The following is a 115343-nucleotide window of genomic DNA, read 5'->3' as shown; positions in this document are numbered from 1 at the left end:
ACGCACTGTTCCGGGATCAGCAGGAGTGGCGCGAAGTCGTCGCGGCCGAATTCCGCCACGCCGTAGCCACCGGCGAGCTCGCTGAGCTCGACGTCGATCTCACCGTTTTCCAGATCGACGCCCTCCTGTGCGCCGCGAACACAGCGCTGCGGATGGGAGACACCGACGCGGTGAGCAAGGTCCACCGCATCGTTGAGGGTTTTCTGGTGTCCTCCCGCTGACGACGGGAGGTCGCTCTTCCCGTCGGGGTGCCGCGACACGATCTACGGACACAGATGCCGATGCGGCGGACCCTCGGTCCGCCGCATCGGCTCAGTCTCTGCGTGTCTTCCCGGCGGCGCCTACCGGGCCGTCACTTGCTCGTCCTTGCCTGCTTGGGCAGCAGGAAGACAAGCACTGCCGCAAGGACCGCGATGAGGAACGTGGTGAGCGACGACATGGCGAAGGCATTCCCCGCGGCCTCGACCCTCCCGTCGGCGGCAGGGTCGAAAGAGTTGAAGAACACCGCTCCGATGACGGCGACACCCAGCGCGCCACCGATCTGCTGCGCGGTCGACAGAGCCCCGGACGCCATGCCCACGGTCTCCGGGGCGACCCTGCTGAGCACCGTGTTCAGCAAGGGGGTGATGAGCAATCCACCGCCGACGCTCTGCACCATCAGCGTGGGAATCACCAGCAGCGGGGTCAGCCTCGGTCCGGAGAGCAGGACGACAGCGGTGGCCAGGTAACCGATCGCGAGCACCACAGAGCCCACCTCCAGGACGCGGCGGCCGTACTTCGGCACGATCCGGCCCGCGATCATGCTGAAGACGAAGAAGGTCACCGCGGCCGGCGTGTACACAAGGCCCGAGCCGAGCGCCGACATGCCCAGCCCTTCCTGCATCGCGATGGACAGGGCGAGGTAGTAGGAGGTCAGCAGCGCGTAGACGGCGAGGACGAGGACGATGCCGAGCGAGAACGACCGCTGGGAGAAGAGGGCCAGTTTCATCAGCGGATCGCCGCCGCGCTTGTCGATCATCCGCTCCAGCGCGATGAACAGACCGAACGCGGCGGCACTCGCGACGAAGCATGCCCAGGTCCACCACGGCCAGCCCTCCTCGCGTCCCTGAATGAGTGGGAACGTGAGGAGCAGCAGCGCAGCACTCAGGACCACCACGCCCGGAACGTCCAACCTGCGGCCGCCCGCCGCACGGGACTCCGGTACGTGCTTCATGGCGAACAGGATCGTGGCGATTCCGATCGGCACGTTGACCCAGAACACCGCACGCCAGTCGGAGCCGAAAAGGTCGGCGCCGATCAGCAGACCGCCGACGAGCTGACCGCTGATGGTGGCCATGCCGATCACCATGCCCAGGACGCCGAACACCCGGTGCCTGCTCTTCTCCGAAACCACGAGCGTGATGACGACGAAGACCTGAGGCACCATCAAGGCCGCGCCCAGACCCTGAACGATGCGCGCGGCGATGAGCGTCCCGGGGTTCTGCGCCAGGGCGCAGACCACAGACGCGAGCGTGAACACGGCGGTACCCATGATGAAGACCCGCTTGCGCCCGTACAGGTCCGCGAGCCGGCCTCCGGTGATCATGAACACCGCGTAACTCAGTTGATAGCCCGCGAGGACCCACTGCAGCTGGCCGACGGAAGCCCCGAGGTCGGCCTGGATCGCAGGGCCCGCCACAACGACGATGAACGAGTCGAGGATCGCCATGAACATGCCGACCATGACAGTCGACACGGCAGGCCACGGCACCGCGGGGGCCTCCTCAGGCACCGCCGCGGTCGCGACAACTTCTTCGCTGGCATTCGTCACGAATGCATCCCTTTCTCATTAACTCCGCGCTGGACGTGACGGCCCCGACAGAACGCAGCCGAGCCCGCTGAACGCACACATCCGGATCTGTCCGGATCAGCAGAATCGTGCGCGCCAGTTGAGTGTACGCACGACCGTATGTTTACTGCAATCGATACCCCGTCTCACTGCGAGTCAGTGGGTTGCGAGACCACGCGAAGCCGCCGCCCGCCTGCGCGACTTGTCAGCGTGAACGCCTTGGGGTCCGGGCGACGGGTGGCCCTCCAGTAGGACGTACCGGTCCCGGGCCAGGACTGACGGTTCTGCCCCGTGTGGTCCAGGAACCAGCTGTCGCAGCCGCCCGCGTTCCATACGGAGCCGGCGAGCCTGCCATGCAGACGGCTGTTGAACTCGCGCTGGACGTCGGCGCGTATCTCGAGCCGGGTGGCCCGCCGCCCCCTCATCATGCGGAGGCACTCGACCACGTAGTGGAGCTGTGCCTCGATGACGAACAGGATCGACTGGGCGCCGCCGCCGGAGTTGGGACCCATCAGCATGAACATGTTCGGGAATCCCGACACGGTCGTGCCCAGGTGCGCGGTCATGCCGTCGCGCCAAGCCTCCTGGATCGTGATTCCGTCACGGCCGACGATGTCTTCCGTGGCACAGCGGTTGTCCGTGGAGAACCCGGTGCCCAGGATCACCACGTCGGCTTCGTGCAGTTTCCCGTCCGCCGACTTCACTCCGGTCTCGGTGAACTCTGCGACACCTGAGGTGATCAAGTCGACATCGGGCCGCTGCAGCGCCGGGTAGTAGTCGTTGGTGAGCAGGATGCGTTTGCACCCGATCTTGTAGTCGGGTGTCAGCTTCGCCCGCAGCTCAGGGTCCGGCACCTGTTTTGCGAGCATGCGCAGCGACGCCAGTTCGAGCACCCTGAGCAACTTCGGGTTCAGGAACGCCAGCACCGGTACCTCGTGCGTCCAGTAGGCCAGCAGCCGGTACAACTGCTGCACGAGAGGCAGCGCTTTGAACAGCTTGCGCTCGAAGTCCTTGAGCGGCCGGTCGGCTTTCGGCAGTACCCAGTGCGCGGTGCGCTGGAAGACATCGAGATGGGCCGCCGTGCCCGCGATCTCCGGGATGAACTGCGCCGCGCTGGAGCCGGTGCCGATAACCGCGACCCGCTTGCCCTTCAGGTCGACGGAGTGGTCCCACTGCGCCGAGTGGAACATCTTCCCCTTGAACCGGCCCATGCCAGGCAGGTCCGGGATGTTGGGCTGGTGCAGCGCTCCGTGGGCCAGGACCACGATGCGTGGCCTGTACTCCTGTCCCGACCGGGTTCGGACGGACCACCGGTCGCTGTCCTCGTCGAACACGTAGGAGGTCGCCTCTGTGTTGAACCTGATGTGTTGCTCAAGGTTGCGGTCTTTGACCACGCGCTTGATGTAGTCGAGAATTTCGGGCTGCGCGGCGTACATCCGGCTCCAACTGCGGTTGGGGGCGAAGGAGTACGAGTACATGACGCTCGCCACGTCGCAAGCACAGCCGGGGTAGGTGTTGTCCCGCCACGTACCTCCCACGTCGTCCGCCTTCTCGAGCAGGACGAAGTCGGAGTGCCCCGCGTCGAGCAACTTCATCGCCATGCCGAGGCCGGCGAATCCGGTTCCCACGATCAGCACGTCCGGCGTTTCAATTGCCTCTGCTTTCGCCGGTGTAGAACTCATCAGGGGCGTCTCCTTAACTACTCGATCGATGGTGCGAGAGCGGAATGTGCAGGACGCGATAAACGCCGATGGTCCTTTCGACGGTCCATCATGCGGAAAGCCCCTGAAACCGCTCTGCCCGTGCGAACAGGGTCAGTTCAGGGGCACGTCAGACCTGGTCTGGGAGTATCTGGGGGCCATCATTCGGGACAGGTGCGATGGGAGATCTGATCCCTCTTGAGTCCGAAGAACCAGAAGAAAACGACGGACGTCCTGCTCGGGACGTCCGAGCGGGCAGGTTCGTCAGCCGAACCGATCCGGCACACCAACATCCTCGTGATCGGCGGCGGGCTCGCCGGGCTCGCCGCCGCGATCCGCTTCCGCCGTGAGGGGTGGAACGACTTCCTGATCCTCGAACGGGGCGACGACGTCGGCGGAACGTGGCGCGACAACACGTATCCCGGGGCGGCGTGCGATGTGCCGTCCCACCTCTACTCGTACTCCTTCGCCCTGAACCCGAACTGGAGCCGGTCGTTCTCCCAGCAGACGGAGATTCAGGACTACATCGCCGGGGTGTCCCGCCGGTACCGCGTGCGCGACAAGCACGTGTTCGGGTGTGAGGTCCTGAGCGCCCGCTGGATCGAGGCCGCCGCCGAGTGGGAGGTCGAGACCTCGAAGGGCCTGTTCACAGCCGACATCCTGGTGGGCGCGTTCGGAGCGCTGTGCGAGCCCTCACGGCCGGACATACCCGGCATCGACACCTTCGCGGGTCACGTCTTCCACTCCGCCCGGTGGGACCACAAGACCGACCTCACCGGCAAGAAGGTCGCCGTCATCGGCACCGGCGCGTCCGGCATCCAGATCGTTCCCGCCCTCGCACCGAAGGTCGCCGAGCTCGAGGTGTACCAGCGCACCGCTCCTTGGGTACTGCCTCGCCTGGACCGCCGCTACTCAAGGATCGAACGGCTCGCGTGCAAGTACGTGCCGTTCTACCAGCGGTTCGTGCGGTCGGCCATCTACTGGGCGCACGAGGCACAGGCCATCGCTCTGACGAAGAACCCTGTCCTGATGAAGCCGGTCGGGCTGTTCTCAAGGGCGAGGCTGAGACACGCGGTGCCCGACCCGGCGCTGCGCCGACGGCTCACTCCGGACTACGGAGTCGGATGCAAGCGGATCCTGCTCTCCAACACCTACTACCCCACCTTCCGGCAGGACCACGTAAGCCTCGTCACGGAGGGCATCTCCGAGATCCGCGAGAAGTCCATCGTCACGACGGACGGCGCGATTCACGACACCGACGCCATCGTGCTGGCCACCGGGTTCCAGGTCACCGACTCGCCCACCTACCGCAGGCTCTTCGGGAAGGACGGCCGAAGCCTCGGCGACGTGTTCGACGTCGTGGGCCGGCAGTGCTACAAGGGCACCTCAATCGCGAACTTCCCCAATATGTTCCTGCTGGTCGGCCCGAACACCGGCCTCGGTCACAACTCGATGATCTTCATGATCGAGTCGCAGGTGAACTACCTCGCCGATGCCGTCGCGACGATGAAGCGACGGAGCATCCGCTCGGTCGAGGTGCGCACGGCGGCGCAGGAGAGCTTCTCGCAGATGCTGCAGAGCAAGCTGTCCCGAACCATCTGGAATGTCGGCGGCTGCTCCAGCTGGTACCTGGACAAGCACGGTGAAAACACCACGATGTGGCCTGGATTCTCGTACGAATTCCGCCGGATCACGCGCAAGTTCGACATCGACGCCTACCACGTTTCGACGCGAGGACCAGAATGACCAAGAAGTCACAGCACGCCAGTCTCGCAGGGAAAGTTGTCGTCATCACCGGTGCGGGATCGGGCATCGGCCGCGCACTCGCCTTACGTCTCGCCGCACTTGGCGCCGATCTCGCACTGTCCGACATCGACGTCGACAGCGTCCGGGCGACCGCCGGACCGTGCGAGGCCGCGGGCGCCAGGGTCAGGGTCGACGGGCTCGATGTGACCCAACGGGAGTCCGTCTTCGCGTACGCGGACGAGGTCCGCGGACACTTCGGCAAGGTCAACCAGATATACAACAATGCGGGCATCGCCTTTTACGGCGAGGTGGCGCACGAGTCGTTCAAGGACATCGAACGCGTTCTGGACGTCAATTTCTGGGGCGTGGTCAACATGACCAAGGCCTTCCTGCCCCATCTGATCGAATCCGGCGACGGCCACATCGTCAACGTCTCCAGTCTCTTCGGGCTGATCACCTATCCGGGGCAGAGCGCCTACAACGCCTCCAAGTTCGCGATCCGCGGATTCACCGAGTGCCTGCGCCAAGAAATGCTGCTCGCCAGGCACCCGGTGCACGTGACCTGCGTGCACCCCGGAGGAATCAAGACCGCGGTCGCTCGCAACGCCACGGCGTCGGAAGGCCTCGACGCGGCCAGCATCGCGCGGGTCTTCGACAAGCGGCTGGCACTGCACAGCCCCGAGATGGCGGCCGACACGATCATCGAGGGTGTCCGCAGACGCCGCGCGCGCGTCCTCGTGGGCGCGGAGGCCAAGGCCCTCGACCTGCTGGGTCGCATCGCACCCGTGGGCTCCCAGCGGTTCGGCACCTGGATGTCCCGGCTCATCAGGCTCGCCCCGCGCCCCGGGACAACCATATGAAGGCCCTACCGATGCTGCCGTTGCCGCTCGCGCGCGCGATACTGCACCCCTACTACCGCTTCACGTTCCAGCACCGAATGCCATGGTCCGTGCAGCGCGCTCTGCTGAACATCGTCGCCCGGATGCAACCGCTGCCCCCGGACACCTCCGTGGGCACCCTCCGCCTCGGCGCTCGCCCGGCCGAGCGGATCAGCGTCGGAGCCACCACTGGGACCGGGGCCGTGCTCTACCTGCACGGCGGCGGATTTACGGTGGGCTCGCCTGTCACCCACCGGTCACTTGCCGCGCACCTCGCCCGCGAGATCCGTCGTCCCGTCTACCTCTTGGACTACCGCCTGGCACCCGAGCACCCTTTCCCGGCGGCGCTGGAGGACACGGTCGCCGCGTTCGGCGCGTTGACGACCACCGAGGGCCACTCCCCCGGCTCCATCGTCCTGGCGGGTGATTCGGCAGGCGGCTGCATCGCGCTGGCCGCGGCGCAGCAGCTCACCACGGTTCGGGAGCAACGGCCCGCGGCTCTCGTCCTCATCTCACCGTGGGCGAACCCCAATCTGGTGGCTGAGCAACGTCGCGACCTCGTGGTCAACCGCGCCTGGGGCCTGGCCTGCACGGCTGCCTATCTTGGCGCCGGCGACCCTTCCGATCCGCGCTACGCCCCGCAGTTGGGTTCGCATACGGGGTTGCCGCCGACCTACCTCCATACCAACACCCGCGAGCTGCTGTACGCGCAGTGTCGCGATCTCGCCGTGTCCCTGCGGGGTGCGGGCGTCCCGCTGCGCTACGCCGAGAGCCCCGTCCTGTGGCACGCGGCCCAGGCCCAGGCGGGCCTGGTCAGGGAGGCGGCCGCGTCGCTGCGGGACATCGGCGGATTCCTGACGGAACACTGGTCGAGCCGGCAGTCGCACCCCGTCGACGACACCTCCCGCGACGGGGCCAGGCCCTCCTGACCACGCCGCACGGACGAGGTCGAGGAGAGCCTCAGGGAGAGAGTCCGCCTCCGAGCTCGAGGCGGCTCTTTCCCGGTTCGACTGCCGACAGACCGAGCTTCGACGCCCACAGCGCGGCGAGCTGCGCGGCCATGCCGGCCGCCGAGTCGGCACGCAGGCGTCGGCTCGTGGCGGGAGTGGCCACGGGACACTCAGGTTCCGCGGCACGGTCCAGCATGATCTCACCCGTCGTGGTGAACCGGCCGAACGCCGCGGTATCCACCCACCGGAGACCGTCGGCGGTGTCGCGGATCTCCAGTTGCAGCCGGCCGAAGAGGCCCACCGGCATCACTCCGCCGTCTGCGTCATCGACGATCCGGGCTCCCGTCGCGATACCGCCTTCCGCGTCAGGCAGCGCCCCCATCAGTTCCGCGACCGCACCCGGCGAACGCAGAGCCGCTGCCGGCGACGCGAAGCGAACCGCGCCGACCGCCGTGGACGGATCCGCGGTGGCCGCGGCGAGCAGGGCAACGTAGTAGTGCGCGAGCAGCCGCACCGTTGCCGCGTCGAGCAGCTCCTCGGCATGCCGGAATACGAGTTCCATCGACGATACGTCGACTGCCATGGCGCACTCGGCCACCGGCGGCCTGCCGTTCACTCGGAACGAGACCCCCTCGAAGGGCGGCCGGCGACTGTCCCTGGCGCGCCCCAGCCGCTCGACCTCGTCGCCGAGCGGCATGCCCCTCCGCGTGAGGCCCTTCGTCAACTGGGCGGCTACGCGTGCGACCAGCTCGTCGAACGGTTCGTCAGGACGATAGTCACCGATCAGCTCGTCGAACGGTTCGTCAGGACGATAGTCACCGATCAGCTCGACCGTGCCGACGCATTCGCCTGCGCGATCACTGGACGTCTCGGCTCCGTCGTCCGGCAACGTGAGGACGGTGAGGTCGCGCAGACCCGACCAGCGGGCGAGCAGCACCTCGAACCCGGCGAGCAGCACGGCGACCCGGGGTACACGGCAGCGCTGCGCCAGGCCTTCGACCTCCGCAAGCACGACCGGGTCCAGCGGGTGGCGCACGGTCGCGGCGGTGAAACGGCTTGTGGATCGCCGCGGTTGACCGGGCGACGATCGCGGTTTACCCGTTATCGGGCGGACGCATTCGACCACCTGACGATCCTTTCCATCGCGTCCCGCCCCACGGAGAGGTGGCGCGGTCGCCCCCCTACTTCGGGAGGTCGGCGGCGCCTCGTCCGGCGCCCGGGCGACGAGCCGCGTCATACTCTTCGGCCTTCTTCGTTATGTTCTCCGCCGTCTTCCTGGCGGTGGTGCTCACGAAAGGCTCCAACGTCTTCTCCAGCGCCCTGCCCGCGATACCACCCGGCAGCCGGAACTCGATGCGGAACTCCACCGAGCTGTGGGATTCGTCGACGACAGCGAAGTCGAAGCTCGTGGACGTATCCATTCCGGAGACCGACTTGTAGGCCACGTGGACGTTCTTCTCCCACTGAACCGTCTTGATGGTCGACTTCAGGGTGGACGGGCCGACCTTGGAGACGGCCTCGAAGACCGACCCGAGACCCTGGTCCAGTTCACCCACCGGCTGGTAACGCGACATTCCATGCCAGTATTCGACAACGTTTCGGTAGTCGTCGAGGTACTCGAATACGACGTCGACCGGAGCGTTGCAGGTCGCGACGAAACGGACTTCGGTCATGGCGGGATCCGTTCTGTGCTCGATCGGCTCGGACTGAGCGGAAGGGGCAGGATTCGAACCTGCGTGGGCGTGAACCCGACCGGGTTTCCCCGGACCTCGTTAGGCCGCTTCGAGTACCCTTCCAGGGTTGTGCATCTACACGATGTTCGTTGCTCGCACCACGCTCCACAAGGAGCGTGGTGATATTCCGCCGTCGAAGGCGAAGTACTCGGGCAACGGCGCCGTCGGATACCACTTCGACTTGTATTCCAGCTGGCTCTGCGCGGGATAGACATGATCGCCGTGGTCGGCGATGAGCCGAACTATTCGCGAGGCGGCACGGCTCGCGGTCGGGAGCTGATGGCTGTCATCCAGGCTGGTGAACGGCGTGAAGCCGAAGTGCAGCCAGGGCGCACCCAGTTGCCGCATATGATCGATGGCGTGGGAATTGATTGCTTCCATGACGCCCGGCGGGCTGTCCGGCAGCCGGCGACTCAGGTCATGCAGCCACCCCGGACGTGATCCGTAGGCGGGGGCGTAGGAGACATACGCGATCGCGGTGCCGTCGATCTTCCCGACGAACAGCTTCCGCAGCGGCTGCCACTGTCCACCGATCTCGCCTATCAGGAACGTCAGTTCCTTGGTGTGCTTTCCTTTTTCACGAAGCCACCGTGCATCGATCGTCTCGATGTCGTCAGCGCACTTGTCGGCATCCACCTCTGAGATTTCGAGACCTGCTCGCATGGCGCGGGAGATCTTGTTCCGCAGGCTCACGAATCGTTTTCCTCGAAGGCTGAAGTTCTCGAGGTCCACGGCGTAGGACGCTCCGACCTGGTTGACGGTGAGGCCCAGCTCCGCACACAACTCCGCGTCTGCACGTTGTAGTTGTACACCCACAATCCTGCGCCCACTCCGGTGCGCGTGTTCGAGGAATTTCGACTGCAGCTCTTCCCTGCTCGCGGTGTCGGTGAACGGACCCCCGAACTGAATCCACCGGCGGCCGTGCGGCCTATAGCAGATGAAACCCTCGATGCCGGGGCAAGTGAAGTACTCATTACCACGGTTGAGGGCAAGGAACGCGCTCGGGTTGTCCGCGTACCGCTCAAGAGCGGAAACCATCGAGGCGTGACCCTCCGGCTGGAGGGCGTCGGGCACCTTCATGCTCTGTCCCCACGTTCGGCGATTCGTTGGAACAGACACTAGCGATCCCGTCTGACGCCCCGCCGACCTCACGGACCGAAGGATGTCAGGGAGGATTCAGAGCCGTTGTCAATACTGCGATCGCGGCTCACTGACGCGGGCGGCTCACCACCGGCGAGCTGTCATCGGAAACTGGATTGCGGGGTCACTTTGCCAGCGAACGTCGAAGCCCATCGAATACCTTCACTGAGCAGCTACGTGCGCGGAAAGGACGTGGAGAGCGGCCAGTGGGTGTACGTACTGTCCACGCGTGCGGTCCTGGACGATTCGTTCGCGAGTCTCAGCCTCAAGCGAAAGCTGGAGGCCGGCCGGCTCTCGCCCGACGAGGCTCCGGCGGGAGTGATCGTCGGCCGGGTCGCGGTCGCCGAGAAGGAGACAACAGAGGACGCGCTGGCCGCCGCTGCCGAGGCGACCGCAATCTGGCGTTCGGTACCGCTCTCGACCCGGTTCGACGGCTGGATGGAGCTGCTGCGCGGCGTCATCGCGGAGCACGGGGACGAACTCGTCCGACTCCTGACCCTGGAGGGTCACCCGCTGGAGCTGGCGAAGTGGGAGATCTCCGGGATGCACGAACTGGCCCGGAAGGAGACCGCGGACTACCTGCGCGGCCAGCTGTGGCAGGAGTTCTCCATCGACGGCCGCCGCAACATCGTTCGGCGGCAGGCCGACGGCGTGGTGTGCATCACCCCGCCCGCGAACGCCCCTCTGGTCAGCGCACTCCTGGGCACCATGTGCATCCCCGGGGGCAACGCCGCCGTCGTGCGGGCGCCCCGTACCGCGCCCTTCGGCGTCACCTACGCGCTGCGCCACCTGATCGCTCCGATCCTGGACGAACTCGGCGCTCCGCCGGGCCTTCTCAACATCGTGTGCGGCCACCCCGGCCCGATGCTGGATGCGTGGATCAACAGCCCGCACGTCGACGACATCATGTTCTTCGGTGACGTCCCGAGCGGCCTCAAGTTCGAGCGCAGGTGTGTCGAGGCCGGTAAGAAGCCGATCCTCGAACTGGCCGGCAACGACGTTGTCCTGGTCTGGAAGGACGCCGACCTCGACCGGGCCGCCGACGCGCTCGTAGAGAGCTTCTACGGTTCCGGACAGCTGTGCATGATCCCGAACCAGGCGCTCGTCCACCCGGCGGTGGCGGACGACCTGATCGCCCGGGTCGTGGAGAAGGCGCAGGCGCTGCGTCCCGGCTACCCGGACGAGGAGGGCGTGCTGCTCTCTCCGGTCCTCCGTCACGACAAGTTCAACGACTTCCTGTCCGATGCCGTCGACCGCGGCGCGACCGTCGTCACCGGCGGCCACGGGATACAGATCGATGGGACCCGGGAGAGCTCCGGATTCTTCCTCGAACCCACCGTCATCAGGGTCGACGGCCTGCGGGACGCGCGCGAGCTGGATGTGGTCAAGCACGAGACCTTCTTCCCGCTGCTGCCGATCGTCGTGCCCGAGCGGACCGACGACGAGACCCTGTTCGACAGCTTCGTCCAGTTCGTCAACTCGAATCTGTACGGGCTGCGGAACTCGCTGTGGGCGCAGGACGAGTCGCTGATCGACAGGTTTGTCTCGGAGACGGTCAAGGGCGGACTGCTGAAGGTCAACGACTCGCACATCGCGTTCACCGCTCCGCTGCCCTCGCACGGCGGTACCGGTCTGACGGGCGGTGCCTTCGGCGAAGCCAACTACCCCGTGCTGCGAACCACGCACCTTCAGGGGGTTTCCATCGTCATGAACGGTTCCTCGCGACCCTCGGAGAAGGAAGAGAGCGATGCGAACTCTTGATGAAGCACGTGAGGTCTGCGAGACCTACCTGCCAGGACTCCTGGCCAAGCTGTCCGACATCCCCCTGACCGAACTCGAACAGCCCGGCAACAACGCCCTGGAGCTGTTCAAGGCAAGCGGCGGCCCAGCCCTGGTCATACCGAAGAGCTACTCGGGCTCCGGCGCCACCCCGCTGGAGGCGATCCAGGTCACCCGCGCCATCGGAGCCACCGCGCCGTCCCTGGCCGTGGCGTCGACGATGCATCACTTCTCGGTGGCGACCGTTTTCACGCTCGCCGAGAGCCTGCGATCCAGCGGCCTCGAATGGGCGCTGCTCGAGGGCATCGCCACGCAGAACCTGCTGGTGTCCTCCGGATTCGCCGAGGGGAACCCCGGGCAGGGAATCCTGTCGCCCACGGTCGGCGGCGTACGCAAGGACGGCGGCATCGTCGTCAACGGATCCAAGCGTCCCTGCAGCATGTCGCGCTCCATGGACCTGCTGTCGGCCAGCCTCTCGGTGCCCAGGGAGGGCGGCGGATCCGAGACCCTGTTGATGCTCCTGCCGGCGCAAACGCCAGGTGTGTCCGTGCATCCGTTCTGGGGCAGCAACGTGCTGGCCGGGGCCGAGAGCGACGAGGTCCGGCTGACCGACGTCTTCGTCGACGACATGCTGTTCGTTCCCACCGACGTCGGTCAGCAGGGCGAACTCGACGAGTTGCAGACCATCGGGTTCATGTGGTTCGAGATGCTGATCACGTCCTGCTACCTGGGCATGGCCAGCGCTCTGGTGGAGCGGGCCTTCGCGAGCAAGAAGCTCGGCGCGGAGCGGGTGGCGGACCTGGGGGTGCGCCTGGAGACGGCGGCGCAGCTTCTTGAGGGAATCGCCCGGCAGCTGACCGCGAAGGAAGGCGACAACGCCGCCCTCACCAAGGCCATGATCGCTCGATACGGCGCGCAGGAGGCGATCGTCGACGCAGCCGGGAAGGCGGTCGAGGCGCTGGGCGGCATGGCCTTCATAAAGTCGCCAGAGGTGGCGTATCTGATCGCGGCCTGCCAGTGCGTCGCATTCCATCCGCCCTCCCGGTCGAGCACCAGCGGAGCGCTGGCCGCGAACTTCGCCGGCGACGTACTTCGGTTCGAGTGAGGACCAGCATGCAGAAGGACCTAATGACAGACAGCGAGCGGGTGGCGGCGGTCTATCGGCGCACCATGAGCTCGGGCCGGGCCCGCCTGGCCGAAGTCCTCGGTGGCCAGATGGAGGTCGAATCGTCGGGGGCGTGGATCACCACGAGCCAGGGCGAGAAGTACCTCAACGTCGGTGGGTACGGGGTCTTCATCACAGGCGCCCGCCATCCCACCGTGGTGCGCGAGGTCGAGCGGCAGTTGCGGTCGCATCCGATCGGCACGCGGATCTTCCTCGAGCCGGTGGCCGCCAGGGCGGCCGAACTCCTGACATCCGTAACTCCCCCGGGCCTTGAGCGCGTGCACTTCTCCGGCTCCGGGACGGAAGCCGTCGAAGCGGCGATCAAGATCGCCCGTCTCAACGGGCGGCGCCGTCTTGTGTCGATGACCGGCGGCTATCACGGCAAGACGCTGGGCGCGCTCTCCGTGACCGCCAGGAGCACCTTCCAGGCACCGTTCCGGCCGCTGCTGCCGGACGTCACCCACGTACCGTTCGGCGACGTCGACGCGCTGGCGGCGACACTCCGCCAGCACCCGGGCGAGGCGTGCGTGATTGTCGAGCCGGTGCAGGGCGAGGGCGGAGTGGTGATCCCGCCACCCGGCTATCTCCGCGCAGTGCGGGCGGTGTGCTCGGAGTACGGCGCGCTGCTCGTCGTCGACGAGGTGCAGACGGGCCTCGGCCGGCTCGGCGCGTGGTGGGGATGCGACGCCGAGGGCGTCAGCCCCGACATCCTGCTCTCCGGCAAGGCGCTCGGCGGTGCCGTGATGCCGGTCGCCGCGACCATCGCCACCTCCGAGGTCTTCACGGTCCTGGACCGCGACCCGATCCTGCACACGTCGACGTTCTCGGCGGCCCCGATCGCCATGGCGGCGGTCTGCGGCGCGATGCTGGCCATCCAGGAGGACGATCTGATCGAGCGCGCCGCCGCCCTCGGTGCCCGGCTGACGCCGGAGTTGGAGCGGATCGTCGCCGCTCATCTGCCCCACCACCCGTACGAGGTGCGTGGAGCCGGGCTGCTCATCGGAATCGAATTCGCCGATCCCGCGATGGCGGCGGATCTGTTCATGGCGCTCGTCACGCACAACGTCGTCGCGAATCTCTCGCTCAACTCGGACCACGTGGTCCGGCTCACTCCGCCCGCCACGATGACCGAATCCGATGTGGCGTTTCTTTTCGACCGGTTCGAGCAGGCGGTCACGTTGGTCGCCGAGCGGAACCCCGAGTACGAGGTGCTTACAGATGCGTAGCCTGGAATTGAAGTTGCGGTCCTTCGACGCCGACGCGGACTTCGCGTACGGACGGATCGCCAAGTTCGAGAACTACCCGGAATTCGTGGACGAGGTCCGCTCGGTAGTGGTGCACGAGAACAACGGCGAACCGCTCGTCAGCGAGTGGGACATCTTCTTCCGCAACGGTCCGTTGCGCTGGTCCGAGGTTGACTACTTCCAGCCCGAACTGCGCAAGATCGTATTCGAGCAGACCAGCGGCGACTTCGATGTGTTCCGCGGTTCATGGCGAGTGGAACCCATTGCCGGCGGCTGCGAGGTGACCTTCGAGGCGACCTTCGACTTCGGGATACCGAGCCTGGCCGGAGTGCTGGAGCCGATCGCGACCAAGGTCCTCAAGGAAGCGATCGCCACCATCGTGTACCGGCTGCTCGGGGAGGCGCACGTCGTCGGCGACCCCGCGACCGCCATGGCGGTGACCGCGCGACTCGGCGCCAAGCGCGAGCCCGACACAGCCCTCTCGGCGTAGGCGGGGGGACGACGATGGATCATCTGAACCGCTTCGAGAGCAGGGTGACGTTCCGGCTGCTGCGGTTGGAATACGGTGTCGCGCTCGTCGTGTGCTCGGCGCTTGCCCTGTGGCACATCTCCGAGGTGCGCTGGTGGCCCGCGGTGGTGCTCTTCGTCTATATCGACCTGATCGGCTACATCCCCGGTGCGATCGCGTTCCGACGTTCCAGGGACGGCCGGATATCCAAGGTCTACTACGTCCTCTACAACACGATGCACAGCTTCGCCACGCACGCAGTCGTCCTGGGCGTCTGGGCTGCGGTCGCCGGCTTCGAATGGGCCTTTCTCGCCGTGCCCATCCATCTGTGCGGTGACCGCGCGCTCTTCGGCAATTTCCTGAAGTCCTTCAGGGTTCGGTTCGAGCCGGTGGCGGTCCCCGCGTTCGTGGAGTTCGAAACACGAGTCGTCGTACAGGACAGCGCAGAACATCCGATGCCCGAGCGCGTCTGAGGTGAGGAATTCATGTCCGAGAGCAGTGAACGCCCGATCATCATCGGCGCGGGTCCCGGCGGCCTCGCGGTGGCTTGGACGCTGAAGGAAGCGGGTCTTAACCCCCTGCTTCTGGACCGGGAGAAGATCGCTTGCTCCAGCTGGCATTCGTACTACCCGTCGCTGCGGATGAACTCGTGGCGCCGGCTGAGTTCGCTGCCTGGTATGCGGCTTTCCTCGGAGTACGGCCCGTGGCCGATGCGGAACGACTTCCTCACCTACATGAAGAAGTACATCGAGGTCCTCGACCCCGACCTGCGCGGCGAGACCGAGGTCCATCGCGTCGACCGGGAGTCCGGCCGTTGGGTGGTGCGGACGTCGTCCGGGGATCTGCGGGCGAAGAACGTCGTCGTCGCAACCGGCCTGCACCGCAAGCCCTTCGTGCCGGACTGGCCCGGACTCGACGAGTTCGAGGGCGAGTTCCTGCACGCCCGGTCGTACAGCGTGCCGGACCCGTTCGTCGGCAAGGACGTCCTGGTGGTCGGCTGCGGACCGACCGGCATTGACATCGCCGTTGCAGTGGCGAACGCCGGCGCGTCCCGCGTCCGCATGTCGATACGCAACATGCCGGTTCTGTTCAAACTCAGTCCGAGCACCTCACTGCTGTGCCAGGCCATCAAGCACGGTCCGCTGCCGCACTGGCTGGTCAACCGGGCCAGTCTGCTGATGCACAAAATGCAGTGGGGCGACCTCTCGCAGTACGGGCTGGCCGCGCCGAAGGAGGGCACGATGGCCGGCACAGCCCGCATCGGGCACTCCTACGGCGCCATCGACCGCGGCCTGATTCCTGCCGTACGTGAAGGATCGATCGAAGTCGTCCCGGGCGTCACAGGGTTCGACAAGAAGGCCGTGCTGCTCGAAGGCGGCACGAACATCAAGCCGGACGTCGTCATCGCCTCCACCGGACAACGGCCCGACATGGAGCGCTTCCTGGGACACCTCAACGTCCTGGCGCAGCCCGGCGGACGCCCGCTCGTCCACGGCGGCAAGACCGCACCGCACGCGCCCGGCCTGTACTTCCAGGGCTACCGGCTGCCGCCCGGCCAGCTGCCCGACATGGCGGTCGACGCTCGGGCGATCGCCCGAGCGATCACCGAGACCCGTCGGTTCGGTCTCGCCGGCGCACTGCGGAGGCGGTGATGAACGGCTACGGGGCTCCCTGGGCAACCAGCGGGTACACGGCCACGCGTCCTCGTCTGCACGGCACCCACCGCTGCGATGTCGTCGTCATCGGTGCCGGCCTGACCGGCCTGTCCACCGCGGTCGAGCTGCTCGAACTCGATCCGGACCTTCGGGTGATCATGGTGGAGGCGGATCACGTGGCAGCCGGCGCGAGCGGCCGGGGCACAGGAATGCTCGGGCCCAGGGTCGGCCCCCCGCTGACCGTCGCCCGCCGACGGTACGGCGACAGCGCGGCACGCGCCTCCTATCTCTGGTCGGTCTCCGCGGTCCAGCATGTCCTCGATCTCGTACGCCGCCATCAGATCTCCTGCGATCTGCTTCCCGGGACCCAGCTCGTTGTCGCCTCCGACGAGGAAGCCGCTGAGGACCAGCGGCGGGAGGCCGACGCCGCCAGGGTCCTCGGACTGCCCGTCTCACTGGTCGAGCAGGACGCGCTGCCCGCCGTCGCGGCCCGATACGCCAGTGGGCTGCGGTACGCCTCTGCCGCGACCCTGGATCCGGCCGCGCTCACCGAGCAGCTGGCCCGGATCGGTGAGCAGCGCGGCCTCACCATCTACGAACGCAGCCAGGTGCGCGGCATCCGGCGGGGACTGCTCACCAGAGTCGTCACCGACGACGGTGAGATCGTCGCGGATCACGTCGTCGTGGCCGTCAACGCGTTCGGCGCCGCCCTGGGAGCGCCGACAGGCGTGGTCGGTCTGCGCGTACAGGCGGGAGTGACACAGAAACTCTCCGACGAGACGGTCGCAGCGCTGGACGGATTGCGCACGGAGCCCCTGATCGGGCACGGCGAGCTGTCGCCATCCTTCCGGCTCATCCCCGACGGGCGGATCGTGGTCGGTGGCGGGGCAGTTGAGCGCGGCCCTTTCGGTTCGATCGCCCCCGCTCCCGGAAGGCTCGAGGCGGCAGTGCGGGCACTTTCCCCCACGCTGGCCGACGTGGAGATCGAATCGTCCTGGGCCGGGCCCATCGCGGTGACACGCGACGGTCTTCCGGTCGTCGGTCACCATCCCGAGGACCCATGGCTGCACCACGCCGGCGGGTGCAACGGCCACGGGCTCGCCGTCTCGATCTACAACGGCGCCCATCTGGCGCGCTGGATCGTCGACGGTGACGAGGACGACCCGTCGGTCGCCCTGCCCTGGGTACGGCCGAAAGCACCGTGGGTGCCGCGCGGACGCCTCATGGACCGGGCGCTCGACCGCTACCTGGCGCATCTGACGGCCGCGGCCGGTCAGCCGTACGCACCCGTCCACGGCCGGGACGCCGAGCCGACCGGGCGGGGCACCCACGTATGACGGACGGAGAAACCACCATGAGCAACGCCGGACGCGACAACGCAGACGCCAACGAGCGGTTGATGACGTCGGCGTCGATCAGCAACGTGTCGATCGCGGAATCAATGGACCGTATGCCGCCCGGACCGTCGGACACGGTGCTGTGGCAGACGATCCGCTTCCGGCGAGGGCGCCAGCACTATCTGCCCGAGATGCACGACCGCTACGGGGACATCGTCACCCTGCGGGTCGTGCCGGGCGGGCCGTTCGTGATCCTGCGCAACCCCGAGCACATCAAGGAGGTCTTCCGGGGCGCGCCGGAGACCTTCCACGCGGGAGAGGGGAACTCCCTCCTGGTGCCGATAGTCGGCCGCCATTCGGTCCTGACCCTCGACGCCCCCGAGCACAAGCCCGCCCGCAAGCGCATGATGCCGCCGTTCCATCACGAGCGCCTGGCCGCACTGACCTCGACGATGAGGGAGATCGCCGAACAGGAGGCGCGCAGCTGGCCGATCGGCACGCCCGTCAGGCTCTTGGACAGGGCCTACGCGCTCACGCTCGACATCATGGTCCGGGTCGTGTTCGGCGTCGACGACCTGCAGCGCGCCGCCCAACTCAGCCGCGCGCTGCGCCAGGTGTCCGACATCGGCCTGTCGGACATCCTGGTGTGGATCCGGCCCGAACTCGGAAAGGTCTGGCCCTGGCGCAACGTCGTGCGCAATCTCGAACACGCCGACGAGCTGATCTACGCCGAGATCGCCAGGCGGCGGAAGGACCCCGAGCGTTCCCGTCGCACGGACGTCCTGTCGATGCTGCTGGAGGACGAGCCCAACGACGAGGTTGTGCGCGACGAGGTGATGACACTTCTCGTGGCGGGGCACGAGACGACAGCGGTGGCGCTCGCCTGGCTCTTCGAGCGGCTGCTGCGCCATCCCGATGTCCTGGCGCGGGTCCGCGAGGGCATCGACCAGCCGAAGGACGCGTACCGGACCGCCGTCTTCAAGGAGGCGCTGCGGGTCCGCCCGGTGATCCACAACGTCGCACGGCGCCTCACCGAACCGATCGAGCTCGGCGGCTACCGGCTGCCGGCCGGAGTCGCGGTGCTGCCGTCCGTGGGAGCCGTGCAGTCCGATCCGCGGCTGTGGGGCGCCGACGCGGGGGAGTTCCGCCCGGAGAGGTGGCTGGAGGGCACCCCTCCGCAGAACGCGTGGATCCCGTTCGGAGGTGGTGTACGCCGTTGCCTGGGCGCCATGTTCGCCCAGGTCGAGGTGGAAACGGTGTTGGCGGGGGTGCTGCGCGCCGTGGAGCTCAAGGCCGTCGACCCCGGTGACGAGGGCAGCGCCATGAACCACATCACCATGATCCCGAAGCGGGGTGCGCGCGTCAGCGTCGTGCGCAGGCTCGGTTCGTAGGCCTTGCCCCGATCGACAACACATCACGAGAGGTAGGAACATGACACAACGTCTGCGTGTCGCCGCGGTGGTCAATCCGGCGGCAGGTAGCGACGGGGATCGCCTGGTGGCCGCCTTGGAGGCGGTCGGCACCGCCGAGGTGCGGACCGTCAGGACCACGACCCCCGGCGATGCCGCCGACATCGCGTACAAGCTTGCCGCCGATGCCGAACCCCCGGATCTCATCGTCGGCGTAGGGGGCGACGGCACGATCTTCGAGGTGGCCACCGGCCTGTACCGCGCCGGCGACTCGGGCGCCCCCTCGGTGCCACCCCTCCTTGTCGCCCCGGGCGGCACCGGGAACTCCGTCTATCGCGGTCTGTGGAACGACGAACCGTGGGAGGCAGTGGCCGAACGTGCGCTGCGCGGCAACGCGACCGCCCGGACGATCGACCTCGCCAGAATTGAGCAGAACAACCACATCGTGGTCCTCGGCTCCGGCAGCGGGCTGTTCGCCGCGACTCTGCTGGCCGCCAGGAACCGGCCCGAGAAGGGGCGAGAGCTACTGATGGCGGCCGCGTTGGCCGCGATGGAGACGCATGAGCCCTACCCGGGGCGCATTTCCATCGACGGGGAGGTGCTCCATGAGGGCGGCATCGTCGAGACGATCGTGGGCGGATTCCGTTACCGGGGAGGGCTCTTGAACCTGGTGCCGGAGTCGATGGTCGACGACCGCCTGCTGGACATCACGGTCGTGACCTCGGCCGTGGACATGAATGCCTTCGCACAGGCCGCCGTCCAGGGCAACGTCTACGAGGTCCCCGGCATCCGATGGGGGCGGGGCGAGCGGATCACCGTCGAGCGTGTCGACGGGCAGCCGGTGTTGTTCGAACATGACGGAGAGGTCATGCCACAGACCACATCGTCGTACGACATCCGTGTCGTCCCGGCTGCGCTGACCGTGCTGACCGCGGCCGACGCGCCGCCGTGGTTCAAGGAGGGGTGATCCCATGGTCGGTGTCAGTCCTCTACGGCCGACGGAGTCGGCGTTGAACGACGCGTCCTGCCGTGCGTATTTCCGCAAGCTGACGGCCGGTGTCGCCATCGTGACCGCGTGCGGTGCCTCAGGGTGGTCGGGCACGACCGTGAGCACCCTGACGAGCGTGTCGATGGCTCCGCCCATCGTCCTGTGCTGCGTCTCCGGCGGCTCGCGGACGGTGGCCGCGATCCGGCACGCCGGGTGCTTCGCCGTCCATCTGCTGGCTGACGATCAGTCGTACCTGGCGAACAGGTTCAGCCGGCCGCCCAGCGACGGCTCACGATTCGAGGATCTGGGACACGAGGTCCGGCTGATCCGCGGAGCCCCGGCAATCGCCGGAACGCTGGCGGTCGGGTGGTGCGACCTCCACTCCCTCGAAGAGGTCGGCGACCATGTCGTCGTCTACGGACGGCTGACCGCCGTACAGGTCGGTGGCGGGCATCCGCTGCTCTGGCACGAGCGCTCCTACCGCGAGCTCCAGGAACAGACCGACCTCCTGGTCCGCACGGCGTAAGCCACCTCAACTCCACTGCTGGACAAGGGAATTCGACCATGACGTCCATGGCACCCGTCGACACTTCGACCGGTCCGCCCGGTGATGCGTTCGCAAGTCTGTCCACCAGGCTCGCCGCATGGGCATGCACGGTGACCTACGAGGACATCCCCGCGCACACATTGGCAGCGGCGCGCAGTCAGCTCATCTCGAACCTCGCGGCCGTCCGCGGCTCGTTGAACCACCCGGTCGGCAGGAAGATCATCGACGCGTTCGGTCCCCCGGTCCAGTCCGACGCCGGGCAGTCCGCGTATGTCCTCGCGGCGTTGGCGACGGCGCTCGACTTCGACGAGGTGGCCTACTCCGGGCATGTGTCCGCCGGGGCGGTGAACGTCGCGATCGCCGAGGCAGCACGCAACGGGCTCGACGGAAAGTCACTGCTGACCACGATCGTCGCCGCCAACGAGTGTGCGGCGCGTATCTCCGCCGCCACCATTCTCAGCCCCTTCTTCCGCGGCCAGACGAACACGCACTGCCACCTTGCGAGCGCGGCGGCGGCTCGCCTGCACGCACGGCGCGCGTCCCTGCCGGAGTGGACGGCAGGGCTGGGCCTGGCGCTCGGAATCCTGGCCGTTCCCCTCCACCACGGCGTCATGACCAGTGATGTCAAGGCGCTCAGCGCCGCGGCGCCGGTCCGCCTGGCACTCGACGCGTGCGATGCGGCGGCGCACGGGCTGGCCGGGCCGGACACGATCCTCGAACACCCCGAGGGGTTGCTGGCGTACCTGTCGGCGGTGCCCCTGCCGGATGCGGTGACCAGCGGACTTGGGCATCGATGGCACACCGACACGCTGACCTACAAGCGTTTCCCGGGCAGTGCCTACCTGCACGCGGCCTTCGACTGCGCCGAGCGCCTCCATCGGCAGCTCGGAGCGGTTGACGCATCGCGTGTCCGGCGCATCGTCGTCCACGGATCGTTGCTGACATGGCAGATGGAGCAGAAGGTTGCCTCAGCCCTCGACGGCCCCCGCACCAGTGTCTCAGCCGCGTCCCTGTCCGTCGGGTACGGCATCGCGACACTGCTCTTGACCGGAGCCTTCGGAGTGGAGGACCTCACCGCCGCGGCCATCGACGACGAGGCTCGCTGGTCCCTGACGGAAAAGATGGAGGTCGAGCACGACATGCGGCTGTCGGAACGAATGGCGCAGGCGACGTCCCCGCTGGGTGCGGCCTTGCGCCAGGCCGGCGACCGTGCGATGAACTGGCCGGAATTGGTGGCTTGGGGCGGTGATGACGTGCAGCGCATCCTGGCCGGACTGGGCACGCCGGAGGAAACGTTCGAGAACGCGACGATGGCCATCGGCGCCCGAGTCCGGCTCGAACTGGTCGATGGCACCACCGTGACCGAGGAGTGTGACGCGTTCATCGGATCGGCCGGCGCGGCAACGCGCCGGGATCACCGCGCCATCGTGGGCCAGAAGTTCCGCGCCGTCGGAGGTGCGGAAGACGTGCTGTCCGAGCTTGAGGGCATCGAACTTCTCGATCCGTCCCGGACAGCTCAGGCACTGCGCCGTGCCCTTCACGTTGACCGGGACTGACCTCGGCCCACGGACTGTCGGCGGGACGGGGATTGCCTGTGGGCCCATCGCGTGTCCGCGGGCACCACAGGCCGGCTAGGTCCTGTCGTCCCTGTCGTCACATTCCCGTCGTCGCCCGCGAGGCAGACGGGAATGTCACGACAGGACCTAGCAGTCCTGTCGTCGATCTACCTGAGCTATGAGTGGTCCGAGCTTGACGCGCGTCGATATGGAGAGCTTCCGGAAGATGTTGCGCAGGTGGAAGTTGACTGTGTGAGGCGAGAGGCCGAGCCTTTTCGCCACCTGCTGATTCGTCATGCCCCGGCTCACGAATCGCGCGATCTCGGTCTCGCGATGGCTCAGTGATGAGATCGGGCTCCCTTCTTGGGGCGTGACGGTAGCGGCTTCCGCCTCGGGCGCTTTCGCGTGATCGTGTCGCGCGACCGGTGGCGGCGCGGGGTGGCCGGGATCGCTCGGCTGCGGGACAGGCGGCTGGGAAGGACTGTCGAGGTGAGACAGCGCATGCGCCTTGGAAGGGCTGCGCGGCGATGTGGCACCGAGTTGCTGATACGCACCGAAGTCCAGGATCGACGACAACTCCGGCCTCCCACCCGCCAGTGCGGTCCGCGCGCTGTCCGCGGCGATTCCCAGCAGAGTGAAACCGGGGTTGTTGTTCGCCAGCCTCTCGATCGCCCGGAAGCAGCGTTCGGCGAGGGCGGTGTCCCCGGCCCGCTGCGCGACGGTGACCAGCCACGCCGGTCGCGACGGATCCTCGATCAAGCATGCCGAGTCGGTACTGAGAAGCTGCCAATTCACCCGGATCAGATCGGCGGCCGCACGCGGCCCCTCCCGGGCGGCAACAAGAGCGATTTCTGCGAAAGCGGCTCGTGCGATGGAATCAGGCAGAGCGTAATGGCTGGTTTTCGCGTGGAACGACTCCAGCAACTCGGCAGCCCGGTCCGCCTCGCCGAGTGCCAGGTGAGCGGTCGCCGCAACCGAGAGAGCGAGCTTGACACCGATGGCCGAGGCGGTTTCCTCGCTGATGCGTACGGCTGTTGCGGCGGACTCCGTCGCTCTCTCGAACTGTCCGGCCTGCAAGTGGAGCACCGCGCGCAGCGCTTCGGGCAGTGACCCGAACACAAGAAGGCCGCTGCCTTCGATGAGGCAGTCCAGGTCACGAATGACTCGGTTCGCCTGGAGAGAGATGTGCATGTCGCTGAGTTTCTTGGCGAGCAGCAGGCCGGCGTAAACGCGCCATATAGGGGGCACGTCGTGGGAGTGCTCGACGGCGGACCGACTCAGCCACAGCCCTCGCATCAGGCTTCCGGAATGCCAGTGTTCATCCGACTCGACGCACAGGGAGACCACCTTGAGCGAATCTGCCGTGTCGGACTCTTCGCCTGTTTCGGCCACCCGCCGCTCGGAGTCCTTGCCGATCATGGACGTCACCAGCAGCCGGAACGCGATCACATCACGGTAGACCGGCTCCGAAGTGTCCAGCTCTTCAAGGGCCTTGTCGACCGAGGACAGCGCGGCTCCGATCTCGCCCCGGACGAAAGACAGCCGTGCTCCGTCGAGCGTCCGAAGGATCTCTGGATGCAGCACCGTTGAATGGTAGGAATTGATGAGGTAGAGAATGTCACTCACGGACGATGGGTTGGAGGCATCGAAACTGAGTGATTCAACTATCTTCGGGCTCTCGCCGCTCCTCGGCTTTTCCATCAGTCTCCCCCGTTCGAGCATTTCAAGGTTGAGCTTGGGCACCGCCAGTCCGCCGATATCCATTCATCACGGGCCTCTCGCGGCCAACAGGTCCCTCGGGGACGTCCATCCCGTCGGGCGCCTCACGGCTCTTCAGGCGAGAGTGGCACCCAAATCCGCAGCTCATTAGGGAATCTCCACCGTGGAATCAGCTGTCAGACCCGCCCCGTACACGATTCAACACCGGCCCCTCTGCCCAGTTCATTGAAACTTCTACCGTCGAGACGGTCGTCAGTGTGACGATCCCTTGCACGCCCGACTGATCGTCCCCGTTACTCACGTTGCCCGTGCAACACTAAATCGCTCAGTCGTACTGCGGCTAGGCCTACCGGCGAGTCACTCGGATCTTCATATCGTTGCCTGATGTGCACTAATGGCCAATTTTCGATCCCTCGGCGGCGAGTGGACACTCCCCGTAGGCGCCTGACTCACCGTCGTCTTCCTCCGCCCGACCGGACCGGACGCCTGCCCGGACTGGAAGGACACCGGTCAGTCAGGCAGGCGGGAGGGGCAGCAGGGAGACGGTGAATCTCTTCGAGGTGTACAGCCTCACGGGGAGTGACCTCGCGCTGCGGCCGAGCTGGCCGAGTGCGACCGCCAAGCAGTCGCAGAGAATGCATCAGCTGCAGCCGGTGAGCGTCCGGTCGACGGGCAGCATGGGACCGGGCCGACCGATGAACATCTCTCCGCAGTCGAGGTGTTGGTGCTCAGTTCGCACGTACGGATACGCGCGGGCGGAGCCCATGGCCGCATCCCTGCAGCGGGCGCCGCGCGGTCGCGGGATCAAGGCCCGGCAAGCTCACGTTTGAGGATCTTCCCCGTGGCAGTCATCGGGAGGCGATCGCGGAACTCGACGAGACGGGGGTATTTGTAACCGGCCATGTTCCGCCTGCACCATGCCACGAGCTCGTCCTCGGTCGTCGTCGCTTCCGGCTTGCGGATGACGTACGCCTTCACTTCCTCGCCGTGACGGTCATCCGGGACGCCCACGACGGCGGCAAGGCTGATGTCGGGGTGGGTGAGCAGTACTTCTTCGACTTCTCGGGGGTAGACGTTGAAGCCGCCCCGGATGATCAGGTCCTTGATGCGGTCGACGACGTAGAGGTAGCCGTCGGCGTCGCGCGTGCCGATGTCGCCCGTGTGGAACCAGCCGTCCTCGTCGATCGCTTCCGCAGTCGCGTCCGGCAGGCCGAGGTAGCCCTTCATCACATTGTGTCCGCGCAGGCAGATCTCGCCGGGCTCGTCCGTGTCGCATTCCGTACCGTCGCCCCGGGCGATCTTCACCTCGACGCCCCACACAGGGAGCCCGATGGAGCCCGGTCGGCGCAGCCGGTCCAACCGGTTGAAGGTGGCGATCGGGCTGGTCTCGGAAAGTCCGTATCCTTCAAGGATCGGCACGTTGAAGCGCTCCTCGAAGCCCTTCAGTACTTCGGCCGGCAGGGCCGAGCCCCCGCACACGCTGATCCGCAGGTTGCGGGCGATCCCCGCCAGGTCGTGACGGTCCGCGGCCTCGTAGGTGAGCAGCGACCAGTACATGGTCGGTACCCCGGCGAAGAACGTGACGCGCTCCCGTTCCATCGCCTCCAGGACGGCTCCCGCGTGGAAGCGCGGGAGCAGGACGATGGTCGCCCCACTCGCGAAGGCCGCGTTGAGTTGTACCGTCTGGCCGAAGGAATGGAACAACGGGAGCGTCAGCAGGTGGACATCGCTGCTGTCCATGCCGAACTGACGGTTCGCCAGCAGCGCGTTCTGCACCATGTTGCTGTGCGTCAGCTCAGCGCCCTTGGGGCGGCCCGTGGTTCCGCTGGTGTAGAGCACGACCGCGGTGTCGGCCTCGCTGGTCGGGACGGTCTCGAAGACGGTCGGCCGACCGTGTGTGAACTCCGCGAGCGTCGTCACTTCTTTGAGCGGTGCGCCGGCTGCGGGGTCCGCCGTGATGACGACGAAATGCTCGCAGCCGGGTACGGACTCGAAGGCCGCCAGGCCCGCCTTTGCTATCGGAAGCTCGTCCGTGCCCTCGAAGCAGAAGTAGGCCTTGGCGGCCGAATCCTCCAGGTGGTAGGCGATTTCGCGGTCGGTGAGCAGGATGTTCAGAGGTACGACGACGGCTCCGGCCTTGAGGATGCCGAAGTAGATGACCGGGAAGCGGGGCAGATTGGGGCAGCTCAGAGCCAGCCGGTCACCGGGCACGATGCCGTGTGCAGAGAGGGCCGCCGCTATCTGGTTGGCCTCGGCGTCGACCTGTGCGTACGACATACGGGTGTCACCCAGGACCAGCGCATCGCGATCCGGGAACTCCCGGGCAGTGTGTTCGAGTACGACGGCCAGGTTGAGCATGGCATTTCTCCCGTGACTCGGCGTCAGCCCCGCAGTGCGGAGGCGAAAATAGCCGGCAGAGCCGACCAGCGCGGCGCGGCGGCGAAGTCGGTGAGCAGGCGTCCCGTGGTCGCGCTGGTCCGGTTGGTGACGAACCACGGGGGCTTCGGGGACAGGGAGAGCTCCCCGTGCAGGAGGGAGCGGGGCGCTGGGCGGAACGGGCCGCGTACGACGGTGCGTTCGGGGCCGTCGAGCAGGATCGCGTTGTGCACGACCCCGATCCCGCTCTGGACGTCGTCGAGGGTGTGCCCGGGAAAGGCGCCCCAGCTGGCGGTCGCGGTCAGATAGCCGACGGCGGTCCACGCGTTCACCGCGACGGTGCCGTAACGCAGTTCGGCGATCGCGTCATCCATCGCGGCACCGAGGCCGGCGATGGTGTGCGGGTGCGCGATGACGTTCACGCCCAGGGTGCCTGCGAAGTCCTCGTTGGCGGTGCGGACCGCGGTGCTGAGGAACGCGCTTGCGTCTCCGGGGAGTTCGAGCACGCCGAGCACCGGTGCGAAGTATTCTGTGGTCAGTACCGGTCCGGGCTCTTGTGCGTCGATGCCCGCGATGAGCACACGCTCGTCGAGGACCTCGGCGCCCGGGTAGGACTCCAGGGCCCGCATCAGCCGGTCGTCGCTTCCCGGGTAGTAGGCGGGGCGCCTCGGGGCCTTGGACAAGGTCTCGCGCAGGTACGCAAGGAAGCGGCCCTTCTGGGCCCAGTCGGCGCTGATGACCACGACCTGGCCCGCCACGCAGTTGTAGCCGCCGTTGTGGAGCCGCTGGGTGACCACGTGCTCGGCCTGGAAGCGCAGGTCGGCATCGGACCAGGCGCCGGGCACCACGATGATCGGCGACACACCTCCCAGTTCACTCGTGACGGGTGTCGCCAGCAGTGGCGTCCCGTCCTTCTTGCGGGCCGCGCCCTCTGCACCGGTGCCGAAGACGATCGCGTCGTGCGTCGTTGCGCTGCCGGTCATGTGCACATGCCTGACCGCGGGATGGTGGACGAGCCGGGTCCCGATGTCGGCGCCGCCCGTCAGGACGCGCACCGCTCCCACGTCGATGAGCGGGGCCAGTACCGCGCAGAACACGTCGAGAAGTCCATCGGTGACCGGGTTGAGCTTGAGGGCGACCACGCGGTTGTTGGCGTACAGCTCGTACAGCACGTCCAGCACCGGGATCGACGTGATGTTCCCGGCACCGAGCACCACGCCGACCCCCGCCGTCCCGGCCGGCCGCCGGAGGGCGAGGCCGGCATGCTCGCGCACCTCCTCGGCGGTGACACCCGGCGGCATCCACACCTCCGCGCTGAAGCCGCTCAGCAGCAAGCGGTCGTAGACGCCGTGCGGCAGCACCCGCACCGCGACGCGTCCCCCCGGCGCCTTCCCCAGGGAGAAGTCGTCCACCGGGCTCCGCCCCTCCTCAAGGGCGCGCGCACTCGCGGCAAGCGCGGCCGTGGCGGTCAGCACGGGGTAGGGACCGGAAATCCACTCCTCACCGAGCAGCGGGCTCCCGTCGGGCAGGTCCTTGTACGCCGCCGCCGCGCGCACCCACGCCTCGGCCTGCCTTGTGGTGGCGGCATGCACCTGTTCCAGCAGCTGCCTGCGCCGGGCCAGGTCGCATGCCGCCCAGGCAGCCTCGCCCCGGGCGAGCTCGGCCACGGCACGGTCGACCGCTGCCACCTGCTCCGCGGGCGGCGCCGGTGTGGTCATCGCGCAGTCTCCTTGATGAGATCGGCGGCCTTCTCCGCGGCCATGACAGTGGGGGCGTTGGTGTTGCCCCGCGGGACCGAGGGAAACACCGACGCGTCGACGACTCGTAGCGCCTCCACCCCCAGTACACGCAGCTCGGGATCGACCACGGAGCCGATGGCACACGTCGAGGTCGGGTGGAACAGCGTCATCCCGGACTTCTGCGCCCAGGCCAGCACGTCCGGCACTGAGTCGGAGTCGGGGACGTCGTACTGCCCGATGATCGCGTCGGCCAGCGGAGCCAGCGCCGCGATGTCCAGGGCGATCCGGACTCCGTTCACGATGCAGTCGCGGTCCTCGTCCGTGGTCAGGTAGTTGTGCACGATCCGCGGCGCGGCATCCGGACGCGACGAGCGCAGCGTCACGTGCCCGCGGCTGGTCGGAGCGAGCACGCAGGGACCGAGCGCGAACCCGTGCTCGGCGACAGGGCCCAGGCCCTCCTGATGGAACAGCACCGGGGCCATGTGGAGCTGACCGTCCGGGGCCTGGATGCCGTCGCGGCTACGGAAGAATCCGCCTGCCTCGCCGATGTTGGAGGTCAGCGGACCGCGTCCCTCGCTCTGGAGCAGGGCAACGTTCTCCGGGCTCGCGGCGGTCAGGAGCGACTCGACGTGGGTACGGAAATTGAGCAGCGCCATGTAGTGGTCCTGCAGCCCCTGGCCGACGGGAAGGTCGGTCACCACCTGGATGCCGAAGGGCGATAGTGCGGCGGCTCGTCCGACACCGGACAGCATCAGCAGCTTCGGGGATTCGTAGACGCCCGCGGAGACGATCACCTCCTGCTCCGCACTCACCACCTCGACAGCACCGCCACGGCTGATTTCGACCCCGGTGGCCCGCCCGTGCTCGATCAGCACCCGGTGGGCCCGGGCCGATGACAGCACCGTGAGGTTCGGCCGTTGCAGCGCGGGGTGGAGGTAGGCGACGGCCGTGCTGCAGCGCATGCCGTCGCGCTGGGTGAGTTGGTAGGGCCCGACCCCGAACTGCGACTCGGCGTTGAAGTCGTCGTTGCGCTTGTGGCCGGCCCGTACGGCGGATTCGACGAAGGCGGCGGCCAAGGGGTGGTTGGACCGGCTGTCGCTCACCCGCAAAGGTCCTCCCGTCCCGTGGAAGGCGTCCTCACCGCGCTCGTTGTCCTCGGCTCGCCGGAAGTACGGCAGCACGTCCGCATAGGACCAGCCCGTGGCTCCGGCCGCGGCCCAGCCGTCGTAGTCGGCCGGGTTGCCGCGCATGTAGATCATCGCGTTCATCGAGCTGGAGCCGCCGAACATCTTGCCGCGGGGCAGGTAGGCACGGCGTCCTCCGAGCCCCGGCTCCGGTTCGGTATCGAGGTCCCAGTCGAGATCACTCTTGAACAGCTGGCTGACGGCGGCGGGGATGTGGATCTCCTGGGCGGTGTCCGGTCCGCCCGCCTCGATCAACGCCACGCGGATGTCCGGGTTCTCGGAGAGCCTTGCCGCCAGCACGCATCCCGCGGATCCAGCCCCGACGATGACGTAGTCGTAGGTGTTCATCCGATCTCCTTTGATCCGCCACAGTTGTGCGACGCCGCGTTCGGAACCGCGGTGAAACACGCTGACCGCGATTTCATCGCTCCATCGCGGATCCGGCCATAGGCAGCAACCCGGGAAATGAGCCGCCCGCTTGTGCCCGTGCACACTCCGCAGCGGTCTAGAATCCGTGCGTGACAACAGAGTTGAGAACCGACGAGCGCATTGCCATGCTGGTCGGCCGACTGCTGGGTGAGGTGGATTCGCTCACCGAAGAGCTGACCACCGAGATCATGAGCGGCGAGCACTCCTACGCCGAGAGCACGCTGCTCGGCCACGACCGGCTGCGCACCGCGGTGCGCGACAACCTGATGACGCTGCTCACGGCATTGCAGGGCCGACCGACCACGCTCGACGCCCCGCGCGCGGCGGGGCGGCTGAAGGCCGAACAGGGCATCCCACTCGCCGCACTGTTACGTGCCTACCGGATGGCGGGGCGCTTCGTCTGGGACCGACTTCATGCACTGAGCGCGGACGGGGAGAATGCCGCCCAGCTCCTGCTCATGGCATCCGACATCTGGGTGGCGATCGACGAGTACTCCAGCGCAGCCGCCGAGGCCTACAGGACCACCGTCGAGGTGCGGGCCCGTCGCGACACCACGGCACGGAGCGTCATGCTCGCGACCTTGCTCGACGGCAGGGCCGGTACGAGCGTCGACGCATGGGAGATCGCCAGAGTCTTGAAGCTGGACCGTCAGGGGCTGTTCCTGGTGGTGAGTGCCGAGACGCAGGACGGCATGGAACCACTGCCAAGCGTGGAGGCCCGGCTTCGGGTGATCGGCATCGAATCCGAGTGGGTCCCCCAGATCGGCGTACTGGTGGGTCTGCTGGCACTCCCCAACGAACAGACGATCACGACAGCTGTAGACCAACTGACAGACGTCGCACTGTCCCGTGTAGGCGTCAGTCGCCCCTTCGCCTCCCCCGTCAACGCCTCCGCGGCGTGGCGAGAGGCTCAGCTGGCGGTGCAATGCCTTCCGCTCGGCACGAACGGCACACATATCTACGGCAGTTCACCCATCGCACTCCTCACGGTAGCCTCTCCGGACACCGCTGCGGAAGTGGCCCAGGCCGTGCTCGGGCCCCTGCGCGCACTGCCGGAGGCGGAGCGGATCAGGCTGCTGGAGACCCTGCACACCTGGTTCGTCAGCGGCGGTTCCACGACGCGGGCGGCGGAGCGTCTGCACTGCCACCGCAACACTGTCCTGTACCGCCTCAACCGGATCGCCGAACTGACCGGCCGGCGCACCACGGAGGCCGAGGCGTCCGCGGAGCTCTACATCGCCCTGCAGGCCGTACGACTGGGCTCCGGAGCCACGACCACCTGACAGCGACGTCGGTCGTGGGGACAGTCGCCACCGGCGATGAAGACTTGTCAGCCCGTCCAGAACGGCATCGACACGTTCCTCGGGCACACGGCTCAGACGTGCCGCGCGGCGGTGTTGCGACACTGGACGAACGGCTCCGGGACAAGGCGTTGCCTCCAGGCATCCACCCGCCGACGGACGGCGGTAAAGCGGTAAAGGGACGGCCGCGGAACCCGGTCTCGGCCACGACCCGGTCGCCCACGCTCACCACGCCGACCTGGGCGATACCCGGGGACGTCAGTCGCCGAATCTCCTCATCGAGAGTGCCGCCCCTGCTGACCTCCAGCGGCCGGCGCTGGAAGTGGGCCATGCCGTACCGGCAGTTGTGCCCATCCGCGGTCCGGTGGGACGAGGAGGAGTGGGCGACCGGTCTCGCGGACGCCCGAGCGAAGCCGGGCCCGGTGGGCGCCTGAGGAAACCTTGATCGTCTCTAGACCATCCCTAGAGCGAGGTGTTCCACCAGGTCAGGTACCGTCACCTCGGACTTTCCCCCCACGTCGAGTTCCCTCAGCAAGACCCCACCACACACAGGAGCCGTCGTGGTATCCAGCACGTCTCGCATACGCCGACCGAGATCCGCCACCCTGGCGCTCACCGCTGCGGTGACCGCCGTCACCGCTCTGGTCCCCGCGATCCCCGCGGCCGCCGCCGGATACACGACGGCGGCCGGTCCCTGGAGCGCCGCCACCGCGCTGACCGGCGCCGACGGGCAGCAGACCCTGATCGACGTCGAGACCGACGTCGACGGCACCACGTTCGCCCTGTGGCGTGACCTGACGGCCGACGGCGTCAACTGGAACTTCGACGTCGCCGTCAAGGCTGCCGGAAGCAACACGTGGGGCACCGCCCACACTCTGGCCACCGGCCGCGAGAGCACCTCCCCGGCGGTCCTGACCGTGACGCCCACCGGGCAGGCCGTCGTGACCTGGGTGGACGGCAGGGGCGTGGACGGCGACCTGGCCGCCGTCGCCGCCACCTGGACCCCGGCGGAGGGCGGTTGGTCGGATCCGGTACCGATCGCCTCGTACCCGGGCGGCACCTACCTCGGCCTGCCCCGGCTCGCCTCGGCGGCCGACGGCACCCTCACCGCCGTATGGCAGCAGGGCGAGTTCAACGACTACAAGGTCATGACGGCCACCCGCGCCCCGGGCGCCACCACCTGGTCGGCGGCCCAGCCGCTCGCCTCGGTCACCACCGGTTCCGTCTACGACCTCGCGCTCGCCGTCACCCCCGACGGCTCCGCCACCGCGGTGTGGGACGTCTACGACCAGACCGCCGTCGGCATCCGGCACACCGTCCTCACCGCCACCCGTGCCACGGCCGACGGGAGTTGGAGCGAGGCGGCCGTGCTGCCCGGTGTGACCTACACGGACGGTGTCGTCCAGGTGACGTCGGACGCCAAGGGCGCCACCACGGTGCTGTGGCACGGCGCGAACGCCTCCGGGTCCGGCTACGACCTGAACTCCGTGACCCGGACGTCCCCCTCCGCGAGCTGGGGCGATGTACAGACCGCGGTCGCGTCGACCTTCTCCTACGCCGACGGCAGCGACCCGCTGACCGCGCCCAACGGCGACCTCACCTACGTGTGGGTGGGCTGGAGCAGCGCCGACGGTGAGTCGGCCGTACGGTCGGTCACCCGCTCCGCGAGCACCGGCACCTGGTCCACGCCGAAGACGCTGTCGACCGGTTACGTCACCTGGGACGTGGACGCCTCCATCGGCGCCGACGGCACCGTCCAGGTCGTCTGGCCGCAGATACCGAGCGCCGACAACGGCAACGACCACTACCTCGAGTGGGCGGTCCGCGCCGACGGCACCTGGAGTAAGGCGACCGCCCTCAACAGCGCGCCCGTCCCCGACGTCTCCAGCACGGAGGCGCTGTACGGCGAGGTCGCCGCCGGGCCCGACGGCCGGGCCACCGTCCTGTCGCGCAGAGCCGTGGGCAGCGGCGACTACACGACCCAGGTCTCGGCCCAGTGGCAGACCCTGCTGACCAAGCCGGCGATCACCTCGAAGGCCAAGCTGAGCGGAACCGTCCGTACGGGCTCCAAGGTGACCTGCGACGCCGCCTGGACGGGTACCGACGCCAAGGCCGCCTGGTCCTGGCTGCGTGACGGCACGGTCATCTCCGGTGCCACCGGCAAGACCCGCACCCTGACCGCCTCCGACTACAAGCACAAGCTGTCCTGCCGGGCCACCGTCACCAACAGCGCCGGGTCGACGCCCTCCACCTCCGCCGCCGTCACGGTCGCGGTCGGCTCCGCCCTGAAGGCCACCAAGGCGCCCGCGCTCACCGGCACGGCCAGGACCGGCCACAGGCTCACCGCCACCCACGGCACCTGGTCGCCGACGGCCACCTCGTACACGTACGTCTGGAAGCGCGACGGCAAGACCGTCAGCGGAGCCACCAAGTCGACGTATGTGCTGGTGAAGGCCGACAAGGGCCACAAGATCACCGCGAAGGTGACGGCCAGGCTGTCCGGCTGGACGAACGGTTCGGCGACGACGGCCGCGGTCACCGTGCGCTGAGGACCGCAGGACGGGGAGGCAGCCGGGCGATGCACCGCGCGCCTCCCCGTTCCGCTGTCGACGGACGGCCCGAGTACGTCCAGTACGAGGGTCCACGCCCGGCACACCGAGAGCACGCACCTGACGCCGCGAGGCCGCCCTCCGGGCGGCGACGGGAGGGTGACGACAGGACCTAGGGACTCGCGCCGCGGTCCCCCGCTTTGACGAGCCCCGTCTCGTACGCGAGGACCACCGCCTGGGAGCGGTCGCGGAGGGTCAGTTTGGCGAAGATCCGGGCCACGTGGGACTTCACCGTGGCCTCGCTCAGGGTCAGTTCGCCGGCCAGTTCCGTGTTGGACAGGCCTCGGCCCAGCAGGGTGAGAACCTCCAGCTCGCGGGGTGTCAGGGACGCGAGGTCGGCGTGCGGTGCGAGTGGGCGGCCGGTGTCCGAGGCGAAGCGCTCCACCAGGCGTCGGGTGATCGACGGGGCCAGCAGGGCGTCGCCGGTGTCGACGAGGCGTACGGCCGCCGCGAGGTGTTCGGGGGTGACGTCCTTCAGGAGGAAACCGCTGGCTCCGAGCGACAGCGCCGCGTACACATAGCGGTCCAGGTCGAAGGTCGTCAGCATGAGGACCCGGCAGTCCGGAGCCTGCGCCAGGATGCGGCGAGTGGCCTCCAGGCCGTCCATGTTCGGCATGCGGATGTCCATCAGCACGACGTCGGGACGGAGTTCGCGGGCCGCCGCCACCGCCTCCGCGCCGTCGGCCGCCTCGCCGACGACCTCGATGCCGCGGGCGGTGAGGATCAGCCGGAAGCCGGTCCTGATGAGCGTCTGGTCGTCGACGACGAGCACACGGGGAGCACGCTCGCCCACGCCCGCGTTCACGGCCGGTCCAGCGGGATGCGCGCCCGGACCCGGAATCCGCCGCCGAGACGGCGCCGGGCGTCCAGGTCCCCGCCGTACACCGCGACCCTCTCGCGCAGGCCCAGCAGTCCGCGGCCCGCGCCCTCCCGGTGTCGTGGGACCGGCAGCGATGGCACCGGCGCACCGCCGGTCAGGATGCTCGGGCCGGTGTTCAGCACCTCCACGCGCAGCGCATGGTCCGCGTACCGCACGGTCACCTCGGCCCTGCCGCCGTCGCCGTGCCTGAGCGCGTTGGTCAGGGCCTCCTGGACGATCCGGTACGCGGTCACGTCGATCCCGGTCGGCAGCGGGCGCGGCTCGCCGGAGATCCGCACCTCGACGGGCAGCCCGGCGAACGATATCCGGTCGACGAGTTGGCCAAGGCGGCCGAGGCCCGGCTGGGGCGCCAGTCCCGCCGTACCGCCGTAGTACCTTCTCTCACCGCCCGCGCCCAAGTCCACGTCCTGGTCCCCCTCCTCGCCGCTCTGTGACGGGGCCAGCAAGCCCAGCAGATGTCGCAGGTCGGTCATCGCGCCGCGTCCCGCGTCCTCGACGGCCCGCAGTGCCTTCGCGGCTTCGTCGGGCATCGTGCCAAGCACCTCGCGGGCGGCCCCGGCCTGGACGACCATGAGGCTGACATTGTGGCTGACGATGTCGTGCAACTCCCGGGCGATGCGGTCGCGTTCGGCCGCGACCGCATCCTGGGCGGCGCTCTGCCGCTCCCGCTCAAGGAGCCAGCCGCGTTCCCCCACGGCCGACTGCCACCGGCGCCTGGTACGCGCCCACGCGACCCCCAGCCATCCGGCGGCCGTACATGCCACCCCGAGCGCCGCCACCAGCGCGTCCAGCTCCCACTTCCCCACGGGGCTCACCTTCGCAGATGACCGCGCGGTCCGCATCGGCCGGTGGACGCAAGGCCCTGCATCTCCAGGATGAGGAGCGGGTCGGTTTGCCACCCGGGGAGGGATGTCCTGGGCGCGGCGCCCGAATTAGCGTCCTGTGCATGGTCACCGAGGGCAGCAACAACAGCAGAGAAGAACCCGTCGTACAACTCGACGGCGTACGCAAGGAGTTCGGCGAGACGACGGCGCTGGACGGCGTGTCACTGGAGATCCGCGCCGGGGAGGCCGTCGCCGTGATGGGCCCCTCGGGCTGCGGCAAGTCCACCCTGCTCAACTTGATCGCCGGCCTTGACCGTCCGACGGGCGGCACGGTCGTGGTGCACGGCGAGAACGTGGGCGGACTGAGTGAGAAGGGACTCGCCCTGTACCGGCGGCGTCGCATCGGCATGATCTTCCAGTTCTTCAACCTGATCGACGACCTGTCGGCGCTGGACAACGTCGCCCTGGCCGCGCAGCTGACCGGCAGTCCCGCCCGGCAGGCCCGTCGCCGCGCGCTCGAGCTCTTCGACGAACTCGGCATCGCGGACCGCAGGAACGCCTATCCCGCGGTGCTCAGCGGCGGCGAACGCCAACGCGTCGCCGTGGCCCGGGCGTTGATGAACCGCCCCGCGCTGCTGCTGGCCGACGAGCCGACCGGCGCCCTGGACAGCCGGGCCGGCGAGCAGGTGATGGACCTGCTGCTCGACCTCAACCAGATCGGCCAGACGCTGATCCTGGTCACGCACGACGAGCAGCTCGCCCGGCGGTGCGCCAGTCGGCTTGTCGAGGTCGCCGACGGCCGGGTGACCGGCGAGCTCGCGTTGGAGCCGTCCGCATGAGGGCGGTGTGGCGGGCCGCCCGCGCGGCGGTGCGGCGGCGCAGGCTCCAGACGCTCGTCATCGCGCTGGTCACGCTGGCCTCGACCGGGGCGATGGTGATCGCACTCGGCCTGGTCGACGCGGCCTCCGCGCCGTTCGACAAGGCGTTCGCCGCGCAACGCGGCCCGCATGTCGTCGCCGCGTTCGATCCGGCCAAGGTCTCCGACGCGCGGCTGGCGCAGACTGCCCGGCGGCCCGGGGTCGAGGCCGCCGCGGGACCCTTCGCCCAGGTCACCATCGACCTGCCGATGGATCCCGCCCAGTACCCCGTGAACGGCGCGACCACGGTCGTGGGCCGCTCCGACCCGCAAGGCCCGGTGGACCGGCTGGACCTCTGGGCGGGCCGCTGGGCCACCGGGCCCGGCGAGATCGTCGTGAGCCGGTACCCGGGCTGGAGCCCGGACGACCTGGGCAGGAAGGTCCAGGTGCCCTCGGGCCCGGCCCTCACCATCGTCGGGTTCGCCTCCGACCTGAGCCGCACCGCCGACGCCTGGGTCGCCCCCGAACAGATGGCGGCACTGCACCCGACGACCACTCAGATGCTCTTCCGCTTCACGGACGCCTCGTCGCAGAGCCGGATCGACGCGAACCTGGTCTCCGTCACCGAAGGGCTGCCGCAGGACGCACTGACCTCTCCCCAGTCGTATCTCACCCTCAAGCAGGCGATCGGCAGTTCGGCGCGGGCGTACGCCCCCTACCTGATGGCCTTCGGCATCCTCGGGATCGTGGTGGCGGTGCTCATCGTCGCCAACGTGGTGGGCGGCGCAGTGGTTTCCGGCCTGCGGCACATCGGGATCCTCAAGGCCCTGGGGTTCACGCCGGGACAGGTCGTCGCCGTCTACCTCACGATGACCTCGGTCCCCGCGTTCGCCGGCTGCGTGCTCGGGACCGTTCTCGGCAACGCCCTGGCGCGTCCCTTCTTCGAGTTCGTGTTCACCGGGCCCGAGGCGGGGGTGTTCCACGGCAGTGTCGGCATCCCGATGTGGGTGAACGCTCTCGCCCTGCTCGGCATGCCCGGCGTCTGCGTCCTTGCCGCGCTCGCCCCCGCGGCGCGCGCGCACCGGCTGTCCGCGGCGCGGGCGATCAGCGCGGGCAGTGCCCCGCGTGCCGGGCGGGCGCTGGGCATCCAGCGCCGGCTGGCGGGCAGCAGGCTGCCGCGGTCGGTGAGCCTGGGCCTTGGGCTGCCGTTCGCCCGGCCGGGCCGGAGCGGCCTCACGCTCGCCGCGGTGGTCCTCGGGGTGACCACTGTGACGTTCGCGACCGGTCTGGCCACGACGATGACCAGGTTCGGGGAGGCGGGGCTCGACGCCTACCAGGTCACGGTCTACGCGAGCAGATACCAGCAGGGCACGGAGATCAAGCCGGTGCACAGCGATCTCGAACTCCAGTCGCTGCTGGGCTCGTTGCCCGGCGCGAGCGAGGTCACCGCTCGGGCGGACGCGGACGTGCACATCGCGGGCACCGCACAGAAGGTGACGTTCGAGGGCCGCCGCGGGGACCGGCCGCAGTTGGACAACGTGCTCACCGAGGGCCGGTGGATGCAGCGCACGGGCGAGGTCGTGGCCGGTTCGGCCTTCCTGCGGGTGCAGGGCCTGGAGGTGGGCGACCACCTCGAGCTGGAGAAGGGCGACCGCCAGGAGGAGGTGACCATCGTCGGCGAGTTCATGGAGAGCTCCGGGGACAAGATCGCCACCGGCTGGTCGACCATGACGGCCCTGGCCCCCCAGGAGAAGCCCATCGCCTACCACGTCAAGCTCGACGAGGGTACGGATCCGGTCGCCTACGCACGTGCGGCAGGCGCCGCCGACCCCGGGATCAGCCCGACGCCGAAGGGGCCGAACACCATCGTCCAGACCATCGTCGGCTCTGCCACGGTCCTCACCCTGATACTCGCCGTGGTCTCCTCGCTCGGCGTCTTCAACACGGTCGTCCTCAACACCCGCGACCGCCGCCGGGATCTGGGCATGCTCAAGTCCATCGGTATGACGCCACGGCAGGTCACCGCGATGATGGTGACCTCGATGGCCGTACTCGGCGCGATCGGCTCGCTGCTCGGCATCCCGCTGGGCATCGCGGGCCACCACCTGGTGGTACCGCTCATGGCGGACGCGGTGTCCATCTCCCTGCCCTCGTACATGACGGACGTCTGGCAGGCCCCGGCGCTGGCCGGCATGGCCCTGGCGGGCGTCGCGATCGCGGTCCTGGGGGCGTACGTCCCGGCCCGGGGTGCGGCGCGGCTGACGATCGCGGAGGTGCTGCACAGCGAGTGAGGCCACGGGCGCCGACGGCTTCCCCTCAGAGGGGAAGCCTGATGGTGAACACCGTCGCACCCGGGCGGCTGGTCAGTTCGACCGTGCCGCCGTGGGCCCGCACCAGGGACAGGGCGACCGCCAGGCCCAGTCCGCTGCCGCCCCGGTCGCGGGTGCGGGCCTTGTCGACGCGGTAGAAGCGGTCGAAGACCCGTTCCTGGTCGTCGGCGGGAATGCCCGGGCCCGAGTCGGCGACCCGCACCACCGCCGCGCCGAAGGAGACGGACACGTCCAGGGACACCTTCGTATCGACCGGGGTGTGCACCGCGGAGTTGGTGAGGAGGTTGTCGAGCACCTGCCGGATACGCAGGGGGTCGAGGCGCAGCCGGACCGGCTCGGGCCCGGTTGTCAGGGTCAGCTCGTGCTCGGGGTGGCCGGCGCGGAAGGCGTCGGCCGCCTCGCGTGCCAGCTCCGCCAGGTCGGCGTCCACCAGGCGGAGCGGTGCCTCGACCTCGCCGGCGTCCAGGCGGGCGAGCAGCAGCAGGTCGTCCAGGAGCAGGCCCATCCTGGCGGCCTCGGCGCGCAGGCGGGCCAGGTGCTTGTCGCGTTCCGCGGGCTCGTTGGCGGCCGCGTACTGGAAGAGGTCCGCGTAGCCGCGTACCGACATCAGGGGGGTGCGCAGCTCGTGCGAGGCGTCGGCGACGAAGCGGCGCAGGCGCTGTTCGGCCTCGGTGCGGACGGCGAGGGAGTCGTCGATGTGCTCCAGCATGGTGTTGAACGCGGTGCGCAGTTCCTCGACCTCGGGGCCCCCGTTGCCGCGGTCGGCGCGGACCGGCAGCCGGGCCGATTCGGTGAAGTCGTGCGAGGTGATGCCGCGGGCCGTGTGCGCCATGTCGCTGAGCGGTTTAAGGCCGCGGCGCAGCGCCGCCCGGCCGATCACGACGAGCGCGAGCAGCGCGAGCGCGAACGCGACGACCTGGACCGTCACCAGCCGTTGCATGGTGTTGTCGATGTCCTTCATGGGCGCCGCGGTGACCAGGACCACGCCGGGTTCGACCGCGCACGCGCGCAGCTGGTAGGTGCCCTCCCCCTTGATGTCGGCGATACGGACGAGTTCATCGGAATCCGAGGCGGACAGCGCCTCGGCGGTGGCGGCGAGTGCCGCGTCGTCCGCCGGCGCGTCGGCGGGCAGCCGGATCTCGGCCGTACCGCCCGAGATCTGGTATGAGGCCGTGTACCAGCCCCAGTACGGCTCCCCGTGCATGTGGTCGTTCGCCTTGACCTCCTCGGTCTGGGTGAGCTGGACGAGCCTCATCTGTTCGCTCAGCTGGCGTTCCAGGTAGTCCCGCATGGACATCGAGAGCGCCGTGCCGACGACGGCGAACGCCATGAGCGACAGCACGCCCAGGCCCAGGGCCAGCCGGGTCCCGAGGCGCATCCTGCGGTAGGCCTCCCGGAACCGGCGGATCACTCGGCGACCTGCCGCACCACGTACCCGACGCCCCGCACGGTGTGGAGCAGCGGTTCGCCCGCCTCGTCGAAGCCGTCGAGCTTGCGGCGCAGACGGCTGACGACCAGTTCGACGACATTGGAGCGGCCCCCGAAGCCGTACTCCCATACGTGGTCGAGGATCTGGGCCTTGGTGAGCACGGTGGGCGACTTGCGCATCAGATAGCGGAGCACCTCGTACTCGGTGGGGGTGAGCGTCACGAGCTTCTCGTCGCGCCGTACCTCGCGGGTGTCCTCGTCCATCGTCAGGTCGGCCACCCTGAGCACGGAACGCTGGAACCCGGGCCCGGCCGCGCGGCGCAGCACGGTCCGCAGCCGCGCCATGAGCTCCTCCACGGCGAACGGCTTGACGAGGTAGTCGTCGCCGCCCCGGGTCAGGCCCGCGACCCGGTCGGCGACGCCGTCCCGCGCGGTCAGGAACACCACGGGCACCATCGTGCCGGTCCGGCGCAGCCGGTCCAGGACGCCGAAGCCGTCGAGGCCGGGGAGCATCAGGTCGAGCACCACGATGTCCGGATGGAACTCGGCGGCGCGGCTCAGCGCCTCTTCGCCCGTGTTGGCGGTGACGGCCTCCCACCCCTCGTAGCGGGCGACCGTCGCGACCAGGTCGGCGATGGGAGGATCGTCGTCCACAACGAGAAGTCGTACTTTTTCCACGTGCCCATACTGCTTCACCTGCCTCCGGACGCCATACCCGTGGGCTCGCCGGACGCGTATCGGTAAGAACTTGAAAGTCACCCGACAGGAAAACGACAGCTCCCACCCGGCAGGCTCGGTGTCCCCGGACCCGAACGAGGAGCTCCCGTCCGTGACGACTGTCGAACGTCTCCAACCGCCCCCCACGGCGGTACGCCCGAAGGTGGTGGCCCGCGCGGGCCTGTACGCCCTGCTGGCGGTGAACGTGGGCGTGGTGGCTTTCTTCTTCCTCCAGTCCCCGCGCGACACGAACGCCCTGATCCTGCTGGGGCGGCTGTGCGGGCTGTACGGCGCTCTTCTGATGGCCTTCCAGCTGCTGCTGGTCGCCCGGTTGCCTTGGCTCGACCGGCGGATCGGCATGGACCGGCTGACGTCCTGGCACCGCTGGGTCGGCTTCGGTCTGCTGTGGACGCTGCTCGGGCACGCCGTCTTCATCACCTTCGGCTACGCCGAGTCCTCGTCGATGGGTCCGGTGGACCAGCTGGTGAACCTGGCCGAGACCGTCGAGGGCGTGCTGCGGGCGATCGTGGCGCTGGTGCTGATCATGGTGATAGGCGCGGTGTCGGCGAGATACGCCCGGCGCCGACTGGCGTACGAGACCTGGCACTTCATCCACCTCTACACCTACGTGGCCGTGGTGCTGGCGTTCACACACCAGGTCGGGGTCGGTACGACGTTCACCACCTCGTCGGCGGCCACGGCGTACTGGTGGGGCATGTGGGGCACTGCGCTCGGTTCGGTGTTCCTGGGCCGGGTGGTGCTCCCGCTCTGGCGGAACCTGCGCCACCAGCTACGGGTCTCCGCGGTCGTCCCCGAGTCCGACAACGTCGTGTCGATCTACATGACGGGGCGTGACCTGGACCAACTGCCCGCGCGGGCGGGCCAGTTCTTCCTGTGGCGGTTCCTGACCAGAGACCGGTGGTGGCAGGCCAACCCGTTCTCGCTGTCCGCCGCCCCGGACGGCCGGACGCTGCGCCTGACCGCGAAGACGGCCGGCGCCGGCACCGCCGCCCTGCGGCACGTGAAGGTCGGCACCCGGGTCTTCGCCGAGGGCCCGTACGGCGCCTTCACCACGATGCACCGGACGCGGCCGGACGCCCTGCTGATCGCCGGCGGTGTGGGCATCACCCCGATGCGGGCGCTCCTTGAGGAACTGGAAGGCCACGTGGTGCTCATCTACCGGGTCGCCAGGGATCGGGACGCCGTCCTCTACGACGAGCTGCGCGATCTCGCCCACGCGAAGGGCGCGGTGCTGCACCTGATCACCGGACCGCCGGTGCCGGACCGGCTCGCGCCGCCTGAGCTCGTCAGGCTCGTCCCCGACATCGCCGACCGGGACGTCTATGTGTGCGGCCCGCCCGCCATGACCGGCGTCGTCCTGCGCACGCTGCGCGAGTTGGGCGTGCCCGGACCGCAGATCCATTCCGAGCGCTTCAGCCTGGCTGGATGAGGGGAACACCGTGAAGCGAGTACTGCCTGTCGTCGCCCTGTCCGCCTTGGGCCTGATCACGGTGTGGCGTTACCAACCGGGCGCCGATACGCCGGCCGGCACCACGGTCGCCGCGCCGACGGCCCCTGCGCCCTCGCCCTCCTCGTCCCCTTCATCCCCCTCATCCTCGGGTTCCTCGCCGTCCGCGTCGGCCGCCGCAACTCGGGTCGTCCAGGGCAGCACCGTCGCCACCGAGAAGGGCGACGTGCAGGTCGAGGTGACCTTCGAGGGCGACACGATCACCTCCGTACGGATGCTGGTGCAGCCGAACCACCCGCAGACCACGGCCGCCGTGCCCGTGCTGATCCAGGAGACCCTTCAGGCGCAGAGCGCGGACATCGACACCGTCTCCGGCGCCACGATCACCAGCGACGGCTACAAGGAGTCCCTCCAGGCCGCCATCGACGCGAAAGGCGCCTGAGATGCGGCGAGTCGAGCAGGTGATGGGGTTCCCGGTGTCGCTGCGGATCGACGACGGGGACGCCTCCGACGAGGCCGCGGACGCGGTGTTCGCATGGCTGCGCGAGGTCGACGCGCGGTTCAGCCCGTTCAAGCCCGACAGCGAGGTGTCCCGGCTGGACCGGGGCGAGCTGGAACCCCATGAACTCAGCCCCGATCTGGTCGAGGTCCTCGACCTGTGCGAGGACTACCGGGTCGCGACCCGCGGCGCCTTCCAGGTGCGGCTGCCGGGCCGCGGTCTTGATCCCTGCGCGATGGTGAAGGGCTGGTCCGTGCAGCGGGCCGCGGATCTGCTGGCGGCGCGGGGGGCGGCGAGGTTCTGCCTGAACGCCGGTGGCGACGTGGCCTCGGTGGGCGGCCCGTGGCGGGTGGGCGTACGGCACCCCGAGCAGGCCGACCGGCTGTGCGCGGTGCTGGAGATCGCCGACGGCGCGGTGGCGACGTCCGCGCGGTACGAACGCGGGGACCACATCGTCGACGGGCGCACCGGCCGGCCGGCGACCGGACTGCTCAGCATGACCGTCGTGGCCACCTCACTCACCGAGGCCGACGCCACGGCGACAGCCGCGTTCGCGATGGGCCCGGAGGGCATCGAATGGGCTGCCGCGCGGGAGGGCTGCGAGGTGTTCGCGGTCGACGCCGAGCACCGGGTCTTCCGGACGCCGGGGCTGCCGGTCGCTGCCTGACCTCTGGTACGACAACGAGGGCTCCCCGCGGTGTGCGGGGAGCCCTCGTTGTCGTACGGCCAGCGGGTGTCCGTGCCCCTCACCCGTGCGCGGCGGTGGACGAACCAGCCGCCCGCCCTGAGAAGCATGCCGGTTCCGCCGCGCCCAGGACGGTGACGCCGGTGGCGGCGAGGTTGCCGCCTGCCGTGCTCGTGCCGGGGGTGCTGCCGACTCACGCAGCCGCTCGGCGCGCTCGGCGTCGGAGACCGCGCCGCGGCCCACTGCGAGTCACGGACCTTGTAGTGCTGGCAGTGGCACTTGACGGGGTAGTCGGCGGTGCCGAAGATCGCCCGCAGGTCGCCCCAGGACGCCTGGTTGGCGGGGACGATGGTGAGCTGCTCGGGCACGATGGACTGGGGAGCGGGGGGTTTCACCGCGGCCTCCTGGCTGCTGAAACGGTGGGTACTCCCAGGCGGAGTCGGTGGCCCGGTCGTGGACACCCTGGCCGAGCCTGCGGACAAGCCCGTACATGTTCAAGGCGTCACGGAACGGCGAGAGGGCCTCAGTGGCCTCGGACGGGAACGCGGACGCGGGCGTGCACGTGCATGTCGTGTCGGCCGTCGTCGTGCACGGCCGCGCTGCGCTTGGTTCCTTCCAGGTCGTATCCGCATTTTGCGGCGACCCGGCACGAGGCCTCGTTGCGCGTCGAGTGGTCCAACTCCAGGCGGAAGAAGCCGATCTGGTTCAGCGCCCAGAGACTGAGCGCCCCAAGTGCCTGCGAGGCCACGCCGGCGCCGCGGGCAGCCGGGAGCACCCAGTACGCGACGCCGGCGATGCCGTCGTCGAAGTCCAGGCCGCGTAGGGCGATCCGACCGAGTACCTGACCGCTGTCGCCGGTGACTGCCCAGTGTCCGCCCTTCTCCCGTATCCAGTCCTGGCGATACGCGTCGAACCACTCCCGAACCTGGCCCTCGGTCGAGGGCCGGTTCGTGTGCCACCGGCGGATCTCGTCATCCTCGTAGGCGGACAGGAACACCGGCGCGTCGGCCGATTCCCAGGGCCGCAGGAGCAAGCCCCGCGCGACGGGGAGCATGGGCTGAGGGGAGTCGGCGAGCGAGCCGGAAGCGATAACGGGCGGCGTCGACAGAGCGCGGGTCACGGCCCATGATCACCCCATGTCGACCAGACACGTCAAGGGTTCGGACGCGCACCATGGGCCTCCCCATCCGTGACGGGGAGGTGCACTCCCTGATCCCCCGCCAGATGGATCTGGCGGGGGATGGAAGAGGGATGGCGCCCCATTTCAGCTGGTTCGGTGACAATTCACGTCGCGTTCCGCCGCCTACGATCACCCCGTGGCCCTTTTCCTGCTGGAGCGCGTGTCTCCGTATCCCGTCGACCAGAGCTGGCGACGCCTCACCGACTGGCAGCGGCACGCCGATGTGGTCCCGCTGACCCGCGTCACCGTGGTCACGGCGCCCCCGACCCACGAGGGCACCCTGTTCGTGGCGCGGTCGGGGCTCGGCCCCGTGGCCTTCGACGACCCGATGGAGGTCGTCACGTGGCAGCCCCCGGGGGACGGCGTCCCGGGCATGTGCCGGCTGGTCAAGCGCGGCTCGTTCGTGACGGGATGGGCCGAGATCGAGGTGCATGCGAAGGACGGCGGGGGTTCGCGGGTGATGTGGCGGGAGGAGATCAGGGTGCGCCTGCTGCCGAGGTTCCTCGACCGGGGGCTGGCGTGGGCGGGGCGGTGGATGTTCGGGCGGGCCGCCGAGAGACTGCTGCGGCGGCCCTGACCACGGCGGGCGGCAGGACCTGCACCGTGGCCAATCGGCATACGGGGCTGACAGTTCAGGGTGCGAGAAGAGGCCACATGACGGCCGTCGACCCAGCATGCCGGGAGGAACACTTCGGCGCAGAGCGCGGATTCCGCGGCGTCGACGCGCACGAGACGCGGCTGCTCGCCGAACACGCGCGCTCACGCCCCCGACACCGGGCCCTCGACGTCGGCAGCGGACCGGACGCCTACCTGGCCGCGCTCGCCGGGCCCGGGTACCGCAGGCCGGCTGTCGACCGGACCGACGCCTCGGTCGCCGCGACACGTGACCGGCACATGGATCGGTAGCGGCGGCTGACGGCCGTGCGGTGCCCGGAACCAGGTGCGACTGACGGCGCCGGTGGCCTTGATCCGGTGCCCAGCCGGCCCAGCTTGCGCACCCCGTGACCCCGTGCTCCAGGAGATCGGCGTCCCTGGGGTGGTCGATGTCGGCTTCGGCCTCGGTGGTGTCCCCATGCGACAGCTTGCGGCAGCACAGCAACTGTCCTCGACCAGTGTGCAGCAGTGCGGCGTTGAGCCATTCGATGATCTGCGGGCCGCTGTGGCGTACGAGCAGCACCGGAGTGGTCGAGCGCGGCACCGGGGAGGTCAGCGGGGACGCCCGCCCGGCCTCGGCGTGCCCCGCAGGTTTGAGAGGGGCGGGGCGGTCGGATTCGAACCGACGTCCTCCGAGATGCTGTCGCGGCGCACTACCTCTGTGCTACGACCCCGCCTTACTCATGATCATAGGCACCAACTCCGCTGATGGAAAAGGGGGATCACCATGGCGAAGGTGCCGTCAACGACCGGGGCGCGGCGAGTCCGGCACTCACGGCAGCTCTCCCCGGCTCCGGGCGTTGGCCAGGGCAACGCCCGCCGATAGCCTCTCCGCCGCCGTGGCGGGCCGTAGGAGGCCGTGCGCGTCCCACTCCCTCCCGCCGCCGGGCGGCTTGAGCTGCCAGTACGGGCCGACACGGTCCACGACCCGGCCGACCTCGCACGTCGTCTCGTCCCATACGAGATCACCGATCTCCGGTGTGTACCCGTTCATACGCACCCCCGCTGGATCACGTCGACCAGCCGCAGCACGACATCCACGCACGACCGGCCGAGGGTGATCAGGTTCAGTGGGGGCGACTCCACATCCGCCCCCGGCGACGGCAGCACGATCCCCGCCGCAGTCAGCACTTCCCGCACAGTTTCGACCGCCGCTGTGACATCCGTGGTGTTCGGCTCTTGCTGCGCTGTTGCGATGAATTCAGCCTCGGTGAACTCCCGTTGAGAGGACCAGCTCTTCTGCTCGGACGACTGCGCTTCAACGGCAGCGGCAGCGGCGTGAACAGCTGCCCCGCCCTGCACGAAGACCTCGACACCGGCGAAGGGGCCCGACTTGCGCGGCGCCGCGCCCCGGCGAAAGCGCCGCAGGCGCGGTACCGCCTAGCATCACCCCTCATGGCCACTGTGATCTTGACCGTCGGGCTCGCCTTCATCGGCTATTTCGCGACTTACCTCAATGGACTGCGACTTACCCAGAGACAGGCCCGACTGGAGCGCGTCAACGCCCAGTTGAGCGACTTCTACGGGCCCCTGTTCGCACTGACCGAGGCCAACAGCCGCATCTACGACGCCTTCGCCTCGACATACGCCCGCCCGGACGGCCGCGACCCGTTCGACCACGACACACCTCCCACCGAGCATGAGCTCGCCCAGTGGCGCACGTGGGCGACCACCGTCTTCATCCCCAACATCCGGGCGATGCGCGACGTGGTGGTCACCAGGGCAGACCTTCTCATCGAGGAGGAGATGCCCTCGGCCCTGCTTGATCTCTGCGCACACGTCTACGGGTACGAGATCACGGCCGCGCGCTGGGCCGAGGGTGACTTCGAACAGCACCTGTCGCTTCTGTCGTTTCCGGGCAAGGATTTGACGGAGTACGCCCGCTCCCGCTTCGCCCGCCTGAAGAGCGAACAGGCGAGCCTGCTCGGCTGAACCTCAGCCCCGAATCGCCGGGTTGGCGAACCGAACCAGTTCCAGGGCCTGTTCGGGGAACCAGTCGCCCGCGTCGGGGTCGATCATCCCGCGCTCGGGGTCCTCGGGGCCCGGCGTGCCGCGCAGACACAGGCCGTCCGACTCACCCGGTGTCTTGATCCACAGCCGGGCGTCCTGCAGGGGGTCGCCGGTGCGCAGGGTCGGCCGGGTGCCCAGGCCGCGGTTCGGTGGGTTGCACCAGTCCTGGGGGTCGGGGTACTTGCCGGCGGGCGGGGCCCAGGGGCCCTGTCCGTTGCGGCTGGAGTCCGTGACGAAGTGCTTCATCCGGGACGCGGGCACGTGCACGTGGGAGTCGAGCCAGGCCTGCGCGTCGGCACGCGGCCACCACTGATGGGGGCACTCGGCGGCGTCGCCGCCCCCGTCGACGTACGCGAGGCACGAGGAAATCAGCTTGCCGTACCAGGAGTTGGCGTCGTCGGTGTTGTAGTTCGAAGCGTTGGTGTAGAAACCGGAGGCGTGCGCGACACCGCCCTTGATCAGGCGCGGCACGATGGAGTTGACGGTGTGCCAGCCGGGGTGACCGGTGTCCACGTACACGCGCGTTCCCGGCAGCGGTTCCAGCACGGACACCGCGTAGTTGACCTCCGTGTACCGGGCCGTGGTCTTCGTGCCCTGTGCGTCGTCCTGGCCGCAGTCGACGGGGAGGAGGGCGAGGGCGTCGGGTTCGAGGGTGACGAGAGCGTCGCGGCCCCCGATGCCGCGCGCCACCGCGTCGATCCACTCCTTGTACTCCGCGGTGTCGGAGGCCCCGCCCCCCGAGTAGTTGGAGCAGTCGCGTCCCGGGATGTTGTACAGCGCGAACACCGGGATCGCGCCCTCCCGGTCCGCGTCCCGCGTCACCCCCCGGCTCAGTCGCTCCACCTGGGCCGGCGTCTGATCGCCGTACCAGACGGTCTGCGGGGTGTTCACCATCGCCACGATGCCCGCGGCGTCGAGGAACCGGCCCGCGCGGGCCAGGTCCGACGCCTGCCGGTATGCCGCCGGGTTGGCGTCGGGGACGTAGAGGGAGGGGCCGTGGCCGAGGGAGTCCGCGGCCTGCGCTTCGGATGGTGCGAGGTTGAGGGCCGCCAGTCCGAGCGACACGGCGGCAAGCCACGTTGAGGCACGTCTCATCTGGGTTCACTCCTGATGCGCAACGGTCGCCAAGGACTTGCGGGAGCGCTCCCACAGCAGCGTGGTCGAGGGTCATGCTCGCGTCAATACGCGGCGCAGGAGATTGCGTGGGCAGCGGATGACGTAGGCGGGTACGACTGAGGGACCTGCCGCGTGCCACGACGGGTCCCTCGGTCGTACGCGCTCGCTGTCGGCCGTACGTGCCTACTAGGCCCTGTCGTCATATTCCCGTCCGCCTCGCGACGCCAGGCCGCCCTCCGGGCGACGACGGGAATGTGACGACAGGACCTAGGCGACCGAGCCGATCCGCCCGGCCGGAACCGACGCCCCGTCATGATGAATCGGCGTATGCGCCCCGGTCAGCGCCACCCCACTCCCCCCACGCCGGTTGGCCACGATCTCCGATGCGATGGACAGCGCCGTCTCCTCGGGCGTGCGGGCCCCCAGATCCAGCCCGATCGGCGACCGGAGGCGCGCCAACTCCAGCTCGCTCACGCCGACTTCCCGCAAGCGCTCGTTCCGGTCGAGGTGGGTCCGTCGCGACCCCATCGCCCCCACGTACGCGACCGGCAGCCGCAGCGCGAGCTGGAGCAGCGGGACGTCGAACTTGGCGTCGTGGGTGAGTACGCAGAGCACCGACCGGGAGTCCACTTCCGTACGGGCCAGATACCTGTGCGGCCAGTCGACGACGATCTCGTCGGCGTCGGGGAAGCGGGCGGCTGTCGCGAAGACCGGGCGGGCGTCGCACACCGTCACGCGGTACCCCAGGAACCTGCCGATGCGTACCAGCGCCGACGCGAAGTCGATCGCGCCGAAGACGATCATGCGGGGCGGCGGGACCGACGACTCGACGAGAACCGTGAGCGGTGCTCCACAACGAGAGCCCTGCTCTCCGATCTCCAGGGTGCCGGTGCGGCCCGCGTCCAGGAAGGCGACCGCGTTGCCCACCACAGTCCGGTCCAGCTGGGGATGGGCACCGAAGCCCCCCTCGTACGAACCGTCGGGGCGGACGACAACAGCGCGTCCGAGCAGCTCGGCCGGCCCGCTCACGATCCGCGCGACCGCGGCCGCCTCCCCGCCCGCCGCGGCGGCCAGCGCGGCCGCGAGCACCGGCCGGGCGCGATCGCCGGAGCGGACCGGGGTCACCAGGATGTCGATGATGCCGCCGCACGTCAGCCCCACCGCGAACGCGTCGTCGTCGCTGTAGCCGAAGCGTTCGAGGGCCGACTCCCCGTCCGCCAGCGCCTGTTGGCACAGTTCGTAGACCGCGCCCTCCACACAGCCGCCGGAGACCGAGCCGATCGCCGTGCCGTCGGAGTCGACGGCGAGCGCCGCTCCGGGCTGACGGGGTGCGCTGCCGACGACGGCCACCACGGTGGCCACGGCGAAGTCGCGTCCCTGCTCGACCCACCGGTGCAGCTCTTCGGCGATGTCCAGCATCTCTCGGTCTCCTTAACAGCGGTTGCGTGCAGGGGATCTGGAAGCGCGTGTCAGTGCACGCCCATCCAGCTCTCGATCGGGTTGAGGGCGAAGAAGACGACGAAGATCACCGTCAGGCCCCACATGAACGCCCCGATCTCCCGGGCCTTGCCCTGGGCGATCTTGATGGCGACATAGCTGATGACTCCGGCCGCGACGCCCGCGGTGATGGAGTACGTGAACGGCATGATCACGACGGTGAGGAAGACCGGGATCGCGGTGGCGCGGTCGGCCCAGTCGACGTGCCGGGCGTTCATCATCATCATGGCGCCGATGACGACGAGAGCCGCCGCGGCGACCTCACCGGGGACGATCGCGGTGAGCGGCGTGAAGAACAGGCAGGCCGCGAAGAACAGACCGGTGATCACGGAGGACAGGCCCGTACGGGCGCCCTCCCCGACGCCCGTCGCCGACTCGACGAAGACCGTCTGGCCCGAGGCGCCGGCGACCCCGCCGACCGCTCCGCCCGCGCCGTCGATGAACAGCGCCTTGGAAAGACCCGGCATCCGGCCCTGCGCGTCGGCCAGCTTGGCCTCCGTGCCGACGCCGATGATCGTGGCCATCGCGTCGAAAAACCCGGCGAGCACCAGTGTGAAGACGATCATGCCGACCGTCATCGCGCCGACCTCGCCCCAGCCGCCGAACTCGACGTCGCCGAAGAGCGAGAAGTCCGGCATCGAGACGGCACTGCCGTGCAGTTCGGGGGCGCCGCTCGCCCACTGCTTGGGGTCGATGACGTCGAGGGCGTTCAGGACGACGGCCAGGACCGTGCCCGCGACGATGCCGATGAGGATCGCGCCGGGGACGGCGCGGGCCTGGAGCATGAAGATCAGGAGCAGCGTCGCGGCGAAGAGCAGCACGGGCCAGCCGGCGAGTTCGCCGGCCGGGCCGAGGGAGACCGGGGTCGCCTCGCCCTGGTGGACGAAGCCCGCCTTCACCAGGCCGATGAGCGCGACGAACAGGCCGATACCCATGGTGATCGCGTGTTTCAGCGCCAGCGGGATGGCGTTCATGATCATCTCGCGCAGCCCGGTGACGACCAGGAGCATGATGACGACGCCGTACATCACGCACATGCCCATCGCCTGCGGCCAGGTCATCTGCGGGGCGACCTGCGAGGAGAGCACGCCGGAGACGGAGAGTCCGGCGGCGAGGGCTAGCGGCACCTTGCCGAAGAAGCCCATGAGGAGCGTGCTGAAGGCGGCCGCGAACGCGGTCGCGGTGATCAGCGCCTGCTGGCCGAGGGTGTTCCCTGCGACGTCCTTGCCGGACAGGATCAGCGGGTTGAGCAGCAGGATGTACGCCATCGCCATGAAGGTGGTGGTGCCGCCGCGCACCTCACGCGCGACGGAGCTTCCCCGCTGGGATATGTGGAAGTACCGGTCGAGCCAGGACCGTCCGGCGGGGACGCGGCTACCCGCGCCCGCGTCGTCCGCGACGGTCTTCGGCTCCAGTGACTGCTGGGTCATGTGGGCCTGCTCCCAAGGTTCAAAGGGACACCCGCGCTAGCCGCCCTGACGGCCGCTCAACCACTTCAGTGGCTGCGGGATTTGGGAAAGTACTTCGGCCGCACGACCCGGGGGACGGCCCGAGACGAACGTTTCTCTGACATCTGATGGTGCGTCAAGTTCCGCGAGCGGTGCGGTACTTGAGTACTCCGGGCGGCGCGGCGAAGTGTGACGTTCCGTGCGCCGCCCGGAGAGTGCTAGGCGGTGCCGGTGAGGTGTTCGGGCCGTACCGGCGTCCGGTTGAGCTCCAGACCCGTCGCGTTCCGGATCGCCGCGAGGACGGCCGGGGTGGACGACAGGGTCGGTGCCTCGCCGATGCCACGGAGCCCGTACGGGGCGTGCTCGTCGGCGAGTTCGAGCACGTCGACCGGGATGGTCGGGGTGTCGAGGATGGTGGGGATCAGGTAGTCCGTGAAAGACGGGTTGCGCACCTTCGCGGTGACCGGGTCGACGATGATCTCCTCCATGACGGCCACGCCCAGGCCCTGGACGGTGCCGCCCTGGATCTGGCCGATGACGGACAGCGGGTTGAGCGCCTTGCCGACGTCCTGGGCGCAGGCCAGCTCGATGACCTTGACCAGGCCGAGTTCGGTGTCCACCTCGACGACGGCGCGGTGCGCGGCGAAGGTGTACTGGACATGGCCGAAGCCCTGCCCGGTGCGCAGGTCGAAGGCCTCCGTCGGACGGTGTCGCCACTCGGCCTCGATCTCGACGGCCGCGTCCTCAAGTACGTCCGCCAGGTCGGCGAGGACCTCGCCGCCGTCGGTGACGACCTTGCCGCCCTCCAGCAGCAGTTCGGCGGTGGCCCAGGCCGGGTGGTACGTACCGAACTTGCGGCGGCCGAGCTCCAGGACCTTCTCGCGGACGAGCTCGCAGGAGTTCTTGACGGCGCCACCGGTGACGTACGTCTGGCGGGAGGCCGAGGTCGAACCGGCCGAGCCCACCTGTGTGTCCGCCGGGTGGATCGTCACCTGGGTGACGCCCAGTTCGGTGCGGGCGATCTGCGCGTGGACGGTGACGCCCCCCTGGCCGACCTCCGCCATGGCCGTGTGCACGGTGGCGACCGGCTCCCCGCCGACGACCTCCATCCGCACGCGAGCGGTCGAGTAGTCGTCGAAGCCCTCGGAGAAGCCGACGTTCTTGATGCCGACCGCGTAACCGACGCCGCGTACGACGCCTTCGCCGTGCGTGGTGTTGGAGAGGCCACCCGGCAACTGGCGTACGTCGGCGGCCTCGCCGGCCGCGAGCCACTGCTGCTCCGGCGGCATCGGCATCGCCTTGACGCGGCGCAGGAGTTCGGCGACCGGCGCCGGGGAGTCGACCGGCTGCCCGGTCGGCATGATCGTCCCCTGTTCCATCGCGTTGAGCTGACGGAACGCGACCCGGTCCATGCCCACCTTGTCGGCGAGCCTGTCCATCTGGGCCTCGTAGGCGAAGCAGGCCTGCACGGCGCCGAAGCCGCGCATGGCGCCGCAGGGCGGGTTGTTGGTGTAGAGCGCGAGGGCCTCGATGTCGACGTTCTCGATGACGTACGGTCCCGCGCCCAGCGAGGCGGCGTTGCCGACGACCGCCGGGGAGGCGGAGGCGTACGCACCGCCGTCCAGGACGATCCGGGCCTTCAGGTGCGTGAGTTTGCCGTCCTTGGTCGCCCCGTGCTCGTAGTGGAGCTTGGCGGGGTGGCGGTGGACGTGCCCGAAGAAGGACTCGAAGCGGTTGTAGACGATCTTGACCGGTTTGCCGGTGCGCAGGGCGAGCAGGCAGGCGTGGATCTGCATCGACAGGTCCTCGCGGCCGCCGAACGCGCCGCCGACGCCGGACAGCGTCATCCGGACCTTGTCCTCGGGCAGGCCCAGAACCGGGGCGATCTGCTTGAGGTCGGAGTGCAGCCACTGGGTGGCGATGTAGAGGTCCACGCCGCCGTCCTCGGCGGGCACGGCGAGGCCGGACTCGGGGCCGAGGAAGGCCTGGTCCTGCATGCCGAAGGTGTACTCGCCCTCGACGATGAAGTCGGCGCGCTCCCGGGCGGCTTCGACATCTCCGCGGACGATCGGCTGACGGTGCACGACGTTCGGGTGCGGCACGTGGCCGATGTGGTGGTCGTCGCGGCCTTCGTGCACGAGGATCGCGTCCGGCGCGGTCGCCGACGCCTCGTCCGTGATGACCGGCAGTTCGCGGTACTCGACCTTGATCTTGGCGGCGGCGCGGCGCGCGGTCTCCGGGTGGTCGGCGGCGACGATCGCGACCGGCTCGCCGTGGTGGCGGACCTTGCCGTGGGCGAGGACCGGGGTGTCCTGGATCTCCAGGCCGTAGCTCTTCACGGCGGTCGGCAGGTCGTCGTACGTCAGGACGGCGTAGACGCCGGCCTGCGCGAGCGCCTCCGAGGTGTCGATCGACACGATCTCGGCGTGCGCGACCGTGGAGCGCAGGATCTGGCCCCAGAGCATGTCCTCGTGCCACATGTCGGACGAGTACGCGAACTCGCCGGTGACCTTGAGCGTGCCGTCCGGGCGCAGCGTCGACTCGCCGATGCCGCCCTTGGTCTTGGAGCCCTGGGTGATGTTGGTGGGTGTACCGGTCGTTCCCATGATCAGACCGCCTCGGACTGCCGGGCGGCCGCCAGGCGGACCGCGTCCATGATCTTCTCGTAGCCGGTGCAGCGGCACAGGTTGCCCGAGAGCGCCTCGCGGATGTCCGCGTCGGTGGGGGTCGGGTTGTGCTCCAGCATCTCGTCGGCCGCGACCAGCAGACCGGGGGTGCAGAAGCCGCACTGGACGGCGCCTGCGTCGATGAACGCCTGCTGGATGGGGGCGAGTTCACCGCCTTCACCGGTGTGGGAGTCCTGCGGTTTCGACTCCCACCGCTTGGCCTGGTCCAGGGAGGTACCGCAACCGCCGTGCTCGGCCCGCTGCTTGGCGTACTCCGCGAGCCCCTCCACCGTGACGACCTCGCGCCCTTCGACCTGCCCGGCGGCGACGAGACAGGAACACACCGGCACCCCGTCGAGGCGGACCGTGCAGGAGCCGCACTCGCCCTGCTCGCAGGCGTTCTTGGAACCCGGCAGACCCATCCGCTCGCGCAGCACGTACAGAAGGGACTCGCCCTCCCAGACGTCGTCGGCTTCCTGCTGACGGCCGTTGACCGTGAAATTGACGCGCATTACGCGACTCCCTCCGTGCGAGCGGCGCTGCCGCGGTACGACTCCCAGGTCCAGGTGAGCGTGCGGCGGGCCATGATGGCGACCGCGTGGCGGCGGTAGCTCGCCGTGCCACGGACGTCGTCGATCGGGTTGCAGGCGGCGGAGCAGAGGTCCGCGAACTGCTTGGCGACCGACGGGGTGATGATCCTGCCGTTGTCCCAGAAGCCGCCCTCTTCGAGCGCCGCGTTCAGGAACTCCTCGGCGGCCTTGGCGCGGACGGGTGTGGGCGCGGCGGAACCGATGCCGGTGCGGACCGTGCGCGAGGACGGGTGCAGGGCCAGGCCGAAGGCACAGACCGCGATGACCATGGCGTTGCGGGTGCCGACCTTGGAGTACTGCTGCGGTCCGTCGGCCTTCTTGATGTGTACGGCCCTGATGAGCTCGTCCGGAGCGAGCGCGTTGCGCTTCACGCCGGTGTAGAAGGCGTCGATCGGGATCAGGCGGGTGCCGCGGACGGACTCGGCCTCGACCTCGGCGCCCGCCGCGAGGAGGGCGGGGTGCGCGTCGCCGGCCGGGGAGGCGGTGCCGAGGTTGCCGCCGACACCGCCGCGGTTGCGGATCTGCGGGGAGGCCACCGTGTGGGAGGCGAGGGCCAGGCCGGGCAGCTCGCCGCGCAGCTGCTCCATGATCTTGGTGTAGGGCACGGAGGCGCCCAGGCGCACGCTCTCCTCGCCGACCTCCCAGTCGCTCAGCTCGCCGATGCGGTTCAGATCGAGGAGGTACTCGGGCCTGCGGTGGTCGAAGTTGATCTCGACCATCACATCGGTGCCACCCGCAATCGGCACAGCGGTGGGGTGCTCAGCCTTGGCGGCGAGCGCCTCCTCCCAGCTGGCGGGGCGAAGGAAGTCCATGAGTGGCTCTCTTCATTCGTATCGTGGTGGTCGCGGTGGTTCTGATCAAGCCAGATCGGGTGCGGCGGGCCCGGCTCGTTCATGAGTTGTTTACGCGGAGTGAGGCCAGTACACAGCGCCGTCCTCCATGAGGGTCAGTCACGGAAACCATGAAGGAGTTGGCTGGCCAGGGTGTGCATCTTGTAGATTCGTATGAACGGAGGTCGTCAGTAACGTCTCTGTTTTTCCCTGGAAACAGTGAGCACAGCTCTCGAAAGCCCAGGACACAGGCTCAAGCGGGTGGTGGATCCTCCCGCGGGGTCCTCACCCCGGCGCCATCCCGCGGGGTCCTCACCCCGGCGCCATACAGATCCATCGTAGATTTCGAGACAAAGATCGGCGGCGACGAGAATGCGGCTGCGCGCACTGCTGGACACCGACGCGCTGGGCCTGCGGCTGCTCGGCGGCGAGGACGAGCTGGACCGCACCGTACGCGGTGTGATGACCACGGACCTCAAGGACCCCAGTCGCTATCTCTCGGGCGGCGAGCTGGTCCTCACCGGTCTCGCCTGGCGGCACGACGCCGCCGACTCCGAGCCCTTCGCCCGCATCCTCGCGGGCGCCGGGGTCGCGGCCCTCGCCGCGGGTGAGGCGGAGCTCGGCGACGTCCCGGACGATCTGATCCAGGCCTGCGCACGGCACCGGCTGCCGCTGTTCGGGGTGAACGAGTCGGTGGCCTTCGCGACGATCACCGAGCACGTCGTACGGCAGGTCTCGGGCGAGCGGGCCGGGGATCTGGCGGCCGTGGTGGACCGGCACCGGCGGATGATGACCTCCGGCCCCGCGGGCGGCGGGCCCGATGTCGTCCTGGACCTGCTCGGCTCCGACCTGGATCTGCGGGCGTGGGTGCTCTCCCCCACCGGCCGACCCATCGCGGGCTCGAAGCTCGCGGGGGCCGCGCTGCCGCCGGACGTCTGCGCCAAGCTGGCCGCCGGCCATCTGGCGGCGGCACGCACCGGGCGCCGGGGGCCGCACCGGGTCACGGTCGGCACAACGACGTACTCGCTCTTCCCCGTCCCCTCCTCGGGCCGCTCCACGGGCGCGTCCCGGGATGTGCGCGAGACGGTGCTCTCCGACTGGCTGCTCGCGGTCGAGGCGGACGCCGGGGACTGGCCCGAGGAGCGGCTCGATCTGCTCCAGGGCGTCACCCAGCTGATCTCGGTCGAGCGGGAGCGGCGGGACTCGGCCCGCGCGGTGCGCCGGCGGCTCGCGCAGGAGGTCCTGGAGCTGGTGCAGACGGGTGCCGCGCCCGCCGAGATCGCGGCGCGGCTGCGGGTCGCCGCTCCGGTGCTGCTCCCCGGGCTCGGCGCGGCCCCGCACTGGCAGGTGGTCGTGGCCCGCGTCGAGTGGGACGGCGGGGACATCGAGGGCTGCCTGGTCGCCCAGTCGCTCCTTGAGGAGATCCTCGTCAACCCGCTGTCCTCGGGCACCGAGCACTCCGATCGCATCGCCGTCGCCCACACCGGCGAGGAGGCCGTCGCCCTGCTCGCGCTCCCCGCGGTGTCCTCGGAGCACGGCGGTTCGGAGCCCGGACTGCTCGCCGAGACACTTCTTGAGGCCGTACGGGACCCGCTGACCGCCGGACTGAACGACGACGGGCGGCTCACGCTCGGCGTCAGCGCCGCCGTGCACTCGGCGGAGGGGCTGCGCGGCGCGCTGGAGGAGGCCCGGCACGCGCGTCGGGTCGCCGCGGCGCGTCCTGGGCGGGTGTGCGCGGCCGGGCACCAGGAGCTTGCCTCGCACGTGCTGCTGCTGCCCTTCGTGCCGGACGACGTACGCCGGGCGTTCACGGCCCGGCTGCTCGATCCGCTGCGGGACTACGACCGCCGCCATCGCGCCGAGCTGATTCCCACCCTGGAGGCGTTCCTCGACTGCGACGGCTCCTGGACGCGCTGCGCCACCCGTCTCCACCTGCACGTCAACACGCTGCGCTATCGCGTGGGGCGTATCGAGCAGTTGACGAGCCGTGACCTTTCACGCCTGGAGGACAAGCTGGACTTCTTCCTGGCACTGCGAATGAGCTGATTTCTGACTCCTCGGATGCGCCGAGTGACAGCCATGACTTTGTGAAATCCTTCACCCACCCCCTTGGCCGGGCCCGGTGATCCGTGCTGAGATGCCACCACTCAACAGCTCAATGGTGTGCTCGGGGAGGGCAACGTGGCGCATTCCGCCATGTCTGGTTCCGGAACGACCGCAGGTGACGATCCACTCCAGACCGCGGTATGGCGGCTGCGCTCGCGCGCCTGCTGGGCCGACGCGGCGGCGCTGCTCGATCCGGGCACCGCGGGAGCGGCGCTGCAGAGAGCTTCGCTTCTCGTCGAGGGGTGTCTGTACACCGAGCAGGGCTGGGCCGCGGCGGAGGACGCGCTGCGGACGGCGGAGGCGGTGGCACGCAGCGACGACGAGCGGGGCGCGGCGGCGTGTGAGCGCGGGCAGCTCGCGTACGCGGCCACACTGCTCGGCGTACGGGACCGGGCGGACGAGGCGCGGGCCGCGCTGAGCCGCGCCGCCGCGCTGATCACGCCCGGGGCACGGGGACGGGCACTGCTGGACTTCCGGCGCGGGCTGGTCGCCCAGAACCTCGCGCACTCCCCGGAGTCCGCCCGCGCCGCCTACCGGCGCGCCCACGCGGGCGCCACGGCGCAGGGCGACTCGCTGCTGCTCTCCTTCACCTGGCGCCACCTCGCCGGACTCGCGCTACAGGAGGGCGAGTTGGCGGAGGCCCGGCACGGCTTCGCCGAATCCCTGCGGATCCGCGAGGAGTTGGGCTTCCTCGTCGGTACGGTCCCCGCCCTCGCCTCGCTGGCGGACGCCGAGACCGAGCCGGAGGCGTCCCGGCTACGGGCCGAGGCGGGACGGCTGTTCCGGCTCCTGGGCGGCGTACCGACCTGGCTGGCCCAGCAGTTGGACCCGCCTGCGGCAACTGCTTAGGTCCTGTTGTCATATTCCCGTCGTCCGGATGGTGGCCGCGCGGCGTCAGGTGCGTGCTCTCGGCGTGCCGGGCGTGGACCCTCGTACTGGACGTACTTGGGTCCGCGCCCGGTGCGGCGAGAGGGCGTGCATGGCGTCGCGAGGCAGACGGGAATGTGAGGCAGACGGGAATGTGACGACAGGGCCTGGCTGCCACTAACTGTCCTGGACGTCCGTCCACAGGTTCTGGACGAACGTCCAGGCCTCGGTGCGCAGTTCGGGGTTCTGGACGAGGAGGACGACGGCGCCCACGAGGAGGGCCAGCTTCAGCAGACCGCCGAGGCCGGAGCTCGCGCCACCGCGGCGGCCCTGTTCGTTCATCTGGCGGAATCGGCGCAAATCGTCGGACCGCTGCGGGCCGGGATCGGGATACATCGTCGGTCGCCCCCGAGCGTAGGAGTGGTCGTGCCTGTGCGGGGGAGCACGCCACCGTCCGGCCACCGGGTTGCCCCTGTACGGGACTTGTTGCACAGAACCCACCCGTCCGTGACACGGCCCCCTCGAAGGGGACATACGGCGACGACGTGCGCGGAGATCACGCGCCCGCGAAGTGCTCCCGCAGGAGCGACTGCACGACCGGCAGGTCCTGGGCGACGAGCGCTTCCAGGAGTGCGGTGTGTTCGGCGGCGTCGGCGACGAGGTCGGCGCGGCCGCGGGTGGCGGGGCCGCCGACCAGGGGCCACTGGGCGCGGCGGTGCAGGTCGTCGGCTGTCCGCACCAGCTGGCTGTTGCCGGCGAGGGCGAGGATCGCGCGGTGGAAGACGCGGTCGGACTCGGCGTAGGTCGCGCGGCAGCCCAGGGACGCGGCCCGGACCGTCGCGTCGGAGAGCGGGCGCAGCTCGGCCCAGCGCGCGGCGGGCACCGTGCGGGCCAGCCGCAGCATCACCGGGACCTCGATCAGGGCGCGGATCTCGGCGAGTTCGGCCAGTTCGCGGGTGCCGCGTTCGACGACCCGGAACCCGCGGTTGGGCACGACCTCGACGGCACCTTCGAGTGCGAGCTGCTGCATCGCCTCGCGTACGGGTGTCGCGGACACCCCGAAGCGTTCACCGAGCACGGGCGCCGAGTAGACCGCCCCGGGCGTGAGTTCGCCCGCGACGAGCGCGGCGCGCAGGGCGTCGAGGATCTGCCCGCGTACGGAGGCGCGCTGTACGACGGGACGCGCGCTCTCGGCACGGGGGCGCGGGACGGGCGCCTCGCTGTGCGTGTGCTCGCCACGGACCTCGGCGGCACCGACAGCGGGGGCCTCGGCTCCGGAGGTGGCTGCCTGCCCGGGCGCTCCCAGGGCGGCGGCCGCCCCAGGCGTGGCGACACCCCGCTCCCGGTCCACGTCCGCGGCCTGCGGCTGTGCGGGCACTCGAACGGTCCCGGTACGCAGGTCCGGGATTCCCACTCCGGTGGAGCCGTACGCGCTGCGTGGGCCGGCCTGCTCCACGGGAACCTCCTCCGGGCTTGTCGGCACTTGGGGGCCAATGCGGTGGTTGTTACTCGTCCGTCAAGCACCATAGGCCCAGTCGCCGTCAGTTCAAACCTCGACGACACCGGGTAAGGTAAGGCTTACCTGTCAGCGATCGTGAAATGGTGGTCTTCGCATGCGCGTTCCCGCCCCGACCGCAGGCACCTCGGCCCTGGCCGGCGCCCGTCCGGCCCGTTCGGTCGTCGCGGACACCTACGCCCGGCTGACCGGGGTCTTCCCCGACCTGAGCGTCACGGAGCTCGGGCCCGGAGAAGCGGCTCCCCAGGACACCGGCTGGGTCACGGCAGCAGGGCTCGCGGAGGGCGGCGCCGACCTCGACGCGTTCCTGGCGTGGGACGAGGCGCAGGTGATCGAGGACTACGGGCAGCGGGGGCGCCCCGACGTGATCGCCGGCTTCGGGCTCCACCGTTACGCCTGGCCGGCCTGTCTGCTGATCACCCTGCCGTGGTTCCTGAAGCGCCGCGTGCCCCGCTTCCCTGTGGAGCACGTCACATTCCAGCGGACCCTCGGCCGGATGGCGGTGCGGACCGGTGAATTCGCCTGCCTGCCCGACGACCCCGCGGCAGGCCTGCCCGGCGCCCACGTCGTAGCGGACGAGGAGACCCTGCGGGCCGAGGTGCGGGCCGCGGTGGCCGAGCACCTGGAGCCGGTACTCGGCGGCTTCGGACCGCGCATGCGGCGGCGCGCCGCGCCCTGTGGGGCATGGCGACCGACGAGATCGTCGAGGGCCTGTGGTACGTCGCCGGCCTCCTCGGCGAGGAGCGGCGCGCGATGAACGAGCTGGAGCTGCTGCTGCCGGGATCCACCGGGCCCTATGCCGGTTCCCCCGCGTTCCGTGAACTGACCGGGCCGAACGGGGAGTCGCTGCCCACTCGCGACCGGGTGAGCTGCTGCCTCTTCTACACGCTGCGCCCCGAGGACACCTGCGCCACCTGCCCGCGCACCTGCGACCAGGACCGCGTCACCAAGTGGACGGCTGCCGCGGCAAGTTGAGGCACCATCGAGAACAAGCCACCCTCACACATGCCTTAAGATCAACTCTCGCGGTACTCCCCATGGGCGCATCCCGCGGATTACGGGCGTTTCACAGTTTCCTCACATGTCGCAGGCGCTTTCCGTTGAACCACCCGTACGAGTAGTGTTAATCGCACTCAACTCCCGTCCCTCGCGCGGTAGTTCGAGCAGAATGTCGCCCTGCGCATCCCCTTGCACTCCGTTGGCGGCCTCTTGCCCCGAAAACCCCTGAGGGCCGATGGGATTGGGCCACTATGACGGGCGTTACGCCCTATCCCAATGCAAGGGACCCCAGATGAGACTGACCGACATATCGCTGAACTGGCTGCTTCCGGGCGCCGTTCTGCTCCTGGGCCTGCTGGCGGCGGTGGCGGTGCTCGCGCGCGGCAAGCGGTCCGGGGTGAAAGCGGCGAGCACGGAAGACACCTGGGAGCGCAGCGAGGAGCGCCGCAGGCGCAAGGAGGCCATATACGGAACGGCCTCCTACGTGCTGCTCTTCTGCTGTGCCGCGGTCGCGGCCGCGCTCTCCTTCCACGGTCTTGTCGGCTTCGGCAAGGAGAACCTGAACCTCTCTGGCGGCTGGGAGTACCTGGTCCCGTTCGGTCTCGACGGCGCGGCCATGTTCTGCTCCGTGCTCGCGGTGCGCGAGGCCAGTCACGGCGACGCGGCGCTCGGCTCCCGGATACTCGTGTGGACCTTCGCCGGCGCCGCCGCCTGGTTCAACTGGGTGCACGCCCCTCGTGGCATCGACAACGCGGGCGCCCCGCAGTTCTTCGCCGGAATGTCGCTGTCCGCCGCCGTGCTGTTCGACCGCGCGCTGAAGCAGACCCGCCGTGCCGCGCTGCGTGAACAGGGCCTGGTCCCGCGTCCGCTGCCGCAGATCCGGATGGTCCGCTGGCTGCGCGCGCCCCGCGAGACGTACAGCGCCTGGTCGTTGATGCTCCTGGAGAACGTGCGCACCCTTGACGAGGCCGTGGACGAGGTGCGCGAGGACAAGCGCCAGAAGGAGCAGACCCGACTGCGCCGCCGCAACGAGGAGCGTGTCGAGCGGGCGCACCTCAAGGCGCTCAGCCGTGGTCACAAGGCGTTGCCCGGCCCCGGCCCCGGTGGTGGCGGTGGCGGACGGGAGCTTGAGACGGCGACCGTGGAGCGGACCTCCGCCCAGGCCTCCGCGGAGCCTGCCATATCGGCCCCGGAGCAGCTGCCCGTCCGCTCGCGGCCCTCGCTTCAGCCCGTCCGCAAGAGCAGCGCCGAACCGTTCACCGTCGATCTCACCGCGGAGGACGACACGATGGCCCTGCCGCGTCTCGACTCCCTGGAGCGCAAGCTCAAGGATCTTGAGCAGCAGTTCGGCTAGGAACGACCAGATGTAACGGCCCTTCGGCCAGGGTCGCGAACACTGGGACGGCGGCGCGGTAGCTCTACACCGCGCCGCCGTCCAGTTCGAACCACACCGCCTTGCCCACGCCGTGCGCCCGCACCCCCCACGCGTCCGCGAGGGACTGGACGAGGATGAGACCCCTGCCGTGCGTACCGTCGTCGGCGTTCGGTACCCGCAGCGTGGGTCTGCGTCCTACGAAGTCCCTTACTTCCACCCGGAGTCCACGGGGCCCGACGGTGGCCGTCAGGACCGCGTCGTGGTCGGTGTGGATGAGTGCGTTGGTGACGAGCTCGCTGGTCAGCAGCTCGGCCACGTCCGACCTTCCCGGCCTCCCCCAGTGCCGTAACAGTTCCCGCAGCGCCTTACGGACCTCGGGCACCGCCCGCAGGTCCGCCCTGCCCAGCCTCCGCCTGAGCTGTGCTCCGCCCGGCCGGCCCATCGCGCTGTCGGCCGCTTCCTCCACCGCTTCCCCGGAGGAGACCCCGATAGCCACCGGACCACCTCCTCGCCCCTGCCTCTTCATGACCCCCGCCTGCGCGCCGATGTCGGTTTCCCTCCCACTCGAACACGTTCACGGGATCCATGCCCCGTCAGGAACGCGACAGTCATGTCGAATGGTCAACAACCGTTCGTACGGGAGCGCATGGGGGGACGGCCCTGGTGGAAGGAGACTCTGGTGGAGGCGGTTGCGCCTGCCGTTCGGGACGGCACCCGGCCGACGGGTCCCGCACGCCTACGGACCCACCTCCGTCGGGACACCCCGACCAGGACCGATCGGCCCAACTACCCATGCGACGCTGCCGATCCGAACGTATACAGTCCGTCCGGCGACTCGGGCCGAGAGCGTTGGGCCGATACGGGGGGAGCCGACGCCCCTATGGGCGAGGCATGTTCCGAAGGTTGGCGCGGGCCATCTGTACCATTCGTCCCACTCCCCCGTCCAGCACGACCTTCGACGCCGACAGCGCGAAGCCCGTCACCATCTCCGCGCTGATCTTCGGCGGGATGGACAGGGCGTTGGGGTCGGTGACGACGTCGACAAGGGCGGGGCCCTTGTGCCTGAAGGCGTCCTTGAGCGCGCCGGCGAGTTCCTTGGGCTTCTCCACGCGCACACCGTAGGCACCGCAGGCGCGGGCCACGGCGGCGAAGTCGGGGTTCTTGTTCGTGGTTCCGAACGAGGGCATCCCGGCGACCAGCATCTCCAACTCGACCATGCCCAGGGAGGAGTTGTTGAAAAGGACGATCTTCACCGGCAGGTCGTACTGGACGAGGGTGAGGAAGTCACCCATCAGCATGGAGAACCCGCCGTCCCCGGACATCGACACGACCTGCCGCTTCCGGTCGGTGAACTGGGCGCCGATGGCCATCGGCAGCGCGTTCGCCATCGAGCCGTGCGAGAACGAACCGATCACCCGGCGGCGGCCGTTGGGCGTGATGTAGCGGGCCGCCCAAACATTGCACATCCCCGTGTCGACGGTGAACACCGCGTCCTCGGCGGCGAGTTCGTCGACCAGCGAGGCGACGTACTCGGGGTGGATCGGAACGTGCTTCTCCACCTTCCTCGTGTACGCCTTGACGACTCCTTCGAGCGCGTCGGCGTGCTTCTTCAGCATCTTGTCGAGGAAGCGCCGGTTCTCCTTGGGCTTCACCCGCGGGATGAGACAGCGCAGGGTCTCCAACACATCGCCCCACACGGCCAGTTCCAGCTTGGAGCGGCGGCCCAGGCGCTCGGGACGGACGTCGACCTGGGCGATCTTGACGTCGTCGGGGAGGAAGGCGTTGTACGGGAAGTCGGTGCCGAGCAGGATGAGGAGATCGCACTCGTGCGTCGCTTCGTAGGCGGCGCCGTAGCCAAGCAGACCGCTCATGCCGACGTCGTACGGGTTGTCGTACTGGATCCACTCCTTGCCCCGCAGCGCGTGCCCGACCGGGGACTTGATCTTCTCCGCGAATTCCATGACCTCGGCGTGCGCGCCCGCGGTGCCGCTGCCGCAGAAGAGGGTGACCTTGTCCGCCTCGTCGATCATCGCGACGAGCTTGTCGATCTCGGCGTCGCCCGGGCGGACGCTGGGCCGGGAGGTGACGAGGGCTGTCTCCAGGGTCTTGTCGGGGGCGGGCTCGGAGGCGATGTCGCCGGGGAGCGAGACGACGCTGACGCCGGACTGGCCCACCGCGTGCTGAATGGCGGTCTGGAGCAGCCTCGGCATCTGCTTCGGGTTGGAGATCATCTCGTTGTAGTGGCTGCACTCGTTGAACAGCCGCTCGGGGTGGGTCTCCTGGAAGTACCCGAGGCCGATCTCGCTGGAGGGGATGTGGGAGGCGAGGGCCAGCACCGGGGCCATCGAGCGGTGGGCGTCGTACAGACCGTTGATCAGGTGCAGGTTTCCGGGGCCGCAGGAGCCGGCGCAGGCGGCGAGCCTGCCGGTGACCTGGGCCTCGGCGCCCGCGGCGAAGGCGGCGGTCTCCTCGTGCCGGACGTGGATCCAGTCGATGGCGGAGTTGCGCCGGATCGCGTCCACGACCGGGTTGAGGCTGTCGCCGACGACCCCGTACAGCCGCTTCACTCCCGCGCGGACGAGGATGTCGACGAACTGTTCGGCGACGTTCTGCTTGGCCATGACTTCACGTGCCCTTCGGTATCCGGAGATCCCTCTGGGTTCCATGAATCCACAAGCCCAACCGTTACGCCTCCCAAACGGCCGCGGCTGTTCGATCATCGGCGTATCCCTTGACCCGCACCTGGGTGTCCGCGAGGAACGCGGCCAGACCCGGCGGTTCCGCCGCCGACCATCGCGCCGTCAGATGCTCCGCGAGCTCCGGTTCGCCCCGCAGGGGCTCCGCGAGGCCGCCGGTGCACAGCAGGAGCGTGTCACCCGGGCGGGCGACGGAGGCACGGAAGCGGAACGGAGCGCGGGGCGGCTCGGCGATCGCCTCGTACGGGCTCGGAGGTGTCGTGATCCCCAGGTCCATGGTGAGCCGGTCGCCCTCCGGGGTCTCGTGGGGCAGCGACCCGAAGCCGACCACGGCCTCGCCGGTGGTGTCGGCGACCCGCGGCTCGATGTCCTGCCACTCGCCGTCCCGCAACCGGAACAGGCCGCCCGCCCCGATGCCGAAGAAGACGCGCGTACGGCATTCGGGGTCGGCGGGCAGCAGCAGGCACCGCAGGCTCGCGGTGTACTCCTCGGGTTCGATGCCTTGCTCGGCCGCGCTGGCCCGCAGTTTGCCGAGGCTGCGGTCGGTGAGCCGGTGCAGCCCCGACTTCAGGTCGCCGCGGCGGGCGGCCCTGATGTCCTCGGCCAGCCGTGCGTGACTGCGCCCGACGGCCCGCCCGATCCACCGGCAGGCCTCGGCCGCCGCCAGGTGCGCGCCGGGCGTGGCGCGGGCCCCGGTCGCCATCGCGACCAGCACGAGCGCCTGCTCCCCCGTACCGAACCGGGCGGTGAGCAGCGAGTCCCGGCGTGGCTCGCCCCGGTAGCGCGCGGAGTCCCCGCGTACGGAGACGGCCCGCAGCGTGCTGGTTCCGTACCGCGCCCCGTCCAGCACCGTGTCGGCGACCAGGTCGTCGAGTTCGTCGGGGTCGGCGGGCGGGAGGGAGGTGGGCTCGGCGTCGTAGGTGGGCGGGCCCGAGCCGACGTAGTCGACGGCGGGGGGCTGCTGGAGGACGGAGAGGGTGGGTTCGCGGTCCCGGAGCGTGTCCATGACGGCATCCCGGAGGGCGGGGAGCGGCGGGGCGTCCTCGGGCGCGGGGGCGTTCGGGCCCGGAGCGCTCGGGGTCGGGGCTTCCGAGACCGGGGCTTGGGACACAGGAGCTTCGGATACGGGGGCTTCCGATACGGGAGCGTTCGAGTCGAGTACGTCCGCCGCGGGTGACTCCGTGGACGTGCGGCTCGGGGGCTCCTGCGGGTGGAATCCCGGCGGGGTCGGCCCCGGCGGGAAGATGGCGGGAACGGACGGGTCGACGGCCGGCTCGGTGGGCGGAGCGGCAGCCGGACCCGGGGGCGGACCGGCGGGCGGAGCCTGCCAGGAACCGGGATCGGGGCTCCGTCTGAGGCCGGGGCTCGGTTGGGGGGCGTCGCCGCGGTCCCAGCGGCCGGGGCGCTGCTCGGGCACGGCGGGGGGCCGCTCCGGCTGAGGCGGGACGTCGAGCTCGGGCGTCCGCCCCGGTCGCGGAGCGGCCGCGGGCTCAAGACCCACCGTCCCCGCGGCCGACGCGAACCGGTCGTCGAGGGAATCGGCCACGGCCGCTGGCCCCGTGTCCTCGGTGGAGTCGTCGTACAACTGCCCCCACCAGTCGTCCTCATGACCGGTGGGCTTCTCCCCCTGCTGGCTCATGCCCCTAATTGTCCACCGCGGGAGCCGGATGAAAACGGGGCATCCGGAAAAACCGGCCAAGGGACTGGCCATCGAACGGCGTGTCGGATGAACCGTCGAACGGCGATACGAGGGAAACCGGCACGCGCGAGCCCGGAAAGATACCGCCGGGCGGTCCCACCCCCCACGGGAGAACCGCCCGGCGGCGCCGGAGTGACCAGGGCCGGCGCACGCGCACGCCGTAGGCCCGGGTCACGGTCTGGTTGACTGAATTGTCGCACTGTTGGTCCGTTCGACCCAGTGTGACTTGCTTTCCTGAAGCTCCGCTGTGATTCACGGCCGTGCTCGACCCACCCATGACGCCCCCGAACAGGGTATTACGGGCGGCGCTTGTCACTGCGGTGGCGTGAGCTTGTCAGAGAGGCAGGGGGTGCGGCGATGATGTGCGGAGGCGGGTTTGCGCCATGGCTGTTTTCCGCCATCGACGCCACCGACCTGCTGAAACGATTCCTGGGGAGGGACGTCGCCGCATGCTGGGAGCGATAGGCCTGGACGAGACGCACGAGACGGCGTACCGGGCGCTGGTGTCCGTGGGCGCCGCCGACCTGCCCGATCTCGCGCGGCGGCTCACGCTCGGCGAGTACGACACGGAGCGCGCCCTGCGCCGCCTTGAACGGCACGGACTCGCCGCGCAGTCCTCGGCGCGCCCGGGCCGCTGGGTCGCCGCCCCGCCCGGTGTGGCCCTTGGCGCGCTGCTCACCCAGCAGCGGCACGAGCTGGAGAAGGCGGAGCTGGCGGCCGCGCTGCTCGCCGAGGAGTACCGCGGGCAGGTCGCCGAACCCGCCGTGTACGACCTGGTCGAGGTGGTGATCGGCGCCGCGGCGGTTTCGCAGCGCTTCCTGCAGCTCCAGCTCGGCGCGGCCGAGGAGGTGTGCGCGCTGGTCACCGGCAACCCGGTCGTCGTCTCCGGAAGGGAGAACGACGCGGAGGAGCAGGCCGCGGGCCGGGGGGTCCGCTACCGCGTGGTCGTCGAGCGGGCGGTCCTCGGCCTGCCCGACGGGATCACCGAGCTGTCCGCGGCGCTCGGCCGGGACGAGCGGGTGCGGGTGGTGGACAGGGTGCCGAGCAAGCTGGTGATCGCCGACCGGACGCTCGCGATGGTGCCGCTCACCTCGCGTACCGCAGAGCCCGCCGCGCTGGTCGTCCACGAGAGTGGACTGCTTGGGCTGCTCTCCGAGCTGTTCGAGTCGGTGTGGCGCGACGCGCTGCCACTGCGGCTCGGCGGTGCGGGCGTCGCGGAGCAGGAGGCGGACGGCCCGGACGGGACCGATCTGGAAATCCTGTCCCTGTTGCTGGCCGGGCTGACCGACGCGAGCGTCGCCAAGCAGCTCGATCTGGGACTGCGGACCGTGCAGCGCCGGGTGAAGCGGCTGATGGAGCTGACGGGCGTGACGACCCGGCTCCAGCTGGGCTGGCACGCCTACGAGAAGCGCTGGGTGGCACGGGACTGACCTGCGGTTTCCCGTCGGCTCAGGCAGGCTGTGCAGATGGGAGCGTGGGAACTCCTGCTGGTCGGCGTGGTGATACTGCTCGGCCTGGCGGGAGTACTGGTGCCCGGCGTACCGGGGTCGTGGCTCGTATGGGCCGCGGTCCTGTGGTGGGCACTGGACGACACCCGGGCGCTCGCCTGGGTCGTGCTCGTGGGCGCGACCGGGGTCCTGCTGCTGTCCCAGGCGGTCCGGTGGATGCTGCCGCCCCGAAGGCTGCGGCAGAGCGGGGCAACCCCTCGAATGGCGGTATACGCCGGGGCCGGGGCGCTGCTCGGTTTCTTTCTGGTGCCGGTGGCGGGCGCGATACCCGGCTTCCTCTGCGGGATCTATCTCTGCGAGCGGCTGCGTCTGGGCGGACACGGGCGGGCAATGGCGTCGGTGCGGACGGGAATGCGGGCCGGCGGGTGGAGTGTGCTGACGGAGCTGTTCACGTGCTTGCTGATCATGGGGGCGTGGCTGGGGGCGGTGGTCTGGGGCTGAGCCCTACGGCTTTCGTCCCGGCTCTTCTGATCAAGGAGTCCAGGCTGTCAGCGTGGCCAGGTCGATCGAGTCGGCCATCGCCTTCATGCCCGCGTCGTTGAAGTGGAGGTGGTCGCCGGGGTCGTACGCGGGGAGGATGCGGCTCGGCAGGGCCGGGTCGCGGACCACGGCGTCGAAGTCGACGACCGCGTCGAAGAGACCGCGGGTGCGGATCACGGTGTTGACCTTCTGGCGCACGGCCTCGCGGGCCGGCGTGTGGGCGCTGTGCCCGCCGTACGGCGTGAGGGTCGCCCCGATGACACGGATTCCTCGGGCGTGCGCGCGGCTCACCAGGCGCCGGTACGCGTCCTCGATGGCGGGGTCCTTCTGCTCCGGGGAGCCCTTGATGTCGTTGATGCCCTCCATCACGATCACCACGCGTACGCCGGTACGGGAGAGGGCGTCGGCGTCGAAGCGGGCCAGCGCGCTGGGCCCGTTGCCTTCGAGCAGGAGGCGGTTTCCGGAGATCCCCGCGTTGAGGACGCCGAGCCGGCGGTTCGCCGGAAGGGCCTTCAGACGGTCGGCGAGCCGGTCGGGCCAGCGGTGGTTGGCGCTGAACCCGGATCCGGTTCCGTCGGTGATGGAGTCGCCGAGCGCGACCACGCTGCCGGTGGCGGAGGTGCCGAGTACGTCGACGCCGGTCACGTAGTACCAGTTGCCGATGTCGACCGTGTACGCGGTGCCGCTCTCCTCGGTGGTCGAATTGCCTTCGGGTGCCACGAAGTTGGCCTGGATGGCGGAGCGGTGGTAGGTCGCCGGGCCCGAGTCGGCGGGGGTGTGCACCGAGACCAGGAGGTTGGCGTCGGCGGGGATCGGGATGTACACGGGGTCGGTCACCAGGTCCGTGCCCGCCGGGATCGTCACTTTCCCGGCGCCCCCGAAGGTGGCGGTGCGCATCGAACCCGCGACGGCCTTCGGGCTTCCTGGCGCGCCCGGTTCTTGCAAGGCGACGGTGACCGCGCCGAGTTGGAGCGGCTGTGTGCCGAGCCGGTTGGAGATCCGGATACGGGCCGCGCTGCCACCGACGCTGGTGTGCACGACGTTGCGCACCGTGGCGCCGGGCAGCGCGGGGACGGTGCCGGAGGGGGCGCCCTCCCAGGTTCCGGTCCACGTGGGGGTGGGGGCGAGGGCGAACGGGCCGGGGGCCGGCCCCGCGTCGGCTCGCGCGGACGGTGGGGCGAGAACGAGGGTCGTCACCAGGACCGTGAGGACATGCCGGACCTTGATCGCGCGGGTCATGCGCCCAAGGGTTCCCGAACGGTCGGTCCCGCCAACGCACTCCGGCCCCATTGCACGCCATTGGGCGCACGTCCGTACACCCGTCCTACGACCACGGCCCTACGCCCAGGATCCGATGCGCTGCCGCACGCCGGAGTGTTTGGCTGCTGCCATGACCGAATTCAGCGAGGCCGAGCGCGAGTACCTCAAGTCGCAGCGGCTGGGGCGGCTGGCCACCGTCGACGCCCACGGGCAGCCGCAGGCGAACCCCGTCGGCTACTTCCCGCAGGACGACGGGACGATCCTGATCGGCGGCTACTCGATGGGGTCCACCAAGAAGTGGCGCAACCTGCAGAAGAACCCGAAGGCCGCCCTCGTCGTCGACGACATCGTCAGCCTCCAACCGTGGAAGGTCAGAGGCCTCGACATCCGAGGAGAGGCCGAACTCCTCACCGGGCCGCACGACTTGGGACCGCACTTCAGTGAGGAGCTGATCCGTTTGCATCCGCGGCGGATTCATAGTTGGGGGCTGGAGGACTGAGGCGGGGGTGGGGCGGAGGGTTTTTTCGCCCCCTCCGCCCCTACCCGTCACTTGCCCCTGGGGGGCTGCCGCCCCCAGACCCCCACATCGGCCTGAACGGCTTCGTCCTCAAACGCCGGACGGGCTGAAAGCGCCGCCCCATCGGCCGGGGCTGACGAGTGCCGGCCCCACGGGTGGGCGGGGACCGGGACGGCACCACCTGGTCCTCAGACGCCGGACCGGCTGAAAGACCTCCCCCGGCCGGAGCTGAAGACTGCCGCCCCCACGGGTGGGCGGGGACCGGGACGGCACGCGCTCGTTCTCGAATGCCCGGCGGGCTGAAAGAACTCCGGCGTCGGTCGGTGCGCGTCTACCGGCGGCCCCTCTTCGCCTCCATCGCCGCGCGGCCCTCCGCGCCCTTTCGCTTCCAGTCCTTGCGGATCTCCGCCCGGAGCCTGGCGTCCGTCTTTGCGACGATGCGCTGGTTCTCGCGGAGGAGTTTGCGGTAGCTGTCGAGACGGCGTTCGGGGAGAGTGCCGGAGTCGACCGCGGCGAGGACGGCGCAGCCGGGTTCGGCTGTGTGGGCGCAGTCGTGGAAGCGGCAGTGGGTGGCGAGTTGTTCGATCTCGGCGAAGACCTGGCCGACGCCGGTCTCAGCGTCCCAGAGGCCCACGCCGCGCAGGCCGGGTGTATCGATGAGGACGCCGCCGCCGGGGAGGGCGAGGAGGTTGCGGGTCGTCGTGGTGTGACGGCCCTTGCCGTCGACATCACGCGTGGCCTGTACCTCCATGACGTCCTCGCCGAGCAGGGCGTTGGCGAGGGTCGACTTGCCCGCGCCGGACTGTCCGAGGAGCACGGTCGTACCGCCGGAGAGCACGGCCTCCAGTACGTCGAGGCCCTCCCCGGTGTTTGCGCTCACCGGCAGCACCGGCACGCCCGGCGCCGTCGTGCCGGTGTCCTCCACGAGGTGCCCGAGCGTCGCCGGGTCCGGCACGAGGTCGGCCTTGGTGAGGACGACCACCGGTTGCGCGCCGGACTCCCAGGCCAGGGCCAGGAAGCGTTCGACGCGACCGAGGTCGAGTTCAACGGCCAGGGACACCGCCACGACCGCGTAGTCGACGTTGGCCGCGAGGATCTGCCCCTCGGAGCGCTTGGAGGAGGTGGAGCGTACGAAGGCCGTACGGCGTGGCAGATACGTCCGTACGTAACGCGGGTTGCCGGTGGGTTCGACGGCGACCCAGTCGCCGGTGCACACCACGCGCAGCGGATCGTTCGGCGTCACGAACGAGGTGTCCGCGCGCATGACCCCGTCGGCGGTGACCACGTCACACTGCCCGCGGTCGACCCGGATCACCCGCCCGGCCAACAGCCCCTGGGCATCGTACGGAGCGAACTCGTCCGCCCACGCGTCGTCCCAGCCGTAGGGCGTCAGAGGGTGGAGAGGGAGAGAAAAGGAAGACAAGGGAGACCCTTCACAAGGGCGGCCCCGGCACGCGCGCTCGGGCGCGAAGAAAGGAGGAAGAGGTCAGCCGGCGGCCACAGAGGTGGACTTGATGAACTTCCGGATGCGGGCAGCGCCCATCTCAACGACAGCCATCGGTCACACCTCCCGGACAAACCAAAGTCACCCACGGCACCTCGGGGGTAGCCGTTCGAACACCACCAACCGTAGAAGGTGCACGGGCCCTACGCCACCAAATTACGGCGCGGCCATGGCGCAGGAGCGGTCATGCATGCGTCACTTTCGGAGGACGTGACCCCAACTGCCACCTTGCGGGCAGCCACCACCTCGTCAGCTCACTCCCAGTGGGAGAGGTCCGGGTCGGTCTTCTGCCTTCTGCCTTCTGCCTTCTGCCTTCTGCCTACCGTCGGTTGAGGGAATGTGTGACGCCGCGGTGCCGTCCTCGCTCCGGCTCAGGTCGCTGGATTCCGGTGGCTCTGGTCACCAGGCGTTGATGACCGGCGCGGCGGGTTCATGCTGCTGCCAGGCCTCGTTGAGGCGCGTGAGCCGGTCCGCGGCGGCGATGCCGAGCAGGGACGCGACCTTGCCGTCGCTGACTTCGAACGCCACGGCGCCCACGACCCGGTCGTCGACCACGGCGAGGACCGCCGGGGAGCCGTTGACCAGCGCGATATGGATCTCGGGCGAGCCGCCGGCGAGCCGCCGCTTGGCCGGCGTGGGCCTGAAGCCGGCCCGCACATAGGAGGCGACCTGCTCGCGCGTCTCGTACCGCAGCCGCCTGGCCAGTCCGGCGCCGTCCGAGATCGCCGTGACGTCGTCGGTGAGCAGCGCCACCAGCCGTTCGGTGCGCCCCGACATCGCGGCGGCGAGGAACTCCGCGACGACCCGGCGCGCGGACGCGGGGTCGGCCTCGCCGCCGCGGCGGCGCTTGGAGGCGACCCGGATCCGGGCCCGGTGGACATGTTGCTGGCTGGCGGACTCGGTGATATCGAGGATCCCGGCGATCTCGGCGTGGCTGTACGTGAAGGCCTCGCGCAGGACGTAGACGGCCCGCTCGACCGGCGAGAGGCGCTCCAAGAGGGTCAGTACGGCCAAGGACACCGATTCGCGCTGCTCGAAGGTGTCGGCCGGGCCGAGCATCGGGTCGCCCTCGAGGAGCGGCTCGGGCAACCAGGCACCGGCCGCTCGCTCGTGGCGCGCCTGCGCCGAGCGGAGCCGGTCGAGGCAGACACGGGTGACGACCTTGGTCAGCCACGCTTCCGGCACCTCGACCCGTTCGCGGTCTGCGGCCTGCCAGCGCAGGAACGTGTCCTGCACGGCGTCCTCCGCGTCGGCGGCCGAGCCGAGCAGACGGTACGCGATTGAGGCCAGCCGCCCCCGGCCGGCCTCGAACCGATCGATTCCTGCGCTGTCCATGCGGAGCAGCCTATGCGGCGGCCCTCACTCCGGCCGGGTCGGGCGCGGTGGCCAGGCGGCGCTTGCGCTTCGGCATTCCGAAGGTCGGGTGGGCGATGCTCCACCCGGCCCCCTTGAGCACGCCCGACTTGAGCAGTGCGGCGGTCCGGCCGCCCAGGTACCAGGACTTCGACCGGACATCCCCGTCCACCATCTGGAAGATCGCGTCCCGCCGCCCGAGGCTGATGTGGTTGCCGTAGTACTTCAGCCCGGTGGCCGGGACCTCGCTGCCCGTCAGGCGCGCGATGATCGCGGCGGTCGCCTGCATGTTGGTGAAGCCGGCCGATGCGCAGGACATCGGCAGCGGTCGGCCGTTCTCGCCGATCGCGTAGGCGCAGTCACCGGCGGCGTAGACGTCCGGGTGCGAGACCGAGCGCATGGTGCGGTCGACGACGATCTGGCGCTCGGCGAGATCCACGCGGAGCGCGGCGACGAGCCGATCCGGGTGGCCGTCGTCTACGGAGCCGGCCACGTCCCGGCGATCGTTTCTGGGCTGTGGGATCGCTACGGGTACCGGCCACGTGAAGCGGAGTGGCTCACCGTCCTTGTCCCGGCGTAGATCGCCGGACGGACCCGGTTCCGCGCGGCCCGGCAGACAGTGGCGTTACGGCTGCCCGGTTCCCTCGGACGCTGATCTCGGAGTCGTCGGCTTGGTGGGCAGTCAGGCCGGTGACCGCGTAGACGCCTTCGAGGGCGACCTTGCTGGTGGTCGCGATCCGGCGGCGGCGGACGATCCGCAGGGTTGCCCGACGTGACGGAACGGCAGCCCTGGCACGGTGGCGACCTTCATGCGGCGGATGTCGTCCCGGCCATGGGCACCGGCGCGGGGCTTGTCCCGCAGCGGGATGTCCTTGACCAACGGGCCCTCCACGAGCGCATCGCCCGGGTCCCGAACCGCGACAGCCCCTCGGCGTCGTACGGAGAGGTGCGCGAGCCCGCGGCGCCGTCGGCCTACGGCGTCTGCGGCCCCCGCCCCGCGAGGTATTCCGGAACGCGCGCCATCGGCCAGACCTCGCCGATCTTGTGCCTGATGTCGAAGAGGTTCGCCGCGTGGACGTCCGGATCCCGGTCGCCCACGGCCTCCTCGACCACGACCGGGATGAATCCGTGCTGCATGGCGTCGAGCGCGGTGGCGCGGACGCAGCCGCTCGTCGACAGGCCACCGATCAGGAGAGTGTCGATGCCGCTCGACGTCAAGTAGGCGGCCAGTGCGGTGCCGAAGAAGGCGCTCGGGTACTGCTTCGTCACCGTCAGTTCGGTCGCTCTCGGGGCCAGTCCGTCGATGAAGTCGCCGTACGGGCTGCCCTCGGCGAACACCCGCAGTGTGGGGACCTTGCGGAAGAAGAGGCCGCCGTCACTGCCGTCCGGCCGCAGCCGCATCCGGGTGATGACCACCGGAATCCCGGCCCGGCGTGCGTCGGCCAGCAGGACCCTCATCGCCTCGACCGCCGGTTCGACTCCGGCGTAGAGCGGACAGTCCGGGTCGACGTAGGCGCGGGCCGGGTCCACCAGGAGCAGAGCCGGGGAGGTGCCGGGGGTGAGCCGGCCGCCGAACCCGGCGCGTTCGTAGTCCTCCTGCTGGGAACCGGTCATGGCATCGCCCTTCGTGTGGTGGCGGGGTGCGGGTCGGCGTTCGCGGTGAGATCGGCTGCACCGGCGGCATCGGCGCTACGAGGCGTCCACAGCGACGTGGGAAACGCCAGGCAGATCACCGCCCCCGTCACGGCGATGCCGGTGAGGACGAGCCCGGTAACACGGATGTTGGCGACGAACTGGCTCAGCTCGCCCGACGCGAGCACGTTCAGCGTCCCCTCGTACGCGGCCTGCCTGGCCGGTTCGCTCAGTCCGGTCGTGGTGAACGCGAGCGCGAGCGCCGTACTGAGCAGATAGCCCACGTTCTGCGTGGTCGAGCGCAGGCCGTTGGCCATCCCGCGCCGGTCCGCCGGGACGCTGAGCATCAGCGCACTGGTACTGGGCGTCATGAACAGCCCGGTGCCGGCCCCGATGAGGAAGAGGAACGGTGCCACCGACCGGAACGGCACAGCCGTCGTCGACAAGGTCAGTGAGAAGCCCAGCAGCCCGCAGGCCGTCGTCGTCAGGCCGGCGGTCGCCAGCGCTCGTGGCGTGAAGCGGCCGAGCAGCGGTCCGGCGACCGCCGAGGTGATCAGCGTGCCGACCGCGACCGGTGTCACGAGCACCCCCGCCTTCAGGGCAGTGACTCCGCCGGCCGCCTGCTCGTGCAGCGACGCCAGCAGCACGACGGCGTACGTGCTGACCGCATGGGCGAGCACCGCGGCGAACACCAGGGAGATCGCGCGGGTACGCAGCAACGCCACGTCGACCAGGGGGTGCGAGCGCCGCTTCTGGACGACGACGAACACCGCGAACAGCGCGACTGCCGCACCGCCGCAGACCCACGGCATCCATCCGGCGACGGTGGCCGTGGCGCTCGGGGTCAGTGCAAGGACCAGAGCGGTCAGCATCGCCATGGACAGCAGCGCACCCGACAGGTCGAACGGTTCACGGACCCGGCAGGACCGCCGGGCACCAATGGCATCGCTCGGCGGAACGACCAGCGCCGACGCGACGATCGCGATCAGTCCGATCGGCACGCAGACGACGAACAGCCCTCGCCAGCCCAGCAGTTCGGTCGCGGCACCGCCGACGACCGGCCCGGCGACCTGGGCCACCGAGGCCACCGTCACGTTCCAGCCGAGTGCCCTGCCCAGGGTCCGCGCGGGAAAGACGTCGGTCAGCAGGGCGGTGTTGTTGGTGATCACGGCAGCGGCGCCGACCGCCTGCACGACCCGTGCCGCGATCAGGAACTCCGCCGACGGGGACACCGCCGCGAGCCCGGTCGCCGCGGTGAAGACGAGGAGCCCGGCCAGATACAGCCTGCGGCGGCCGACGATGTCGGCGATCCGGCCGAAGACGAGGATCAGCGCGGTGGTCACCAGCATGTAGCCGAGCAGGATCCAGTCGGCCTGCCCGGGGCCCGCCCCCAACTCCCGGGCGATCGTGGGCAGTGCGACGGTGAGACCGCTCATGTTGAGGAACACGGCGACCACGCCCACCGCCGTGGCGGCGAACACCCGCCACGGGCCGCGGACGGCGCGCTCCTCCTCGGACATCAGGACCACACGCCCGGCCTACCGGGCAAGCGAGCGCGACTTCATCAGCGGCTGGACGCGTGTACCGAAGTTCTCGAGGCCTTCGAGGAAGTCGTCGAAGACGAGCATGACCCCTTTGGTGCCCTCGACCTCGGCGACCTCGTCGAGCAGCTTCGCGACGGTCTCGTACGAGCCGACCAGTGTGCCCATGTTGAAGTTCACCGCGCCTTCGGGAAGCGAGATGGTCCGGGCGGTCGAGGAGTCGTCGGCGGTCGTGTCCGTGGCCGACTCCCCCGCCATGTACGCCAGCGCCGCGAGGTCCGCGTTGTCGTGGTAGTCCCGCCACTTCGCCTGGGCGGCCTCGTCGGTCTCGTCGGCGATGACCATGAAGAGCGAGAGAGCGCCGACGTCACGGCCGGTCTTCTTCGCCGCGTCCACGAGGGTGGCCGTGCTGTCCGACAGCGCGAGCGGGGTGTTGACGCCGCTGCCCAGGATGAAGCTGTAGTCGGCGTGCTCGGCGGCGAACTCCATGCCGGTGCCGCTCTGGCCCGCGGCGACGATGCCGATGTGCCCGTTCGCCGGACGCGGGGACAGCACGCAGTCGTCCATCTCGTAGAACTCGCCCTTGAAGTTGCTGACGCCCTCGCTCCACAACTCCTTCATCACGGTGACGTATTCGACCGCGCGGGCGTAGCGGTTGCCGAAGTGCTCGTCCCCGGGCCACAGGCCCATCTGGGAGTACTCGCCGGGCGCCCAGCCGGTGACGATGTTGATGCCGAAGCGGCCGGGGGCGATCGAGTCGACGGTCACGGCCATGCGCGCGACGATCGCGGGCGGCAGTACGAGGATCGGCGTGGAGGCGTACAGCTTGATCCGGTCGGTCACCGCGGCCAGGCCCGCCATCAGCGTGAAGGACTCCAGGTTGTGGTCCCAGAACTCGGTCTCGCCGCCGAACCCCTTGAGCTTGATCATCGACAGCGCGAAGTCGAGTCCGTGTTCCTCGGCCTTCTGCACGATGGCTTTGTTCAGCTCGAAACTCGGCAGATATTGGGGCGAACTCTTCGATATGAGCCAGCCGTTGTTGCCGATGGGGATGAATACGCCGATGTCCATGCCGCTCCTCGTTGGCGGGGGGGGGTGAGCCTGACGGGGTGACAACGTGCGTGCGTGATCAGGGGGTTCCAGGATGACTGCGACCGTATTCACCGATCATTACTGCGCGTCTCTCGATCTGTGAACGGTGCACTACACGGCGGCCCGCGGTACCGCCGCGCCGGTAATTCTCCCGATTTCGACCCATGCCACTCAGCTGGTCACCAAAGGTGAAAGCGAACGATATCCCGCTCCAACTCGACCTGGAATCTCGCCTGTTGGGATCCATTTTCCGTAACCGAAGCGGAAGGTGAGAATCCTGAGAAGCGGTGCGTCACCTGAGGTGACAACAGTAAAATCTTGCAGCATGAACGCACGTCTGGCGCTGCTCAGTACGGTCGATTCCGGCATCGCCGAGAGCGAGGTCTTCCGGCTGGCACTCCAGCACGCGGTGGGCGAGCTGAACGCCCTCGGGGGAACGATTCACCTTCGCGGTCCCATGTCCGCACTGCGCCTGGTGTCGTCGACCGGCCTGCCTCCCGCTCTCATCCGACCCTGGGAGATCATCGACCAGGGAGGCCCGCTGGCCCCCGCCCGGGCCCTGTACCGGGGCAGTGGCGTGTGGGTGCCGCTGAAGCCCGGCCGCGAGGCCCCGGAAGTCACCTGGCCCGGCACCGGACTGGCCTCCTTACCCATGTTCGGCGGGGAACGCAGCATCGCCGCACTGACGGTCCTGACGGGCGACGAGGGCGAACCGACCCCCGAGCGGTGGGACTTCCTGCGGGCCGTCGTCGACTGGACCGAGGAGCGCATGGGCCAGGGACCGCCGCCGTCCGGACCCTCGCAGGCGGAGCTGAGCGGCAAGCGTGACCGGCTGCGGCAGGCTCTGAAGGAGGTCAGCGTCGGCTCCTGGGACTGGGACATCCAGGGCGGCGAGCTGCTCTGGGACGAGGCAGCCCTGGCGCTCTACGGCACCCGGCCGGAGAACTACACCGCCAGGGTCGAGAACTGGATGGTGTGCGTCCACCCCGACGACCTGGCGCCGACGCTGGACGCGGTGGACCGGGCGATCCGCGACCACGGCGTGTTCGAGGCCGAGTACCGGGTACGGCGCCTGGACGGCACGTACGGCTGGACGCAGGCCCGCGGCCGGGCGACGTACGACGAACAGGGCGAACCGCTGCGGATGATCGGGGTGGGCTGGGAGAGCAACGAGTCCCGTTCCGCCCGTGACGCGCTCAGCCGCGCCCTGCGCCACATGAGCGACGGCTTCCTCGCGGTGGACGAGGAGTGGCGGATCACCTTCGCCAACCTCCAGGCGGAACGCACGCTGGGCTTCTCCGAGGAGGAACTGTTCGGGCGCGTCCTGTGGGAGCTGCCCGCCGCCCGGGATGTCCCCGGCCTGGAGAGCCGCTGCCGGAGGGCCGCGGCCGAGGAGAAGCCCGTCGGTTTCGACGTCCAGGTGGGGGATCCCGACCGTCGCTACCACCTGCGGCTGGTCCCGGGCCCCGATGGCCGCACCCTCTACCTCACCGACGTCACCGAGAAACGGCAGCACGAGGAGGAGCGCCGGGCGTCCGAGCGCGCCGCCGGCCAACGCGCGGCGCGGATAGCGGAGTTGACGACCTCCCTCGCCAAGGCGACGACCTCGCAGGACGTGGTGGACGCGGTCGCCCGCCGGGTGCTGCCGCCGTTCGCGGCCACCGCGGTCCTGGTGCAGGCCCTTGAGGGCGACCGGCTGTACAACGTGGGAGCGGTCGGCTATCCGGACGACTTCCTCCCCATCGTCAACGACCTCCCCCGCACATCCGGCGAACCGTCCTGGGACGCCATCGCATCCGGTACGCCCTTGTTCCTGTCCTCCGTGCAGGAGTACACCGCGCGCTCACCGGAGCTGGCCGGCCGGCCCGACCGCGCGGGCAAACAGGCCTGGGCGTTCCTGCCGCTGACGGCGTCCGGCCACACCTTCGGCGTCTGCGTCGTGGCCTTCGACAGCCCGCGCCGCCTCACCGACGAGGAACGCACCCTGCTGACCACCATCAGCGCCCTCGTCGCCCAGGCCCTGGAGCGGGCCCGGCTCTACGACGCCGAGCACACCCGTTCCCGCGAACTCCAGCGCAGCCTGCTCCCCCGGGACCTGCCCGATCTCCCCGCGTGCACGGCAGCCGCCCGCTACCTTCCCGCCGGGCAGGGCATGGACGTGGGCGGCGACTGGTACGACATCATCCCGCTCTCCGGCGGCCAGGTCGCCCTGGTCGTCGGCGACGTGATGGGCCACGGCCTGCCCGAGGCGGCCACCATGGGCCGCCTGCGCACAGCGGTCCACACCCTGGCCGACCTGGAACTTCCCCCCGACGAGATCATGAGCCATCTGAACGACCTCGTCAGCGGCATGGGCGAGGAGTCGTACGTGACGTGCCTGTACGCGCTCTATGACTCGACCACCCAGCTCTGCTCCATCGCCCGAGCGGGCCATCCCCCGCCGGCGGTGGTCCACCCGGACGGCACGGTGTACTTCCCGGACGCGGCGGCGGACCCACCGCTGGGCGCGGCGGAACCGCCTTTCGAGACCGTCGAGTTGACGGTGCCGGAGGGAAGCCTGCTGGTGCTCTACACCGACGGGCTCGTGGAGTCGTCGAAGCGGGAGATGGACGAGGGAATGGCGGATCTGGCGCGCCTGCTGAGCGCGGCGCACGGGACCGAAACCGGCGCGGACCTTGAGCGGCTCTGCGACACCCTCACGGCGGGTCTGCTTCCCGCCGAACATCCGACGGCCGACGACGCGGCCCTCCTCGTCGTCCGCCTGCATGCCCTGGCCGGTGACCGGATGGCCTCCTGGCCCCTCACCGAGGATCCTCGGGCAGCCGGCCAGGCCCGCCGCCACGTCCGGGAACAGCTCCGCGAGTGGGGCCTGGACGACCTGACCTCGACGACGGAGCTCCTGGCCAGCGAACTGGTGGGCAACGTGGTACGTCACGCCAAGGGCCCCGTCAGCCTGCGCCTCCTGCACGGCGCCGAACTGATCTGCGAGGTGTTCGACGGCAGCCTGACGATGCCCCGAATCCGCCGGGCGACGGAAACGGACGAAGGAGGCCGCGGTCTGCAACTGGTCACGGCGCTCTCCCAACGCTGGGGCACGCGCTACACGGCGACGGGGAAATGCATCTGGACGGAACAGGCGCTGGTCACCCCGGACAGCCGACGGGAACCGCCGTCCGACGCAATGGAGTTGATGTTCCCGAACGTGGGGGACTTCACGGGGGACCTGGACGCGCTGCCGTTCGGGGACGAGGATCAGTAGACCGGACGGTCAGACGGGTGGACGGGCTGTCCGGACGTCAGTCGTCGCTGTCCAGCAGTCCTGTGGTCGCGAGGAGATAGCCGAGCTGGGCGCGGCTGCCGCTGCCCAGTTGCACGGAGACCTTGCGGACGTGCTCGGCCACGCTGCGGCGGCTCATCCCCAGTCGGCGGGCGATGACGCTGTCCGTCTCGCCGGAGATCACGGCGCGCAGAATGGTCCGCTGCAGATCCGAGGCGACGACATGGTTGCGCGGCGCCGAGGACGCGTGGTGCACGGGCATCGCGTGCTCCCAGGTCTGGTCGAAGGACCGGGCCAGGAAGCGGACCAGTGACGGGTCCCTGATCTCCAGTACCCCGTCGGCCACCCCGCGGCCGGGTTCCCCGTCGGCCACCCCGCGAGCCGGTTCCCGGTCAGCCACCCCGCGGCCCGGTTCCCCGTCAGCCACCCCGCGAGCCGGTTCCCGGTCAGCCACCCTGTGGGCGGATTGCTCGTCGGACACCGGGACGAAGGCGACCTCGCGGTCGCAGATGATGAAGCGTTCGACGACCTCCGCCAGGGTGCGCACCTTGGCCCCGGCCGCCGTGACCTGCTCGATGTACGACATGGTCGGGCGGTGGGTCTGGACGGTGTGCTGGTAGACGGTGCGCTGGCGGACTCCCCGGCCCAGGGCCCGTAGGTCCCTTCGCAGGGCCTGGGCGAGCGCGGCCTCGGGTCGCCCGCCGCCGGGCTGCGCCGTGAGCAGTTCGTCCCGGCAGCTGCCCACGGCCGCTTCCAGCGCCGCGTTGATGACAGCCTTTCCGGTGAGCCGGACGATCGAGGGCCGCACCGTCTCCTGTTCCTGCGTGTACACCGTTTCGAAGGCGGCCAGCCGGGCCTGCACGGACCGCAGGGCCGTGCGCTGGCGCGCCATCAGGTCCTCCAGCGGGCCGGCCGTGGCGAAGGCCGCCGCCGCGGGTGGCACGGGCACCGCGTACTCGGGCGCCTCCGGGGCGTCGATGACGAGATGGAGTTCGCGCAGGCAGGTCGGCACCTCACCACATGCGACACGGCCCTCACGCAGCGCTTCCCGGTAGGTGGCCAGCGCCGCCTCACAGGGGTGTTCCAGAGGCGATTGGCGGCAATTGCATGAGGCGGTACCGGATTGCTCGTGCTTCACAACTGTGCAGATTACATTCGTACGCATCGACTCCCGAACGGGCGAGCGACAGTCTCCCTATGGTGAACGGAGCGCCCTCGCTCATACGGCCACGAACGAGAGCGCTCCATGTCCGGCTTTGTGCGACACGACCATGACGCGGGGCGGGTTGATTCGTGACGACCGGCACGGCAGCGCTGGGAGAACAGGCGCTCAGGGAACAGCGGTACCGGATCCTGGTGACCGGCTACGCGATCTCGTCATACGGCACGTTCCTCAACATGGTGGCGCTCAACCTGTTCGTGTACGCCGTGACGGGCCGGGCGTTGGCCGTCGGCGTGTTCATGGCGGTGCGGCTGGCCGCGGGTTTCGTCGCGGGCCTGGTGGCGGGTACGGCGCTCGCCCGGTGGTCCGCGAAGGGGGTCATGCTCTGGGCCAACGTGGCCCAGGCCGCGGCGCTGCTGCTCCTCATTCTGGCCCCGGACGGGCTCCACACCGTTTCGCTGTTCGCCGTCTCGGTGGTGGTCGGCTTCTCCGGCACCGTGTTCATGGTCGCCCTGCGCAGCTCCATTCCGGACATCGTCGGTGATGAACGCAAGACCTGGGCGAACTCCTTCATGGTGAGCGGGCGTTCGCTGGCCATGGTGGCCGGGTTCGCGTCGTCGGGTGTGGTGGTGTCGCTCCTCGGCTACACCGCGGCCTTCCTGGTGGACATGGCCTCCTTCCTGGTCTGCGCCCTCACCGTCGCGCTGCTCCCGATCGCCCTCGGTCCCGGCGGGGGGACGGCTGCCGCCGGTGCGAAGGACGCGGACACCGAGGGCAGGCGCCGGATCCTCTCCCGCTTCGTCGCGCTGGGCGCGACACCGGCGCTCGCTCTGATGGTGCTGCTGCGCGGCGTCGACGCCCTGGGCTCCTCGTCGCACAACGCGGCCCTGCCCGTGTACTCCACCGAAGTCGACGCCGACAACCCGGCCGTGTTCGTCAGTGTCTTCTGGTGCGTGTGGGCGCTCGGCAACATCCTCGTCCAGCAGGTGTTGCAGCGGCACACCGGGCGGACGGGCCGCACGGTCGGAGCCCTGGGCTTCGGGCTCGGCACCATCGCGATGTCCGGCGCTTTCATCCTGGCCTTCGCCGGGCTTCCGTGGGCCGCGACGATCATCATCGCGCTGCTGGCCGGCGCGGCCGACGGGCTCACCGAAGTGTCGTACACCTCGCACCTGCAGAGCCTGCCGGCCGCGGTGCGCACCCATGCGTTCGGGACCTCGGCCACGGTGGAGAACCTCGGGTTCGGTGTCGGCATGATCGTGGTCGCCGCCGCGCTGGACTCCTTCACGGCGTTGTCGGTCGTCGGTGTCGCGCACGGCGTCGCCATCGCCGTCGCGCTGGTCTTCGTGGTCCGGGTGCTGCGGCAGCGAGGAGCGCGGGAGGTGGTGTCGGCGAGTGGCGGAAACAGCGAGAGCCAGAGAGGGGCAGACGATGCGGGACCGGCGCGTGGCGGTCGTCGGGATGGCGCTGAGGTTTCCGGGAGCTGAGACACCGGAGGAGTACTGGCAGGACATCCGGTCCGGTGTCTCGCATGTACGACGTTTCACGGACGCGGAGTTCGCGGCCGCCGGCCTCGCCGAGGACCTGTACCGGGATCCGGACTTCACCGGAGCCAGTGCGCTGCTGCACGACGTCGACGGCTTCGACGCGCGGTTCTTCGGGATGAGCGGACGCGAGGCCACCCTCACCGATCCTCAGCAGCGGCTGTTCCTGGAGTGCTGCCACCACGCGCTGGAGGACGCCGGGTACGCCGGTTCCGTGGAGCGGGTCGGTGTGTACGCGAGCGTCGGCTACCGCCTCTACTCCCTGCACAGCTATCTGGCCTCCAACATCGGCGAGTCGGTCAACGCCGCCGACTGGAACGCCGTGAAGCAGATCCAGGTCGGCAACTACGCCGACTTCACCGCCAACCGGGCGGCGTTCCGACTCGGGCTCAACGGGCCCGCGGTGAACGTCGCGACGGCCTGTTCGAGCGCGCTCGTCTCGGTCCATCTGGCCTGCTCGGCACTTCTGGAGGGCGATGCGGAGGCGATGGTGGTGGGTTCCGCGGCGCTGCACCTGCCGCAGGTCACCGGGCACCGGCACATGAAGGGCTCGACGATCTCCAGGAGCGGTGCGGTCCGGGCCTTCGACGCCGCGGCGGACGGCACGGTCGGTGGCAACGGAGTGGCCGCGGTGGTGCTCAAGCCGCTGACGAAGGCGCTCGCCGACGGCGACACCGTGCACGCGGTCGTGCTGGGCTCCGCCGTCACCAACGACGGTGCGGGCAAGGCCGGTTTCGCGGCTCCCGGGGTCGCGGGCCAGCGGGATGCGGTGCTTCGCGCGCTGGAGCGTGCCGGGATCTCCGCCGACGAGATCGGCTATCTGGAGGCGCACGGCACCGGCACCTACAAGGGTGATCCGATCGAGTTCGCCGCGCTCACCGAGGCCTTCCGCCGGCACACCGACCGTACGGGCTTCTGTGCGCTGGGCTCGACCAAGCCGGCCATCGGGCACCTGGACAGCGCCGCGGGCCTCGCCTCACTGATCAAGGCCATCCTGGTCCTGCGCCACGGCGTCATTCCCCCGCTGGTGAACCTGACCCGGCCCAATCCCCAACTCGGCCTGGACGAAAGTCCGTTCACGCTTCCTCGGCGACCCACCGCGTGGCCGTTCCCCGGTCCACGGCGGGCGGGCGTCCACTCCATCGGCATGGGCGGCACCAACGCGCACGTGATCCTGGAAGAGGCCCCGGCGGCCCCCGTACGGGCGCAAGGCGCTCAGGTGCCTTCACTCCTGCCCCTGTCCGCACAGAGCCCCGAGGCCCTGGAGGCGTACGCCCGTTCCTTCCGCGACGCCCTGGTGCGCGACCCGGACATCGCACCGGCCGACCTCCTGACGACGGCCGCGCTCGGGCGGCGGCAGCTGTCCCGGCGGCTGGTCGTGACCGCTCCCGCCGAGGGGCTGGTGGCCGCGCTCGACGCGTTCCTCGCGGCTCCCCGGGGCAGCGCGGCGACCATCGCGCCGTACCGCACGGGGACCGTGGACATCACGGCACCGGCGGCCTCACCCGCGTACGTCTTCAGCGGACAGGGCGGCGGCCGTCCGGGCATGGCCGCGGCGCTCGCCGGTCGGTTCCCGGTGGTGGCCGACGTGCTTGAGCAGTGCGCCCGCGTCCATGAGGAGGAGACCGGGGAGCGGTACTTCCTCGACCGGCTCGTCGGCGGGGCGGGCCCTCAGCAGTGGGACACCGTCTTCGCGCAACCGGCGATCTACGCCTTCCAGGTCGCGCAGGCCGAGCTCTGGCGGCGGTTGGAGGTGTCCCCCGCCGCCGTCGCCGGGCACAGCGCCGGGGAGTTCGCCGCCCTGTGCCTCGCGGGAGCCCTGTCGGTGGCGGACGGCATGCGGCTGATGTGCCGCAGGGGCCGGCTCATGCAGGACACCGAGCCCGGCGCGATGCTCGCCGTGTTCGCTCCGCTGGAGCGCGTACGTCAACTCCTCGACGAGAGTGGCCGATACGGGTATGGGCGCCTCGAACTCGCGGTCTCCAACGGGCCCGCCCACCAGGTGGTCGCGGGCCGCCCCCAGGCGGTGGAAGCAGCCCGGGCCTGGCTGGCCGGACAGGGGGTTGCGGGCGAGCCGGTCCCCGTCGACCGCGCCTTCCACACCGAGCTGCTCGACCCCGTACTCGACGAGCTGCGCCTGGCCGTGGAGAGGACGGAACTGCGACCTGTGCGGACGGCGTTCGTCAGCGGACTCGACGGGGCGGTGCGGGCGCCGGGCTGGCTGCCCGACGCCGACTACCTCGTACGTCAGGCTCGCCAACCAGCCGATTTCCACGCGGTGTTGAACACCCTCGCGCCGCACCACGCCCTGATCGAGCTGGGACCCGGCGCGCCGCTCACCGGCATGGCCCGCCGGGCGCTGCCGGACACCCTCTGTGTACCGACCCAGGGGCGCGGCTCCGGCACGGACGGACTGTGGTCGGCGGTGGCCGCGCTGCACTGCGCCGGCGTGGGCATCGACTGGGCGGCGCTTCTCGACGGCTGCGGGGGACGGCGGATCCAGCTCCCCAAGTATCCCTTCCAGCACCGGTCGTACTGGACCGGCCCACCGCCGTTTTCCCGTCCCCGCCCCTGTCCGGCGGCGGACTCCGCACCCGCAAGCGAAGGTTCCGTGGAGGTTGGCATGACCGAACAGGCAGTCCTGGAACGGGTACTTGAGCTCACTTCGCAGCACCTCGGGTATCGCGTCGACGAGGTCGGCGCGGGGGACGCCTTTGTCGCCCTCGGTGCGGACTCGCTCCAACTCATCGGTATCCTGCGGCAGTTGGAGGGCGAGTTCGGGGTGCGGATATCCGCCCAGGAGCTTCTCGAGGAGGCGCCGACGCCGGAGCTGACCGCCCGGCTGATCGCCTCGCGGACGGGACAGGACCGACCTGAGCCGGATACCGCGGTGTACTTCCCGACATCGGCTCCGGCTCCGGCTCCGGCTCCGGCTCCGGGTCCGGGTCCAGGTCCGGCTCCCGCACCCGCACCCGCACCCGCACCCGCACAAACACCAACACCAACCGAACCCGTTGCCGCCCCAGCCCCGGAATACGCCTCCCGCCGAAATCGCCGAACTGACCCGCCAGGTGAACCTGCTCGCCGAGACGCAGACGGCCATGCTGACCCAACTCTCCGAAGCGATCGCCCTGCTCGGCGCCGAGCGCGCCCGATGAGTACGTCCGCCGCGGACCGGGCCGCGGAACTCTCCCGGAAGCTCACCGAGCAACTGGCCGCGGCCAGGCGCCCCACCGCACCGTCACCCGCGCCACCGGCAGTGCATGGCCCGCACGTAACCCTCCCCGACGGCTCCGGCATGCTGGGCGACACCGCCAACACCCGTCAGCGTGCCCACGTCGCCGAGCTCGGCCGACGGCTGTCCGAGCGCACCCGTACGTCCAAGGAGCTGGCGCAGAGCCGACGGTCCGTCCTGGCCGACAGCCGGGCCGTCGTCGGTTTCCGCCGTTCCACCAAGGAGACGCTGTATCCGCTCTCTGCGCGCTCGGCACGCGGGGCGCGTCTGACGGACGTGGACGGCAACGACTACACCGACATCACGATGGGCTTCGGCGCGCTTCTCTTCGGCCACGAGCCGGAGTTCGTCACGCGGGCCGTGCACGAACACCTCGCCCAGGGGCTGCGGTTCGGCCCCCGCCCCGTGGAGGCGGGTGAAGCAGCCCAGCTGCTCGCCGACTTGACCGGCATGGAACGGGTGGCGTTCGCCAACTCCGGTACGGAGGCGAACTCCGCTGCCATCCGGCTGGCCCGCGCCGCCACCGGACGCGACCGCATCGTCATGTTCCGCGGGTCCTACCACGGCCACATCGACTCCGTACTCGGTCGCCCCGGCCCGGAAGCCGGGCGCTCGGTGCCCGTCTCGCGCGGCATCCCGGACAGCGCCGTGTCGGAGCTGATCGTCCTCGAATACGGCAGCCAGGAGGCCCTGGAGACCATCGACGCACTCGGCGACTCCATCGCCGCGGTCCTCGTCGAGCCGGTCCAGTGCCGCAACCCCACCCTGCGCCCGGTCGACTTCCTGCGCGGCCTGCGCGAACTCACCCGCCGTCGCGGCATCGTGCTGCTCTTCGACGAGATGCTCACCGGCTTGCGCCCGCACCCGCGCGGCGCACAGCACCACTTCGGTGTCGTCCCCGACCTCGCCACCTACGGCAAGGCCCTCGGCAGCGGCTTCCCGGTCGGCGCCGTCGCGGGCCGCGCCGACATCCTGGACGGCGTGGACGGCGGCTTCTGGCGGTACGGCGACGACAGCCGCCCCGAGGTCGAGACCACGTTCTTCGGCGGTACGTACATGCAGCACCCGCTGTCCATGGCGGCGGCCAAGGCGGTGCTGACCCACCTCACCGACGAAGGCCCGGGCCTCCAGGAACGGCTCAACGCCCGCACGGACGCCCTCGCCGCCGACCTGAACACGTTCTTCGGGGACGAGGAATTCCCCCTGGAACTAAGCCACTTCGGGTCGATGTTCCGGTTCACCCCGCGGGCCGACATGGAGCTGCTCTACCAACACCTCCTGCTGCGCGGTGTCTACGTATGGGAGTGGCGCAGCTTCTATCTGTCCACCGCCCACACCGACAGCGACATCGAGCGGGTCTCGGACGCGGTGAAGGACTCCCTGCGCGCCCTGCGCCAGGGCGGTTTCCTCCCGGCGCCCCGCAAACGCACGCCAAAGCCGAAGCCGCAGCCCGCGCGCCCCCGTCCGGCCCCCGACTTCGGGGTGTACTTCTTCGGCGACTACCCGGACGCGACCGCCACCCGCCGAGGCACCCAGCCCGCCGACGCCTACGGGCAGATCGTCGAGACGGCCCGTTTCGCCGACGAGCGCGGCTTCAGCTCCCTCTGGATACCGGAGCGGCACTTCCATTCCTTCGGCGGTCTCTTCCCCAACCCGTCCGTGCTCGCCGCCGCGCTGGCCCGGGAGACCAGCCGCATCCGGCTGAACGCCGGTTCCGTCGTCCTGCCGCTGCACGATCCGGTCCGGGTCGCCGAGGAGTGGTCGGTCGTCGACAACCTGTCGGGCGGCCGGGTCGGCATCGGCTGCGCCACCGGCTGGCACGCACGGGACTTCGCCCTCCACCCGGACCGCTTCACGGACCGCAAGGAGATCGGCCTCGCGCACCTCGACGACGTACGGACCCTCTGGGCCGGCGGCACCCTGCGCCGCGGCACCGGGGACGGCGCGGAGACGGACGTACGGATCCATCCCGCCCCCGTGCAGGATATGCCGCCGATGTTCCTGGCCACCTCGGGCCGTCGCGATGCGTACGAGGAGGCGGCGCGGCGCGATCTGGGCATCGTCACCAACCTCATGAACCAGACGGTCGCCGAGCTCGCGCAGAACATCGCCGCCTACCGCGAGGTCCGTGGAAGGCACGGCCTGGATCCCGACGCGGGCCGGGTCACCGTGCTCCTGCACACCTATCTCGGCGACGACCACGTCACCGCGCGTGCACAGGCACTGGAGCCGATGAGCCGCTATCTGCGCTCCTCGCTGCAGATGCGTTCCGCAGCGGGCGCACTCGGCGCCGGCCCCCAGGACGTGGCCAGGGCGCGCGACGAAGACCTGGACCACCTCTTCCGACGGGCCTACGACCGCTACTGCGACGAGCGGGCCCTGATCGGCACGGTCGGCACCTGCTCCCCGGTGGTCGACGCGTTGCGCGAGGCGGGCGTCGACGAGATCGCCGCGCTCGTCGACTTCGGCATGCCCGCCGACCTGATGCGCTCCGGGCTCGAACACCTCGACACACTGCGGGGGCGCCACCACCCCGCCGCCGCCGACGTGTCGGGACCTGCGACCGACGCCCAGCGCCGGCTCTGGCTCGCCTCCCGGCTGATCGGCGACGGTGCCGCGTACAACGAGGTCCAGGCGGTGCGGCTGCGCGGCCCGCTGGACGAGGCGGCGCTGACCGGCGCCGTGTCGGGGCTCGTCAAGCGGCACGCGGCACTGCGGACGGTGTTCCGCGCGGGCGGCGGGGACGAGACCGTGCGGCAGGTCGTACGGGGCGGGCTGGACGTTCCGCTCCAAGTGACCGACGCCCGGGGGCAGGAGGCCCACGCGGCGGAGGCGGCGGTCGCGGATGAGGCGGATGACGCGGCGATCGCGGCGATGCTGGCGGAGGAGAGTTCGCGGCCGTACGACCTGGCCGAGGGGCCCTTGTTCACGCCGCGGCTGCTGACGCTCGCCGACGACGACCATGTCCTGGTCTTCGGCCTGCACCACCTCATCACCGACGCGCACTCCGCCGGGATTCTCGCGGCGGACCTGGAGGAGTTCTACAAGGCCGCGGTGCAGGGGCGTCCGGCGCGGTTCCCGGCGCCCGCCGGGAGCACGGTGGGCGCCGTCGAACCCGAGCGGGACCCGGCCGATCTGGAGTGGTGGCGGACCTGTCTCGCGCCACTGCCGCCCGTGCCCGCGCTGCCCACCGACCGGCCACGCGGCCGTCGGGTGGCCGGCAGCGGCGCGGCCGCCGAGATCCGCCTCGACGGCGCGCGTACCGCCGGGCTCCAGCGGTGGAGCGGCCGGCAGGGCGTCACGCTCTTCGCCACGCTCCTCACCGCCTGGCAACTGGTGCTCCGCGAACGCTCGGGCCAGGACGAGTTCGTCGTCGGTTCGACCTTCGGCCGGCGCACGCCGGGGACCGCCGACACCGTCGGTTTCCATGCCACCGTGCTGCCACTGCGGGCGTCCCTGCCGGCGACGTTGCCGCTGACCGCCGCCGTACGAGCCACCCGCGACGCCCTGTTCGCCGCGGACGCTCACCAGTACGTCGACCTCGACGCGCTGCTCACGGACGTCAACCCCGACCGCGGCAACCCACGGCCGTTGATCACCGTGTCCGCCGACCTCGACACCGCGCCGCTGACCCGGCTCGCGCTCCCGGGGCTGCGCGCCGAGGAGGTCGACGGAGGTACCGAATCGGCGCCGCTGGAACTGGCGTTGATGGTCGTACGCAGCAGCACCGGCGGTCTGCGGCTGCGCATTCGCTACGACGCGGACCTCTTCGACGCGGCAACGGTTCGGGGGTATCTGGCTGGCCTCGACCGCGTCCTCGGTGTCATGACGGGCGGTGGCGCTGAGCTGGTGGGGGACATCACCGCACCCCAGGAGAGGCTGCGCAGCGTCTGGCAGTCGGTTCTCGGAGTCGACGTCCTGGCCGACGACGCCAACTTCTTCGAGCTGGGCGGCAATTCGATCGCGGCGATCCGGCTCGTCAACCGGGTGCGTGAGGTGCTGGGTGCCGAGGTCGCGCTGGCGGACTTCTTCGCGGACGCGACCTTGGGTGCGATGGCCGGCCGACTGGGCGGCAGTCACGAGGACTTGGCAGACGTATCCGGCAGGGCGGGCCCTCCGGCCGAGGATGGGATCGTCGACCGGGCCAGGGTGAGTGACCAGCAGGACCGGATGATCTCCGGGCACTACTCCGTACCGCAGGCCCAGATCTGGAACGTACCGACCAGGATCCGGTTCCGGGGAGCCCTCTCCCCCGACGCACTGCGCTCGGCGCTCACCGAGCTGACGCACCGTCACCACAGCCTGCGGACGCGCTTCGTGAGGGAGGAAAAGGACGGGGAGGACGTCTGGTGGCAGGAGGTGACGGCCGAGCGGCCGGTGCGCCTCCAGGTCGACGACCTCACCCGGCTCGCCCCCGAGCGGCGCCTCGCGCGCGCCGACAAGGTGCGCCGCGACCTGGCCGGGACGCCCATCGACATCACCCGTTCGACGCTGGCCCCGCCGAGGCTGTTGCGGCTCGCGGAGGACGAATGGGAGCTGATGTTCGTCCTGCACCACATCTGCGCCGACGGCTGGTCCCACTCGCTGCTCGTGTCGGAACTCGCCGAGCTGTACCGGGCCGCCGCGGCCGGCACCGCACACCGGCTCGACGCGCCCTCGGCCCAGCCCACCGACTACGCCCGCCACCAGCTGGCGGCGAAGGACCCGGCCACCGAGGCACGCCGGGCCGCGTACTGCGCCGGCTATCTCGAAGGGGTCCCGGTCCGGCTCGATATGCCCACGGACCGCCCCCGGCCCGAGAAGCTCAGCGGCGACGGGGACACGGTGCGCGGCATGGGATCCGGTGAACTCCGTACAGCGATCGAGGAGTTCGCGGCCGAGCGGCGCGTGACACCGTTCGCGGTCACGGTGGCGGCCCTCGGGGTCCACCTCGCCCTGCTCTCCGGCGAACGGGACGTGCTGCTGGCTGTCCCGTACGCCCATCGCGAGGGCCCGGAATGGGCATCGCTGGTGGCGATGACCAGCACGTCCGTCATGGTCCGGATCCGCGTCGATCCCGCCGAGAGCTTCGCCGAACTCGTGTCGCGCACCGGCGCGGAGGCGCTCGCCGTGATGGCGAACGTCCTGCCCACCGCACAGATCCTGCACGCGATGCGCGACAGTGGTGCCACCGAGGTCCCCGACCGGGTGCCGTACATCCTGGCGTTCCAGAATTATCCCGACACCGACATCGAGATCCCCGGACTCGACGTCGAGGTGACGGATCTGGCGCCGCCGGTGGCCCGCGCGGAGCTGTGCTTCGGCATCTCACCGCGCCGTGATCCGAGCCTCGGATACCGGACCTTCCTGGAGTACTCGGCCGACCTGTGGGACAGGAACTCGGCCGAGGACCTCCTCGCCTCTTACATCACGCTGCTCGACGACCTGTGCGCGCACCCCGACCGCCGGGTCGAGGCGACACCCACCCCACACGCCACATCCCGAGAGGCAGACTCCGAGTGACCATCTCCACCCCGATCTCCACCCCCACCGACCACAGCCACAACGAGGACCTGCTCGCCTTCCTCAGGGACAGCTCCTCGCCGTACCACGCCGTGGCCCAGGCCGCGCGCCGCCTGGAGAAGGCGGGCTTCACGGAGTTGCGGGAGACCGAGGAGTGGGGCGGGCACAGCGGGGGCGTCTTCATCACCCGTGCCGGTGCCCTGATCGCGTGGTACGTCCCCGCGGGCGCGCCCGCCCACACCCCCTTCAGGATCGTCGGAGCGCACACCGACTCCCCCAACCTGCGGGTCAAGCCGACGCCGGACACCGCCTCCGCGGGCTGGCGGCAGATCGCCGTGGAGATCTACGGCGGGGTCCCGCTCAACACCTGGCTCGACCGGGACCTGGGTATCTCGGGGCGGCTCTCCCTGCGTGACGGCACCTCGGTCCTCGTCAAGATCGACGAACCACTGTTCCGCGTACCGCAGTTGGCCATCCATCTGGACCGCTCGGCCAACGAGGGCCTCTCGCTCGACCGGCAGCGCCAGACCCAGCCCATCTGGTCCCTGGGCGAGCGGGAACAGGGCGCGCTGCTGCGCAGGGTCGCGGCCGCGGCGGATCTGGCGGCCACGGAGGTTCTCGGCTGGGACCTGATGCTGCACGACATCCAGGCACCCGGACACCTGGGCGCGGAGCGCGAGTTCCTGGTGTCCGCCCGGATGGACAACCTGGTGTCCGTGCACGCGGGTGTCACGGCGCTCACGGCGGCGGCCGACGCGTGGTCGCAGGGCGCCGGGCCCTCGGCCGGTCCCCGGATCCCGGTGCTTGCCGCCTTCGACCACGAGGAGTGCGGCAGCGGCTCCGAGACCGGCGCCCAGAGCCCGCTCCTGGAGCGTGTGCTGAGCCGGTCGGTGGCCGGCCGGGGCGGCACCGGTGAGGACTGGTCGCGGGCGATCGCGGGCGCGTTCTGCGTGTCGTCCGACATGTCCCACGCGGTGCACCCCAACTACAGCGAGCGGCACGACCCGGACAACCATCCGCTGCCCAACGGCGGTCCCGTGGTGAAGGTCAACGTCAACCAGCGGTACGCCACCGACGGCACCGGCTTCGCCGTCTTCGTGGCCGCCTGCGAGCGCGCCGGAGTGCCGTGGCAGCGGTTCGTCTCCAACAACGCGATGGCCTGCGGCACTTCGATCGGCCCGATCACCGCGGCCCGACTGGGCGTAACCACGGTCGATGTGGGTGTGCCCGGCCTGTCCATGCACTCCGCGCGCGAACTGGTCGGCGCCAGGGACCCCGGCCATCTGGCCCGGGCGCTCACCGAGTTCGTCACGGCGGGCTGACCACGTGGCTGCGAAAAACGTCGCACTCAGAGGCGCTGCCCCGCAGGACGCCTCCTTGCGTGTGCTGATCATTCCGCACGCCGGTGCCGGGGCCGCGAGCGGTCTGGCCTTCGCGGAACACGCTCCGGCCGAGTGGCTGGTGGCGACGGTCCGGCTGCCGGGCCGGGAGTCGCGCATCCGGGAGAGCGTCCCGGATCTGCCCGGCCTGGTGGCGGACGTCGTGGCGACCATCCGTTCCCTGCCCGGTCCCGGCACGGCCCCGCTGATCATCGTCGGGGTGTGCTCCGGCGCGGTCATCGGCCTTGAGGCGGTGCGGGAAATCCTGCGTGACGGCAGCATCCATGACGGCCGAGACCGGGTCGCGGGTCTGGTGGTCGTCTCGCAGTGGGCCGTGAACGAGAAACCCGATCCCGGGCGCCGACTGCTGCGCGACACGGACGACAGGGACCAAGTTCTGGACATTATCCGGGAGTTCGGCGGTGTCCCGACGTCCGTCGCCGCCAACCAGGAGATGCTCCAGCTCGTGCTGCCTGGCATCGTGGCGGACATGCGGGCCGTCGAGGATTACTCGTCGGACCCGGAGCCGCTCCTCGGCTGCCCGCTGCTCACCGTGTTCGGGGACGAGGACCACCTGTGCCCCGACGAGCGGACCGCCGACTGGTCCCTGTTCAGCGAGAACACCCGCAGTGCGTGGGTGCCGGGCGGTCACATGCTGCTGGCGGAGAACCCCGCCCTGCTCGTGGACGCCCTCGTCGGCAATCTCGACCAGTTCGGGTGAGGACTACTTCGATGACGACTGCCGCGTTCGAGGCACACCACCGGATCGACGCCCTCCTGCTGGAGCGGTGGGACCGCGACCCGGATCTCCCCGCGCTGGTGTCCGGCGACACCGTGCTGAACATGGGCGAGTTGAAGGACCGGGTCCTGCGGGCCGCCGCCGCGCTGCGCGCGCGAGGTGTGGGGCCCGGGGACCGCGTCGTCGTCCACCACGAGCGGTCCGTCGACTTCGTGGTGGCCATGCTGGGCGTGGTGTTCGCGGGCGCCGCCCACGCGGCGATCGACGTGCACGACCCACTGCGGCGGACGCTGCGCACGATCGACGACTGCGCCCCCCGGGCCCTGATGACCAGCCCCGCGCTGCGCTCACGGTTCACGGGGGTGCCGGGCTTCGTGGTGGTCACGGACGACGAGTACGCCGTACGACAGCACGCGCGTCCTGCGACACCGGTGGCCGCTCCGGCGCCCCCGCCCCCTCCGGCGCCGCCGACCGCCTCCTGCGACGACCCCGCGGTCGTCATCTACACCTCCGGTTCCACGGGCCGCCCCAAAGCCTCGTTGATCAGTCATCGTGCCCTCGTCTCAAGGCTGTTGGCCCTGCAGTCCACGCACCGCATGGACGAGCACGACCGGATGATCCACCACACGGTGTGCAGCTTCGACATGTATCTCTGCGAGCTGTACTGGCCGTTGCTGGCCGGAGCCACGGTCGTCATCGCGGCCCCTGGCCGGCAGCGCGACGCGGACTATCTGGCCGCGTTGATCCGGGACCACAGGATCACGACGTTCTACTGCGTGGTGTCCCTGCTCGAACTCTTCCTGCTGACCCGCGATCCGGCGGAGCGGTACGACGGCATCCGGCAGGTGCTCACCGGCGGGGAGTCGCTCAGCCCCGAGCTGGTCAAACGCTTCCACGCACGGTCCACCGCCTCGCTCACCAATCTGTACGGGCCCAGCGAGTGCACCATCTACTGCACCGCGTGGGTGTGCCCGCGCGACCCCGACCTCGACACGGTGCTGATCGGTTCGGCCATCCAGGACACCGAGTTGTGGATTCTCGACGAGGCGGGCGCCCCGGTGGCCGACGGGGAACCGGGCGAGCTCCACATCGGCGGCGCGGGCCTCGCCCTGGGGTATCTGCACCGGCCCGAACTCACGGCGGAACGCTTCGTCACCGTCCCGGCGGTGAGCCCGGACAGCCGCCTCTACCGGTCCGGTGACCTGGTCAGGGCCCGCCCCGACGGCGCTCTGGAGTTCCTGGGCCGCGTCGACGGGCAGGTGAAGATCCGGGGCATCCGGATCGAGCTCGGCGAGATCGAGGCAACTGCCGCACGCTGCACGGGAGTCCGGCAGGCGGCGGTCGTCGCCCACGGGGCGGGGTACGAGAGGCGGCTCGCCGCGTATGTGGTGGCCGACGAGGGCGCGGAGTCCGAGGAACTGCCCGCCGTTGTACGTCGGACTCTGCGCACCTGGCTTCCGCCCTACATGGTGCCGACGGCCATCGAGGCGGTCGGCAGCCTGCCGTTGACGGCCAACGGCAAGCTGGACCGGCTGCTCCTCGAAGCGTGGACAGCACAGCGGACGGACCCTCCCGTATCCGCCACCGTGGCACACGGCACAGTCGTGGAAGTCGCCGACGCGGACGTGGAGACCCTCGTGTCCGAGGTGTGGTGCGCGGCGCTCGGGACCGACGGCATCGGCCGCGACGACGACTTCTTCGACCTGGGCGGCGACTCCTTCAAGGTGGTCCGCGTGGTCGAGACCCTGCGGCAGCGGCTGGGTGCGGACATTCCGCTGGCCGCGCTGCTGCACGAGCCGACGCTCGCGGGTTTCACCGCCGAACTGCGTCGCCTCATGGACGTGGGCAGGGACAGGGACAGGGACATGAACATGGATCAGGAGTCCGCGAGTTGAACCCTTCCGGATCGAAGCCCTTCGGATCGAACCCAGTCGGAGACACCCCCCGCCCAGGGCGTCCCGGGCGTCCCGGCCTCATCCGATCCTTCGCCGATCTCACACCCGAGCGGTACGACCGGGGCCGTCCCGTGGTCACGCTGTTCAGCGGCGGTCTGGACAGCAGCTATCTCCTCCACCGGCTGGCGAAGGCCGGTTTCACCGACATCCATGCGGTGAGCGTCGACCTGGGCGCCGCCGAGGACCCGGACGACCTGCGGCTCGTCACCGACCGGCTCTCCGTACGCCTGCACATCGTCGACGGGCGGCAGCGGTTCGCCGACGAGTACGTCCGCCCGGCGATCGCCGCCCAGGCCGTCTACCTGGACACCCATCCGGTCAGCTCGTCGCTCAGCAGGCCGCTCATCGCGAAGCTGGCCATGGACATCGCGGTCGAACTCGACGCCTGGGGAGTGCTGCACACGGCCAACCGCTCACAGAACACCCTGCGCAGGCTCAACGGTGCGCTGGCACTTCTGGGCTATCAGGGCCACTACGGCAGCCCGTACGACCTCGACCCGGTGGACCGCGACCGCAAGGCCAGGGAACTGGAGGAGATCGGGATCGTCCACATGCCCAAACGGGTCGCCAGCATCGACGCGAACCTGTGGTGCCGGGAGTTCGAGTCCGGGGTGCTCGACGATCCCGAGGAGCACACCGTTCCGGAACACCTGTACCGCTGGAGCGTGCGGGACGAGGGGATCCCGGACGAGATGGTCGAGATCGGGTTCGCCGAGGGGGTGCCCGTCTCCGTCGACGGCACGCACCTCCCGCTGCACCACCTGGTCGAGCGGCTCAACCACCGGGCGGGCGCCCATGGAATCGGCCGTTACAGCGGGCTCGAACATCTCCCCGGCGGTCAGAAGGTGCTCGAACTCCGCGAGATGCCGGCCGCCGCACTCCTCCTGAGGACCTATCGCCACCTTGAGACGGCGACGCTGGACGCGGAGACCGTCCGGGAGAAGATGCACATCGAACAGATCTGGGTGCGCGAGGCGCTCGAAGGGCGCTGGTTCGGAGAGCTGCGGCAGGCGAGCCAGTCGTTCGTGGATTCCTGTGCCGCCCGGGTGACGGGAACCGTACGGTGGCGGCTGCGGCCTGGCTCGGCGGACACCCAGTCCATCGTCGCCGCCACTCCTCGCTATGTACGCAGCCGCGAGGAGTGGGAGAGGCAGTCGATCCGCGCCGAGGGTTCAGTCGGCCTCTAGGACCTGTCCGGCCGATCAAGTCGCAGGAAATGGCCGGGGCCTTATGAACGCCGGTGAGCGGGGTGTGGCGCGTGCAGCTGCAAGGCGGAGGAGGGAGTCGACGCGGAGCGTCGGCGAGTGACGACAACGCCGCAGATGGGCGTGCCACACCAGGCGTCTGCGGCATGATCGGCCGGACAGGTCCTAGATGTCGGCCCGTCGCTGGGCGGGTCAGCTCTCGCTCGTGCAGCTCGCGCCGTTCAGCGCGAAATCGTCCGGGATCGAGTTGGTGTCCTGCCAGGTGCCGAGGAAGCCGACGGTGAAGGCGGCGCCCGCGCCGACGGTCCTGTTGTAGTCGGCGGCGGTGGCGGTCACCCGGGAGGCCTGCTGGAGGAAGGTGCCGTCCCACATCTGGGTGACGCGCTGGTCGTCCTGGAAGGTCCAGGCAAGCTGCCAGGTGGCGAGGGCCTTGGTGGAGGTGACGGTGACGGTGGCCTGGAAGCCGTCCGCCCACTGACCGGCGATCCGGTACCGCACCTCGCAGGTCGGCGCCGCGCTCTTCCCGGGTTCCGCCGCCTTCTGTGTGACATCGGCGGGGGACGAGGACTTGCCCTGGGCCTCGGTGTCAGGGTTCGGGGTCGTCCCGGCGCCGGGGGCCGACTCCGACGGATCGGGCGACGCCGACGTGCCTGAAGGACGGGCGGTGGCCGACGGAAGCAGGGTTCCCGAGTCCACCACCGGAAGTCGGTTCCCCGACTCGCCGCCCGCTGTGGTGGTGCCACCGCCCGCGGCACTGTCGAAGGGCATCAGCGAGATCGTGAGCGCCAGCGCCGAGACGACGACAGCCGTGACCAGGAGCGCGGTCCGGCCGACCCGAGGCACGGCCGGCCGGCTCTCGGCGATACCCGTGTCCACGGACGCGCCCCGGCGTCCGCCCGGCAGACCCGCGTCCGCCGCCCGACGGCGGCGCTCCAGATACGCCAGGCCGCCCCAGCCGATCACCCCGCTCGCGAGCGCCGAGGGCAGCCCGCCGCCGTGCAGCCGCAGGCAGGCCGCCGCCTCGGCGCACTCCACGCAACGCGAGAGATGCCACGAGAGATCCTCCGGCGTCTCGGCGCCGGGCGAGCGGGTCACCGCGTCGAGGAGCCGGGCGTAGCTGCGGCAGTTGACGTCCATCGGGGTGTCGAGGTGGTTGCGATGGCAACGGTCCCTGAACAGCGCCCGCACCTGGGCGAGTTCCTCCGCCGCGGCCGGCGGGTTAAGGCCGAGCCGTCGAGCCACCACCGGCAGCGGCAGTGCCTCGACCTCGGCCAGCCACAGGAGTGCCGCGTCCGGTTCCTGCATGTCCCGAAGGCCACGCAGCGCCAGCGGGCGGTGCAGCGGCGGCCCGGTATAGCGGGCCGCCTTCTCGGAGTTGAGCCACAGCCGGAGTTCGGGGTCGAGCCGGTGACCCTGCCCGTACTGCTCCCAGGCGGCGGCCGTGGTCCGAACCGAGGTCAGCAGCAAGGGAATTCGGGGCAGCCGGGCCGTCCTGCGGCCGGTACGATTCGTTCCGGAACCGCTGGCGCGCGACTCACGGATACCGTGCGTGAACGCCTCCGTCGCCAACTGCGTGGCCGCGGCGGAACCGGACGTGCAGAGATCGGCGTACGAGAGGACCATGTCCCAGCACTCCGAGAACAGTGCGGCCTCGGCGGCGTCCTGGGGGGTCGGCAGGTCGGGCATCGGTGGCTCCTGCGTCAACTACGTCCATCTGCCAAGTCATCAAATGCGATGTCAACTCGTGCGTTGTGCAAAGGAGTTGGGGGCCGTCTCCACGACGGGGCCCGAGCCTTTCACGCTTCCCACACAACTGACAAGCCACGTAGTCAATTGACGTGGAAGGCGGTTGCGCGTTCGGGATCTCGACCTTCCTGGTACCTCAGGGAGGCCCCGCGTCTTGTACGTACGCAATGCGCCGAAGTATCAGCGCGGGCGCCGAAGGGATGGCATGCCTGAGCGCACGCGGCCGGACCGTGGCGGGATGGACGTACCCCTGCCACGGCCCGGTGGCGGCGCGAAGCTGACTACGTGACGCCTACAGGCCGGACGGCTCCGTGACCGGCTCCCGGGCGGGAAGGCTGTCCATGAAGGAGCTCACCGAGAAGACGGCGTTGCCGGGGCCGGGCGGCCCGTATCCGGGCGGGGAGGCGAGGCCGAAGTCGTCCATCGTGGCGCGGTAGGCCTCCAGCAGCCGGATGTGGTACTCCAGCGGCGCGCCCTGCGGGTTGGCCTTGCCCAGCGGGGTGGTCGGCTCCGGGCACCAGGTGGTGAAGCGGGGGGTGATGCCGTGCGACATGAAGAAGCGCAGCCCCTCCGTAGTCGACGCGATGGCCTCGTCGACCGTGGTGAAGCCGAAGGGCTCGGCCATCTCCACGCCCGCCACGAAGTTGGGGATGACATTGCGAGCGCCGAAGACCTCCGCCGAGTCGAGGATGCGCTTGTGCCACTCGCCGCGGCCGACGTAACGCTCCTTGCCCGGGCAGTACAGCTCGAAGAGCCGCTGGTCCCACACCTCGTAGTTGGGGTGGTAGATCTGCACGCCGTAGTCCTTGAAGCGCTGTACGTCGTCCTTCGGCAGCGCCTGTGCGACGACCTTGCCGATCCACCGGTCCGGGAAGTGCTCCTCGATGGCCTTGGCGTACATGCCGTAGAAGTCGGCCTCGTCGCGGCCCTGGAGCTTGGAGGTGATCGCGCCGCCGGTCAGCGTGTACGCGGTGGACGCCTTCGCGGTGTCGTACCGGTCGATGATCTCCAGGGCTTCGAGGACCTCGTCGACATCCTTCACGCCGGTGTACGGCCGGCCCGCCGCCTTGTGCTGGCGCCAGTTGTGGTTGATGTCGCAGTACTGGCACTCCTCCTTGGCACCGAAGTACTGGCAGACCCGGAAGACGGTGAGGTAGATGAGGTAGCCCCACTGGATGGTCGGGGCCACCTCCATCACGGATTTCCCGTTGGAGAGGGTGTGCTTGTAGTACTCGGGCATCGGCGGCACGCCGACGTCGGAGATCCGCTTCCCGTCGAGGTAGAGCCCGAGCACGCCGTCCTGGTCGGCGGCCACGCGGTACGGCGAGGACGGGTTCACGCGCACGGACACGACGGTCCGGCGCAGGTCGTACGGGCCACCGGTGAGGATGATCTCCTCGGGCGGGCGCCTGAGCGCGGCCTCACCCAGCTCGGGCAGGGTGCCGTGGTCGAAGGAGAAGATGAAGTACGACTTCGGCTTGACGTCGCCGCCCTCGTTGTCGGAGAGAGCCGACGGGTCGAAGGCCAGGCCTCCTCGGAGCAGGTCCTCCTTGAAGACGGCTTCCCGCGGCACGTGCGGGAACCGTTCCATCAGATCCTCGACCAGCGCGGTGCGACTGCCGCCCATCCCGATCTCCTCGCTCCCCGTCTTCGAACTCGGTGCTCGACTCCTCACGGTATGCCCCTGCCTGTGCGTAAGCCGTGGCGGGTCCGCCCCGCCTCACCGAGTGTTGCCCCTTGCCCGCATGACCTGCCTGGTCACGGGTGGTTTCCCGGCCGTTCGCGCGACGGGCAACAGGAAACCCGTCGACCCCGGTGCGCACCGGCCGCAGGCTGAGGTCGTCAGCACACATCAGGGGGAGAAGAAATGGCACAGACGCAGCCGCTTCGATCGGATCTCACCAACACAAGTAGGGGAACCATGCACAAGATGTTCCGTGGCGCCGCCGCTCTCCTGACCACCGCGGCCGCGGTCGTCGCACTCGGCGGCACGGCCCAGGCGCAGCCGGCCGCGCAGGTCGCTGACTGGGCCGGATGCCCCTCAGGGGCGGTGTGTATCTACCCGCAGAACCAGAACCCCGCCGTCAGCCCCTCGAACATCTACTGGGCGTACGGGCCGCACAACCTGAGCAACCAGACCGGGCGGCACTGGGTCCTCAACAACCAGACCGGCGGCGCGACCGCCGACCTGTGCCTGAACTACGGCGGCACGAACTGCAATTACCACATGCCTTCCCAGTTCGGTGTCTACGCGGACCTGACTCCGGTCAACTCGATCAAGCTGAACCAGCCGTAACAACTCCCCTTCCACAAGGGCGACTTACTTCCTTCCACGGGGGACAACTTCCGGAGCCGCCAACTGGCGGCTCCGGAAGTTCCTGTTTTCGCCGTACCGGAAGGAAGGGGTCCTACCCCGCAGTAGCCTGGGCATCCTGCGTCTTAAGACCTGGGCGCTCATTGCTATGGGGGATGCAGTGCGGGAGCAGCAGCACGGACACGTGGTCGGCGACCCGAGCGAGGAGGCGGAAGAGGCGGACCCCTCCTTCCCCGCGCAGCTGAGACGACTGCGGCAACAGCGCGGTCTGTCCCTCGCCGACCTGGCCCGTCAGACGCACTACAGCAAGGGCTATCTGAGCAAGATCGAGACCGGTTCGAAGCGCGCCACCATCGACGTCGCACACCGCTGTGACCAGATTCTGGGGGTGGAGGGCGAGCTGCTGCGGCTGCTGACGCGCCCCCCGAAGCGGGACGGTGATCCCGGATTCGACGCCGCGCCCGGACCGCAGTCCGACGGCGCCTGCCCGTATCGCGGCCTGTCGGCGTTCACCCCGAAGGACACGGGATGGTTCTTCGGCCGGGAGCGTACGACGGCCGCGCTGGTCGAGCGGGTCTTCGAACGGATCGGGAGCGGACCGCTGATGCTGGTCGCTCCGTCGGGCGCCGGCAAGTCGTCCCTCATCAACGCCGGTCTGGTACCGGCTCTCCAGCACGGTGGCGGGTTCCCGATGGCGGGCGCGGACCGGTGGCCGGTGGTGACGTTCACGCCCACCGCACATCCGCTGGACGAGCTGCTGAACTGCGTCGCGAAAGTCCTGGGAAGCAATCCCGGCATCACCGCACGGGAGTTGCGGGACCGGCCCGAGGCACTTCTTGAGGCCTTCCTGACGGACGAGACCCCGACGGGTCCCGATGACCGAAAGCCTCCCCCCGGCCGTCCGGTGTTGCTCATCGACCAGTTCGAGGAACTGTTCACCCTCTGCTCCGACGAGGACGAGCGACGCGCCTTCGTCCGGGTGCTCTGCGCCGTGTCCATGTCCAGCCCCGCCGCGACCGGGCATGAGGCTGCCGTCGTGGTCCTCGGCGTGCGGGCCGACTTCTCGGGGAACTGTCTGCTCCTTCCCGAGCTCGCTCCTGTCTTCGCCGACGGGCTGTTCGTGCTGCCCCCGATGTCCGTGGCCGAGCTGCACGAGGCGATCACGCGCCCGGCCGAGCTCGCCGGGCTCACGCTCGAACGGGGCCTCGTCCAACTCCTGCTGCGGGACGCCGGGTTACGCGACGAACAGGGCTCCGTGGCCGCGGGGAACCGCTCGGACGACACGCCGTCCGGTGCGCTGCCCCTGATGTCCCACGCGCTGTTGACCACCTGGCAGCAGCGCGAGGGTGCCACGCTGACCGTCGCCGGATACGAGCGCGGTGGCGGGATCCGGGGGGCGGTCGCGCGTACGGCCGAGAATGTGTTCGCTCGGCTGTATCCGACCGAGCAGCGGACGATCCGCCGCATCCTGATGCGGCTGGTCCATGTCGCCGACGACACCGGGGCGACGCGGCGCCGGATGAGCCGGACCGCGCTGATGGAGCGGATGGCCGACGCGGACGGCGCCGCGAACGCGCTCGACGCCTTTGTACGGGCCCGGTTGATCACCATGGACAGCGACACCGTCGAGATCACCCACGAGGCCCTCCTCCACGCCTGGCCACGGCTGCGCGGCTGGATCCACGCCGACCGGGCCGGACTGCTGATCCACCAGCAACTGACCCACGCAGTCGATGAATGGGAGCGCGAGCGCCGGGATCCGTCCGTCCTCTACCGTGGAACCCGGCTGGACACCGTCCGCTCCTGGGCCGCCGAGTCGGACGGCAGAAACCGGCTGAGCCCGCAGGAAGAGGAGTTCCTCCGGGCGAGCCAGGCCGAGGAGGACGGCCGGGAGAAGCAGGCCAGGCATCAGGTCCGGCTCCAGCAGCAGTTGCTGCTCACGCTCCTCGTCCTGCTCCTCCTCGCGGTGACGGCCGGCGGTCTGGCGTACCGGGAGCGCTCGGGCGCTCTCCAGCAGGAGCGCGTGGCCCGCTCGCAGGCCCTCGCCGTCCGTTCCACATCCCTGGCCGCCGGTCAGCCGGAGGCGTCCATGCTGCTCGCCCAGGAGGCCTACCGCGCCCAGGCGACGCCCGAAGCGCGCGGAGCCCTCCTGAGCACCCAGTCCCAGCCCTTTATCGCCCGGCTGGGCGGACACACCGGGCCGGTCAACGCGGTGGCCTTCGCGCCGGAGAACCGGTCGCTGGCGACGGCCAGTTCGGACGGGACGGTGACGCTCCGGCGGGTGTCCGACCGCCGGACGACCGCGACGTTCACCGTCCCGGGGCGGGTGCGTTCCGTCGCCTTCAGCCCCGACGGCCGCCTCCTCGCGGCGACCTCCACGGAGGGGCCCGTACGTATGTGGGGCACAGCCGACCACCGTACGAAGGCGGTTCTCGCCGCGAGCTCGAAAGGTGCACTCGCCGTGGCCTTCGACCCCCGCGGAGGGACGCTCGCCGTCGCGACCGCCGACGGGACCGTCCAGCTCTGGGACACCGCCCGGGAAGACGGGCCCGTCGCGTCCCTCACCGGCCACACACGCAGCGTCAACGCGCTCGCGTACGCGCCGGACGGCCGGACCCTGGCCTCGGTCGGCGCCGACCGCACCGTACGGCTGTGGGACACGGTGCGTGCCCGGCCGCTCGCCGTACTGAAGGGGCACACCGACGACGTGCTCGGGGTGGCCTTCGCTCCGGACGGGCAGAGCGTGGCAACCGGAGGTGTCGACCGGACCGTTCGGCTGTGGGACGTGCGCAGCAGACGGCTCACCATGACGCTCGCCGGACACACCGACGACGTGAACGCGGTCGCCTACACGCCCGACGGTGCCACGGTCGTCAGCGCGGGCGGCGACGGTACGACCAGGCTGTGGGACGTGCGCAACGGCCTGCTCACCTCGACGCTCGCCGGACACACCGACTACGTGATGGGGGTGGCCGTGGACTCCACCGGCAAGCTGCTGGCCACCGCCGGGTTCGACCAGTCCGTGGTGTTCTGGAACCTCGGCGGCCCGGTTCTGACGTCGCATCCGTTCACCGAGTTCTGGCAGTCCGCGTACAGCCCGGACGGCAAGCTGCTGGCCACCGCCGACGCCGATCACACGGTACGGCTGTGGGACGTGGCGGATCGTCGGATCGTGGCGACGCTCACCGGCCACCGCGAGGCCGTCTTCTCGGTGGCCTTCGCGCCCGACGGGCGGACGCTGGCGTCAGCGGGATCCGACGGCACGATCCGCCTGTGGGACGTGGCCACCCGCCGTCAGCTCACCGCCCTCACCGGTCACGAAGGGGGCGTGTTCTCCGTGGTCTTCGCCCCGGACGGGAGGCTGCTGGCCTCGGCAGGATCCGACGGCACGATCCGCCTGTGGGACGTGGCCACCCGCCGCCCGCTCGCCACCCTCACCGGTCACACCGACTTCGCCAACGATGTCGCCTTCAGCCCCGACGGGCGCACCCTGGCGAGTGCCGGTGACGACCTGACCGTTCGGCTGTGGGACGTGGCGGCGCGCCGCCTGTCGGCCACACTCACCGGCCATACGGGCGCGGTACGGAGCGTGGCCTTCAGCCCGGACGGGGGACAACTCGCGAGCAGCGGCAACGACGGCACCATCCGCCTGTGGGATGTCAGGCGGCACCGGTTCGTGGCGGCGCTCACCGGCCACACCAGCTCCGTGCGCGGCATCGACTTCTCCCCGGACGGCCGCATGCTGGCGAGCAGTGGCAGCGACCGTACGGTGCGGTTGTGGGACGTGGCCGAGCGCCGGCTGTGGGCCTCTCTGACAGGCCATACGAACGCGGTGTGGGGCATCGTGTTCTCCCCCGACGGGCGCACGGTGGCCAGCAGCAGCAACGACGGCACCGTACGGCTGTGGACCATGGACATCGGAGCCCGGTTCCGGTCCATCTGCCGGCTGCAAGAAGGCACCGCCCCGAAGGAGCCGGAGGCGCTCATGACCGGACTCCCCGTCTCGCTCACCTCCGCATGTGCCCCGCTGTGAGCCCGTCGGAGAAGTGCCCTGCCCAGCAGGGGTTTCCCAGGGGTTTCCCGTTGCCCGTTCATCCGGGGTGACGCCGGGACCTCGACGAGCGGGGCCACGGGCCGCAGGCTGCTCCTTGCGCACGGAACTGTTCCTGGTGGCCCACTCGTCGCCGACAGGACTGCCACCGACGCGACTGTCGATGTGTCAACCACACAGCGGCACTTCACCAACGGCTAGGGAAACGGGGGCCTGGCATGTACCGCCGGACCGGTCTCATCAGCACTCTCATCGCATTACTGGCTTTCGTCCTCTGGACGCCCGCATCCGCGGCCGCCTCAACCGCGCCCGCGGGCGCGGCCGTTCGCGCGGCAGGCGCCGACGCCGCCTGTGCCGTCCTTGCGCCCGGAGCCTCCGCGGCGGCCGAGCGCGCCATCGCTGCCGCCTGCGCGCAGGTGGCAGCGGACGTCTGGTACACGTGGGGCGGCGGTCACGGCTCGCAGCCCGGTGCCACGTACGGGCAGGTGGATCCCACCGACCCGGCCAGTGAGCACGATCCCGAGCGGCTGGGCTTCGACTGCTCGGGGCTTGTCCGCTACGCCTACGCCCAGGCCGCGGGGTCGGACATCCTGAACGGGGTGGCCAGCGCCCAGTACTACACGCATCGCGCCGCCGCACGCTTCACCGCCGCCGAGGGCCTCGCCCCCCTGCTCCCCGGCGACCTGCTGGCCTGGGGCACCTCCCAGGACCTGCACCACATCGCCATCTACCTCGGCGCGGGAAAGATGGTCGAGGCCAGGCAGTCCGGCACCAAACTCATGGTCAGCGATGTCCGGATGACGGGCTACTTCGGAGCGGTCCGCGTCAACACCGGGGCCGTGACCGGCAACGTCTTCCAGACCTGGGGCACTGGCGTGTGGACCAAGGCCGCGCCGTCCACCACGGCCGCGCGCGTCTACGCCTTCCCCCGGGCGACGACCGTCCGCATCGAGTGCCAGAAGCATGCGGAGTCGGTCACCGCCGAGGGTTACACCAATGACGCCTGGTCCTACCTGCCCGACTACAAGGCGTGGGTCACCAACATCTACATCTCGGGGCCCGCGTGGCTGGACGGAGTGCCCACCTGCGCCTTCTGACACCGCGCAGATCGAACACCTGCTGGACGTCTGCCCGCACAGGCGGCCCCACCAGCTCTTCCTCCTGGAGCCCGTCCGCCGTCAACGGCGTCCTCTCCGGCCGGCCGCCGCTGATCATCGCGGCGGTCTGCCGGCACTTCACCGACACCGGTGCGCGTGCCCGTCCGACGTAAGCCGCGGCGGCGGTCGGTATTCTCCTCATCGGCGTACGGCCCATGAGGTGGGGCGTCCCGGCAAGGTACTTTCCCTCGGTGGCCACCACACCGGCCGCGGCGGACCGCGACTTCCCGGGGAGGGATCGCAGGGATGAACGAGACCCTGACCAACTGGGCAGGCAACATCACCTACACGGCCAAGGAGCTGCACCGGCCGTCCTCACTCGACACGCTCGCGAAGCTGGTGGCGGACAGCGCGAAGGTGCGCGTGCTGGGCAGCGGGCACTCCTTCAACGAGATCGCCGAGCCGGGCGACGACGGCGTACTGCTCTCGCTGACCGCGCTGCCGCCCGCGGTGGACGTCGACACGACGGCCCGGACGGTACGAGTCGCGGGCGGCGTCCGTTACGCCGAACTCGCCCGCCGCGTGCACGAGCACGGGCTCGCGCTGCACAACATGGCGTCCCTGCCGCACATCTCCGTGGCGGGTTCCGTCGCGACCGGCACGCACGGCTCCGGGGTCACGAATGGTTCGCTGGCCGCCGCCGTACGCGAGGTCGAGCTCGTCACGGCGGACGGATCCACGGTGACGATCGGCCGGGACGACGAGCGCTTCGACGGCGCCGTGACCTCGCTGGGCGCGCTCGGTGTCGTCACGGCGCTCACTCTCGACCTGGAGCCGGACTACCGGGTGGCCCAGCACGTCTTCACCGAACTCCCCTTGGCGGGGCTGGACTTCGAGGCAGTGGCCGCGTCGGCGTACAGCGTGAGTCTGTTCACCGACTGGGGGCGTCCGGGCTTCCGGCACGTATGGCTCAAGCGGCGCACCGACCAGGCGCCGCCCGAGTTCCCGTGGGCCACGCCCGCCACCAGGGCGATGCACCCCGTGCCCAGCATGCCCGCACGCAACTGCACCCAGCAGTTCGGCGTCCCCGGCCCCTGGCACGAGCGACTCCCGCACTTCCGGGCCGAGTTCACCCCGAGCAGCGGGGCCGAGCTCCAGTCCGAGTATCTGCTGCCGCGCCCGGACGCCCTGGCCGCGCTGCACGCGCTCGACGCGATCCGCGGGACGATCGCGCCGGTGCTCCAGGTCTGCGAGGTGCGGACCGTCGCCGCGGACCGCCAGTGGCTGAGCCCGGCGTACGGGCGGGACTCCGTCGCCCTGCACTTCACCTGGGTCGAGGACACCGCGGCCGTACTGCCGGTGGTGCGGCGGGTGGAGGAGGCGCTGGCCCCCTTTGACGCACGGCCGCACTGGGGCAAGGTGTTCACCGTGCCGTCGGCAGTGCTGCGCGAACGATACGCGCGGCTGGGCGAGTTCAGGGCGCTCGCGCAGGCGATGGACCCCGCGGGCAAGTTCACCAACGCCTTCGTGGAGGACTTCCTCCACCCCATTCCCTGACCCCCCTGACCCCCCTGTCGAAAGTCCGTCCCAGGCCATGACCTTCCGGCGCGCCGAGTGGTTGGCGAAATCGGCGCGTCCTTGACCTTGCGCCGCTGCACCTGCTCGGAGAGGAAGGCGAGAGCGCTCGGCGACCCAGGCGCGGCGGTCTGGGCCAGCCGCGCCCACGTACCCCAACTGCCCTATTCGTCAGGACAGTTGGGGACGTTCGGTGACGCGTTGTGTCAGCGCTGGTAGCGCCAGGGGCCCGTGATGGCGTAGAGGATGCCGGGGTTCTGGATGCTCGCGTACAGCGTCTTGCCGTCCGGCGAGAAAACGACGCCGGCGAACTCGCTGTAGTTGGGGTCCTCAGCCGTGCCGTCGTTCAGCTCGTTGCGGGCGATCGGGTACGTCTTGCCCGACTCCGTGGCGCCGAAGAGGTGCTGGATGCCCTCGCCGTCCTCCGCGATGATCACACCGCCGTAGGGGGAGATGGTGATGTTGTCCGGGCCGTCGAGGACGCCGTCGTTCGCGTCCGGGTCGGGGTTGACACCCAGGATCAGCTTGAGGGTGAGCGTGCCGCGGGCGGGGTCGTAGAACCACACCTGCCCGTCGTGCTGGACCGGGCTCTCCTCGCGGGCGAAGGACGAGACGACGTAGGTGCCGCCGTCGGCCCACCACATGCCCTCCAGCTTGCGGGCGCGGGTGATCTGCGTGTCGGTGAACTGCTTGCGCACCGAGACGGTCTTGGCGTCACGGTCCGGGACCGCCACCCACTTGACGCTGTAGGTGGTACCGGCCTTCGTGGCGCGGGAGAGGTCGTCGACGTGCGCGCCCTTGGAGTCGAAGACCTTGAAGGCCTCCAGCACACCGGCGGTGTCGGAGAGCGTCCGCAGCTTGCCCCGGCCGTGCTTGAAGCCCTCCGGCGGAGTCCACCGGTAGAACAGGCCGTTGGGGCCCGAGGCGTCCTCCGTGAGGTACAGGTGACCGCGCTTGGTGTCGACGACGACGGCCTCGTGGTCGTAGCGGCCGAGCGCCTTGACCGGCTTCGGGTTCTGGTTCGCACGGCGGTCGTACGGGTCGACCTCGAACACGTAGCCGTGGTCCTTGGTCATGCCGTTCTCGCCGGCCTTGGCCGTGTTCTCCTCGCAGGTCAGCCAGGTGCCCCAGGGACTGCGGCCGCCCGCGCAGTTCTGCTGGGTGCCCGCGATGCCGACCCACTCGGCCACGAGCTCGCCGTCCTTGGAGACCTCGACGACCGTGCAGCCGCCGGGGGCGGCGGGGTCGTAGACGAGTCCCGGCGTGAGCGGTACCGGAAACTCGACGGCCGTACGGGAGTCCTTGATCTCGTGGTTGTTGACCAGCAGCGTCGAACCGCGAGTGCCCTTGAAAGTGGCCGTGCCGTCGTGCTTGTTCGGCGTGAACTCACCCGAGTCCATCTTGGTGACACCGGCGCGGGTGACGACCTTGTAGGAGAACCCGGCCGGCAGCGCGAGCAGCCCGTCCGGGTCATCGATCAGCGGACCGTACCCGGTCTTGCTCTGGTGCCCCTGCGAGAGGGCCTCGTCCTGCTCCTGCCCCCGGCTCTGAGCGTCTTCCGCGCTCTCGGCGGCGTACGCGTACGTGCTGGCGGTGGACAGCACAGCGGCGCTGCCGATGAGGGCGATGCCCGCGCCTGCTGAGGTCTTGGCGAAGTCTCTTCGGGTGGTAGGCACGTTTATCTCCTGGGTGACACGATCCGGGGCGCCCATAGGGGCTGGGCGCTGCACACAGTTCCCTGCCCTGTCGAACAGAAGGTGAACTGAACGCAACGTCCGTGCGGGATACCGAACTTATGGTCCATACCTCCACGCGATCAAGGCTCCTGCCGCTTCTCCCTCTCAATTCCCAGGCGGGATGCGTTCGCCGGCCATTCCTCCGAGCCCCTTCGGCAGCGGAATCTCCGCCCACACGGTCTTGTACGTCCCGTCCTCGCGCGGCTCCACACCCCACCGCCGGGCCAGCGCCACGACGATCAGCAGCCCGCGCCCGCCGTCGCCGTCCGACGGCTGGTGCAGCACGGGCAGCCGGTCGGCCCTGCCGTCCGCGACCTCCACCCGTACGACGTCCTCGCGCAGCACCAGCCGTACGCGGAAGTCGCGCCCGCGCACGCGACCGTGCCGCACCGCGTTCGCCGCGAGCTCGGCGACGACGAGGGTGACGGCCTCACTGACCTCGCCGTCGTACGCGAACCCCCAGACGTCCATCCGGTTCGCGACCAGCCGCCGCGCGAGCCGGGCCCCTCGCGGGGTGGAGCTGTAGAGCTGCGTGAACGTACCGAGGGTGACGGGGACTTGGGCCCGGGGGTGTCCTTGCATGGGTCAACGGTGGCGGGGAGGACGCCGGTCGACCAGGCACGGCACTCCGACAGTGCGTGCTGTACGAGTTCACGGTGTGGACAGTTTGGGTAACCGTCCGTGACCATAGGTGACTTGGCGGGGTTGTCACCAAGGAACACGGGAGTTCCCGGAATGACCGACAGCATCGAGAGCATCGAGAGCACCACGAACGAGCCCGAGCCGCCCGACAGCTTGAAGGCGTTCGGGGCGGTACACAAGGCCTTCCGCAAACGGGCGGGCTACACGCAGGAGGAGTACGCGCCACTCGTCCAGTACCAACCGGGCACGGTGGCCTCCATCGAACAGGGGCGGCGCTTCCCACAGCGCAGGTTCGTCGAGCGCTCGGAAGAGGTCCTGGAGGCGTTCGGCGTACTGCAGGAGGTGTACAAGCACGCGGGACGGGAGACGGGGCTGGCGTCTTGGTTCCGCAAGTGGGGTGAGCTGGAGGAGCAGGCGATCAGCCTGTACACGTACGAGAACCGGCTCGTCCCCGGACTTCTGCAGTCGGAGGGGTATGCACGCACCCTCTTCGACGCGCGCGTGCCACTGCTCACCGAATCGCAGATCGAGGCCCAGCTCACGGCCCGCATGCAACGGCAGAAGCTCCTGCGCGAGCGGCCCAACACGGCGTTCAGCTTCATCGTGGAGGAGTACGTCTTCCAGCGGCGGACCGGGGGGACGGAGGTCACGCGGGAGCTGCTCGACCATGTACTGGGGCTTGGTGAACTGCGCAATGTGGAGGTGCAGTTGCTGCCTCTCGCACGCGATGTCCACGCTGGGCTGAACGGCCCCATCCAGCTGTCGGAGACCCCCGAGAACGAGTGGTTCGGCTACTGCGAGGGCCAGGAGAGCGGCCAGTTCATTGCGAGTCCGAAAACGATCAGTGTGCTCCACATGCGCTATGCGAAACTGCGCTCACAGGCTCTCACCCCGGAGGATTCCCTGAGCCTGCTGGAGCGGATGCGAGGAGCACTATGAGCACCACTGAACTGGCCTGGTTCAAGAGCAGCTACAGCGGCGACAGCTCCGGCGACTGCGTCGAAGTGGCCCTCGCCTGGCGCAAGTCGACGTACAGCAGCGGCAGCTCCGGCGACTGCGTCGAGATAGCCACCTGCCCCACCACCATCCACATCCGCGACTCCAAGAACACCCGCGGCCCCCAGCTCACCCTCGCCCCCGCCGCATGGACGGACTTCGTGGAGTTCGCCGTGCGTCGGTGACCCAGGCGCAACCCTGGGCACAGAGCGGCAATCGCTGCACAACCTCTTGTGGAGATATCTTCTCCGCTTTAGCGTTCGACTCCTCGCGCGGTCAGTCACGGCCGACCCCACTGAGGAGTCCCCCATGTCCACTGCTCCCAAGTCCCGCCTGAGACTTCGCACTCGGCACCGTATGCGCAACCTGATCGCCACCCTGGCGGCGGCCTCCGCCTGCTTCGGCGTCCTCGTCACCGCCGGGGACGCCAACGCCGCCGGGCAAGCGGCGAGTTCGTCGACGGCGGGCACCTACACGACGTACACCGACCTGCCGTACGCGTCCGGCGCAAGCCAGGTCCTCGACCTGTACGTGCCCGACGGCGCCCGCAAGCCGCTGCCGGTGATCGTCTACGTGCACGGCGGCGCCTGGCTCGCCAGCGACAAGTCCGAGCTGCTGCGGACCCTTGGCTGGGAGGCCCTGCTCGACCAGGGCTTCGCGGTCGCCTCCGTCAACTACACGCTCAGCGCCACCGCCCAATTTCCGACGCAGGTCCAGGAGGTGAAGTCCGCCGTCCGGTACCTGCGTGCCGTCGGCCCCCAGTACCAACTCAACGGGACGGTCGGGCTGTTGGGCGCGTCGGCGGGCAGCCAGATCGCGAGCCTGGTGGGCACGAGCTGTGGTGTTCGCTCGCTTGAGGGCAGCATCGGCACGACCGGGCCCTCCAGTTGCGTGGACGCGGTCATGGACATCGCGGGGCCGACCGATCTCGGCGCGCTGGCCGCCGCCGGCCCGGCCCTGGCAGGGGCGGTGACCGCCTACCTCGGCTGCCCGGCCGGCATCGAGTCCTGCTCACCCGCCGTGCTGCGGCAGGCCGACCCGACCACCTATCTGACCCCAGGGCGACGGCTGCCGCCATTCCTCATCGCGCACGGTGACGCCGACACCCTGGTTCCGCTGGAGCAGAGCCAGCGGTTCTTCGCCTCGCTGAAGCAGGCCTGCGGGAACATCAGTCTGTTCACCCTGAGCGGGCAGGACCACTTCTTCGCCACCCTCGGCGCCCTCCTCGAACCCTTCCCGGCCCGGACCGTGCAGACCGCGAAGGGCTGCGGACCGACGAAGACGGCCACCGAGCCACCGCTCGGCTACGCCACCATCGGCGCCTTCTTCGACAGCGGCCTGCGCTGACGCCGGTGTGCGGGCGGCGGGCGGCGCCACATGGACGATGGAGCCGACGTGGCCACCGTGGGATGACACCGGGTGCCCCGTTAAATGAGTGGCCCGCGTCTCCCTTCGGCGGGAGGATTCGTCAGTCTCCTCCCGACCTGCCCGAAGGAAGCCGAGGTGCCCGTGGCCACGTCAAAGTCGTCCGAGCCCCAGTCCTCCCCCGAAGTACGCACGGCGGCCGGTGTGTTGCGCGGCAGCCGTGAGGCGGGGCTCGCGGTCTTCCGTGGTATGCCGTTCGCCGAGCCGCCGGTCGGTGCGAACCGCTTCGCCGCACCGCAGCCCGTACGGGGCTGGGACGGCGTACGGGAGGCCTTGTCGTTCGGTCCGCCGCCCCCGCAGGCTGGTGCGTTCGGCATGGACGCGCTGTCGCAGGACGCCGAGGGTGACGGCGACTGGCTGACGGTCAACGTCTGGTCGCCGGATCCGACCCCGGGCGCCGGGCTCCCGGTGATGGTGTGGATCCAGGGCGGCGCCTATGTGATCGGCACGTCCGGCCTCCCGGAGTACGACGGCAGCCGTCTGTCCGGCGAGGGCGGTGTCGTCCTTGTGACCTTCAACTACCGTGTGGGACTTGAGGGTTTCGCGCAGATCGAGGGGGCGCCCGCCAACCGGGGGCTGCTCGACCAGGTCGCGGCCTTGCGGTGGGTGCGCGACAACATCCGTGCGTTCGGCGGCGACCCGGACCAGGTCACGGTCTTCGGCCAGTCGGCGGGCGGGGGTTCGGTCGCCGCACTGCTGGCGATGCCGCGAGCGGCCGGGCTGTTCCGCCGGGCGATCGCGCAGAGCGTGCAGAGCACGTTCTTCACGCCCGCACTGGCCGCCGACATCGCTGCCGCGTACGCCTCGGAACTGGGGCTGCGCCCCACGGTGGCCGACCTGTCCGGTGTGGCCCCGCCCCGGCTCGCCGCCGCGGGCGACGCGGTCACCGCCAAGGCGGCCCAGTGGGCTGAGCGTTGGGGCCGGGCGGCCCAGCGGTCGATCCTCATCTCGCCCGTCGTCGACGGCGACGTCCTGCCGGTCACTCCCTGGCAGGCGCTGGCCGACGGCGCGGGCAGGGACATCGAGCTTCTCGTCGGCCACACCCGCGAGGAGCAGCGACTGCTCACCGCACTCGACGGTCTGCTCGGCCAGGTGACCGAAGAACAGGCGACGGCCGCCCTGCGATCCTTCGCCCCCGGCCCCGACGGCGCCGACCGCTACCGTGCCGCCTTCCCGCTCGCGAGCCCCGACGACCTCTACGAACTGGTCAACTCCGACTGGCTGTTCCGCATGTCGTCCCTCCGCCTCGCCGAGGCCCAGACGGCGGCCGGCGGCCGTGCCCACGTCTACGAACTGACCTGGCCCGCCCCCGGCATGGGCGGCATCCTCGGTGCCTGCCACGGCCTCGACGTCTCACTCGTCTTCGGCAACCTGACCGGCACCCAGGCCGCGATGCTGATCGGCGAGACTCCTTCCCCGGAGGCCGAGACCCTGTCCGCACACATCCGCACCGCATGGACGGAATTCGCCGCCCACGGCACCCCCGGCTGGGCCCCCTACACCCCTGGCCAACGCCTCACCCAGCTCTTCGACACCACCCCGACCGTCACGACGTACCCGGAGGAAGACTCCCGCGTGCTCTGGCAGGACCACGTCTTCCCACCACTGCCACTGACCGACCGATAACCGGACCCCATAAACTGGCCTTTCGCCTGGAGCACCCAGGCAGGGCAGGTGGAGGCGGTCACCCATGGCGCGTGTCGGGCTCACGGCCACCCGGCTCGTGGCAGCCGCCGCCGACCTCGCGGACGAGGTCGGCTTCGAGAACGTCACCGTGTCCGCACTGGCACGACACTTCGGCGTCAAGGACGCCAGCCTGTACTCGCACGTCAGGAACGTGCAGGACCTGCGCACACGGATCGCGGTGCTCGCGGCCGGCGAGATGATCGACCGGATCGCGAGCGCCGTGGCCGGACGGGCCGGCAAGGACGCACTGGTCGCGTTCGCCGGCGCCTACCGCGAATACGCCCTGGAGCGCCCCGGCCGGTATCGAGCCACGCACACCCAGCTCGACCCCGCCCTCGTCGCCGAGTCCAGCACGTACCGGCGCACCGCCGAGGTGACGTACGGAATGCTCCGCGCGTACGGGCTGTCGGAACCCGACCTCACCGATGCCGTACGGCTGTTGCGCAGTACCTTCCACGGCTACTGCGACCTTGAGTTCATCGGCGGATTCGGCGACCCCAGAGACGTACAGACATCCTGGGAGCGGGGGCTGGACGCGCTTCATATGGCCCTGAAGCACTGGCCGCGGACGGCACACGGCGACCTTGGGTGACCTGCAACTCGGGGCGGTGATTGACCGTGTCGGGAGAGACTCGGGGCGCGGGCGGGGTAAAAACCCCCCCCGCCCGAGACCCCCCCACCCCCCCACACACGCCCCCCCCACGCACCCCAAACCCAAACAAATATAAAAAAA

Annotated in this window: 86 protein-coding genes, 2 tRNA genes and 3 pseudogenes (1 of these 91 only partly in view); 49 read left to right on the top strand and 42 right to left on the bottom strand. The window is 69.9% G+C overall.

The genetic code is table 11. From position 1 onward, the window contains the following. A protein-coding gene (locus ACFWP7_RS03470) for a TetR/AcrR family transcriptional regulator (RefSeq protein WP_384375285.1) crosses the window boundary here: on the top strand, positions 1 to 221 show its 3' portion. It extends 394 nt beyond the left edge of the window; 221 of the gene's 615 nt are visible here — the last part of the coding sequence; its start codon lies off the left edge, out of view; its stop codon occupies positions 219 to 221. Between the two features lie 131 nt (positions 222 to 352). Here the strand turns inward: ACFWP7_RS03470 and ACFWP7_RS03465 are convergent, their stop codons facing one another. Both ACFWP7_RS03465 and ACFWP7_RS03460 read right to left on the bottom strand, forming a co-directional pair. Continuing rightward, positions 353 to 1810: an MFS transporter gene (locus ACFWP7_RS03465; RefSeq protein WP_384375282.1), complete on the bottom strand. Its 1458-nt coding sequence runs from the start codon at positions 1808 to 1810 to the stop codon at positions 353 to 355. Positions 1811 to 1974: 164 nt separating this feature from the next. Next, entirely contained in the window at positions 1975 to 3510 is a 1536-nt protein-coding gene (locus ACFWP7_RS03460) for a flavin-containing monooxygenase (protein WP_384375279.1), read from the bottom strand. A gap of 216 nt (positions 3511 to 3726) precedes the next feature. On the opposite strand from ACFWP7_RS03460, the gene ACFWP7_RS03455 reads away from it, so the two are divergent. From ACFWP7_RS03455 to ACFWP7_RS03445, 3 genes are read left to right on the top strand one after another with little or no spacing between them, the layout of a single operon-like run. Further along, entirely contained in the window at positions 3727 to 5274 is a 1548-nt protein-coding gene (locus ACFWP7_RS03455) for a flavin-containing monooxygenase (RefSeq protein ID WP_384375276.1), read from the top strand. Next, positions 5271 to 6134 (top strand): SDR family NAD(P)-dependent oxidoreductase, encoded by an 864-nt coding sequence (locus tag ACFWP7_RS03450; RefSeq protein WP_384375273.1) that lies wholly within the window; start codon positions 5271 to 5273, stop codon positions 6132 to 6134. Before ACFWP7_RS03455 ends, ACFWP7_RS03450 begins: the two co-directional genes overlap by 4 nt. After that, positions 6131 to 7081 carry an alpha/beta hydrolase gene (locus ACFWP7_RS03445; protein WP_384375270.1) on the top strand — a complete coding sequence of 317 codons (951 nt, stop codon included), beginning with the start codon at positions 6131 to 6133 and terminating at the stop codon, positions 7079 to 7081. The genes ACFWP7_RS03450 and ACFWP7_RS03445 overlap by 4 nt, the downstream gene beginning before the upstream one ends. Before the next feature lie 31 nt (positions 7082 to 7112). Here ACFWP7_RS03445 and ACFWP7_RS03440 read toward each other — a convergent pair whose 3' ends face one another. The 4 genes from ACFWP7_RS03440 to ACFWP7_RS03425 form a co-directional block, all read right to left on the bottom strand. Next, positions 7113 to 8138 (bottom strand): hypothetical protein, encoded by a 1026-nt coding sequence (locus ACFWP7_RS03440; protein WP_384375267.1) that lies wholly within the window; start codon positions 8136 to 8138, stop codon positions 7113 to 7115. A gap of 145 nt (positions 8139 to 8283) precedes the next feature. Further along, positions 8284 to 8775 carry an SRPBCC family protein gene (locus ACFWP7_RS03435; RefSeq protein WP_384375264.1) on the bottom strand — a complete coding sequence of 164 codons (492 nt, stop codon included), beginning with the start codon at positions 8773 to 8775 and terminating at the stop codon, positions 8284 to 8286. 38 nt (positions 8776 to 8813) lie between these two features. Further along, positions 8814 to 8898 (bottom strand) — tRNA-Phe (locus ACFWP7_RS03430). A gap of 12 nt (positions 8899 to 8910) precedes the next feature. Continuing rightward, entirely contained in the window at positions 8911 to 9915 is a 1005-nt protein-coding gene (locus ACFWP7_RS03425) for a bifunctional lysylphosphatidylglycerol flippase/synthetase MprF (protein ID WP_384375261.1), read from the bottom strand. Positions 9916 to 10152: 237 nt separating this feature from the next. On the opposite strand from ACFWP7_RS03425, the gene ACFWP7_RS03420 reads away from it, so the two are divergent. From ACFWP7_RS03420 to ACFWP7_RS03370, 11 genes are read left to right on the top strand one after another with little or no spacing between them, the layout of a single operon-like run. Further along, on the top strand, positions 10153 to 11736 hold the full coding sequence (locus ACFWP7_RS03420; protein ID WP_384375258.1) for an aldehyde dehydrogenase family protein: 1584 nt from the start codon (positions 10153 to 10155) through the stop codon (positions 11734 to 11736). Further along, positions 11723 to 12859, top strand: coding sequence for an acyl-CoA dehydrogenase family protein (locus tag ACFWP7_RS03415; RefSeq protein ID WP_384375255.1), 1137 nt, complete (start codon positions 11723 to 11725; stop codon positions 12857 to 12859). The genes ACFWP7_RS03420 and ACFWP7_RS03415 overlap by 14 nt, the downstream gene beginning before the upstream one ends. Positions 12860 to 12882: 23 nt before the next feature. Then, complete coding sequence (locus ACFWP7_RS03410; RefSeq protein ID WP_384375252.1) at positions 12883 to 14145, top strand: aspartate aminotransferase family protein; 1263 nt, start codon at positions 12883 to 12885, stop codon at positions 14143 to 14145. Beyond that, entirely contained in the window at positions 14138 to 14653 is a 516-nt protein-coding gene (locus ACFWP7_RS03405) for a type II toxin-antitoxin system RatA family toxin (protein WP_384375250.1), read from the top strand. Before ACFWP7_RS03410 ends, ACFWP7_RS03405 begins: the two co-directional genes overlap by 8 nt. 14 nt (positions 14654 to 14667) lie before the next feature. Further along, a complete protein-coding gene (locus ACFWP7_RS03400; RefSeq protein ID WP_384375247.1) occupies positions 14668 to 15144 on the top strand; it encodes a hypothetical protein in 477 nt (158 codons plus the stop codon). Positions 15145 to 15156: 12 nt separating this feature from the next. Beyond that, positions 15157 to 16323 (top strand): flavin-containing monooxygenase, encoded by a 1167-nt coding sequence (locus ACFWP7_RS03395; RefSeq protein WP_384375244.1) that lies wholly within the window; start codon positions 15157 to 15159, stop codon positions 16321 to 16323. Continuing rightward, complete coding sequence (locus tag ACFWP7_RS03390; RefSeq protein ID WP_384375241.1) at positions 16323 to 17663, top strand: NAD(P)/FAD-dependent oxidoreductase; 1341 nt, start codon at positions 16323 to 16325, stop codon at positions 17661 to 17663. Before ACFWP7_RS03395 ends, ACFWP7_RS03390 begins: the two co-directional genes overlap by 1 nt. 17 nt (positions 17664 to 17680) lie before the next feature. After that, on the top strand, positions 17681 to 19054 hold the full coding sequence (locus ACFWP7_RS03385; protein WP_384375238.1) for a cytochrome P450: 1374 nt from the start codon (positions 17681 to 17683) through the stop codon (positions 19052 to 19054). A 40-nt stretch (positions 19055 to 19094) separates the two neighbouring features. Continuing rightward, the gene (locus tag ACFWP7_RS03380) at positions 19095 to 20039 is read left to right on the top strand and encodes a diacylglycerol/lipid kinase family protein (protein WP_384375235.1); all 945 of its coding nucleotides are present in this window, start codon (positions 19095 to 19097) and stop codon (positions 20037 to 20039) included. Between the two features lie 4 nt (positions 20040 to 20043). Beyond that, positions 20044 to 20586, top strand: a complete 543-nt coding sequence (locus tag ACFWP7_RS03375) for a flavin reductase family protein (RefSeq protein WP_384375232.1) — start codon at positions 20044 to 20046, stop codon at positions 20584 to 20586. 38 nt (positions 20587 to 20624) lie between these two features. Next, positions 20625 to 22163, top strand: a complete 1539-nt coding sequence (locus tag ACFWP7_RS03370) for an MmgE/PrpD family protein (RefSeq protein ID WP_384375229.1) — start codon at positions 20625 to 20627, stop codon at positions 22161 to 22163. Between the two features lie 147 nt (positions 22164 to 22310). Here ACFWP7_RS03370 and ACFWP7_RS03365 read toward each other — a convergent pair whose 3' ends face one another. The 4 genes from ACFWP7_RS03365 to ACFWP7_RS03350 all read right to left on the bottom strand — a co-directional run bounded on the left by ACFWP7_RS03365 (position 22311) and on the right by ACFWP7_RS03350 (position 29529). After that, entirely contained in the window at positions 22311 to 23927 is a 1617-nt protein-coding gene (locus ACFWP7_RS03365) for a LuxR C-terminal-related transcriptional regulator (RefSeq protein WP_384375226.1), read from the bottom strand. Positions 23928 to 24686: 759 nt separating this feature from the next. Then, a complete protein-coding gene (locus ACFWP7_RS03360; protein WP_384375223.1) occupies positions 24687 to 26240 on the bottom strand; it encodes a long-chain fatty acid--CoA ligase in 1554 nt (517 codons plus the stop codon). Positions 26241 to 26263: 23 nt separating this feature from the next. After that, positions 26264 to 27976, bottom strand: coding sequence for an aldehyde dehydrogenase family protein (locus tag ACFWP7_RS03355; RefSeq protein WP_384375220.1), 1713 nt, complete (start codon positions 27974 to 27976; stop codon positions 26264 to 26266). Beyond that, entirely contained in the window at positions 27973 to 29529 is a 1557-nt protein-coding gene (locus ACFWP7_RS03350) for a GMC family oxidoreductase (protein ID WP_384375218.1), read from the bottom strand. Before ACFWP7_RS03350 ends, ACFWP7_RS03355 begins: the two co-directional genes overlap by 4 nt. Positions 29530 to 29699: 170 nt before the next feature. Here ACFWP7_RS03350 and ACFWP7_RS03345 point away from each other — a divergent pair, with 170 nt between their 5' ends. From ACFWP7_RS03345 to ACFWP7_RS03335, 3 genes are all read left to right on the top strand, one after another. Continuing rightward, positions 29700 to 30893 carry a PucR family transcriptional regulator gene (locus ACFWP7_RS03345; protein ID WP_384375215.1) on the top strand — a complete coding sequence of 398 codons (1194 nt, stop codon included), beginning with the start codon at positions 29700 to 29702 and terminating at the stop codon, positions 30891 to 30893. 302 nt (positions 30894 to 31195) lie between these two features. Then, entirely contained in the window at positions 31196 to 31345 is a 150-nt protein-coding gene (locus ACFWP7_RS03340) for a hypothetical protein (RefSeq protein WP_384375212.1), read from the top strand. Positions 31346 to 31471: 126 nt separating this feature from the next. Then, entirely contained in the window at positions 31472 to 33460 is a 1989-nt protein-coding gene (locus ACFWP7_RS03335; protein ID WP_384375209.1) for a hypothetical protein, read from the top strand. Between the two features lie 172 nt (positions 33461 to 33632). On the opposite strand, the gene ACFWP7_RS03330 is transcribed toward ACFWP7_RS03335, so the two are convergent. Beyond that, positions 33633 to 34325 (bottom strand): response regulator, encoded by a 693-nt coding sequence (locus ACFWP7_RS03330; protein WP_384375206.1) that lies wholly within the window; start codon positions 34323 to 34325, stop codon positions 33633 to 33635. Then, positions 34322 to 35095, bottom strand: coding sequence for a sensor histidine kinase (locus ACFWP7_RS03325; RefSeq protein ID WP_384375203.1), 774 nt, complete (start codon positions 35093 to 35095; stop codon positions 34322 to 34324). The genes ACFWP7_RS03330 and ACFWP7_RS03325 overlap by 4 nt, the downstream gene beginning before the upstream one ends. 251 nt (positions 35096 to 35346) lie before the next feature. Here ACFWP7_RS03325 and ACFWP7_RS03320 point away from each other — a divergent pair, with 251 nt between their 5' ends. Together ACFWP7_RS03320 and ACFWP7_RS03315 are read left to right on the top strand one after the other, a co-directional pair. After that, positions 35347 to 36063 carry an ABC transporter ATP-binding protein gene (locus ACFWP7_RS03320; protein ID WP_384375200.1) on the top strand — a complete coding sequence of 239 codons (717 nt, stop codon included), beginning with the start codon at positions 35347 to 35349 and terminating at the stop codon, positions 36061 to 36063. Continuing rightward, positions 36060 to 38372 (top strand): FtsX-like permease family protein, encoded by a 2313-nt coding sequence (locus tag ACFWP7_RS03315; protein WP_384375197.1) that lies wholly within the window; start codon positions 36060 to 36062, stop codon positions 38370 to 38372. The genes ACFWP7_RS03320 and ACFWP7_RS03315 overlap by 4 nt, the downstream gene beginning before the upstream one ends. A 25-nt stretch (positions 38373 to 38397) precedes the next feature. On the opposite strand, the gene ACFWP7_RS03310 is transcribed toward ACFWP7_RS03315, so the two are convergent. Together ACFWP7_RS03310 and ACFWP7_RS03305 are read right to left on the bottom strand one after the other, a co-directional pair. After that, the gene (locus ACFWP7_RS03310) at positions 38398 to 39822 is read right to left on the bottom strand and encodes an ATP-binding protein (protein WP_384375194.1); all 1425 of its coding nucleotides are present in this window, start codon (positions 39820 to 39822) and stop codon (positions 38398 to 38400) included. Next, positions 39819 to 40517, bottom strand: coding sequence for a response regulator transcription factor (locus ACFWP7_RS03305; protein ID WP_384375191.1), 699 nt, complete (start codon positions 40515 to 40517; stop codon positions 39819 to 39821). The genes ACFWP7_RS03310 and ACFWP7_RS03305 overlap by 4 nt, the downstream gene beginning before the upstream one ends. A 151-nt stretch (positions 40518 to 40668) precedes the next feature. On the opposite strand from ACFWP7_RS03305, the gene ACFWP7_RS03300 reads away from it, so the two are divergent. Genes ACFWP7_RS03300 through ACFWP7_RS03290 form a run of 3 tightly spaced genes read left to right on the top strand, consistent with a single transcriptional unit; the run spans position 40669 to position 43190 of the window. Further along, positions 40669 to 42006: a ferric reductase-like transmembrane domain-containing protein gene (locus ACFWP7_RS03300; protein ID WP_384375188.1), complete on the top strand. Its 1338-nt coding sequence runs from the start codon at positions 40669 to 40671 to the stop codon at positions 42004 to 42006. 10 nt (positions 42007 to 42016) lie between these two features. Then, positions 42017 to 42466, top strand: a complete 450-nt coding sequence (locus ACFWP7_RS03295) for an FMN-binding protein (RefSeq protein ID WP_384375185.1) — start codon at positions 42017 to 42019, stop codon at positions 42464 to 42466. Position 42467: 1 nt separating this feature from the next. Beyond that, positions 42468 to 43190, top strand: a complete 723-nt coding sequence (locus tag ACFWP7_RS03290; RefSeq protein WP_384375182.1) for an FAD:protein FMN transferase — start codon at positions 42468 to 42470, stop codon at positions 43188 to 43190. Between the two features lie 541 nt (positions 43191 to 43731). Here the strand turns inward: ACFWP7_RS03290 and ACFWP7_RS03285 are convergent. Further along, a complete protein-coding gene (locus tag ACFWP7_RS03285) occupies positions 43732 to 44328 on the bottom strand; it encodes a GNAT family N-acetyltransferase (RefSeq protein ID WP_384375179.1) in 597 nt (198 codons plus the stop codon). Between the two features lie 196 nt (positions 44329 to 44524). Here ACFWP7_RS03285 and ACFWP7_RS03280 point away from each other — a divergent pair, with 196 nt between their 5' ends. Both ACFWP7_RS03280 and ACFWP7_RS03275 read left to right on the top strand, forming a co-directional pair. Beyond that, complete coding sequence (locus ACFWP7_RS03280) at positions 44525 to 44965, top strand: SRPBCC family protein (protein ID WP_384375176.1); 441 nt, start codon at positions 44525 to 44527, stop codon at positions 44963 to 44965. Between the two features lie 77 nt (positions 44966 to 45042). Continuing rightward, positions 45043 to 45294 (top strand): hypothetical protein, encoded by a 252-nt coding sequence (locus ACFWP7_RS03275; protein WP_384375174.1) that lies wholly within the window; start codon positions 45043 to 45045, stop codon positions 45292 to 45294. 24 nt (positions 45295 to 45318) lie between these two features. On the opposite strand, the pseudogene ACFWP7_RS03270 reads toward ACFWP7_RS03275, so the two are convergent. From ACFWP7_RS03270 to ACFWP7_RS03255, 4 genes and pseudogenes are all read right to left on the bottom strand, one after another. Then, positions 45319 to 45601: pseudogene (locus ACFWP7_RS03270) on the bottom strand (ISNCY family transposase); the annotation flags it as partial. Positions 45602 to 45643: 42 nt separating this feature from the next. Further along, positions 45644 to 45718 (bottom strand) — tRNA-Leu (locus tag ACFWP7_RS03265). Positions 45719 to 45814: 96 nt separating this feature from the next. Further along, positions 45815 to 46036 carry a hypothetical protein gene (locus tag ACFWP7_RS03260; RefSeq protein WP_384375171.1) on the bottom strand — a complete coding sequence of 74 codons (222 nt, stop codon included), beginning with the start codon at positions 46034 to 46036 and terminating at the stop codon, positions 45815 to 45817. After that, positions 46033 to 46344, bottom strand: coding sequence for a hypothetical protein (locus ACFWP7_RS03255; protein ID WP_384375438.1), 312 nt, complete (start codon positions 46342 to 46344; stop codon positions 46033 to 46035). Before ACFWP7_RS03255 ends, ACFWP7_RS03260 begins: the two co-directional genes overlap by 4 nt. 93 nt (positions 46345 to 46437) lie before the next feature. On the opposite strand from ACFWP7_RS03255, the gene ACFWP7_RS03250 reads away from it, so the two are divergent. Then, positions 46438 to 46974, top strand: a complete 537-nt coding sequence (locus ACFWP7_RS03250) for a hypothetical protein (protein WP_384375429.1) — start codon at positions 46438 to 46440, stop codon at positions 46972 to 46974. Between the two features lie 3 nt (positions 46975 to 46977). On the opposite strand, the gene ACFWP7_RS03245 is transcribed toward ACFWP7_RS03250, so the two are convergent. The 6 genes from ACFWP7_RS03245 to ACFWP7_RS03220 all read right to left on the bottom strand — a co-directional run bounded on the left by ACFWP7_RS03245 (position 46978) and on the right by ACFWP7_RS03220 (position 55181). Then, entirely contained in the window at positions 46978 to 48147 is a 1170-nt protein-coding gene (locus ACFWP7_RS03245; RefSeq protein WP_384375168.1) for a glycoside hydrolase family 6 protein, read from the bottom strand. A 288-nt stretch (positions 48148 to 48435) separates the two neighbouring features. Further along, positions 48436 to 49587, bottom strand: coding sequence for an XdhC family protein (locus tag ACFWP7_RS03240; RefSeq protein WP_384375165.1), 1152 nt, complete (start codon positions 49585 to 49587; stop codon positions 48436 to 48438). 50 nt (positions 49588 to 49637) lie between these two features. Beyond that, positions 49638 to 51095, bottom strand: a complete 1458-nt coding sequence (locus ACFWP7_RS03235) for an NCS2 family permease (protein WP_384375162.1) — start codon at positions 51093 to 51095, stop codon at positions 49638 to 49640. A 236-nt stretch (positions 51096 to 51331) separates the two neighbouring features. Next, complete coding sequence (locus ACFWP7_RS03230; protein ID WP_384375159.1) at positions 51332 to 53719, bottom strand: xanthine dehydrogenase family protein molybdopterin-binding subunit; 2388 nt, start codon at positions 53717 to 53719, stop codon at positions 51332 to 51334. Between the two features lie 2 nt (positions 53720 to 53721). Next, a complete protein-coding gene (locus ACFWP7_RS03225; RefSeq protein ID WP_384375157.1) occupies positions 53722 to 54291 on the bottom strand; it encodes a (2Fe-2S)-binding protein in 570 nt (189 codons plus the stop codon). Beyond that, the gene (locus ACFWP7_RS03220) at positions 54291 to 55181 is read right to left on the bottom strand and encodes an FAD binding domain-containing protein (protein WP_384375154.1); all 891 of its coding nucleotides are present in this window, start codon (positions 55179 to 55181) and stop codon (positions 54291 to 54293) included. Before ACFWP7_RS03220 ends, ACFWP7_RS03225 begins: the two co-directional genes overlap by 1 nt. A 390-nt stretch (positions 55182 to 55571) precedes the next feature. Here ACFWP7_RS03220 and ACFWP7_RS03215 point away from each other — a divergent pair, with 390 nt between their 5' ends. Then, complete coding sequence (locus ACFWP7_RS03215; protein WP_384375152.1) at positions 55572 to 57245, top strand: PucR family transcriptional regulator; 1674 nt, start codon at positions 55572 to 55574, stop codon at positions 57243 to 57245. 135 nt (positions 57246 to 57380) lie between these two features. Continuing rightward, entirely contained in the window at positions 57381 to 58154 is a 774-nt protein-coding gene (locus ACFWP7_RS03210; RefSeq protein WP_384375149.1) for a hypothetical protein, read from the top strand. Between the two features lie 195 nt (positions 58155 to 58349). Here ACFWP7_RS03210 and ACFWP7_RS03205 read toward each other — a convergent pair whose 3' ends face one another. Together ACFWP7_RS03205 and ACFWP7_RS03200 are read right to left on the bottom strand one after the other, a co-directional pair. Continuing rightward, positions 58350 to 58514: a hypothetical protein gene (locus ACFWP7_RS03205; protein WP_384375146.1), complete on the bottom strand. Its 165-nt coding sequence runs from the start codon at positions 58512 to 58514 to the stop codon at positions 58350 to 58352. Between the two features lie 214 nt (positions 58515 to 58728). Continuing rightward, the gene (locus tag ACFWP7_RS03200) at positions 58729 to 59628 is read right to left on the bottom strand and encodes a GntR family transcriptional regulator (protein ID WP_384375143.1); all 900 of its coding nucleotides are present in this window, start codon (positions 59626 to 59628) and stop codon (positions 58729 to 58731) included. 157 nt (positions 59629 to 59785) lie between these two features. Between ACFWP7_RS03200 and ACFWP7_RS03195 the strand changes: the two are divergent. Next, positions 59786 to 60663, top strand: a pseudogene (locus ACFWP7_RS03195) ((2Fe-2S)-binding protein). Positions 60664 to 60979: 316 nt separating this feature from the next. Then, complete coding sequence (locus ACFWP7_RS03190) at positions 60980 to 62041, top strand: DUF2637 domain-containing protein (protein ID WP_384375140.1); 1062 nt, start codon at positions 60980 to 60982, stop codon at positions 62039 to 62041. 64 nt (positions 62042 to 62105) lie between these two features. Here the strand turns inward: ACFWP7_RS03190 and ACFWP7_RS03185 are convergent, their stop codons facing one another. The 3 genes from ACFWP7_RS03185 to ACFWP7_RS03175 all read right to left on the bottom strand — a co-directional run bounded on the left by ACFWP7_RS03185 (position 62106) and on the right by ACFWP7_RS03175 (position 66397). After that, entirely contained in the window at positions 62106 to 62528 is a 423-nt protein-coding gene (locus ACFWP7_RS03185; RefSeq protein WP_384375426.1) for an ATP-binding protein, read from the bottom strand. A gap of 412 nt (positions 62529 to 62940) precedes the next feature. Continuing rightward, complete coding sequence (locus tag ACFWP7_RS03180; protein WP_384375137.1) at positions 62941 to 64683, bottom strand: pyruvate dehydrogenase; 1743 nt, start codon at positions 64681 to 64683, stop codon at positions 62941 to 62943. A gap of 64 nt (positions 64684 to 64747) precedes the next feature. Further along, on the bottom strand, positions 64748 to 66397 hold the full coding sequence (locus ACFWP7_RS03175) for a protein phosphatase 2C domain-containing protein (RefSeq protein WP_384375134.1): 1650 nt from the start codon (positions 66395 to 66397) through the stop codon (positions 64748 to 64750). 509 nt (positions 66398 to 66906) lie between these two features. On the opposite strand from ACFWP7_RS03175, the gene ACFWP7_RS03170 reads away from it, so the two are divergent. After that, positions 66907 to 67887 carry a winged helix-turn-helix transcriptional regulator gene (locus ACFWP7_RS03170; protein WP_384375131.1) on the top strand — a complete coding sequence of 327 codons (981 nt, stop codon included), beginning with the start codon at positions 66907 to 66909 and terminating at the stop codon, positions 67885 to 67887. Between the two features lie 36 nt (positions 67888 to 67923). Next, complete coding sequence (locus tag ACFWP7_RS03165; RefSeq protein WP_384375128.1) at positions 67924 to 68406, top strand: DUF456 domain-containing protein; 483 nt, start codon at positions 67924 to 67926, stop codon at positions 68404 to 68406. Between the two features lie 30 nt (positions 68407 to 68436). Here the strand turns inward: ACFWP7_RS03165 and ACFWP7_RS03160 are convergent, their stop codons facing one another. Continuing rightward, complete coding sequence (locus ACFWP7_RS03160; protein ID WP_384375125.1) at positions 68437 to 69684, bottom strand: SGNH/GDSL hydrolase family protein; 1248 nt, start codon at positions 69682 to 69684, stop codon at positions 68437 to 68439. A gap of 151 nt (positions 69685 to 69835) precedes the next feature. Here ACFWP7_RS03160 and ACFWP7_RS03155 point away from each other — a divergent pair, with 151 nt between their 5' ends. Beyond that, positions 69836 to 70204, top strand: coding sequence for a PPOX class F420-dependent oxidoreductase (locus tag ACFWP7_RS03155; protein ID WP_384375122.1), 369 nt, complete (start codon positions 69836 to 69838; stop codon positions 70202 to 70204). 349 nt (positions 70205 to 70553) lie between these two features. Here ACFWP7_RS03155 and rsgA read toward each other — a convergent pair whose 3' ends face one another. The 6 genes and pseudogenes from rsgA to rutA all read right to left on the bottom strand — a co-directional run bounded on the left by rsgA (position 70554) and on the right by rutA (position 77323). After that, positions 70554 to 71645, bottom strand: coding sequence for a ribosome small subunit-dependent GTPase A (rsgA, locus tag ACFWP7_RS03150; RefSeq protein WP_384375119.1), 1092 nt, complete (start codon positions 71643 to 71645; stop codon positions 70554 to 70556). Between the two features lie 480 nt (positions 71646 to 72125). Next, positions 72126 to 73061 (bottom strand): sigma-70 family RNA polymerase sigma factor, encoded by a 936-nt coding sequence (locus tag ACFWP7_RS03145; RefSeq protein ID WP_384375116.1) that lies wholly within the window; start codon positions 73059 to 73061, stop codon positions 72126 to 72128. A 10-nt stretch (positions 73062 to 73071) separates the two neighbouring features. After that, positions 73072 to 73509, bottom strand: a pseudogene (locus tag ACFWP7_RS03140) (oxidoreductase); the annotation flags it as partial. A 542-nt stretch (positions 73510 to 74051) separates the two neighbouring features. Next, positions 74052 to 74693 carry an isochorismatase family protein gene (locus ACFWP7_RS03135; RefSeq protein ID WP_384375113.1) on the bottom strand — a complete coding sequence of 214 codons (642 nt, stop codon included), beginning with the start codon at positions 74691 to 74693 and terminating at the stop codon, positions 74052 to 74054. Continuing rightward, positions 74690 to 76231, bottom strand: a complete 1542-nt coding sequence (locus ACFWP7_RS03130; protein ID WP_384375423.1) for an MFS transporter — start codon at positions 76229 to 76231, stop codon at positions 74690 to 74692. The genes ACFWP7_RS03135 and ACFWP7_RS03130 overlap by 4 nt, the downstream gene beginning before the upstream one ends. A gap of 18 nt (positions 76232 to 76249) precedes the next feature. Continuing rightward, a complete protein-coding gene (gene rutA, locus ACFWP7_RS03125; protein ID WP_384375110.1) occupies positions 76250 to 77323 on the bottom strand; it encodes a pyrimidine utilization protein A in 1074 nt (357 codons plus the stop codon). A 346-nt stretch (positions 77324 to 77669) separates the two neighbouring features. Between rutA and ACFWP7_RS03120 the strand changes: the two genes are divergently transcribed. After that, the gene (locus ACFWP7_RS03120; RefSeq protein ID WP_384375107.1) at positions 77670 to 80603 is read left to right on the top strand and encodes a SpoIIE family protein phosphatase; all 2934 of its coding nucleotides are present in this window, start codon (positions 77670 to 77672) and stop codon (positions 80601 to 80603) included. A gap of 37 nt (positions 80604 to 80640) precedes the next feature. Here the strand turns inward: ACFWP7_RS03120 and ACFWP7_RS03115 are convergent, their stop codons facing one another. Continuing rightward, positions 80641 to 81633 (bottom strand): LuxR C-terminal-related transcriptional regulator, encoded by a 993-nt coding sequence (locus tag ACFWP7_RS03115; RefSeq protein WP_384375104.1) that lies wholly within the window; start codon positions 81631 to 81633, stop codon positions 80641 to 80643. A gap of 302 nt (positions 81634 to 81935) precedes the next feature. On the opposite strand from ACFWP7_RS03115, the gene ACFWP7_RS03110 reads away from it, so the two are divergent. From ACFWP7_RS03110 to ACFWP7_RS03085, 6 genes are all read left to right on the top strand, one after another. Next, a complete protein-coding gene (locus ACFWP7_RS03110; protein WP_384375420.1) occupies positions 81936 to 83270 on the top strand; it encodes an MFS transporter in 1335 nt (444 codons plus the stop codon). Beyond that, the gene (locus tag ACFWP7_RS03105; RefSeq protein WP_384375101.1) at positions 83215 to 92064 is read left to right on the top strand and encodes a MupA/Atu3671 family FMN-dependent luciferase-like monooxygenase; all 8850 of its coding nucleotides are present in this window, start codon (positions 83215 to 83217) and stop codon (positions 92062 to 92064) included. Before ACFWP7_RS03110 ends, ACFWP7_RS03105 begins: the two co-directional genes overlap by 56 nt. Before the next feature lie 2 nt (positions 92065 to 92066). Continuing rightward, positions 92067 to 93386 (top strand): M18 family aminopeptidase, encoded by a 1320-nt coding sequence (locus ACFWP7_RS03100; RefSeq protein WP_384375417.1) that lies wholly within the window; start codon positions 92067 to 92069, stop codon positions 93384 to 93386. Positions 93387 to 93447: 61 nt separating this feature from the next. Next, positions 93448 to 94164, top strand: a complete 717-nt coding sequence (locus ACFWP7_RS03095) for a thioesterase II family protein (protein WP_384375414.1) — start codon at positions 93448 to 93450, stop codon at positions 94162 to 94164. An 11-nt stretch (positions 94165 to 94175) separates the two neighbouring features. Next, on the top strand, positions 94176 to 96077 hold the full coding sequence (locus tag ACFWP7_RS03090; protein WP_384375099.1) for an amino acid adenylation domain-containing protein: 1902 nt from the start codon (positions 94176 to 94178) through the stop codon (positions 96075 to 96077). Between the two features lie 80 nt (positions 96078 to 96157). After that, positions 96158 to 97324, top strand: a complete 1167-nt coding sequence (locus ACFWP7_RS03085) for an argininosuccinate synthase-related protein (RefSeq protein WP_384375411.1) — start codon at positions 96158 to 96160, stop codon at positions 97322 to 97324. 210 nt (positions 97325 to 97534) lie between these two features. On the opposite strand, the gene ACFWP7_RS03080 is transcribed toward ACFWP7_RS03085, so the two are convergent. Together ACFWP7_RS03080 and ACFWP7_RS03075 are read right to left on the bottom strand one after the other, a co-directional pair. Then, positions 97535 to 99028, bottom strand: coding sequence for a cellulose binding domain-containing protein (locus ACFWP7_RS03080; RefSeq protein WP_384375096.1), 1494 nt, complete (start codon positions 99026 to 99028; stop codon positions 97535 to 97537). A 352-nt stretch (positions 99029 to 99380) separates the two neighbouring features. After that, on the bottom strand, positions 99381 to 100715 hold the full coding sequence (locus tag ACFWP7_RS03075) for a radical SAM protein (protein WP_384375093.1): 1335 nt from the start codon (positions 100713 to 100715) through the stop codon (positions 99381 to 99383). Positions 100716 to 101009: 294 nt separating this feature from the next. Between ACFWP7_RS03075 and ACFWP7_RS03070 the strand changes: the two genes are divergently transcribed. The 4 genes from ACFWP7_RS03070 (at position 101010) to ACFWP7_RS03055 (ending at position 108107) form a co-directional block, all read left to right on the top strand. Then, entirely contained in the window at positions 101010 to 101384 is a 375-nt protein-coding gene (locus ACFWP7_RS03070; RefSeq protein WP_384375091.1) for a hypothetical protein, read from the top strand. A gap of 166 nt (positions 101385 to 101550) precedes the next feature. Beyond that, the gene (locus ACFWP7_RS03065) at positions 101551 to 105435 is read left to right on the top strand and encodes a helix-turn-helix domain-containing protein (RefSeq protein ID WP_384375088.1); all 3885 of its coding nucleotides are present in this window, start codon (positions 101551 to 101553) and stop codon (positions 105433 to 105435) included. Positions 105436 to 105671: 236 nt separating this feature from the next. Further along, on the top strand, positions 105672 to 106550 hold the full coding sequence (locus tag ACFWP7_RS03060; protein ID WP_384375085.1) for an NlpC/P60 family protein: 879 nt from the start codon (positions 105672 to 105674) through the stop codon (positions 106548 to 106550). Between the two features lie 306 nt (positions 106551 to 106856). Continuing rightward, on the top strand, positions 106857 to 108107 hold the full coding sequence (locus tag ACFWP7_RS03055; protein WP_384375082.1) for an FAD-binding protein: 1251 nt from the start codon (positions 106857 to 106859) through the stop codon (positions 108105 to 108107). Positions 108108 to 108331: 224 nt separating this feature from the next. Here ACFWP7_RS03055 and ACFWP7_RS03050 read toward each other — a convergent pair whose 3' ends face one another. Both ACFWP7_RS03050 and ACFWP7_RS03045 read right to left on the bottom strand, forming a co-directional pair. Beyond that, positions 108332 to 109801, bottom strand: coding sequence for an alkaline phosphatase PhoX (locus tag ACFWP7_RS03050; protein WP_384375079.1), 1470 nt, complete (start codon positions 109799 to 109801; stop codon positions 108332 to 108334). Between the two features lie 165 nt (positions 109802 to 109966). Then, positions 109967 to 110443: an ATP-binding protein gene (locus ACFWP7_RS03045; protein ID WP_384375076.1), complete on the bottom strand. Its 477-nt coding sequence runs from the start codon at positions 110441 to 110443 to the stop codon at positions 109967 to 109969. A 153-nt stretch (positions 110444 to 110596) separates the two neighbouring features. Between ACFWP7_RS03045 and ACFWP7_RS03040 the strand changes: the two genes are divergently transcribed. The 5 genes from ACFWP7_RS03040 to ACFWP7_RS03020 all read left to right on the top strand — a co-directional run bounded on the left by ACFWP7_RS03040 (position 110597) and on the right by ACFWP7_RS03020 (position 115202). Then, on the top strand, positions 110597 to 111442 hold the full coding sequence (locus ACFWP7_RS03040) for a Scr1 family TA system antitoxin-like transcriptional regulator (RefSeq protein ID WP_384375074.1): 846 nt from the start codon (positions 110597 to 110599) through the stop codon (positions 111440 to 111442). After that, positions 111439 to 111684, top strand: coding sequence for a DUF397 domain-containing protein (locus ACFWP7_RS03035; protein ID WP_384375071.1), 246 nt, complete (start codon positions 111439 to 111441; stop codon positions 111682 to 111684). The genes ACFWP7_RS03040 and ACFWP7_RS03035 overlap by 4 nt, the downstream gene beginning before the upstream one ends. 124 nt (positions 111685 to 111808) lie before the next feature. Then, positions 111809 to 112846 carry an alpha/beta hydrolase fold domain-containing protein gene (locus ACFWP7_RS03030; RefSeq protein ID WP_384375068.1) on the top strand — a complete coding sequence of 346 codons (1038 nt, stop codon included), beginning with the start codon at positions 111809 to 111811 and terminating at the stop codon, positions 112844 to 112846. 162 nt (positions 112847 to 113008) lie between these two features. Beyond that, positions 113009 to 114550 (top strand): carboxylesterase/lipase family protein, encoded by a 1542-nt coding sequence (locus tag ACFWP7_RS03025; protein WP_384375065.1) that lies wholly within the window; start codon positions 113009 to 113011, stop codon positions 114548 to 114550. A 64-nt stretch (positions 114551 to 114614) separates the two neighbouring features. Further along, positions 114615 to 115202: a TetR-like C-terminal domain-containing protein gene (locus tag ACFWP7_RS03020; RefSeq protein ID WP_384375062.1), complete on the top strand. Its 588-nt coding sequence runs from the start codon at positions 114615 to 114617 to the stop codon at positions 115200 to 115202. The last annotated feature ends 141 nt before the right edge of the window (positions 115203 to 115343 follow it).

The sequence above is a fragment of the Streptomyces sp. NPDC058470 genome, from assembly GCF_042721055.1.
Lineage (GTDB): Bacteria > Actinomycetota > Actinomycetes > Streptomycetales > Streptomycetaceae > Streptomyces.
Note: the sequence above shows the minus strand (reverse complement) of the source record. Positions and strands in the feature narration are given on the sequence as shown.

What these genes read in the sequence shown, in the direction of transcription:
- ACFWP7_RS03460 (WP_384375279.1), bottom strand. Translation starts at nt 3,510, where the DNA reads ATGAGTTCTACACCGGCGAAAGCAGAGGCAATTGAAACGCCGGACGTG.
- ACFWP7_RS03450 (WP_384375273.1), top strand. Translation starts at nt 5,271, where the DNA reads ATGACCAAGAAGTCACAGCACGCCAGTCTCGCAGGGAAAGTTGTCGTC.
- ACFWP7_RS03445 (WP_384375270.1), top strand. Translation starts at nt 6,131, where the DNA reads ATGAAGGCCCTACCGATGCTGCCGTTGCCGCTCGCGCGCGCGATACTG.
- ACFWP7_RS03435 (WP_384375264.1), bottom strand. Translation starts at nt 8,775, where the DNA reads ATGACCGAAGTCCGTTTCGTCGCGACCTGCAACGCTCCGGTCGACGTC.
- ACFWP7_RS03425 (WP_384375261.1), bottom strand. Translation starts at nt 9,915, where the DNA reads ATGAAGGTGCCCGACGCCCTCCAGCCGGAGGGTCACGCCTCGATGGTT.
- ACFWP7_RS03415 (WP_384375255.1), top strand. Translation starts at nt 11,723, where the DNA reads ATGCGAACTCTTGATGAAGCACGTGAGGTCTGCGAGACCTACCTGCCA.
- ACFWP7_RS03410 (WP_384375252.1), top strand. Translation starts at nt 12,883, where the DNA reads ATGACAGACAGCGAGCGGGTGGCGGCGGTCTATCGGCGCACCATGAGC.
- ACFWP7_RS03405 (WP_384375250.1), top strand. Translation starts at nt 14,138, where the DNA reads ATGCGTAGCCTGGAATTGAAGTTGCGGTCCTTCGACGCCGACGCGGAC.
- ACFWP7_RS03400 (WP_384375247.1), top strand. Translation starts at nt 14,668, where the DNA reads ATGGATCATCTGAACCGCTTCGAGAGCAGGGTGACGTTCCGGCTGCTG.
- ACFWP7_RS03395 (WP_384375244.1), top strand. Translation starts at nt 15,157, where the DNA reads ATGTCCGAGAGCAGTGAACGCCCGATCATCATCGGCGCGGGTCCCGGC.
- ACFWP7_RS03390 (WP_384375241.1), top strand. Translation starts at nt 16,323, where the DNA reads ATGAACGGCTACGGGGCTCCCTGGGCAACCAGCGGGTACACGGCCACG.
- ACFWP7_RS03385 (WP_384375238.1), top strand. Translation starts at nt 17,681, where the DNA reads ATGAGCAACGCCGGACGCGACAACGCAGACGCCAACGAGCGGTTGATG.
- ACFWP7_RS03380 (WP_384375235.1), top strand. Translation starts at nt 19,095, where the DNA reads ATGACACAACGTCTGCGTGTCGCCGCGGTGGTCAATCCGGCGGCAGGT.
- ACFWP7_RS03375 (WP_384375232.1), top strand. Translation starts at nt 20,044, where the DNA reads ATGGTCGGTGTCAGTCCTCTACGGCCGACGGAGTCGGCGTTGAACGAC.
- ACFWP7_RS03370 (WP_384375229.1), top strand. Translation starts at nt 20,625, where the DNA reads ATGACGTCCATGGCACCCGTCGACACTTCGACCGGTCCGCCCGGTGAT.
- ACFWP7_RS03365 (WP_384375226.1), bottom strand. Translation starts at nt 23,927, where the DNA reads ATGGATATCGGCGGACTGGCGGTGCCCAAGCTCAACCTTGAAATGCTC.
- ACFWP7_RS03360 (WP_384375223.1), bottom strand. Translation starts at nt 26,240, where the DNA reads ATGCTCAACCTGGCCGTCGTACTCGAACACACTGCCCGGGAGTTCCCG.
- ACFWP7_RS03355 (WP_384375220.1), bottom strand. Translation starts at nt 27,976, where the DNA reads ATGACCACACCGGCGCCGCCCGCGGAGCAGGTGGCAGCGGTCGACCGT.
- ACFWP7_RS03350 (WP_384375218.1), bottom strand. Translation starts at nt 29,529, where the DNA reads ATGAACACCTACGACTACGTCATCGTCGGGGCTGGATCCGCGGGATGC.
- ACFWP7_RS03320 (WP_384375200.1), top strand. Translation starts at nt 35,347, where the DNA reads ATGGTCACCGAGGGCAGCAACAACAGCAGAGAAGAACCCGTCGTACAA.
- ACFWP7_RS03315 (WP_384375197.1), top strand. Translation starts at nt 36,060, where the DNA reads ATGAGGGCGGTGTGGCGGGCCGCCCGCGCGGCGGTGCGGCGGCGCAGG.
- ACFWP7_RS03290 (WP_384375182.1), top strand. Translation starts at nt 42,468, where the DNA reads ATGCGGCGAGTCGAGCAGGTGATGGGGTTCCCGGTGTCGCTGCGGATC.
- ACFWP7_RS03275 (WP_384375174.1), top strand. Translation starts at nt 45,043, where the DNA reads ATGACGGCCGTCGACCCAGCATGCCGGGAGGAACACTTCGGCGCAGAG.
- ACFWP7_RS03260 (WP_384375171.1), bottom strand. Translation starts at nt 46,036, where the DNA reads ATGAACGGGTACACACCGGAGATCGGTGATCTCGTATGGGACGAGACG.
- ACFWP7_RS03250 (WP_384375429.1), top strand. Translation starts at nt 46,438, where the DNA reads ATGGCCACTGTGATCTTGACCGTCGGGCTCGCCTTCATCGGCTATTTC.
- ACFWP7_RS03245 (WP_384375168.1), bottom strand. Translation starts at nt 48,147, where the DNA reads ATGAGACGTGCCTCAACGTGGCTTGCCGCCGTGTCGCTCGGACTGGCG.
- ACFWP7_RS03240 (WP_384375165.1), bottom strand. Translation starts at nt 49,587, where the DNA reads ATGCTGGACATCGCCGAAGAGCTGCACCGGTGGGTCGAGCAGGGACGC.
- ACFWP7_RS03235 (WP_384375162.1), bottom strand. Translation starts at nt 51,095, where the DNA reads ATGACCCAGCAGTCACTGGAGCCGAAGACCGTCGCGGACGACGCGGGC.
- ACFWP7_RS03230 (WP_384375159.1), bottom strand. Translation starts at nt 53,719, where the DNA reads ATGGGAACGACCGGTACACCCACCAACATCACCCAGGGCTCCAAGACC.
- ACFWP7_RS03225 (WP_384375157.1), bottom strand. Translation starts at nt 54,291, where the DNA reads ATGCGCGTCAATTTCACGGTCAACGGCCGTCAGCAGGAAGCCGACGAC.
- ACFWP7_RS03220 (WP_384375154.1), bottom strand. Translation starts at nt 55,181, where the DNA reads ATGGACTTCCTTCGCCCCGCCAGCTGGGAGGAGGCGCTCGCCGCCAAG.
- ACFWP7_RS03215 (WP_384375152.1), top strand. Translation starts at nt 55,572, where the DNA reads ATGCGGCTGCGCGCACTGCTGGACACCGACGCGCTGGGCCTGCGGCTG.
- ACFWP7_RS03205 (WP_384375146.1), bottom strand. Translation starts at nt 58,514, where the DNA reads ATGAACGAACAGGGCCGCCGCGGTGGCGCGAGCTCCGGCCTCGGCGGT.
- ACFWP7_RS03190 (WP_384375140.1), top strand. Translation starts at nt 60,980, where the DNA reads ATGAGACTGACCGACATATCGCTGAACTGGCTGCTTCCGGGCGCCGTT.
- ACFWP7_RS03180 (WP_384375137.1), bottom strand. Translation starts at nt 64,683, where the DNA reads ATGGCCAAGCAGAACGTCGCCGAACAGTTCGTCGACATCCTCGTCCGC.
- ACFWP7_RS03175 (WP_384375134.1), bottom strand. Translation starts at nt 66,397, where the DNA reads ATGAGCCAGCAGGGGGAGAAGCCCACCGGTCATGAGGACGACTGGTGG.
- ACFWP7_RS03170 (WP_384375131.1), top strand. Translation starts at nt 66,907, where the DNA reads ATGCTGGGAGCGATAGGCCTGGACGAGACGCACGAGACGGCGTACCGG.
- ACFWP7_RS03165 (WP_384375128.1), top strand. Translation starts at nt 67,924, where the DNA reads ATGGGAGCGTGGGAACTCCTGCTGGTCGGCGTGGTGATACTGCTCGGC.
- ACFWP7_RS03160 (WP_384375125.1), bottom strand. Translation starts at nt 69,684, where the DNA reads ATGACCCGCGCGATCAAGGTCCGGCATGTCCTCACGGTCCTGGTGACG.
- ACFWP7_RS03155 (WP_384375122.1), top strand. Translation starts at nt 69,836, where the DNA reads ATGACCGAATTCAGCGAGGCCGAGCGCGAGTACCTCAAGTCGCAGCGG.
- ACFWP7_RS03145 (WP_384375116.1), bottom strand. Translation starts at nt 73,061, where the DNA reads ATGGACAGCGCAGGAATCGATCGGTTCGAGGCCGGCCGGGGGCGGCTG.
- ACFWP7_RS03135 (WP_384375113.1), bottom strand. Translation starts at nt 74,693, where the DNA reads ATGACCGGTTCCCAGCAGGAGGACTACGAACGCGCCGGGTTCGGCGGC.
- ACFWP7_RS03130 (WP_384375423.1), bottom strand. Translation starts at nt 76,231, where the DNA reads ATGTCCGAGGAGGAGCGCGCCGTCCGCGGCCCGTGGCGGGTGTTCGCC.
- rutA (WP_384375110.1), bottom strand. Translation starts at nt 77,323, where the DNA reads ATGGACATCGGCGTATTCATCCCCATCGGCAACAACGGCTGGCTCATA.
- ACFWP7_RS03120 (WP_384375107.1), top strand. Translation starts at nt 77,670, where the DNA reads ATGAACGCACGTCTGGCGCTGCTCAGTACGGTCGATTCCGGCATCGCC.
- ACFWP7_RS03105 (WP_384375101.1), top strand. Translation starts at nt 83,215, where the DNA reads ATGCGGGACCGGCGCGTGGCGGTCGTCGGGATGGCGCTGAGGTTTCCG.
- ACFWP7_RS03090 (WP_384375099.1), top strand. Translation starts at nt 94,176, where the DNA reads ATGACGACTGCCGCGTTCGAGGCACACCACCGGATCGACGCCCTCCTG.
- ACFWP7_RS03080 (WP_384375096.1), bottom strand. Translation starts at nt 99,028, where the DNA reads ATGCCCGACCTGCCGACCCCCCAGGACGCCGCCGAGGCCGCACTGTTC.
- ACFWP7_RS03075 (WP_384375093.1), bottom strand. Translation starts at nt 100,715, where the DNA reads ATGGGCGGCAGTCGCACCGCGCTGGTCGAGGATCTGATGGAACGGTTC.
- ACFWP7_RS03070 (WP_384375091.1), top strand. Translation starts at nt 101,010, where the DNA reads ATGCACAAGATGTTCCGTGGCGCCGCCGCTCTCCTGACCACCGCGGCC.
- ACFWP7_RS03065 (WP_384375088.1), top strand. Translation starts at nt 101,551, where the DNA reads ATGGGGGATGCAGTGCGGGAGCAGCAGCACGGACACGTGGTCGGCGAC.
- ACFWP7_RS03060 (WP_384375085.1), top strand. Translation starts at nt 105,672, where the DNA reads ATGTACCGCCGGACCGGTCTCATCAGCACTCTCATCGCATTACTGGCT.
- ACFWP7_RS03055 (WP_384375082.1), top strand. Translation starts at nt 106,857, where the DNA reads ATGAACGAGACCCTGACCAACTGGGCAGGCAACATCACCTACACGGCC.
- ACFWP7_RS03045 (WP_384375076.1), bottom strand. Translation starts at nt 110,443, where the DNA reads ATGCAAGGACACCCCCGGGCCCAAGTCCCCGTCACCCTCGGTACGTTC.
- ACFWP7_RS03040 (WP_384375074.1), top strand. Translation starts at nt 110,597, where the DNA reads ATGACCGACAGCATCGAGAGCATCGAGAGCACCACGAACGAGCCCGAG.
- ACFWP7_RS03035 (WP_384375071.1), top strand. Translation starts at nt 111,439, where the DNA reads ATGAGCACCACTGAACTGGCCTGGTTCAAGAGCAGCTACAGCGGCGAC.
- ACFWP7_RS03030 (WP_384375068.1), top strand. Translation starts at nt 111,809, where the DNA reads ATGTCCACTGCTCCCAAGTCCCGCCTGAGACTTCGCACTCGGCACCGT.
- ACFWP7_RS03020 (WP_384375062.1), top strand. Translation starts at nt 114,615, where the DNA reads ATGGCGCGTGTCGGGCTCACGGCCACCCGGCTCGTGGCAGCCGCCGCC.